Source organism: Terrisporobacter glycolicus ATCC 14880 = DSM 1288 (genome assembly GCF_036812735.1).
Taxonomy (GTDB): domain Bacteria; phylum Bacillota; class Clostridia; order Peptostreptococcales; family Peptostreptococcaceae; genus Terrisporobacter; species Terrisporobacter glycolicus.
This window is the reverse complement of sequence record NZ_CP117523.1, coordinates 173,015-288,357: the sequence shown is the minus strand read 5'-3', so window position 1 is coordinate 288,357 and position 115,343 is coordinate 173,015. Positions and strand designations below refer to the sequence as shown.

At 29.0% G+C, this 115,343-nt stretch carries 112 protein-coding genes and 2 riboswitches (2 of these 114 running past the window's edge); of the genes, 14 read left to right on the top strand and 98 right to left on the bottom strand.

Translation table 11 applies throughout. From position 1 onward, the window contains the following. The 7 genes from rph to TEGL_RS01590 form a co-directional block, all read right to left on the bottom strand. Positions 1-754, bottom strand: partial view of a ribonuclease PH gene (gene rph, locus TEGL_RS01620; RefSeq protein WP_018591844.1) — the 5' portion only. 596 nt of this gene lie to the left of the window's left edge; 754 of the gene's 1,350 nt are visible here — the first part of the coding sequence; the start codon lies at positions 752-754; the stop codon falls past the left edge of the window. A 282-nt stretch (positions 755-1,036) separates the two neighbouring features. Continuing rightward, the gene (gene ligA / locus TEGL_RS01615) at positions 1,037-3,058 is read right to left on the bottom strand and encodes an NAD-dependent DNA ligase LigA (protein ID WP_018591845.1); all 2,022 of its coding nucleotides are present in this window, start codon (positions 3,056-3,058) and stop codon (positions 1,037-1,039) included. 218 nt (positions 3,059-3,276) lie between these two features. After that, positions 3,277-4,680 (bottom strand): glutamate decarboxylase, encoded by a 1,404-nt coding sequence (locus TEGL_RS01610; RefSeq protein WP_018591846.1) that lies wholly within the window; start codon positions 4,678-4,680, stop codon positions 3,277-3,279. A gap of 57 nt (positions 4,681-4,737) precedes the next feature. Continuing rightward, positions 4,738-6,168: a glutamate:gamma-aminobutyrate antiporter gene (gene gadC / locus TEGL_RS01605; protein ID WP_018591847.1), complete on the bottom strand. Its 1,431-nt coding sequence runs from the start codon at positions 6,166-6,168 to the stop codon at positions 4,738-4,740. Between the two features lie 402 nt (positions 6,169-6,570). Next, positions 6,571-6,753: a DUF1858 domain-containing protein gene (locus TEGL_RS01600; RefSeq protein WP_018591848.1), complete on the bottom strand. Its 183-nt coding sequence runs from the start codon at positions 6,751-6,753 to the stop codon at positions 6,571-6,573. 30 nt (positions 6,754-6,783) lie between these two features. Then, positions 6,784-7,335, bottom strand: coding sequence for a hemerythrin domain-containing protein (locus TEGL_RS01595; RefSeq protein WP_018591849.1), 552 nt, complete (start codon positions 7,333-7,335; stop codon positions 6,784-6,786). A 4-nt stretch (positions 7,336-7,339) separates the two neighbouring features. Next, the gene (locus tag TEGL_RS01590; RefSeq protein WP_018591850.1) at positions 7,340-7,978 is read right to left on the bottom strand and encodes a hypothetical protein; all 639 of its coding nucleotides are present in this window, start codon (positions 7,976-7,978) and stop codon (positions 7,340-7,342) included. Between the two features lie 163 nt (positions 7,979-8,141). Here TEGL_RS01590 and TEGL_RS01585 point away from each other — a divergent pair, with 163 nt between their 5' ends. Beyond that, positions 8,142-8,783, top strand: a complete 642-nt coding sequence (locus tag TEGL_RS01585) for a Crp/Fnr family transcriptional regulator (RefSeq protein WP_018591851.1) — start codon at positions 8,142-8,144, stop codon at positions 8,781-8,783. A 69-nt stretch (positions 8,784-8,852) separates the two neighbouring features. Here TEGL_RS01585 and TEGL_RS01580 read toward each other — a convergent pair whose 3' ends face one another. The 8 genes from TEGL_RS01580 to TEGL_RS01545 all read right to left on the bottom strand — a co-directional run bounded on the left by TEGL_RS01580 (position 8,853) and on the right by TEGL_RS01545 (position 15,433). Then, the gene (locus tag TEGL_RS01580) at positions 8,853-9,062 is read right to left on the bottom strand and encodes a hypothetical protein (protein WP_018591852.1); all 210 of its coding nucleotides are present in this window, start codon (positions 9,060-9,062) and stop codon (positions 8,853-8,855) included. Between the two features lie 29 nt (positions 9,063-9,091). Beyond that, on the bottom strand, positions 9,092-9,691 hold the full coding sequence (locus TEGL_RS01575) for a PIN domain-containing protein (protein ID WP_018591853.1): 600 nt from the start codon (positions 9,689-9,691) through the stop codon (positions 9,092-9,094). 123 nt (positions 9,692-9,814) lie between these two features. Beyond that, positions 9,815-11,455 (bottom strand): hydroxylamine reductase, encoded by a 1,641-nt coding sequence (gene hcp, locus TEGL_RS01570; RefSeq protein WP_018591854.1) that lies wholly within the window; start codon positions 11,453-11,455, stop codon positions 9,815-9,817. A gap of 123 nt (positions 11,456-11,578) precedes the next feature. Continuing rightward, complete coding sequence (locus TEGL_RS01565; protein ID WP_018591855.1) at positions 11,579-11,989, bottom strand: hypothetical protein; 411 nt, start codon at positions 11,987-11,989, stop codon at positions 11,579-11,581. Between the two features lie 144 nt (positions 11,990-12,133). Beyond that, positions 12,134-12,340: a hypothetical protein gene (locus TEGL_RS01560; RefSeq protein WP_018591856.1), complete on the bottom strand. Its 207-nt coding sequence runs from the start codon at positions 12,338-12,340 to the stop codon at positions 12,134-12,136. Positions 12,341-12,772: 432 nt separating this feature from the next. Further along, complete coding sequence (locus tag TEGL_RS01555; RefSeq protein ID WP_026255171.1) at positions 12,773-13,723, bottom strand: phosphoglycerate dehydrogenase; 951 nt, start codon at positions 13,721-13,723, stop codon at positions 12,773-12,775. 221 nt (positions 13,724-13,944) lie between these two features. Then, positions 13,945-14,364, bottom strand: a complete 420-nt coding sequence (locus TEGL_RS01550; RefSeq protein WP_018591858.1) for a DUF3783 domain-containing protein — start codon at positions 14,362-14,364, stop codon at positions 13,945-13,947. 13 nt (positions 14,365-14,377) lie between these two features. Continuing rightward, positions 14,378-15,433 (bottom strand): lysylphosphatidylglycerol synthase transmembrane domain-containing protein, encoded by a 1,056-nt coding sequence (locus TEGL_RS01545; RefSeq protein WP_018591859.1) that lies wholly within the window; start codon positions 15,431-15,433, stop codon positions 14,378-14,380. Between the two features lie 247 nt (positions 15,434-15,680). Here TEGL_RS01545 and TEGL_RS01540 point away from each other — a divergent pair, with 247 nt between their 5' ends. Beyond that, a complete protein-coding gene (locus TEGL_RS01540; protein WP_018591860.1) occupies positions 15,681-16,460 on the top strand; it encodes a methyltransferase domain-containing protein in 780 nt (259 codons plus the stop codon). A 59-nt stretch (positions 16,461-16,519) separates the two neighbouring features. On the opposite strand, the gene TEGL_RS01535 is transcribed toward TEGL_RS01540, so the two are convergent. The 3 genes from TEGL_RS01535 to TEGL_RS01525 all read right to left on the bottom strand — a co-directional run bounded on the left by TEGL_RS01535 (position 16,520) and on the right by TEGL_RS01525 (position 20,295). Then, positions 16,520-17,161 (bottom strand): HAD family hydrolase, encoded by a 642-nt coding sequence (locus TEGL_RS01535; RefSeq protein WP_018591861.1) that lies wholly within the window; start codon positions 17,159-17,161, stop codon positions 16,520-16,522. 186 nt (positions 17,162-17,347) lie between these two features. After that, on the bottom strand, positions 17,348-19,882 hold the full coding sequence (locus TEGL_RS01530; protein ID WP_018591862.1) for an FAD-dependent oxidoreductase: 2,535 nt from the start codon (positions 19,880-19,882) through the stop codon (positions 17,348-17,350). Positions 19,883-20,100: 218 nt separating this feature from the next. After that, the gene (locus tag TEGL_RS01525) at positions 20,101-20,295 is read right to left on the bottom strand and encodes a zinc-ribbon domain-containing protein (protein WP_018591863.1); all 195 of its coding nucleotides are present in this window, start codon (positions 20,293-20,295) and stop codon (positions 20,101-20,103) included. Between the two features lie 257 nt (positions 20,296-20,552). Here TEGL_RS01525 and TEGL_RS01520 point away from each other — a divergent pair, with 257 nt between their 5' ends. Next, positions 20,553-21,521 (top strand): ornithine cyclodeaminase family protein, encoded by a 969-nt coding sequence (locus TEGL_RS01520; protein WP_018591864.1) that lies wholly within the window; start codon positions 20,553-20,555, stop codon positions 21,519-21,521. Between the two features lie 49 nt (positions 21,522-21,570). On the opposite strand, the gene rlmD is transcribed toward TEGL_RS01520, so the two are convergent. From rlmD to murB, 12 genes are all read right to left on the bottom strand, one after another. Next, the gene (rlmD, locus tag TEGL_RS01515; RefSeq protein WP_018591865.1) at positions 21,571-22,932 is read right to left on the bottom strand and encodes a 23S rRNA (uracil(1939)-C(5))-methyltransferase RlmD; all 1,362 of its coding nucleotides are present in this window, start codon (positions 22,930-22,932) and stop codon (positions 21,571-21,573) included. Between the two features lie 74 nt (positions 22,933-23,006). Next, positions 23,007-23,699, bottom strand: a complete 693-nt coding sequence (locus tag TEGL_RS01510) for a hypothetical protein (RefSeq protein WP_018591866.1) — start codon at positions 23,697-23,699, stop codon at positions 23,007-23,009. Positions 23,700-24,007: 308 nt separating this feature from the next. Then, positions 24,008-25,573 carry a sodium-dependent transporter gene (locus TEGL_RS01505; protein WP_018591868.1) on the bottom strand — a complete coding sequence of 522 codons (1,566 nt, stop codon included), beginning with the start codon at positions 25,571-25,573 and terminating at the stop codon, positions 24,008-24,010. 301 nt (positions 25,574-25,874) lie between these two features. Continuing rightward, the gene (gene pyk / locus TEGL_RS01500; RefSeq protein ID WP_018591869.1) at positions 25,875-27,635 is read right to left on the bottom strand and encodes a pyruvate kinase; all 1,761 of its coding nucleotides are present in this window, start codon (positions 27,633-27,635) and stop codon (positions 25,875-25,877) included. 23 nt (positions 27,636-27,658) lie between these two features. Next, on the bottom strand, positions 27,659-28,618 hold the full coding sequence (gene pfkA / locus TEGL_RS01495; protein WP_018591870.1) for a 6-phosphofructokinase: 960 nt from the start codon (positions 28,616-28,618) through the stop codon (positions 27,659-27,661). Between the two features lie 157 nt (positions 28,619-28,775). Continuing rightward, complete coding sequence (locus tag TEGL_RS01490; RefSeq protein WP_018591871.1) at positions 28,776-32,306, bottom strand: DNA polymerase III subunit alpha; 3,531 nt, start codon at positions 32,304-32,306, stop codon at positions 28,776-28,778. An 84-nt stretch (positions 32,307-32,390) separates the two neighbouring features. Continuing rightward, complete coding sequence (whiA, locus tag TEGL_RS01485) at positions 32,391-33,365, bottom strand: DNA-binding protein WhiA (RefSeq protein WP_018591872.1); 975 nt, start codon at positions 33,363-33,365, stop codon at positions 32,391-32,393. Between the two features lie 17 nt (positions 33,366-33,382). Continuing rightward, positions 33,383-33,808: an NUDIX domain-containing protein gene (locus tag TEGL_RS01480; RefSeq protein WP_018591873.1), complete on the bottom strand. Its 426-nt coding sequence runs from the start codon at positions 33,806-33,808 to the stop codon at positions 33,383-33,385. Positions 33,809-33,873: 65 nt separating this feature from the next. Beyond that, positions 33,874-34,983 (bottom strand): gluconeogenesis factor YvcK family protein, encoded by a 1,110-nt coding sequence (locus tag TEGL_RS01475; RefSeq protein WP_018591874.1) that lies wholly within the window; start codon positions 34,981-34,983, stop codon positions 33,874-33,876. A 12-nt stretch (positions 34,984-34,995) separates the two neighbouring features. Continuing rightward, on the bottom strand, positions 34,996-35,853 hold the full coding sequence (rapZ, locus tag TEGL_RS01470; RefSeq protein ID WP_018591875.1) for an RNase adapter RapZ: 858 nt from the start codon (positions 35,851-35,853) through the stop codon (positions 34,996-34,998). A gap of 17 nt (positions 35,854-35,870) precedes the next feature. Next, positions 35,871-36,587: a PHP domain-containing protein gene (locus tag TEGL_RS01465; RefSeq protein WP_018591876.1), complete on the bottom strand. Its 717-nt coding sequence runs from the start codon at positions 36,585-36,587 to the stop codon at positions 35,871-35,873. Between the two features lie 3 nt (positions 36,588-36,590). Then, complete coding sequence (murB, locus tag TEGL_RS01460; RefSeq protein WP_018591877.1) at positions 36,591-37,505, bottom strand: UDP-N-acetylmuramate dehydrogenase; 915 nt, start codon at positions 37,503-37,505, stop codon at positions 36,591-36,593. A 527-nt stretch (positions 37,506-38,032) separates the two neighbouring features. On the opposite strand from murB, the gene fdhF reads away from it, so the two are divergent. The 4 genes from fdhF to TEGL_RS01440 all read left to right on the top strand — a co-directional run bounded on the left by fdhF (position 38,033) and on the right by TEGL_RS01440 (position 42,740). Next, positions 38,033-40,183 carry a formate dehydrogenase subunit alpha gene (fdhF, locus tag TEGL_RS01455; RefSeq protein WP_081617905.1) on the top strand — a complete coding sequence of 717 codons (2,151 nt, stop codon included), beginning with the start codon at positions 38,033-38,035 and terminating at the stop codon, positions 40,181-40,183. Positions 40,184-40,244: 61 nt separating this feature from the next. After that, complete coding sequence (locus tag TEGL_RS01450) at positions 40,245-40,799, top strand: 4Fe-4S dicluster domain-containing protein (protein WP_018591880.1); 555 nt, start codon at positions 40,245-40,247, stop codon at positions 40,797-40,799. Positions 40,800-40,817: 18 nt separating this feature from the next. Beyond that, positions 40,818-42,194, top strand: a complete 1,377-nt coding sequence (locus TEGL_RS01445; protein ID WP_018591881.1) for a [FeFe] hydrogenase, group A — start codon at positions 40,818-40,820, stop codon at positions 42,192-42,194. Beyond that, complete coding sequence (locus TEGL_RS01440) at positions 42,195-42,740, top strand: 4Fe-4S dicluster domain-containing protein (RefSeq protein WP_018591882.1); 546 nt, start codon at positions 42,195-42,197, stop codon at positions 42,738-42,740. It abuts the gene before it with no gap. Between the two features lie 78 nt (positions 42,741-42,818). On the opposite strand, the gene TEGL_RS01435 is transcribed toward TEGL_RS01440, so the two are convergent. Further along, positions 42,819-43,613 (bottom strand): formate/nitrite transporter family protein, encoded by a 795-nt coding sequence (locus tag TEGL_RS01435; RefSeq protein WP_018591883.1) that lies wholly within the window; start codon positions 43,611-43,613, stop codon positions 42,819-42,821. Positions 43,614-43,857: 244 nt separating this feature from the next. Here TEGL_RS01435 and fdhD point away from each other — a divergent pair, with 244 nt between their 5' ends. Beyond that, positions 43,858-44,655 carry a formate dehydrogenase accessory sulfurtransferase FdhD gene (fdhD, locus tag TEGL_RS01430; protein WP_018591884.1) on the top strand — a complete coding sequence of 266 codons (798 nt, stop codon included), beginning with the start codon at positions 43,858-43,860 and terminating at the stop codon, positions 44,653-44,655. 94 nt (positions 44,656-44,749) lie between these two features. On the opposite strand, the gene TEGL_RS01425 is transcribed toward fdhD, so the two are convergent. The 14 genes from TEGL_RS01425 to TEGL_RS01360 all read right to left on the bottom strand — a co-directional run bounded on the left by TEGL_RS01425 (position 44,750) and on the right by TEGL_RS01360 (position 56,438). Then, positions 44,750-45,637: a DUF4300 family protein gene (locus tag TEGL_RS01425; protein ID WP_018591885.1), complete on the bottom strand. Its 888-nt coding sequence runs from the start codon at positions 45,635-45,637 to the stop codon at positions 44,750-44,752. Continuing rightward, positions 45,637-46,131, bottom strand: a complete 495-nt coding sequence (locus TEGL_RS01420; protein WP_018591886.1) for a MogA/MoaB family molybdenum cofactor biosynthesis protein — start codon at positions 46,129-46,131, stop codon at positions 45,637-45,639. The genes TEGL_RS01425 and TEGL_RS01420 overlap by 1 nt, the downstream gene beginning before the upstream one ends. 1 nt (position 46,132) lies before the next feature. After that, a complete protein-coding gene (locus TEGL_RS01415; protein WP_018591887.1) occupies positions 46,133-46,567 on the bottom strand; it encodes an MOSC domain-containing protein in 435 nt (144 codons plus the stop codon). Between the two features lie 13 nt (positions 46,568-46,580). Next, the gene (gene moaA / locus TEGL_RS01410) at positions 46,581-47,558 is read right to left on the bottom strand and encodes a GTP 3',8-cyclase MoaA (RefSeq protein ID WP_018591888.1); all 978 of its coding nucleotides are present in this window, start codon (positions 47,556-47,558) and stop codon (positions 46,581-46,583) included. Between the two features lie 50 nt (positions 47,559-47,608). Then, entirely contained in the window at positions 47,609-48,109 is a 501-nt protein-coding gene (gene mobB, locus TEGL_RS01405) for a molybdopterin-guanine dinucleotide biosynthesis protein B (RefSeq protein WP_018591889.1), read from the bottom strand. An 11-nt stretch (positions 48,110-48,120) separates the two neighbouring features. Then, on the bottom strand, positions 48,121-49,326 hold the full coding sequence (gene glp / locus TEGL_RS01400; RefSeq protein WP_018591890.1) for a gephyrin-like molybdotransferase Glp: 1,206 nt from the start codon (positions 49,324-49,326) through the stop codon (positions 48,121-48,123). Positions 49,327-49,467: 141 nt separating this feature from the next. Continuing rightward, positions 49,468-49,604: riboswitch (molybdenum cofactor riboswitch) on the bottom strand. Next, complete coding sequence (mobA, locus tag TEGL_RS01395; RefSeq protein WP_018591891.1) at positions 49,603-50,202, bottom strand: molybdenum cofactor guanylyltransferase; 600 nt, start codon at positions 50,200-50,202, stop codon at positions 49,603-49,605. Its footprint overlaps the riboswitch before it by 2 nt. A 30-nt stretch (positions 50,203-50,232) precedes the next feature. After that, the gene (locus tag TEGL_RS01390; protein ID WP_018591892.1) at positions 50,233-51,267 is read right to left on the bottom strand and encodes a molybdopterin-binding protein; all 1,035 of its coding nucleotides are present in this window, start codon (positions 51,265-51,267) and stop codon (positions 50,233-50,235) included. A 279-nt stretch (positions 51,268-51,546) separates the two neighbouring features. Beyond that, positions 51,547-52,032, bottom strand: coding sequence for a hypothetical protein (locus tag TEGL_RS01385; RefSeq protein ID WP_018591893.1), 486 nt, complete (start codon positions 52,030-52,032; stop codon positions 51,547-51,549). Between the two features lie 350 nt (positions 52,033-52,382). Further along, positions 52,383-53,075 (bottom strand): hypothetical protein, encoded by a 693-nt coding sequence (locus tag TEGL_RS01380; protein ID WP_018591894.1) that lies wholly within the window; start codon positions 53,073-53,075, stop codon positions 52,383-52,385. A gap of 99 nt (positions 53,076-53,174) precedes the next feature. Next, on the bottom strand, positions 53,175-53,867 hold the full coding sequence (locus TEGL_RS01375) for a metallophosphoesterase (protein WP_018591895.1): 693 nt from the start codon (positions 53,865-53,867) through the stop codon (positions 53,175-53,177). Between the two features lie 56 nt (positions 53,868-53,923). Continuing rightward, a complete protein-coding gene (locus tag TEGL_RS01370) occupies positions 53,924-54,724 on the bottom strand; it encodes a GTP pyrophosphokinase (protein ID WP_018591896.1) in 801 nt (266 codons plus the stop codon). A gap of 49 nt (positions 54,725-54,773) precedes the next feature. Beyond that, positions 54,774-55,685, bottom strand: a complete 912-nt coding sequence (locus TEGL_RS01365) for an MBL fold metallo-hydrolase (protein ID WP_018591897.1) — start codon at positions 55,683-55,685, stop codon at positions 54,774-54,776. A 21-nt stretch (positions 55,686-55,706) separates the two neighbouring features. Then, complete coding sequence (locus TEGL_RS01360; protein ID WP_018591898.1) at positions 55,707-56,438, bottom strand: YkgJ family cysteine cluster protein; 732 nt, start codon at positions 56,436-56,438, stop codon at positions 55,707-55,709. A 90-nt stretch (positions 56,439-56,528) separates the two neighbouring features. Here TEGL_RS01360 and TEGL_RS01355 point away from each other — a divergent pair, with 90 nt between their 5' ends. From TEGL_RS01355 to TEGL_RS01345, 3 genes are all read left to right on the top strand, one after another. After that, positions 56,529-56,780 carry a hypothetical protein gene (locus TEGL_RS01355; protein WP_018591899.1) on the top strand — a complete coding sequence of 84 codons (252 nt, stop codon included), beginning with the start codon at positions 56,529-56,531 and terminating at the stop codon, positions 56,778-56,780. 404 nt (positions 56,781-57,184) lie between these two features. Continuing rightward, positions 57,185-57,514, top strand: coding sequence for a hypothetical protein (locus TEGL_RS01350; protein WP_018591900.1), 330 nt, complete (start codon positions 57,185-57,187; stop codon positions 57,512-57,514). A 383-nt stretch (positions 57,515-57,897) separates the two neighbouring features. Continuing rightward, positions 57,898-58,809, top strand: coding sequence for a manganese-dependent inorganic pyrophosphatase (locus TEGL_RS01345; RefSeq protein WP_018591901.1), 912 nt, complete (start codon positions 57,898-57,900; stop codon positions 58,807-58,809). A 238-nt stretch (positions 58,810-59,047) separates the two neighbouring features. On the opposite strand, the gene TEGL_RS01340 is transcribed toward TEGL_RS01345, so the two are convergent. The 5 genes from TEGL_RS01340 to TEGL_RS01320 all read right to left on the bottom strand — a co-directional run bounded on the left by TEGL_RS01340 (position 59,048) and on the right by TEGL_RS01320 (position 66,768). Continuing rightward, a complete protein-coding gene (locus TEGL_RS01340; protein WP_018591902.1) occupies positions 59,048-59,572 on the bottom strand; it encodes a peptidylprolyl isomerase in 525 nt (174 codons plus the stop codon). A gap of 339 nt (positions 59,573-59,911) precedes the next feature. Beyond that, positions 59,912-61,204, bottom strand: a complete 1,293-nt coding sequence (locus TEGL_RS01335) for a M18 family aminopeptidase (protein WP_018591903.1) — start codon at positions 61,202-61,204, stop codon at positions 59,912-59,914. A gap of 11 nt (positions 61,205-61,215) precedes the next feature. Further along, on the bottom strand, positions 61,216-63,456 hold the full coding sequence (gene pcrA, locus TEGL_RS01330; RefSeq protein ID WP_018591904.1) for a DNA helicase PcrA: 2,241 nt from the start codon (positions 63,454-63,456) through the stop codon (positions 61,216-61,218). 315 nt (positions 63,457-63,771) lie between these two features. Next, a riboswitch (cobalamin riboswitch) is annotated at positions 63,772-63,946 on the bottom strand. 90 nt (positions 63,947-64,036) lie between these two features. Beyond that, a complete protein-coding gene (locus TEGL_RS01325) occupies positions 64,037-65,824 on the bottom strand; it encodes a hypothetical protein (protein WP_018591905.1) in 1,788 nt (595 codons plus the stop codon). Between the two features lie 17 nt (positions 65,825-65,841). Continuing rightward, positions 65,842-66,768, bottom strand: a complete 927-nt coding sequence (locus TEGL_RS01320) for an AAA family ATPase (RefSeq protein ID WP_018591906.1) — start codon at positions 66,766-66,768, stop codon at positions 65,842-65,844. Positions 66,769-67,154: 386 nt separating this feature from the next. On the opposite strand from TEGL_RS01320, the gene TEGL_RS01315 reads away from it, so the two are divergent. Further along, a complete protein-coding gene (locus TEGL_RS01315) occupies positions 67,155-68,270 on the top strand; it encodes a 4-hydroxybutyrate dehydrogenase (RefSeq protein WP_018591907.1) in 1,116 nt (371 codons plus the stop codon). A gap of 46 nt (positions 68,271-68,316) precedes the next feature. Here TEGL_RS01315 and TEGL_RS01310 read toward each other — a convergent pair whose 3' ends face one another. From TEGL_RS01310 to cobT, 4 genes are read right to left on the bottom strand one after another with little or no spacing between them, the layout of a single operon-like run. Further along, complete coding sequence (locus TEGL_RS01310) at positions 68,317-68,925, bottom strand: histidine phosphatase family protein (protein ID WP_018591908.1); 609 nt, start codon at positions 68,923-68,925, stop codon at positions 68,317-68,319. Between the two features lie 9 nt (positions 68,926-68,934). Further along, a complete protein-coding gene (gene cobS / locus TEGL_RS01305; protein ID WP_018591909.1) occupies positions 68,935-69,702 on the bottom strand; it encodes an adenosylcobinamide-GDP ribazoletransferase in 768 nt (255 codons plus the stop codon). A gap of 5 nt (positions 69,703-69,707) precedes the next feature. Then, positions 69,708-70,265: a bifunctional adenosylcobinamide kinase/adenosylcobinamide-phosphate guanylyltransferase gene (cobU, locus tag TEGL_RS01300; RefSeq protein ID WP_018591910.1), complete on the bottom strand. Its 558-nt coding sequence runs from the start codon at positions 70,263-70,265 to the stop codon at positions 69,708-69,710. Positions 70,266-70,285: 20 nt separating this feature from the next. Further along, positions 70,286-71,332 (bottom strand): nicotinate-nucleotide--dimethylbenzimidazole phosphoribosyltransferase, encoded by a 1,047-nt coding sequence (cobT, locus tag TEGL_RS01295; RefSeq protein ID WP_018591911.1) that lies wholly within the window; start codon positions 71,330-71,332, stop codon positions 70,286-70,288. A gap of 223 nt (positions 71,333-71,555) precedes the next feature. Between cobT and TEGL_RS01290 the strand changes: the two genes are divergently transcribed. Then, positions 71,556-71,747, top strand: coding sequence for a hypothetical protein (locus TEGL_RS01290; protein WP_018591912.1), 192 nt, complete (start codon positions 71,556-71,558; stop codon positions 71,745-71,747). A 541-nt stretch (positions 71,748-72,288) separates the two neighbouring features. Here TEGL_RS01290 and TEGL_RS01285 read toward each other — a convergent pair. After that, entirely contained in the window at positions 72,289-73,443 is a 1,155-nt protein-coding gene (locus TEGL_RS01285) for a S41 family peptidase (protein ID WP_018591914.1), read from the bottom strand. A 168-nt stretch (positions 73,444-73,611) separates the two neighbouring features. On the opposite strand from TEGL_RS01285, the gene TEGL_RS01280 reads away from it, so the two are divergent. Next, on the top strand, positions 73,612-74,181 hold the full coding sequence (locus TEGL_RS01280; protein ID WP_018591915.1) for a 5-formyltetrahydrofolate cyclo-ligase: 570 nt from the start codon (positions 73,612-73,614) through the stop codon (positions 74,179-74,181). A gap of 56 nt (positions 74,182-74,237) precedes the next feature. On the opposite strand, the gene TEGL_RS01275 is transcribed toward TEGL_RS01280, so the two are convergent. From TEGL_RS01275 to mfd, 43 genes are all read right to left on the bottom strand, one after another. Next, the gene (locus TEGL_RS01275; protein WP_018591916.1) at positions 74,238-76,250 is read right to left on the bottom strand and encodes a methyl-accepting chemotaxis protein; all 2,013 of its coding nucleotides are present in this window, start codon (positions 76,248-76,250) and stop codon (positions 74,238-74,240) included. 239 nt (positions 76,251-76,489) lie between these two features. After that, a complete protein-coding gene (locus TEGL_RS01270; protein WP_018591917.1) occupies positions 76,490-76,915 on the bottom strand; it encodes a hypothetical protein in 426 nt (141 codons plus the stop codon). A gap of 147 nt (positions 76,916-77,062) precedes the next feature. Next, positions 77,063-77,992, bottom strand: coding sequence for a transketolase family protein (locus TEGL_RS01265; RefSeq protein WP_018591918.1), 930 nt, complete (start codon positions 77,990-77,992; stop codon positions 77,063-77,065). Further along, a complete protein-coding gene (locus TEGL_RS01260) occupies positions 77,985-78,812 on the bottom strand; it encodes a transketolase (protein WP_018591919.1) in 828 nt (275 codons plus the stop codon). Before TEGL_RS01260 ends, TEGL_RS01265 begins: the two co-directional genes overlap by 8 nt. Positions 78,813-78,967: 155 nt before the next feature. After that, the gene (locus TEGL_RS01255) at positions 78,968-79,333 is read right to left on the bottom strand and encodes a type II toxin-antitoxin system PemK/MazF family toxin (RefSeq protein ID WP_018591920.1); all 366 of its coding nucleotides are present in this window, start codon (positions 79,331-79,333) and stop codon (positions 78,968-78,970) included. After that, the gene (locus TEGL_RS01250; RefSeq protein ID WP_018591921.1) at positions 79,326-79,607 is read right to left on the bottom strand and encodes a hypothetical protein; all 282 of its coding nucleotides are present in this window, start codon (positions 79,605-79,607) and stop codon (positions 79,326-79,328) included. Before TEGL_RS01250 ends, TEGL_RS01255 begins: the two co-directional genes overlap by 8 nt. 340 nt (positions 79,608-79,947) lie before the next feature. Continuing rightward, positions 79,948-80,541, bottom strand: a complete 594-nt coding sequence (gene gerS, locus TEGL_RS01245; protein WP_018591922.1) for a germination lipoprotein GerS — start codon at positions 80,539-80,541, stop codon at positions 79,948-79,950. Positions 80,542-80,595: 54 nt separating this feature from the next. Then, entirely contained in the window at positions 80,596-80,973 is a 378-nt protein-coding gene (acpS, locus tag TEGL_RS01240) for a holo-ACP synthase (protein ID WP_018591923.1), read from the bottom strand. A 170-nt stretch (positions 80,974-81,143) separates the two neighbouring features. Next, positions 81,144-81,407 (bottom strand): F0F1 ATP synthase subunit epsilon, encoded by a 264-nt coding sequence (locus TEGL_RS01235; protein ID WP_018591924.1) that lies wholly within the window; start codon positions 81,405-81,407, stop codon positions 81,144-81,146. Positions 81,408-81,410: 3 nt separating this feature from the next. Beyond that, positions 81,411-82,805, bottom strand: coding sequence for a F0F1 ATP synthase subunit beta (atpD, locus tag TEGL_RS01230; protein ID WP_018591925.1), 1,395 nt, complete (start codon positions 82,803-82,805; stop codon positions 81,411-81,413). Between the two features lie 12 nt (positions 82,806-82,817). Then, entirely contained in the window at positions 82,818-83,687 is an 870-nt protein-coding gene (gene atpG, locus TEGL_RS01225; RefSeq protein ID WP_018591926.1) for an ATP synthase F1 subunit gamma, read from the bottom strand. Between the two features lie 27 nt (positions 83,688-83,714). After that, positions 83,715-85,217, bottom strand: coding sequence for a F0F1 ATP synthase subunit alpha (gene atpA, locus TEGL_RS01220; RefSeq protein ID WP_018591927.1), 1,503 nt, complete (start codon positions 85,215-85,217; stop codon positions 83,715-83,717). Positions 85,218-85,232: 15 nt separating this feature from the next. Then, the gene (locus TEGL_RS01215; protein ID WP_018591928.1) at positions 85,233-85,775 is read right to left on the bottom strand and encodes a F0F1 ATP synthase subunit delta; all 543 of its coding nucleotides are present in this window, start codon (positions 85,773-85,775) and stop codon (positions 85,233-85,235) included. Then, positions 85,772-86,272 (bottom strand): F0F1 ATP synthase subunit B, encoded by a 501-nt coding sequence (atpF, locus tag TEGL_RS01210; protein ID WP_018591929.1) that lies wholly within the window; start codon positions 86,270-86,272, stop codon positions 85,772-85,774. The genes TEGL_RS01215 and atpF overlap by 4 nt, the downstream gene beginning before the upstream one ends. Positions 86,273-86,369: 97 nt before the next feature. Further along, positions 86,370-86,630 (bottom strand): ATP synthase F0 subunit C, encoded by a 261-nt coding sequence (atpE, locus tag TEGL_RS01205; protein WP_018591930.1) that lies wholly within the window; start codon positions 86,628-86,630, stop codon positions 86,370-86,372. A gap of 78 nt (positions 86,631-86,708) precedes the next feature. Continuing rightward, entirely contained in the window at positions 86,709-87,413 is a 705-nt protein-coding gene (gene atpB, locus TEGL_RS01200; protein WP_018591931.1) for a F0F1 ATP synthase subunit A, read from the bottom strand. A gap of 4 nt (positions 87,414-87,417) precedes the next feature. Continuing rightward, positions 87,418-87,807 carry an ATP synthase subunit I gene (locus TEGL_RS01195; protein ID WP_018591932.1) on the bottom strand — a complete coding sequence of 130 codons (390 nt, stop codon included), beginning with the start codon at positions 87,805-87,807 and terminating at the stop codon, positions 87,418-87,420. A 6-nt stretch (positions 87,808-87,813) separates the two neighbouring features. Further along, positions 87,814-88,044, bottom strand: a complete 231-nt coding sequence (locus tag TEGL_RS01190) for an AtpZ/AtpI family protein (protein WP_018591933.1) — start codon at positions 88,042-88,044, stop codon at positions 87,814-87,816. 86 nt (positions 88,045-88,130) lie between these two features. Next, the gene (gene upp, locus TEGL_RS01185) at positions 88,131-88,760 is read right to left on the bottom strand and encodes a uracil phosphoribosyltransferase (protein ID WP_018591934.1); all 630 of its coding nucleotides are present in this window, start codon (positions 88,758-88,760) and stop codon (positions 88,131-88,133) included. Between the two features lie 14 nt (positions 88,761-88,774). Next, positions 88,775-89,227, bottom strand: a complete 453-nt coding sequence (gene rpiB / locus TEGL_RS01180) for a ribose 5-phosphate isomerase B (RefSeq protein WP_018591935.1) — start codon at positions 89,225-89,227, stop codon at positions 88,775-88,777. Between the two features lie 299 nt (positions 89,228-89,526). Then, on the bottom strand, positions 89,527-90,564 hold the full coding sequence (locus TEGL_RS01175) for an L-threonylcarbamoyladenylate synthase (RefSeq protein WP_018591936.1): 1,038 nt from the start codon (positions 90,562-90,564) through the stop codon (positions 89,527-89,529). Between the two features lie 29 nt (positions 90,565-90,593). Further along, complete coding sequence (locus TEGL_RS01170) at positions 90,594-91,274, bottom strand: ZIP family metal transporter (RefSeq protein ID WP_018591937.1); 681 nt, start codon at positions 91,272-91,274, stop codon at positions 90,594-90,596. A 95-nt stretch (positions 91,275-91,369) separates the two neighbouring features. Further along, a complete protein-coding gene (gene prfA / locus TEGL_RS01165) occupies positions 91,370-92,434 on the bottom strand; it encodes a peptide chain release factor 1 (RefSeq protein ID WP_018591938.1) in 1,065 nt (354 codons plus the stop codon). Positions 92,435-92,478: 44 nt separating this feature from the next. Then, positions 92,479-93,324 carry a peptide chain release factor N(5)-glutamine methyltransferase gene (gene prmC / locus TEGL_RS01160; RefSeq protein WP_018591939.1) on the bottom strand — a complete coding sequence of 282 codons (846 nt, stop codon included), beginning with the start codon at positions 93,322-93,324 and terminating at the stop codon, positions 92,479-92,481. A gap of 19 nt (positions 93,325-93,343) precedes the next feature. Next, entirely contained in the window at positions 93,344-94,237 is an 894-nt protein-coding gene (locus tag TEGL_RS01155) for a DUF1385 domain-containing protein (RefSeq protein ID WP_018591940.1), read from the bottom strand. Positions 94,238-94,334: 97 nt separating this feature from the next. Then, a complete protein-coding gene (locus TEGL_RS01150; RefSeq protein WP_018591941.1) occupies positions 94,335-94,907 on the bottom strand; it encodes a thymidine kinase in 573 nt (190 codons plus the stop codon). A gap of 123 nt (positions 94,908-95,030) precedes the next feature. After that, complete coding sequence (rpmE, locus tag TEGL_RS01145) at positions 95,031-95,231, bottom strand: 50S ribosomal protein L31 (RefSeq protein WP_018591942.1); 201 nt, start codon at positions 95,229-95,231, stop codon at positions 95,031-95,033. 146 nt (positions 95,232-95,377) lie between these two features. Beyond that, on the bottom strand, positions 95,378-96,967 hold the full coding sequence (rho, locus tag TEGL_RS01140) for a transcription termination factor Rho (RefSeq protein WP_081617906.1): 1,590 nt from the start codon (positions 96,965-96,967) through the stop codon (positions 95,378-95,380). A 401-nt stretch (positions 96,968-97,368) separates the two neighbouring features. Then, complete coding sequence (gene glpX / locus TEGL_RS01135; protein ID WP_018591944.1) at positions 97,369-98,370, bottom strand: class II fructose-bisphosphatase; 1,002 nt, start codon at positions 98,368-98,370, stop codon at positions 97,369-97,371. Positions 98,371-98,708: 338 nt separating this feature from the next. Further along, complete coding sequence (gene galU, locus TEGL_RS01130; protein WP_018591946.1) at positions 98,709-99,596, bottom strand: UTP--glucose-1-phosphate uridylyltransferase GalU; 888 nt, start codon at positions 99,594-99,596, stop codon at positions 98,709-98,711. Positions 99,597-99,699: 103 nt separating this feature from the next. Further along, positions 99,700-101,571 (bottom strand): oligoendopeptidase F, encoded by a 1,872-nt coding sequence (gene pepF, locus TEGL_RS01125; RefSeq protein WP_018591947.1) that lies wholly within the window; start codon positions 101,569-101,571, stop codon positions 99,700-99,702. Between the two features lie 270 nt (positions 101,572-101,841). Then, on the bottom strand, positions 101,842-104,211 hold the full coding sequence (gene spoIIE / locus TEGL_RS01120) for a stage II sporulation protein E (protein WP_018591948.1): 2,370 nt from the start codon (positions 104,209-104,211) through the stop codon (positions 101,842-101,844). Positions 104,212-104,304: 93 nt separating this feature from the next. Next, the gene (locus TEGL_RS01115; RefSeq protein ID WP_018591949.1) at positions 104,305-105,231 is read right to left on the bottom strand and encodes a Ppx/GppA phosphatase family protein; all 927 of its coding nucleotides are present in this window, start codon (positions 105,229-105,231) and stop codon (positions 104,305-104,307) included. A gap of 56 nt (positions 105,232-105,287) precedes the next feature. Continuing rightward, positions 105,288-105,581 carry an FtsB family cell division protein gene (locus TEGL_RS01110; RefSeq protein ID WP_018591950.1) on the bottom strand — a complete coding sequence of 98 codons (294 nt, stop codon included), beginning with the start codon at positions 105,579-105,581 and terminating at the stop codon, positions 105,288-105,290. Then, on the bottom strand, positions 105,578-106,054 hold the full coding sequence (yabQ, locus tag TEGL_RS01105; RefSeq protein WP_018591951.1) for a spore cortex biosynthesis protein YabQ: 477 nt from the start codon (positions 106,052-106,054) through the stop codon (positions 105,578-105,580). The genes TEGL_RS01110 and yabQ overlap by 4 nt, the downstream gene beginning before the upstream one ends. Further along, on the bottom strand, positions 106,054-106,308 hold the full coding sequence (yabP, locus tag TEGL_RS01100; RefSeq protein ID WP_018591952.1) for a sporulation protein YabP: 255 nt from the start codon (positions 106,306-106,308) through the stop codon (positions 106,054-106,056). Before yabP ends, yabQ begins: the two co-directional genes overlap by 1 nt. 60 nt (positions 106,309-106,368) lie before the next feature. Beyond that, positions 106,369-106,611: an RNA-binding S4 domain-containing protein gene (locus TEGL_RS01095; RefSeq protein ID WP_018591953.1), complete on the bottom strand. Its 243-nt coding sequence runs from the start codon at positions 106,609-106,611 to the stop codon at positions 106,369-106,371. A gap of 71 nt (positions 106,612-106,682) precedes the next feature. Next, positions 106,683-106,967 carry an HU family DNA-binding protein gene (locus TEGL_RS01090; RefSeq protein ID WP_018591954.1) on the bottom strand — a complete coding sequence of 95 codons (285 nt, stop codon included), beginning with the start codon at positions 106,965-106,967 and terminating at the stop codon, positions 106,683-106,685. Between the two features lie 80 nt (positions 106,968-107,047). Beyond that, entirely contained in the window at positions 107,048-108,496 is a 1,449-nt protein-coding gene (mazG, locus tag TEGL_RS01085) for a nucleoside triphosphate pyrophosphohydrolase (protein ID WP_018591955.1), read from the bottom strand. A gap of 72 nt (positions 108,497-108,568) precedes the next feature. Further along, on the bottom strand, positions 108,569-110,182 hold the full coding sequence (locus TEGL_RS01080; RefSeq protein WP_018591956.1) for a putative polysaccharide biosynthesis protein: 1,614 nt from the start codon (positions 110,180-110,182) through the stop codon (positions 108,569-108,571). Between the two features lie 141 nt (positions 110,183-110,323). Beyond that, entirely contained in the window at positions 110,324-110,863 is a 540-nt protein-coding gene (locus tag TEGL_RS01075; protein ID WP_018591957.1) for a stage V sporulation T C-terminal domain-containing protein, read from the bottom strand. Positions 110,864-110,970: 107 nt separating this feature from the next. Further along, entirely contained in the window at positions 110,971-111,963 is a 993-nt protein-coding gene (locus TEGL_RS01070; protein ID WP_018591958.1) for a peptidylprolyl isomerase, read from the bottom strand. A gap of 16 nt (positions 111,964-111,979) precedes the next feature. After that, a protein-coding gene (gene mfd, locus TEGL_RS01065; RefSeq protein WP_018591959.1) for a transcription-repair coupling factor crosses the window boundary here: on the bottom strand, positions 111,980-115,343 show its 3' portion. 29 nt of this gene lie beyond the right edge of the window; the window shows 3,364 of its 3,393 coding nt (coding positions 30-3,393); the start codon falls outside the window, past its right edge; the stop codon is at positions 111,980-111,982.

Genomic DNA, 115,343 nt, shown 5'->3' with positions numbered 1-115,343 from the left:
CGTTGCCATAATCCATTCCTAATATTTCATCAGCAACTTCTTCTAATGCTGCTCTTTGTATCCTTATAAGTTCTTTATTCCCTTTTTCTCCTAGTTCTAACAACTTATTTAAATCTTTTCTAGAAAAAGGTCTTTCTTCTCCAGTACCTTGAACTTCTACAAACTCACATCTGTCAGTCATTATTATATTCATATCCACTTGTGCATTTGAATCTTCTTCATAACATATATCAAGTAAACACTCATTATTGACTATACCAACACTTATAGCAGACACAAAGTTTTGTATAGGCATTTTTTTGATTAAGCCATCGCTATATAATTTATAAATTGCCTCAGCAACAGCTACAAATGCTCCTGTTATAGAAGCAGTTCTAGTTCCTCCATCAGCTTGAATAACATCACAATCAACCCAAATAGTTCTTTCACCAAGTTTGTTTAAATCTACAACAGATCTTATTGCTCTACCTATTAATCTTTGTATTTCTTGACTTCTTCCATCAATTTTTCCCTTTGAAGAATCTCTTATTTTTCTTTGTTGAGTTGATCTAGGCAACATTGAATATTCTGCATTTATCCAACCTGTTCCAGTATTTCTTAAAAAAGGAGGCACTTTTTCTTCTATTGAAGCTGTACACACAACTTTTGTTTCTCCCATTTCTATTAAAACAGAACCTTCTGCATACTTTGTGAAGTTTCTTGTGATTTTTACGTCTCTAATTTGATCAAATTTTCTCCCATCAATTCTAATCATTATTTTTCCTTTCTTGCAAAATTCACTTTGCTCATAACGTCAACAATATATCTTTGCTATCACTTCAGACATATCTGCTACTTAAAATTCGCTTCGTATAAATCCGTTGCTTAAAATTTACTTCGCTTATTATATTAGAATCTTATAGTTGTTTTTGAAAATATCTATTATTTCAATACTTATTCTAATCTATTCATAGTTATAATTTTAGCACTATTCAATTTAATTTACTACAAAATAATGGCTCCTTTATTCAAAGATATTATGTATATTATTTTTCCATTATTTCAAACTTTCTAATACTTCTTCCTTAGAAGATAATTTAGATAAGTTAATGAAAGTTTCTTCATCTATTACCTTCACTCCTAGTTCATTTGCTTTTGTAAGTTTTGAACCAGCTTCTTCTCCTGCAAGAACAAATGATGTTGACTTACTAACACTTGAAGTTGCTTTTCCACCTAACTTTTCTATTATATCCTTTGCATCGTTTCTCTTAAGCGTTGGTAGAGTTCCAGTTAATACAATTTTCATTTTATCAAATACTTTTATAGCGCCTTCATTATCATTGTCAATTATTTTGGTATTTACACCTGCATTTTTTAATTTTTTTATTACAGAAATATTTTTTTCTTCTTTGAAAAATTCAACTACACTATCAGCCATAGTTTCACCAAATTCTTCTAAATTAATAAGTTGATTTGTATTTAAATTCATTATCACATCTAAGTCCTTAAATTCATTGGCAATAATTTTTGCACCTTTAACGCCTATGTGTTTTATCCCTAATCCATTTATTAGCCTGTACAAGTCATTTGCCTTAGACTTCTCTAGAGCATTTATAAGGTTTGTTGCTGATTTTTCTCCCATTCTTTCTAAATTTACTACATCTTCTTTTTTAAGGTAATATAAATCAGAAACATCTTTTATAAGATTTTGTTCTAATAGTAATGTTATTATTGACTCACCTAGGCCGTCTATATTCATAGCATCTCTAGAAACAAAGTGAATAATACCTCTTCTAATTTGAGCAGGACAAGATATATTTATGCATTTTACTGCTGCTTCTCCATCTAACCTTACTGTTGGTTCTCCACAAACAGGACACTTATGAGGCATTTCAAAAATAATTTCTTCGCCTGTTCTAACTTCTTTGTCCACTTCTACAACTTGTGGTATTATATCTCCAGCTTTTTGAACCACAACCATGTCACCAATTCTTATATCTTTTTCTTTTATATTGTCTTCGTTATGAAGTGTTGCTCTACTTACTGTCGTTCCTGCTAATTTAACTGGTTCTAAAACAGCTGTTGGTGTTATATTTCCTGTTCTTCCAACTTCTATAATTATATCCAATAACTTTGTTGTTTTCCTTTCCGCTGGGAATTTATAAGCAATTGCCCATCTTGGACTTTTTGCTGTGAATCCCATTTGTTCTCTTTGCTCAAAGTCATTAACCTTAATAACCATTCCATCTATTCCATACTTTAGTTCTTCTCTATGATCTGTCCAGTATTCGATATATTTTATAACATCTTCAATATTATAAAATACTTTAAAGTCTGGACTTACAGAGAATCCCAATTTGTCTAGTAACTCAAGAGAACCGCTATGAGTTTTACAATCATCATCAGCTAAATGTTCTAAATTGAATATAAATATATCAAGAGGTCTTTTAGCTGTTAATTTAGGATCTAATTGTCTTAGAGAACCAGCAGCTAAGTTTCTCGGATTGGCATATAACGGTTGATCAGATTCCTCTTGTTGCTTATTTATTTTTTCAAAATTATCTTTTGAAATATACACCTCTCCTCTTACTATTAATTCATCTTTGTAATCTACTTTCAAAGGTATAGATTTTACTGTCATTAAATTTTTAGTTATGTCTTCTCCTACTACACCATCACCTCTAGTAGCACCTTTTACAAACTCTCCATTTTCATAAGTAAGACTTACTGATAATCCATCTATTTTAAACTCTATAACATATTCTACTTTTCCCGACACAGTGTCTCTAACTCTTCTATCAAAATCTCTTAAGTCTTGTGATGAATACGCATTTGATAAGCTTAACATAGGATATTTATGTACTATTTGATCAAATTTATCTAGAGCCTTTCCTCCTACTCTATTTGATGGAGAATCAACCCTCTTTAGCATTGGATTTTCCTCTTCTAACTTAATTAATTCTTTCATTAAATTGTCATATTCAAAATCTTCTATCTCTGGTGTATCTTCGTTATAGTATTTTTCATTGTGGTAATTTATTAAATCAATAAGTTCAGATATTCTTCTTTCTACATTCATAATATAATCTCCTTATTTAAGTATCTCTTTTTAGTATTTTCTATAATTCTTTTTTTTAGTATATCATTTCAAATTTTATTTACAAATATATAATAATTATTATATTACAAAAGCTAACTTGTAATATAATAACTTTGGATTTTGAAAATAAAATTTAAAAAATCATACTAAAAAAACAGCTAGTTCCAAACTTTATGGTCCTAGCTGCTTTTAATTTTCTAGTGTGTAAATCCGTATGTTTTTTTAACTGTTTCTTTACCATGAACTAATACATTTGCATTATCTAGGTCTTTTATAGCTGTTTTAAGGTCTCTTATAAATAATTCAGCCATGTCATGACTTAAGTCAGCTCTACATACTATACGTTGTATTATAGTGTCTTGTAAGTTTTCTGGTAATGGATAAGCAGGTATTTGCCACCCTTTCATCGCTAATCTGTCTGCTAAATCATATAATGTCCATTCTACGTTAGCTTCATCAACTAATCTATAACATACAATTGGTAAGTTTTCACCATTGTTATATATTTTAAATAATCCTATTTTTTCTATTTCATCTGATAAATACATTGCAACATCTTTTGTACGTTGATGTATTTCTCTATATCCTTCAAATCCAAGACGTAAGAAGTTATAATATTGTCCTATAACTTGACTTGCTGATCTTGAGAAGTTTATTGCCATTGTTGGCATTGTTCCACCTAAGTAACTTACTTCAAATATTAGTTCTTTTGGCAAGTACTCTTCATCTTTCCAGATTACCCAACCTATACCTGGATAAACTAATCCATATTTATGTCCTGATGTACTAATTGATACTACATTTTTCAATCTAAAATCCCACTCCATATCAGGATCTATGAATGGAGTAAATAGTCCTCCTGATGCTCCATCAACATGTATTGGAACACTTATTTTTGCTGTTTTATTATATTTTTCTAGTAATGCATCTAATGCTTTTATGTCATCAAATTTTCCTGTGTAAGTTATACCTTGTAATGCTACAACACCTATTGTATAGTCATCCACATAGTCTAATACTTTATCTATATTTAAACTCATATGTTCTTCATCCATTGGTACTAAACGCATTTCTATATCCCAGTATACACAGAATTTTTCCCAACAAACTTGAAATCCTGATGAAATTACTAAGTTTGGTTTTCTCTTAGTTATATCTATTCCTAATTTTTCAGCTCTGTTTCTCCATCTAAATTTCATAGCCATGCCACCAAGCATACATGCTTCTGATGAACCCACAGTTGACGTTCCTAGATAATTCATATCTTTTGGAGCATGCCATAAGTTAGCTATCATATTTACACATCTATTTTCCATTTCTGTTGTTTGTGGATATTCTGATTTATCTATAGCATTTTTTTCTAATGTTTCTGCCATAAGCTTAGTTGCTTCATCTTCCATATATGTTTGGCAGAATGTTGCTAAATTAAGTCTTGCATTCCCTTCATTCATTAACTCATCTTTAATTAATCTGTATGCCGTTTTTGGGGCAATAGAATTTTTCCCTAATATATCCTTTGGTATACTAGAGCCAGATTCTGTTGATCCAAATACCGGTGTTTCATAACTATCTCCTAATTTATCATTTCTTCCAAATAACATGTTTAAAACCTCCTCTGTTTGAATAATTAATTAATATATATATTTAAAACATGTTGCCTAATTTATTGTTTTTACATCTCTTTTTTTAGATGTAAATTGATATATTACAAATGGTATTAAAACTGTAATAATAAAACTTATTATTAGTATAGTTAAATATTCATGAGCACTTTTGCCAGTTAATTGAGCCGGTGGTACAAATGAGATAACTAATGCAAATATTGATGTTACTAATCCACATGTCGCAACTACTAATTTAAATGTTTTTCCTCCTGGAACGTGATAAGCACGTTTTAAATCAGGTTTTTTAAGGATTAATGCAAAATACCCTATGAAGAATAATAAGTATCCAACTAAATATATTACAACTGTTAATGATATAGCTGTAAGGAATGATACGTTATTTCCTCCGCCACCAAATGTAAGAACGGCAGCCCATATTGTAACTACTACTCCTTGTACGAAAACTAAATTAATAGGAACATTATGTTCATTAGTTTTTGTTAATTTTTTAGGTAAAATGCCTTGTTGTGCTGCAGCATACATACCTTTAGAAGGTCCTACAACCCATGCACTAACTTCACCCATTACTCCTAATGCTAATAATATAGCAATTATTTTTACAATCCATGTTCCATGAGGCATAAAGTGCAGTACTAATGCTTCAAATGTCTCAACAACGCCTGAACTTAAGCTTAATTGGCTTTGCGGAACTACGGCTGCAACTGTTAATCCACCAATAGTATTTAAAAGTATTGCAAGAATAACTAATATAATCATAGCTAATGGATAATTTTTCTTAGCATCTTGTAATTCATTTACATGAGAAGCTGAAGCTTCAACTCCCATATATGCAAGTATAAATGAAACAAATACAACTAATGTATTTACCTTAGAAAAATCAGGTATGAAGTATTGTGCTCCTATTTTTACATTTACAGGATTACCTTGAAGTAAATATGTAATTGATAATCCAAATAATATTATTGCTGGTATTAAGATACCAAATATAAATCCAGCCTTTGCTATTTTAGCTGTATTTTTAGTACCACCTAACTGTGAAAAAGTTAGGACCCAGAAAATCACTAATACACCAATAAACTTAATTAGTGGAACATTATTTAGTGCATCCCAATTAAATATATATGAAACGCAACCTAAAATAAAATAAATCATGGTTACAAATCCAACTGTTATTTGAAACCATTGAAAGAATATTGCTGCAAACCCAAATTTCTCACCTAATGTGTTTCCAACCCAAGCAAAAATACCACCCTCTTGCCAACCGTCAACTGTTGCCATTTCTGCTGCACATAAAGCAACTGGTAGAAACCATAATATACCTCCAAGTAAAAGGAAGAATACCAAATGGAATCCTGATGTTGCAAATGTAGGATATTCATAAACAGTCATAACCATTGATGCAGTCATTGCAAAGAATGCAAACAATGTTAGTGAATGTTTTTGAGATGCTTGTGCATCATTCATTCTAACCATCTCCTAATTATTTATTTTTTATATTTCATTACATCAAGAACATTTTATATTTATTATGTTCATAATATTTAGTTACCCGCCAAATTTTCTTTAAAACACATATGATAAACTTCGTAAAATTGTTAAATTTCTTATTTTACTGACATTATAATTTGCAAGGAATTAATATTACCTTATTTATTTTAACTATTTTTCATATATTGTTCTTTTGTCGTTTTTTGTAATAAAACAATCTTTTTAAAGTATTTTATTGTATTTTTTTAACAAAATAACCCATAATAATGTATTAGTAAAAAAAATTAAAAAAATATCTACTTTTACAATTATAAAAGTAGATATTTTCTAAAACACTAAAAAACTCTTAGGATTTTTCCTAAGAGTTTAATCTTGTTATTATGCATTTAATGCGGCTAATAATTCTTCTAAATTTAGTCCATGTACTTCAGAAGCTTGTTCTAAAGTTTCAACCTGAGCTGAAGGACAACCTATGCATCCCATTCCAAATCTCATTAGTATTTCAGCTGCTTCTGGATTCATTTGTATTATTTCACCAATTGTATTATTTTTAGTTATCATAGTTTTAATCTCCTTATTGTTTTAAATTTTTTATTTTATATATTTTTCTTCTAGATTATTAAGTATACCAATATTTTCTTCTCTAGTGATAGAATTTTTTTCTTCATATTCAAAACATTCTTTATCTATTGATTTTAGTAATTTTTCATCTAATGTTCTCATTGCATAAGTAAATATTACGTTATCTTCTTTATGAATATGATTTTCCAATAAAGTTGTATAGGAAATAGCATTTGCTACAACATCTAATTTCGCTTCTTTATTTCCACTTTTTAATTGATTTAAAGCTAATTCTAAATTCCTTATATAATTTCTACCTAGGTCATGTTCTACTAGCATACCGTGGGTAATTATATTTTTACCCGTTTCTCCTAAATTTTCCACCATTTTATTAAACAAAAATATTTCTTCCTTTTTATGATGATGATTATCTGCAAAATTTTTCACAAAATTTATCATGCTTTTAAAATCGTCATAATTAATTTGTCCATCTTCTACTAATTTAAAACATGCTTTTCTTATTACTAGAAGCATTCTTTTTACATATTTGTGTTCTTCTATTAATAACTCAATTCCATCCATTGATTTATCTCCTTTTTATTGTTTTTGTATTCCCCTCTTTTAAATCATATTCATAGTCATTATTTAGCTCATTTACGAAATATTTTATCCAAGCGTTTCTTAAATCATAAAAATAATCTACTTTACATCCTACCTCTTCCCATATATCTTTATGAACACAAATCCTTTGTACCCATTCTATTTTATCTTCATCTTTCAATATAACTTCATTAACCCTATCACAAGGCATTCCATCTAAAATATAGTCATTTATACAGTTAAATAATTCTTCTGGTGTAAATGGTAGTCTGCCTTCTGATTTTATCTCATTAGCTGCTACTATTCCCTGTGATTTATAAATTTCTTCTAATTTAGAATAATTTTTTTCATCAGCTTCTATTAATAATTTTGTCCAAGCTGCCATTCTTCTTTCAGCACAGTGAATTTGGTTTTGTAACCACCCATGAATATTGCTTGTTTCTATTAACTCTTCTAATGGTTTATTAGGTAGTTTTTCTCCATATTTATTTTGAATTTCAGCACCTAATTTTTCAACCTCAAATCCTTCTTCTTTTGCTAAATTTATTATTTTATCTTCTAGTTTCTCAAACCATAAAATTTTATTGAATAACCAGTAATGTATTTTTCCTAAAAATAAACTCATAAGCACGTCTCCTTTATATTTTGTATTTCTTATCTTTTGTATTATTTGTACTTATAATACCTTAATATTAGCTTTCATTCTGTAACATATGTTACATTTACATAAAATTTACATTTTTATGATAAAATCTATAGTAATAAATTTATTATTTTAAGGAGTTAAAATGTTTAGAGATAAAAGCGAAGAATATATTTTAGATCTTTTTAAAGATGCTAACTATACAATAAAAACCTATGCAAAAAATCATATTATAGCCATGGAAGGAGATACTTGCTCTTCCATAGGTTTAATTTTAGATGGGAATATTGATATAAAAAGAATATTGGGAACTAAGATAATACATGTATCATCATTTGGCAAAGGTCATATTTTTGGAGAAGTTATTGCTTTTTCTGATATTAATTTATATCCAGCAACAGTTGTTTCTTCTACTGCTTCTAAAATAATGTTTATAAGTAAGGATAACTTTATAAGATTCTGTACTTCTCACAGCGACTTTTTAGAAATGTTTTTAAATGATTTAAGTAACAAGATTTTTGTTTTAAATAATTCTATTACTAATTTAACATTTAATAGCATTAAGCAAAAAATTTGTAACTTCTTAATTACAGAATACAAGCTACAGAATAGCCAAAATATTAAGCTAAAAATGACTAAAGAAAAGATTGCTGAATCTTTAGGTATAACTAGACCTTCCCTTTCTCGTGAATTAATCAATCTGAAAGACATGGGGCTTATTGATTATTCAAGAAGTCATATTAAAATTTTAGATTTGGCAGAAATAGAAAATATTTTAGCCGAGTAAATAGACTTGACTTTACTAATTTAATAGTAAAAAGCTAGTGTAGTTTTATCTACACTAGCTACTTCTTGTTTAACTAAAAGTTAAATATTCATTTTCCAGTTCATTTACTATATAATCGATTCCTTTTGAGTAAAAATCATTGTCACCACAAAGTTTTACATAAGTAGTGGATTTAAAGAATATATCTGTACTTTCTTCTAAAGATATATTTTTCAAACTTGCAAAATGATTAATAATTTGCGGAAAAAGTGATTTTAATAATTGGTCTTTAGCATTCATTTTTTATCTCCTAATAATTTATTAATAGTTTATGCAGTTTCATTAATATTAGATTTTTCATTATAGTAGTCTTCTAATATATCCATGCATCTATATAGAACAGTAAAATTTCCACCAAACTCCATTAAGAATCTATCTTGAGCATCTAATATCGATTTTGCTCCAGCTAATATAAGTGTCATTTTTATTGCTGTTTTTGGTCTAAATCCTTTTTCTATAAATTTATCTATTATATTATCTACATCATCTTCTTTAAATAGCTCTGAAATGCTATTTATAAGCTCTATTTTATAATCAGTACAGTTTTCTAAAAGATTTATAGAACTTAAAAAGCCTCTATCTTTGCTTATTATATAATAATCATTAGCCTCATATCTATGTTGCCCTATTATAAACCCTAAATAAGATACTAATTGAAAATCCAAACTATTTTTCACTCCTGTAGCAACATTTATTTTCAAAATATTTGCCTTCGTGTTTAAGCATTTTAATTTATCTCTTCCAAATTGAAATGAATTTGTTCTTTCTGTTACAAATAGTATTATTATATCTTCTTCATTTAATTTATTTGCACTGCTTAGAGCAGTAATATTCACATTCTCCGTATCAACTAAAAATATTCTTTTCATAACGAATACCCCCTAAAAACTTTTACTTATTTAGAGTTTATCCAAAAGAAAAAAATATAAACATCATTATTTAAACTAAAAAATATCCTATAGATTTAAATCTATAGGATATTTTTTAGTTTATTATTGTTCCATGAACATTTTTATATCGTCTTCAACGTTAGTTATTCCACCTATTCCAAAGTTTTCAACAAGAACTTTAGCTACATTTGGTGATAAGAAAGCTGGAAGTGTTGGTCCTAGATGTATGTTTTTTACTCCTAAGTATAGTAATGATAATAATACTATTACAGCTTTTTGCTCATACCAAGCTATATTGAAAGCTATTGGTAATTCATTTATATCTTGTAATTCAAATACTTCTTTTAATTTTAATGCTATTAAAGCTAATGAGTAAGAGTCATTACATTGTCCTGCATCTAAAACTCTTGGTATTCCGTTTATATCTCCAAGGTTTAATTTGTTATATTTGTATTTTGCACAACCTGCTGTTAATATTACTGTATCTTTTGGTAAAGCTGCTGCGAAATCAGTGTAGTAGTTTCTTGATTTAGCTCTTCCGTCACATCCTGCCATTACGAAGAATTTCTTGATTGCTCCAGATTTAACTGCATCTACTACAGCATCAGCTAAAGCGAATACTTGATTATGAGCAAATCCTCCTACTATTTCACCAGTTTCAATTTCTGTTGGTGGTTCACAAGTTTTTGCAAGTTCTATTATTTCAGAGAAATCTTTATTGTCTTCACTTTCTCCTTTTATATGTTTAACTCCTACAAATCCTGCTGCACCAGTAGTGAATATTCTATCTTTGTAGCTATCTTTTGGTGGTACTATACAGTTTGTAGTCATTAGTATTGGTCCATTGAAAGATTCAAATTCTTCTTTTTGTTTCCACCAAGCATTTCCGTAGTTTCCTGCAAAATGAGAATACTTTTTGAATGCTGGGTAATAGTGAGCTGGTAACATTTCAGAGTGAGTATAGACGTCTATACCAGTTCCCTCTGTTTGTTGTAATAATAATTCTAAGTCTTTTAGATCATGTCCCGATACTAAAATCCCTGGATTTTTTCTAACACCTATATTAACCTTAGTCATTTCTGGGTGTCCATAAGTTCCAGTGTTTGCACTATCAAGTAAAGCCATTCCATCTACCCCTACTTTACCTGTTTCTAAAGTTAAAGCAACTAAATCGTCAGCACTTAAAGTATTGTCTAAAGTTTTAGCTAATGTAGCTTGCATAAATGCATTTATAGCCTCATCATCATATCCTAAAGCATTTGCATGTTTCATATATGCAGACAAACCTTTTATTCCGTAAATTATTAACTCTCTTAAACTTCTTACATCTTCATTCTCTGTCGCTAATACACCAACTTTTGGTGCTTTTGCATCCATTTCTTCTTTAGTAGAAGCAGACCATAAAGCAGCTTCACTTAAGTTCTCTGTATTATTTAATTTAGCTAACAATTCTTCCTTAGTATCTAAAGTAGTTTTTACTCTATCGTAGAAGATTGCATCATCAAAGTTTGCATTAGTTATAGTCGTGAATAAGTTTATAGTTATTAAGTGATTAACCTGACCACTTACTTCTTTTCCTTCTGATCTTAGTCTAGTAGTTACTTCTGATAATCCTTTTGTTGTATATATTAATAAGTCTTGAATCTTCGCTAAGTCTGGTGATTTACCACATACTCCAAACTTGGTACATCCTGTACATCCTGCTGTTTCTTGACATTGAAAACAAAACATTTTATTATCCATTGTTATCCCTCCAAATTTTTAATGTTTATCTTATATACACATTATATATACAACAACAAAAAGAATCTGTAACATATGTTACAGATTCTTTATTTTTTTAATATATTTTCTTTATATCCTAAGTTACGGTTCCAAACTCTCTAAGACAGCACAAAATTCTCTAAATTCATCTATATTCTTTATATCTTTTAAATTTCTAATATCAATCATACTGTTACTCGGTTTATGTTTTAAAAACTCCATATCGTATATTTCACATTTACAGAAACCTCTTAAAAATACATACTTATATGGTTCATATTTATCAATATTATTCTCAAAGTATTTTATCTTCGCATAACACAATCTATTAATATAAAACAATAGTGCTAATGCTGATTCCTTTTGAGCAAATTTATGTGAAAAATACTTAACAGAATGGTACTTATCATGCTTAAATTCCCACCTCATATCATCAGAGCAAGTAAGAGAATATTTTTCTATCAGTTTTATTTTATCTACACTTAGTTGTCTCTTTAATATTTCATCATCCATGTCCCCACCCCTAAAAATATTAGTATTAATTAAATTATAATCTATTAATAATACAAATACTATTGAGGCCAACTACCTTTGCTATTGAACTTTTAGATAATAAATAATCGTAGATAGAAATTTTAAATATATGCTTTTTAAATTCTACTTCACGAAATATATGGGTCCTGTTGGTACACCATAATGATATGAAAAATAATTAATAAATTTAGAAATAATTTTAACTATTACACTACCTTCTGACATACCACAATATCTATAGTTATCTGAGTAATATACTTTTCCATCTATTATTGCATGTATAAATAAAACATGACCCGCCACACCAGATCCATTATTCTTTCCATCCACATAGCTATTTAAAAAAGATACAACTATATCGTATACATTTTCATTACTATTAGTATCTACTATTTTATTTAAACAATATTTACCAGAATATATCTTCTATGTATATCCTGTCTTCGTCACTGTATTTGATTTTAATTTTGGGTACCTTTGGTTACTATTTCAATATATGGATATATTCTTAAAGCTTTTAATTGACTATACACATAAAGTAAACATTGCTTTTTAAAATTGATTCTTCCTGTGATTTCTCTACTTATTTATATGCTTTAGTAATTTTAGATTTTATTTCTGAAACACTTTTTTCTTTACTGTATCATTTGTAACCTTTTTGTTATCATATATAGTAGTCTAATTACCGAATAGTGCAAATAATGTGATTATTCAACTTAATTTGCCATAAAAAAATAAAGCATCTATATAGATGCTTTTTTCCTAATAACCTTTTTCTATTTCTACCATATTTTCTAATTCCTTATTTGAAATAAATTTTTTCAAATTATTATAAAACAAATTAAAACTCCTTAATGAATTTTGTTGTGATACCCAAGAATTATGAGGAGTTATCATTATATTATCTAAATCCCATAGTTTACTATTTTCACATAAAGGTTCTTCTTGAAAAACATCAAGAGCTATTCCTCTAAATTTATGAGCATATTCTATCAAATCATCTTCATCTACAATTTTTCCTCTTCCCACATTAATAAATGATGATCCTTCTTTCATAAGATTAAACTTTGATTTATCAATAAGTTTATACGTTTGCCTTGTAGAAGGAATAGTACTTACTACTATATCACAGTTTTTAAATACATCATTCATATTTTCTGTTGAAAGACATTCATCAAAATACTTTATACTTCTTCCATCTGTATTACATCCCCATATTTCTACCCCAAAAGCTTTTAGTCGTTTAGCGCTTTCCAAGGCAATTGTTCCTGTTCCTAAAAATCCTATTCTTTTGCCATAAACTTCAGAAACGCTATAATCGCATATCCACTGTCTTTTATACTGTTTATTATAAAATCCTTTGGTATTTTTATATATTTGTAAAATCATCGATACAATCCATTCTGAAATAGGAATACTGTATCCACCTTTGTTATTACATAAAATTATATCTCTATTTATGACTTTATCTATAGGTATTTGATCAAATCCTGTACTACCTAGCTGTATGTACTTTAAATTTTTCATTTTTGATATATTTAATTTTTCAAAGGAATTATAAGTTACTAATACGTCTATAGATTCTAACTCATCATCTTTAATTTTATCTAAAGTAGATTTTGAACCTTCACTCTTAAAAATAACATCATATCCTAAATCCCTTATTCTATCAAATTCTTCTTCACTAAATTTGAGTGTAAATAATGCTTTAATAACAACTCATCTCCCTTCAACTGAACTAAAAAAATTTCCACATACTTATCATATATTCTATATATTTCAAAAAAATACCTTTGTTACATAATAAAAAATCCTTCAAAAATATTTTGAAGGATTAATCTATATGAACAAATAAATACAAATTAAATCATAATTTTATATTTATTTGTTACTATTATTTTGTCCATTTTAAAAATGATTATGTCATTTCTATTTTAGTGATTTAAAGTTTGACCTGACTTTAATGCCTGTCTTTCTTGGATTAAATTGTAAACTAACTTGTTTAAAGTCCAGTCTATAGTTGTATCTGTCACAATGGCACTTAAAGGTCTTGCTATTTTCATTTTCTTTAAACTGTCTAAAAATCCATTAATTTTTAATTGAGTAATATTATTAAAAATTATAGCTTTATTGGTCCATACTTCTTCGTTACCATCAGATACAGTATCATTTAATATATCTTTTATAACACTTTTTCCATTTTTACTATCTACAAAAATGCAGTCTTTAATTCCTACAAGTCTTCCTATGTTTTTAATCATACTACATTCTTTTTTATTAAAATTAACTACAATTATGCAACTTCTATCATGAATATTGCTTATTGAGCTTTGGTTTAATTTCTCAAACGACATTTTGCCTCCTATTTTACGTAGTTTTTAAACTAATTTTACCAGATTCCATTTTTTTATCCATTCTATAATGTGAATATATGGTGAAAATTCCACTTAGTATTAATATTAAGTAATACATAAATCCACCATATAAGAATACAGCATATCCTAATAATGTTTGTGGGAATACTCGCTTGAATATAGTAAAGAACGCCAATTCATTAGCTCCAATGTTCCCTGGTGTTGGTATTGGTGATATAGCCATATACAAATATACTTGAAGAGTCATTAGATAAATAAAACTATGACCGTTTAAATTAAATGCTCTATATATCCAGTAGGCAACACTAAAGTAGAATGATATTTGGATTATGGTTAAAGTCACAGTAGTAATAAGTAACTTCTTATTTTTCATAAAAAACTTAATTGACTCTGTGTATTCCTCTATAAATGAATCTATATTATCTTCTTTAGATTGTAAAAATTTAAATAATTTAAATTTTAATAAATATCTTACTACGTTATGACATATTTCTTTTATCTTTGGTGTATTTATAATTGCTAAAAATCCAATTATAAATGTAAATAAATTTACTGCTAATCCCAACATAACAAAAGGCATCACTGTTTTCAAATCATACTTTAATTCACTAGCATTCATAAAAATAAATATAGTACAGTAAATTGTAATTACTACTTGATAAAGTATAGTTTTATTAGTTATTATTCCCGTCGCTTTACTTAGTGGAACTTTGTATTTATTTAGTACATATATTTGAACAGGTTGACTACCAGATGCAAAAGGTGTTACTAAATTATAATAAAACCCCATTATGGCTAGCTTAAAACCTACAAATGAACTCTTCAATTTATGTTGTTCATTAATTATCATTTGCAATATTATTCCTTCAAGAATAATATAAAATAAAATCGCTACTCCCCCTATTAATAAATACTCCTTATTTACCATAGTAATAACGTTAGACAACATACTTATGTCTAAACTTTTTAAAACTAGATATATAGTTCCACCCATTAAACATAGTAAAAATACATATCTTAGGAAAGTTTTCTTTTTTTTATTATCCATAGTTATCTCCTAGTTTTTATTTTCTTATATTATAAGTATACAACATAATTCTAAATTAATAATATTAAGATTTTATTACATTATTGTCATGCAGAATATAGTTTCATTTAAATATGTCTACATTATTATTTTTTTCTTTTTATGAAAATTGAATTCATCCATTTTTTTCTTGCATTTCCATTAATAACATGCTATTTTCTAATTATAAGAATTATTACAATAATTCCATTAAAAAGGGGGACTTTAAATGTTAGATTGGAATCCAGATCTTTATTTAAAATTTGAAAAAGAAAGAACACTACCTGCTAAAGATTTAATATCAAGAATAGAGGTAATAAATCCCAAAAAAATACTAGATGTTGGATGCGGATCAGGAAATAGTACTCATGAGCTAAAGAAAAGATGGCCTAATTCAGAAATAATAGGCATTGATAATTCAAAAGCTATGATTGAAAAAGCTAGAAGCTTATATGATGATACTAAATTTATTTTGCAAGATGCGACAGATGATTTATCCGCTCTAGGTAAATTTGACATCATTTTTTCAAATGCCGCTATTCAACGTATTCCTGATCATGAAAATTTAATAAAATCTTTATATAATTTGCTTGAAGACAAAGGTGTACTTGCTATACAATTGCCTTTAGTTGATGAAGTCAAGGCTCAACAAGCATTGTATGAATTAGAACATGTAAAAAAATACAAGCAATATTTAGATAATAAAAGCTTAAGATTTAACACTAAATCTAAGGAGTATCACTATGATATTTTATCTTCATTATTTAATCCTGAAAGCATCTATATTTGGTCAACTACATACACTCATGCCATGGATAGCTTAGACGATATCTTAAAATGGTATGAAAGTACAACTTTAGTCCCTTATTTAAATGCATTCCCAGATGAAGAAATAATTTCAAACTTTAAAAATAACTTCTACATTAAACTTAAAAATGTATATTTTCCAAGACCTAATGGTTCTGTTTTATTTAATTATGAAAGATTATTTTTAGTTGCTGCAAAATAGATAAAAAATAAGGTATATGTTAACATATACCTTATTTTTTATCTTTAAAACAAAATTTATTACATTATTTCCTTAAAACTGTATATAAATTTATCACTTATTTCTTTTATATCATCAATCTCAGAATCTGCATATTTATCATATACACCTACTGTTTTGAACTCAGCCTTTTTTAAAGTATTTATTCCTATTAAAATATCCTCAAAACCAACACAGTCTTGTGGATTTAGATTTAATTTTTCTGCAGCTAATAAGTATATATCCGGATAATTTTTATCCCGTTTTACATCTTCTAAGGAAACCAGTACATCAAAGTATTCATAGATACGATTATTCTTTAGTACAGATTCATAAAGTATCCTTGGCGATGATGTTGATAGAGCTATTTTAATATTATTATCGTTTAGTTTTTTTAAATATTCTCTTACATTTTGCTTTAAACTAATATTATTTGAATACTCATATATAGCCATTCTATTCCATTCTTTTATAAGTTCCTCTTCACTTTCTTTTAAATTAAATCTGTTTATAGTATACTGTGCTACTTTCTCAAAACTCATAGAACTTATTTTTTCTATATAATCACATGGAATATCTATATTTCGTTTTTTTAAAAATTCTTTATCTATTTTCTCCCATACTCCCATAGAATCAATTAAAGTTCCATCTAAATCAAATATAGCACCCTTAAAATCAAACATACGTCTCCTCTTTTTTTTTAAATACTATTTATTTTATCCTATAAATTTTTTAAATTAAATAGAACATATTTATATTATATACATATTATAGTTATTATCTAACCTTCTTTTATACTTTATTTAAAGTTTTATTATAAAAACCTCTAAGTCCTTATAACTTAGAGGTTTTATCTTTATATATAATTTTTACTTAAATATTTTATTGAATAGTCTACTTTCTTCTACTGCCATAGTTAAATCTACTAATTTACTTGTATCACCTATTAGTATAACTCCACTTAAGCGGTTATTTACAAAATAGTATTTTTCATACGTTTGTTTTTGTTCATCTGCAAATTCTACTGTTTTATACTTTTTATTTGGATCTTTTCCATTGTCTCCTATGGCAAATAAAGAAGTATCCATTCCATTAAAAGTGAGTCCTGCACTAACTGTTTCATATGTTAATGAGTCCCCAGCTGCATTTGCTCCTGCAACTTTACCCATTTCTACAGCTTGTGGCCATATAGCATAATTTATATTTTCAAATTCTGTACAATCTCCACATGCATATATATCAGATTTATTAGTTTCCATTTTTTCATTTACTATTACTGCCTTTTTCACATTTATTCCACAAGTTGATGCCAGTGATGTGTTTGCTCTAACACCACAAGATACTACTACTAAGTCCGCTGGTATTATTTCTCCATCACCAAGTTTTATTCCTGTAACACAATCTTCCCCTTCAATACTATCAATTTTAACATTTAATTTTAAATCTATTCCTGTTCCTTTAATTATATTAGCTAAAAATCCACCTGATTTTTCATCTAATTGACGAGGCATTAAACCAGGTGCAAGTTCTAATACAGTTACGTTGCATTTGGCTTTACAAAGTTCCCAAGCGGCTTCTAATCCTAGTACTCCTCCACCTATAACTACTGCATTTTTAACATTTGAAAGTGCTTTATTTATCTTATCAGTATCAGAGATTCTTCTAATTGCTATTACTCCTTCTTTATCATGGCCAGCAATTGGTGGTATAAATGATTCTGCACCGAGTGCATAAATACATTTATCATATTTAAGTTTCATATCGCCATCTAAAGTTACTATTTTCTCTTCTGTATTTATATCTATTACATTTTTATCTAATATATTAGTTATATTATTTTCCTTGTACCATTCTTCATTATAAATAGCTAATTGGCTAGCATCAAATTTCGCAATCATACTTTTAGTAAGCATTGGTCTATTATAACTCAATACTTTTTCATTTGATACCATGACTATATTACAAGTATTGTTTCTTTCTCTTATAGATTTTGCAGCATTTATACCCGCAGCGCCATTACCAAGAATTAAGAATATCTCCTTTGTATCCTTCTTAAAGTTGCTTTCTTGCACATTAACTGGTATAAAGTTGTCTCTTCCAACACCACATACTGGGCATATATCCAGACTAGCATCAAATATTTCTCCACAAACTACACATTTAACAAGTGGTGTTTCTGTAGATTTATTTTTATCTTTTTTATTTTCTTTGTTTAATAATATACATCCAAAGTTAAATCCATATTCATAAGCATCTTTCAAATCTTTTTTTCCTGGTTTAAACTTAATTCTAAATCCATCTACCACTTTCATTTTAAGTTGTTTTAATCTTTCTAGAATATGAGGTACTCCTTCTCCACTCCAGCCATAGCTACCAAAAGCACTGGCAAGCTTTCCTCCATGAGTTCCTGCAAATATTGAAGTTGTTAAATCCCAAATAGGTTTTAATGCTTCTCCAACAATTGTTGGTGTTCCAAATAATAGTCCATCTGCAAAACCTATTTCCTCCAACACCTTAGATGTATCACTTTCAACCAAGTCATAAATTCTAACATCTATATCTCCACTATCTTTTATACCTTTTTCTATTTCATGTGCCAATTCTTTTGTGTATCCATAGGCACTAACATAAGGGATTATTACTGTTTTTCTTGGATTTGGATTTATAACTGTACACCATTTTTTATAAGTTTCTTTTATTTCATCAATTCTACAATCTATTACAGGCCCATGTCCTGTACAAATCATATTTACTTTTAAATCTTTTATTTTATCTAATGCTTTTAGCATATGTGGTTTAAATGGACCTATTATATTATCAAAGTAATATTTTGCAGCTCTCATATATCCTTCATTATCAGTTACTTTACTTAATACTACATCATCTAAACAATAGTGAGCACCAAATGAATCACATGTAATTAAAGTTTCGTCTTCCTCTATATAAGTATACATAGTATCTGGCCAATGTAAGTGTGGTACAGAAATAAATCTTAATGTTTTGTCTCCAACTTTCAAGGTATCGTTATCCTTAACAGTTAAACTATAAAAGTCATGATTAACTATATTTTTCAAGAAGTTTATTGCTACTGTACTTCCTACTACTTTTATATTAGGATTTAAGTCTATTAATTTCTCTACACTACCCACATGATCTGGTTCAGTATGATTAACCACAATATAATCAATCTTACTTATGTCTACGACTTCTTTTAAACTTTCTAAATACGGGTCGAAAAATTTAACTTTAGCTGTCTCAAATAATACAACTTTATCATTGGTTTTTAACACATAAGAATTATAAGTAGTGCCGAACTCTGTTTCCATAATAATGTCAAAAACTCTTAAATCCTTATCTAACACTCCTGCCCAATAAAAATCTTTTTTTAATTCTTTAAAATCCATAATTGGCCTCCCTTTTTATATATAATATTTAAATCTTCAGTCTATATTTCATTATTGTTATTTTTTTATCATATGTATTTTCTATATGTTTACCCTCTTATTGTAGTTTGTAAACTTATTAATTATATTATATACTAAATTCAATATAAAAAATAAACTCCTTTTATAAAAGGAGCTTATTTCTAAATTATCTATGATTAATTATATATTGTTATAAATTAAAGTATGTTTTTACATTCAGTACAAGTTTTATTTTCTATTGAATTTTTTGCCCCACAAACTTCACAAAACAAGTGGGTAAAATCCTTTAACATATCACCACAATCTTGGCAAAAATTAACACCATCATAGTTAATTTCTCCACACTTGTTACAAACTTGAACCTCACTACTATCTTTTTTTATCTCCACCATGCTTATTAGCCTCCCATTTTTTAATCCTTTAACTATAATACATACTATTTACTATATATTGTAGTATATTTTTACTCAATTAACAATATTGTATATCATATTTATATTAAATATTATTATTAGTATACAATATATTAATCATATAACTCTGCTCTAATACATTTTTATGGCCTTTTTAATATAAATATCAATTTACTTTAGATTTTTTTACATTTATAATTAAATAAGAATACAAATTAAGGGGGAGTAAAAAACATATGTTAATCATCAATGAAAAATACATGGAGCAAAATATAACAATTGAAGATGTCTTAGGTTCTATAGAAAAAGCATTATTAATACAAGAGTCTGGCAACTTTAGCCAACCAGATCGTATCCACTTAGGTGAAGACGAAAGTCCTTTTTTATTAATGCCTTGTTTTAAAGAAGACTATTTTTCTACAAAGTTAATAACTGTATATCCTAAAAATAGCGAAATAGGAGAAGCTGTAACACAAGGTGTTACTTTATTAAATGACATTAATACTGGTAAACCTTTAGCTTTATTAAATGGGACATACTTAACTGCATTAAGAACAGGGTGTGTCGGTGGTGTATCTGCAAAATATTTAGCAAAAAGAGATGCTTCATCTATAGCCATAATCGGATCTGGAGTTCAATCAGTATTTCAAGTGTTAGCTACATGCGCTGTTAGACCAATAAAAGACGTGTACATATATAGTAGAACAGAGTCAAAAGTAAATTCTTTCATAGAAAAGTTGAAGCTATTACTTCCTAATGTAAGCTTCCACAGAAGTAATTCTAGTAAAGATGCTGTAGAGAAAAGCGACATAATAATATGTGCTACTACATCAGCAAATCCTGTTATCCCTGATGAAATTGATTTATACAAAGGAAAACACATAATTGGGATAGGTTCCTATCAACCACATACTAGAGAATTTTCTAACGCTGCAATTAAAGCAGCTGATCATATTTATACAGATACTTTATTCGCCATAGAAGAAAGTGGTGACCTAGGAATCCCTGTTAAAGAAAATTTAATAAAAAAAGAAGATGTTCAAACTTTAGGTAAGGTTCTTCAACTTAATGAATTAAATGATGATTTATTAAATTCTACTACTGTTTTCAAATCTGTTGGAATTGGTTTATTTGATTTATGCGCTGCTGAAGCCATATATAAACATGCCCTTGAAAATGGAGGTTCTATAGATATAGATTTATAATATATTACTATATAAAAATAAAAAGTAGAGAAATTAATTTCTCTACTTTTTATTTTTTCTTAACTATAAGAGCTACATTCTCAATATGAACACTATGAGGGAACATATCTACCGGTTGTACCTCTAAACATTTATATCCTCTTTCGTCTAAATAATTTAAATCTCTGGCTAAAGTTGATGGGTTACACGAAACATAAACTACTCTGTCTGGTTCCATAGATACAATTGTATCTAGCACCTTTTCATCACAACCCTTTCTAGGTGGGTCAACAACAACTACATTAGCACGTTTTCCTTGTTTATACATTTTCGGGACAACCTCTTCAGCTTTTCCCACATAGAATTCCACATTATCTAAATTATTTATCTCTGCATTTATCTTTGCATCTTTTATTGCTTCTTCTACAACTTCTATTCCATATACTTTTTTAGCTTTTTGTGCTAAGAATAATGAAATAGTTCCGATTCCACAGTATATATCAAATACTGTATCATTTTCTCCTAAATTAGCATATTCTAATGCTTTATTATATAATACTTCTGTTTGTACTGGATTAACTTGGAAGAATGATAATGGTGATATTTCAAATACTAAATCTCCTATATTATCATTAATTTTACCATCTCCATAAATTACTCTATTTTCATTGCCTAATATTACATTAGTTTTTTCTCGATTTACGTTAACTACTAAAGTTTTAAATCCGGGTATATTTTCTTTTAAAACAGATGCTAATTCATTTAAGTATGGTAATTTCCTTCCGTTGGCAACCAATACTACCATAACTTCTTTAGTAGTAAAACCTACCTTTGTTACTAAGTGCCTTAATACTCCTGTATGAGTTTTTTCATCATATATACTAACTTTGTAAGCTCTTATATAAGTTTTAATTATTTTAATTATTTTATCATTTACATCGTGCTGTATAATACATTGGTCTGTAGGTATAATATCATGGCTCTTCTTTTTATAAAAACCAATTATTGGCACCCCATTTACTTTTTGAATAGGAAATTGAGCCTTATTTCTATATCTAAAAGGTTCTTCCATTCCTAAAGCATTATGAATTACCACATCATCAAGTTTTCCAATTCTGCTTATAACTTGTTTAACTTCATTAGTTTTTACATTAAGTTGTTCTTTGTAATCTAATTCTTGGATTTGACATCCACCACATTCTCTAAGCTCTTTGCTACATTTTCTTTCAACTCTATATGGTGATGGTCCCAGTATTTCAACTATTTCTCCAACGGCATAGTTCTTTTTTGATTTAGTTATCTTAACCTTAATCTTATCTTTTACTAATCCGCCATCTACAAAAACTGTAAATCCTTCGAATTTACCAATTCCAACTCCACCTTGACCTATATCAACTATCTCTACAACGTACACTTTATCTTTTGACAACATAGGCTTTCCTCCGAACAATTAAATTTAGACTTCAAACATTTATTTTATCAAAAAAATAAGGACTATTAAAGTCCTTATATAAATAAATCTCTATTTTTTAATCCTAAATAAAATTGTGTACATGCTAATAGAAGTAAAATTACTCCTCCTATAGAACCTATGTAGATTAATTTTTCTGCTAAACCTTGTGATAATCCTGATTCTACAATCACTTGTACATATTTATTAAAGTTTTGCATTGCTTGGTATCCATATCGAACCCATGTAATACCTGTCATAATTCCCATTGGAACTATACTCATGCTCATATAAAATCCATTTATTGATCTTTGCTTACTACCTTTAACTCCAAGTATAATTGGTACTAAAAATAATAGTGGCAACATATATCCATAAAATTGAGGCGTTAAAGCTAAAAATAATGCTGCTGTTAAATAAAATGCTAATAAATAATTTTTTAATACATTTGTTTCACCTTTAAAGTCTCTTAAAGATGCTTTCAAATATCTTATATATACAGGCAAATCATTTTCAACACCTTGAGTATCTCTACCCATTCTCATATCTTTAATTAATTCCTTGCCTTTTCCATTAAGTTGATTATATTGTTTACTAAAATATTCTGGTACTTCTACCTGTTCATATTCAGATTTTAACTTTTCTAAATCAGACAAATATTTTTGTATTTTTCTTTCTTTTATTCCTTTGAACTTCTTGGTTTCAGCGATTAATTGGTTAATTGTCATAACTACTAATCCTGTACTCATACCTCCACCCCCTTATAATTATGATACTATATAGACAATTCAACTGCTACATTTTAATAATAAAATTTATAAGTTCTTTTATATATATACTCATTATTTATATAAAGAACCCTACAAAACTGTAGGGCTCTTTTTTATTTTAGTTACCTTTCGTTATCAAATTTCTATTTACCATGGTTTACTATCTTACTTAATGCTATTCCAGCACAACCTAATATAATAACCCACACTATTGACATAAAAGCCCAAGCAAATCCTGTCATTATATTCACCATCCTTTAAATTTAATCTATGAGATTAAAATTTTATTAAGCTTCTACTTTATTATTATTTATTTCAGAAGTATATTTAGATTTGATAGATTTATATGTTTGTATAAATCCAACTATTAATATACATACAACTACTGCTCTAGCAAGATTTACCCAAACAACAAATTGTTCATTTCCTGCCATATAAGATGGTATAGCTTTAAAGTTACCAGCTAATGCATAGTCTTTAGTAAATATTGCTAGGAAAACTATTATAGAAACTGGTGTTAAGAATTGGTGGAATAATCTAAAGAACCATTTTGGTACCTTCCATAAACCACCTTTATTCATTTCATCTAGTGCTGGGTCCTTAACTAACCAAGCTACAACTATAACTTCTATTAATCCAAGAACGATTAACAAGTAGTTACCTATCCAGTTATCAACTTCTGTGAAGTAGAATAAGTTAGCAGTTCCTGTAACGATTGATTCTAATGCTATTGGTGCACCAACTATTAAGTATGCTATGAATATAATAATAGCACCTTTTTTTCTTTGTATTCCCATATCTTCTTCTAGCAATGCAACTAAATAATTGTACATTGCTATAGCTGAAGTAAATCCAGCGAAGAATAATAAGAAGAACCAAACAGCTCCGAATATTCTACCACCAGTCATATCAGCAAATACATTTGGCAATGCCATAAATGCAAGACCTATACTGCCTTTTATACCTTCTGGTCCAAGGAATGCATATGAAATAGGTATAACAGAAGTACCAGCAAGTATAACTTCCGCAAATTCATTTAATGATACTGTAGCAACAGAAGCAGTTACTATATCTTCATCTGCTTGTAAGTAAGATGCATAGTTACAAATAATACCCATACCTAAAGATAATGTGAAGAATATTTGTCCTGTTGCAGTTACTACTGAAGCAGAATTTAATTTACTTAAATCTGGATTCCATACAAAGTTTAATCCATGCATTGCTGACCAATCAGGATTAACTGGAGCACCTAATGTTAAAGCTCTTATAACAAGTATAATACCAAATACATATATTGTTGGCATCATTACTTTAGCCCAAGCTTCTATACCTTCAGATACACCTTTCATTACAGCCCATCCAAGTAAAGCTAGTGAAACTATCCAGAATATTAACATTTTAGGATCAGATACATAATTTGTGAAGAATGTAGGACCATCTACACCTACATAACCACCTGTTAATGATTGCACTGCATATCCCAATGACCAACCTATGATATGAGTATAATAAGAGTTAACTAGTAATGTAACTCCAAATGCTATAGCTCCCGCAAGAGCTCCAAGTATAATTGCAGTTTTTGGCTTTACAGCTTTTTTAGCTTGTAAATAAATCATTGGACCTACCGTTCCATGTCCATGTGCTCCACCATAACGTCCTATACTCCACTCAATTAACATTACAGGTATACCTATAACTATTAGAGCAAAGAAATATGGTATCATAAATGCGCCACCACCATTTGTAGCAGCTATATACGGGAATCTCCAGAAATTCCCTAATCCAACAGCATTTCCTGCCATTGCTAAGATAAGACCTATCTTAGAACCCCACTGTTCTCTGTTTTCTGCCATTTAATACTCCCTCCTTTTTATTTTTAGTATGACGGAAAATTAAACCCAAAAGAAATAACCAGACTAAAACCCTTATTTTGTCAATATATTCACATTTTTGTAAATATTCTGATTATTCAATTTATAAAAATAACCACTAAGACTTTGGTATTATCTGAGTGGTCATTTTATATAATAGTACCATCATTTACTAAAACATGCAATAATTGTATTCTAATTTATTTTTAGTCATATAAATTATGTTTTAATAAAATATTAATGTACTATATTAAAATATATTAATCATTTTCTTATTTTATTCTTATAAAACTCTACTTGATCCTCTGTATACAGCACCTCTTGTAGTATCAACTGTTATTATTTCTCCATCTTCAACACTTGATAATATATTTGTAGCAGATACAATTACTGGTTTTCCTAAGTTTATTCCAACTATTGCAGCATGAGAAGTCATTCCACCATCTTCTGTCACAATTGCAGCCGCCTTTTCTATATATGGATTCATTTCTTTATCAGTCATGCTTGTAACTAATATATCTCCTTCGTTGAAATTATCACAAGATTCTCCACTTTTTACTATGCGTACATTACCTTCAATTGTAGTTCTTCCTATACCTATACCTTGGCATATTTCTTCACTTACAACATGTACCTTTATTAAATTAGTTGTTCCACTTACTCCAGTTGGAACTCCCGCAGTTATAACAACTAACTCTCCATCGTGGATAAATCCTTCGTTTTTACTTGCTTCTATTGAGTTATCTATAAGATCATCAGTATTTCCTGCTTGCTGACAATTTACTGTATAAACACCCCAACTTAGTGATAACTGTCTACTAGTTCTCTCGTTAGGAGTAGCTGCTATAATTGGAGTATTCGGTCTAAATTTAGAAACCATTCTAGCTGTATGTCCTGAAGATGTTGATGTAACTATTCCTGAAGCAGTTAAACTTTTAGCTGTTGTACAAGTTGCATAACTTATTGCATCTGTGACATTAGTATTGTTTAATCCTTTACTTCTTAAAATATTATCATAATCTAGAGTTTCTTCTATTCTTTTAGCTATTATAGCCATTGTTTTAACAGCTTCTACTGGATACTTACCTGCAGCAGTTTCTCCAGATAACATTATTGCATCTGTTCCATCATATATAGCATTGGCAACATCAGTTACTTCAGCTCTTGTAGGTCTTGGGTTTCTTATCATAGAATCAAGCATTTGAGTAGCTGTTATAACTGGTTTACCTAACTCGTTACATTTTTTAATCATTTCTTTTTGTACTATAGGCATCTCTTCAGTTGGTATCTCAACTCCCAAGTCACCTCTAGCAACCATTAAACCATCAGAAACTTGTAGTATTTCATCTAAATTATCTACACCTTCTTGATTTTCTATTTTAGATATTATTTGTATATAAGTAGCATCATTATTTTCTAGAACTTCTCTTATAGCAAGAACATCTGATGCCTTTCTAACAAATGAAGCTGCTATAAAATCTATTCCTTGAGTTATACCAAATTCTATATCTGATATGTCTTTAGGAGTTAATGCTGGTAAATTTATTTTTACACCGGGAACGTTTACGCCCTTGTGATTTTTAACAATACCTGAGTTTTCAACTATACAGTGAATTTCTTCATCAACAACTTCTTCAACTCTTAATCCAACAAGCCCATCATCTATTAATATTAAGTCGCCTTTTACAACGTCATTAGCCAATCCTTTGTAACTAACTGTACAGATTTCTTTTGTCCCCACAACATCTGCCATAGTTATTGTAAATTTGCTTCCTTCTTCAAGGAAAACTTCTGGTTCTGCAAAGTTTCCAGTTCTTATTTCTGGACCTTTAGTATCTAGTAATATTGCAACAGGTTGTTTAAGTTTTTCTCTAACTTTTTTTACAGCATCCATTCTTTCCTTGTGTTCTTCATGTGAACCGTGAGAGAAGTTAAATCTACAAACATTAAGACCATTTTCTATTAATTTAGTTAATGTTTCTTCACTTTGAGAAGCCGGTCCTAAAGTACAAACTATTTTTGTTTTCTTAGCACTTTTAAGCATTATATTATATCCTCCTAAACGTATTATATAGATAGTATTTGAGCCATTTGGTAACTTTGTTTATCAAAATCTTTTTTCATAGCTAAAGCTTCATGTATCTCCATATCTATTATTTTATCATCTCTTATTCCTACTACTCTAGCAGATTTACCATCTAGAAGTAATTCAACTGCTCTTACTCCTAATCTACTTGCTAATAAACGGTCTGAAACTGTTGGACTTCCACCCCTTTGAACATGTCCTAGTACTGTTACTCTAAGGTCTACACCAGTTCTTTCGACTATTTCTTTTCCAATATCATTAGCATTTCCAACCCCTTCGGCTAATACTATTATACTGTGTCTCTTACCTCTTTTTTTAGTAGTTTCTAATCTTAAGCATATATCTTCTATTTTATAATCTATTTCTGGAACTATTATTGTTTCAGCACCACCAGCTAATCCAGCATATAAAGCTAAATCGCCACAATGTCTTCCCATAACTTCAACTATATTCACTCTTTCATGAGAAGATGAAGTATCTCTTATTTTACTTATAGCATCTACTATAGTGTTTAATGTTGTATCGAAGCCTATTGTGTAATCTGTGTAAGCTAAATCATTATCAATTGTTCCTGGTATACCTATTGCCGGAAAACCTAAATCACTAAGTTTTTGTGCCCCATTGAAAGAACCGTCTCCACCTATTACAACTAAACAATCTATTCCATATTTCTTAAGAATTTTAACTGCTTTTTGTCTACCCTCTTCAGTTCTAAACTCTTCACATCTTGATGATTTAAGTATTGTTCCTCCTCTGTGTATAATGTCTCCAACTGATGATAAATTCATTTCAACTAAATCAGATTCAATAAGACCTTTATATCCTCTATTAATACCATAAACTTTGCATCCATAGTATATGGCTGATCTAACAACAGCTCTAATCGCTGCATTCATTCCTGGTGCATCCCCACCACTAGTCAATATTCCTATTGTCTTCATAGTACTACCTCCTAATAATCCTAAATCCTTAGAGTTGTAATTTTTTACTCCCTAGGTATACATGTTTTTATTAATTTTACAAAAACATTTTCACCTGTATATATTGTGTATTATATCACAAATTACCATCTGTTTTTATATAAAACATCAATTTGTACTAATTTTTAACCTTAACGTTTTCCATCCCTAATAGTTCTTGTAATTTAGATTGTAAGTCTGGATTTACACTAACTTCCATATCAGTCCACTTAAACATTCTTCGAGGATTTTCTGTACATATATAAACGCCTTCATATCCCTTATGTTGAAGTAATATTTTTTCTATAGAGTTAATAAGTTGTTGGTCTTTCATATTATCTACTTTTATATAAATACCTGTAGTTTGTTGTCTTTTGTTTTTTGTGTATACATTATTTTGATTGTTAATTTTAAAATTATCATGATCACTTATATCTTTAATTTCTCTAGCTATAAGTTTTGCATTTTCTTCCTCTTTTATACTAAGCTTACCTTTTATATAAATAATATTATCCTCATTTAAAATAGTATTATATTGTTTTAAAACTTGAGGAAATACAATTACTTCAATAGTTCCATATAAGTCTTCCAGCTCTAAAAATGCCATAATGTCATTTCTTTTAGTTGTTTGTATCCTCTTACTAACAATCATTCCACCTAAAATAACTTCTTTTTCATCTAAATTCAAGTATGCTTCCATATCTTCTTTTAGAGCATTAATTTTTCCATTATCTATAGATGTGTTATTTTTTAATTCTTTTTCATATTCTCCAAGAGGATGACCACTAACATACATTCCTAAAACTTCTTTTTCCAATGCTAGTCTTTCTCTCTCTTCAAATTCATTTACCTTAGGTATTGAACTAACTTCCTGCTCAACTTCTACAATTTCTTCTCCCATTTGAAGACCATCAAATAGAGATATTTGTCCTTTAACATTTTTCTTTCTATCCATAGATACACTTTCTAATAATTTTTCATATCCCATCATTAGGCTTGCTCTATTATCACTAATATTATCAAAGGCACCGCATTTAATTAAACTCTCTAATACTCTTTTATTCAAATCTTTTGAATCTAATCTTTTTACTAAATCACCAAAATCCTTAAAATCTCCATTTACTTCTCTCTCCTTTATAATGTTGTTTATTACATTTATGCCAACATTTTTTACTGCAGCTAAACCAAATCTTATATCATGTCCTTCAACAGAGAATTTTCCAAAACTTTTATTAATATCCGGTTTTAAAATTTCTATTTCTAAAGCATTACATTCTCTTATATATTCAACAACTTTATCTGTATTACCCATAACACTTGTAATTAATGCTGCCATAAATTCCACTGGATAATATGCTTTTAAGTAAGCTGTTTCATAAGAGATAACTCCATAAGCCGCCGCGTGAGATTTATTGAATGCATATTTTGCAAAATCTATCATATCATCAAATATTTTATTTGCTATATCCTCTGGAACACCATTTCTTATACATCCTTGTATTTCTAAGTTACCACTTTCATCTGCTTTTCCGTGTATGAAATACTGTCTTTCTTCTTCCATTACATCCATTTTCTTTTTACCCATAGCTCTTCTAACTAAATCACTACGACCATAACTATACCCAGCTAAATCCCTAACAACTTGCATAACTTGCTCTTGGTAAACTAAACAACCATAAGAAACTTCCATTATAGGTATTAAACTTTCATGTATATATGTTATTTTGTCTGGATTATGCTTATTTTCTATATATGTTGGAATAGAATCCATTGGACCTGGTCTATATAAAGATATTCCAGCAACAATATCTTCAAAGTTATTTGGTTTAAGCTGTTTCATGAAACTTCTCATACCTGAACTTTCCAATTGAAACACTCCCAATGTGTTTCCTGAGGAAAGTAACTCATAAACCTTTGGGTCATCATAATCCATTGATGAAAAATCTATTCTTTTTTTATATTTTTTTTCTATTAAATCAAGAGCATCTCTTATTACCGTTAGAGTTCTAAGCCCCAAGAAGTCCATTTTTAGAAGACCTAATTCCTCTAAAGTAGTCATTGTAAACTGTGTACTCACAGACTCTTGATGTTTGTACAATGGTACATATTCATCTACAGGATTTTTTGATATAACTACACCTGCTGCATGGGTAGATGCATGACGCAACATTCCTTCCATCTGTTTTGAAATATCTATGACTTCTTTAGTTTCCCCATCTTGCTCATATAAATTTCTTAGTTCTGGATTAACCTCCAATGCTTTATCTATTGTCATTCCTAAATCAAAAGGAATTTCTTTTGCTATTTTATCAACTTTGTTATAAGGAATATCTAATACTCTTCCAACGTCTCTAATAGCTGCTTTTGCTTTCATCGTTCCGAAAGTTATAATCTGAGCAACATGATCATCCCCATATTTTCTTTTAACATAATCTATAACTTCTTCTCTTCTTTCATAGCAAAAATCTATATCTATATCGGGCATAGATACACGTTCTGGGTTCAAGAAACGTTCAAATAACAACGAATATTTAATTGGGTCTATATCAGTTATTCTCAAAGTATATGCAACTATAGAACCTGCTGCACTACCTCTTCCCGGACCAACCATTATATTATTTTCTTTTGCATAATTTATGAAATCCCAAGTAATTAAAAAGTATTCTATATATCCCATTTTTGAGATTACATCAATTTCATAATTTAATCTATCTATTGCTTCTTGTGTAGGATTATTATATCTTTCCTCTAGACCTTTAAAGCATAATTCTCTTAAGTAACTTTCTGTTGTGTAACCTTCTGGTACATCGTATTTTGGCAAATGATAAGTGTTAAAATCAAATTCAACATTACATCTTTCTGCAATTTTAACTGTATTATCTAAAGACTCTATTGCGTAAGGAAAAAGTTCTTCCATCTCTTCTCTTGATTTTAAATAAAATTCGTTACTACCAAATTTCATTCTACTTGGATCATTTAAGGTTTTGCCCATTTGTATGCACATAAGTACATCATGAGTTTTTGAATCTTCTTTATTTACATAATGCAGGTCGTTTGTTGCAACAAGAGGTATACCTGTTTCTTTTGATAATTTAACTAACCCTGCATTTACTTCTTTTTGTTCTGGTAAATGATGATCTTGTATTTCTAAATAAAAATTATTTTCTCCAAATATTTCTCTATATAATAAAGCAAATCTTTTAGCTTCTTCATAGTTTCTATTTAAAATATTATTTGATACATCCCCAGCTAAACAAGCTGATAATGCTATAATTCCTTCGCTATGTTTTCTTAATTCTTCTATATCAACTCTTGGCTTATAATAAAATCCTTCAACGTAAGATGTTGAAACTAATTTTATTAAATTTTTATATCCTGTCATATTTTCAGCCAATAAAACTAAATGACCGTATCTTTTATCATAGTTGGGGTCTTTATCCCTTAAGCCACGAGATGCTGTGTATACCTCACATCCTATAATCGGCTTTATTCCTGCCTTTTTTGCTTTTTTATAAAAATCTATAGCTCCAAACATACAACCATGGTCTGTTATTGCAATAGCCTTCATATTTAGCTCTTTTGCTCGCCCTATTAGTTTATCTAGTCTAGAAAACCCATCTAGTAAACTGTACTCCGTATGCACATGAAGATGAATAAAATCTTTATTCATTATCTCACCTCCTAAATTTATAAGCTTATTTTATCACATTATGTAATAAAAAAAGAGGTTATATATTATAACCCCCCTTAATAATTAATTTTCATTATTATATTCACCATCGAATTCTTTATTTCTCAATTCATTAGCTATTTCTTCTAATTTTTTTAATCTGTGATTTACACCTGATTTACTGATTTGAGGAGTTAGTAATTCTCCCAACTCTTTTAATGTTAAATCTTCATTCTCTACTCTTAATAATGCAATTTGCTGTAAGCTTTGGGGTAGTTTACTTATACCCATTTTTCGTTCAATTAATTTTATATTTTCTACTTGTCTTACTGCCGCATTAACTGTCTTAGAAAGATTAGCTGTTTCACAATTTACTATTCTATTTACATTATTTCTCATTTGTTTTAATATTTTTGTATTTTGAAGGCTTAAAAGAGCTTGAAAACCTCCTATAAGACTTAGTAAATCCGATATTTGTTCACTTTCTTTCAAGTATACAACATAAGAATTTTTCCTACACACTATTTTTGAGTTTAATCCTAAAGAGTTAATTAAATTCATTAAAGACTCTGCAAATTCTTCGCTATTAGCAACAAATTCTAGATGATAATTTTTTTCCGGATCACTTATTGAACCTCCACCCAAAAATGCGCCTCTAAGAAACGCTTTTTTACATTCCTCATCTTCATATACCCAAGATGGTATTGTATGAGAAGGTAAAAAATCTTCATTTTTATCTAATAGACCTAAAGTTTTCATTAACTCTTCAGATCCCATATCACTTTTTACTGTTAGCACATAACTATTATTTCTCTTTAACATTTGGTTTTTATTAACCATAATAGTTGTATTTATATTAAAATCAGATTTTAATATTTTAAAAACTTTTCTAGCTACTGAATTTAATTCTGTAGAAATTTTCAAGTTAATCTTTTTATATCCAGCAATTTGAATAGTACCAGCTAGTTTTGCTATTCCTGATAACTCAGCTTTTTTATAACATAAGCTTTCCGGCATCAATCTTGCCAGTTCATTTTTCGTTTCTGTAGAAAAAGACATACATACCACCTATTATTCTAGCTCTTCTTTAATCTTTTTTTTATTTCTTTTAAAGCCACCTTTATAATTTCCTTCTCATCATCATATCTTGCCAAATCAACAACTCGATCTATATGAATAAACTTTGCATCCACAAATCCTTCTTCTTTTTGTGGTACTGTGTCCATATTTTTAGACTGCATCAAATACCAAAATACAGTTTTATGAACAGCTCTATTTTCATCCCAATTTTCTTTGAAAGTATAATGTATTTCTCCAAGATATTTTAAGGTTTCGGCTTTTACTCCAGTTTCCTCCGACACTTCTCTTAATGCAGCTTCTTCGTTATTCTCACCTTCTTCTACTTTTCCTTTTGGCAACACCCAGTCGCCATTAAACTTTCTTAGTAGAAGAATAGCATTTCCAAATAACACCACCCCACCGGCACTAATTTCTTCTCTCATAGATGTTCACTCCTTAAAACTAACATAATAATAAGGATTTCTACATAAAAATCTAAAATCCTTTTTTACCTTGCCCTGTCATAATCATGACTTAGTGCCAAATTATTAATTACTTCACATATAGAGTCTGCATGATGTCTAATATAGTCATTTTTAATTTCTATCAAATCTCCCTCGACTATTTTTATACCCATACTCTTTAATGTGATTCTTTGTTGTTTATCTAATAACACCTGGTTTGCTCCATCCTTTTTATATTTTTCAAATTGATTATCAGGTATTATTTCATTGTTAGCTACAACATAGTCAATTAAGTTCTCTTTTGTATGTTTGTTTATAGCTTTAACATGGTCTAATACATCATATCCATCAGTTTCTCCTGGTTGAGTCATTACATTAGGAATATATATTTTTGTAGCCTTACTTCCTTTTATAGCTTCAACCACACCTTCTACTAATAAATTTGGTATTATACTAGTATATAAACTTCCTGGACCCATTATAATGTAGTCAGCTTCATAAATAGAAGTAATCACATCATTTAAAGGCTTTGCGTCTTTAGGCTCCAAATATACTTTTTCAATTTTACTTTTTTGATTTCTTACTTCCCTAGGAATTTTAGACTCCCCTTTTATTACATTTCCGTTATTTAATTTAGCAATTAAGTCAATACTTTCTAACGTAACTGGCAAAACTCTACCTGTTATATTAAAAATTTCACTTAACTTATAAACAGCTGTTTCAAAATTTCCATATAATCCATTCATAGCTGCTAAAAAAAGATTTCCAAAGCTCTGTCCTTTTAGACCACCTTCTTCAAATCTATATTGCATTACTTCTTGCATGGTAGGTTCAGTATTAGCTAAAGCTAGCAAACAGTTCCTAATGTCTCCTGGCGGTAACATTCCTAAGTCTGATCTTAAAACCCCAGATCCTCCCCCATCGTCTGCAACAGTAACAACAGCTGTAATATTAGGCGTAATCTTTTTAAGACCTCTTAAAAAAATTGATTGACCTGTACCTCCTCCAATAACTACTACATTAGCCTTATCAGCTTCTATAGTCTTTCTTGTATTATCTTTTTTTACTTGTTTTTTTGCTTTTATAAAAAAAACTATACCTAGAACTAAGGTTACCATACCTATAATATCTATAATGTAAGCCAAATATTTCATAGCTGCCTCCGCCTATCTTAGCATAAAGTCTCTATGCTTCTTAACTACCCTATATCCTTGTTTCATTAATTCATTACTTATTAAGTTAGATATTGTTACAGATCTATGTCTTCCACCTGTACATCCTATACTTATAACTAAATGATGCTTACCTTCTTCTATATATTGAGGAACTAAAAAATTAATCATGTCTAATAATTTTTCATAAAATTGATGACTTATATCAGAATTCATGACATAATCTCTAACATCTTGTTCTTCACCGGTTTTACTTCTTAACTCATCAACATAGTAAGGATTTGGTAAAAATCTCACATCAAAAACTAAATCAGAATCTGAAGGTATTCCATGTTTAAATCCAAATGAAACCACAGATATAGTTAAATTATTATTAACCTCTCCATTTGCATAAATTTTACTTATTTCTTCTTTAAGATCTTTAGGTTTCATATTAGATGTATCTACTATACAATCAGCAATTTCTTTCAACGGCTCTAAAATTGTTCTTTCCATCTTTATACCTTCCGGTATCTGTCTATTAATTGCTAGAGGATGATTTCTTCTAGTCATTTTATATCTTTTTAATAAAATATCATCAGCACAATCTAGATATAGTACTTCAAAAGGATATTTATCCTTTCTTAAAGTATTTAAACTTTCATGTAACGCTTCAAAAAATTTTCTTCCTCTTACATCAATTCCTAGTGCTACCTTATCTATAGTTGAGTTAGATTGATAACATAATTCAGCAAATTTAGGAATTAAAGTAGGTGGTAAATTATCTACACAATAAAATCCCATATCTTCAAGAGCTCTCATTGCCTCACTTTTTCCAGAACCAGAAAGTCCAGTAACTATTATAAACTTCATTTGTAAACTCCCTTTTATTAAAATTTAATATTTTCTATTAATGATAAATCAATTTTTGCTTCTTTAATAGTGTTTAACGCTAAGTCAAAGTTACCAACATTTTGTGGGATATGAGCATCAGAACCTACTATAAAAGTGTTTTCTATATGCTCAATTTTTTTTAGTTGTTCTACATTTAAAAATTTATGACTACTATTTATCTCTAATCTAGTATTTGTTTCTTTTGCAACTTTTGCAATTTCTTCAATATATACATCACCCTTATCTCCCGGATGAGTAATAACAAATATATCATTGTTTTTCATAGCATTAATTATGGCTAAAGTATTGTACTCTTTTGATTTATTTGTTTTAAAAACATAATTATTAGCATGATTAAGTAAACCCTTTAAGTTTGTTGGCTTCGATCCAAAATGGTATCCAGCCATAACATAATCTAAAACTTTTCCTATTTTATCATCATAATCAATATTTCCTTTATCATCTAATATGTTACTCTCCACTCCCAATAGAATTTTTATTTTATCTTTGTATTTTTCATTGAGAAAATCTATTTCTTCCCTCATTTTAAATATATCATTCTTCTTAATTCCATAAGTTAAGTGATCGTAGCTATGATCAGATATTCCAAGAGTTTCAATTCCTTTTGAAATAGCTACTTTCACATTTTCTTCTATGGTTCCTTTACCATGACTGTATATGGTATGTGTGTGATAATCAGCAACAATTTTCATTTATTAATCCTCTCCTAGAATCTTCACTTCTTCCTCTAACATTATACCAAATTTTGCATTTACTGTGCTTTTGACTATAAACATTAAGTCTAATATATCTTTTGCATTAGCTTCTCCAGGATTTATAACAAAACCACAATGTTTATCTGAAACTTGTGCTCCTCTTAAGCTAAGTCCTCTAAGTCCACAGTCATCAATTAATTTTGCTGCAAAATACCCTTCTGGTCTTTTAAATGTACTTCCTGCACTTGGGAAATTTAGAGGTTGTTTAGTTGATCTTCTATTTGCATAGTCTGACATAGTTTCTTTTATTTCTTCAGTATTACCTGGTTGTAATTCTATTACAGCAGATAATACTATATAATCATTAGTTGTTAATATGCTTTTTCTATACTCAAATTTCATTTTTTCATTAGATAGTTCAAATATATTACCTTCTCTATCCATAAGTCTTACAGCTTTTACAATCTGTTTCATTTCTCCACCGTAAGCTCCTGCATTCATGGCTAATGCTCCACCCAAAGTTCCTGGTATACCAGCTGCAAATTCAAATCCTGTTAAAGAATTTTTAAGAGCATTTCTACCTAGTATAGATAGTAAAGCCCCACTTTGTGATTTTATTATATTGCCTTCTATTTCATAATTATTGAAGTTATCAGATAACTCTATAACTATCCCTCTTATTCCACCATCTTTTACAAGAAGATTTGAACCATTACCTATAACTATAAAAGGTATGCTTTCTTCCTTAGCAAATTTTATTACCTTACTTAATTCTTCCTCAGTCTTGGGTTTAAGTAAAAAATCTGCTGGCCCCCCCACTCTAAAAGATATATGTTTTTTCATTGGTTCATCAACCTTTATACTTTCTTCATCTAATATATTTAATAATTGTTTATATATAAATTCCTTGTTCATTATATTTTCCTCCCAGATCATTCGCTTTATTAATTAATAATCAAATTTATATTGTAAATATTTTCATGCTTTCAAATTATACGTTTTATCCTTGCTTTTAGTATATGCTTTTACTCAAAAAAGGATAAATTTTAATCATAAAATGATTTTACCACATATTTTTATAATATTTAATGAAAATTTCTCAAATCATTATACCTATGCAAATGTGTTAATTATCTATTACATATGTCTTTTAATTTCATAAAATTGTAAATTGTGAAGTAGTCTAATAATATAAATATAAAATTATTATATTTTAACTCAAGTTGAATATGAAAATAAGAGGTGATATAATAAAATTAGTATATTTTAACATTTTTATACTTAAGACTAATTGGTCAATAATTTTTATTCAATTTTTACAAGAAGTCTTCATCATCATTTTATTTAATATTTAAGCTTACTCATTTGCTCAATATTTCTATTAATATTGAGCAAATATTATATTTATCAGTAAAGTATTTTAAAATAAGGGGGATAAACTCATGGAAAAAGAAGTTTTAACCACTTGTCCTTACTGTGGCGCTGGATGTCAGTTTTATCTAGTAGTTGATGAAGAAAAAAATCAAATCATAAAAAGTAAACCTGCCCAAGGAAGAACAAATGAAGGTACACTATGCCTTAAAGGTCATTATGGATGGGATTTCCTAAATGATCCGCAAATTTTAACTCCAAGACTTACTAAACCTTTAATCAGAAAAAATGGAACTTTAGAAGAAGTTGAGTGGGATGAAGCAATCTCTTATACAGCTTCTAGACTAAATGAAATCAAAGAAAAATATGGTCCAGATTCAATAATGGGAACTGGTTCTGCCAGAGGCCCAGGAAATGAAGCTAACTATATTATGCAAAAATTTATGAGAGCTGCAGTAGGTACTAATAATATTGATCACTGCGCCCGTGTTTGACATGCCCCATCTGTAGCCGGCTTGGCTTACTCATTAGGTAGTGGTGCTATGTCTAACTCTATACCTGAAATTGAAAATGCAAATTTATTACTTGTGTTTGGATATAACGGTGCAGATTCTCACCCTATAGTCGCAAGAAGAATAGTTAAAGCAAAAGCAAAAGGAGCTAAAATAATAACTGTTGACCCTAGAGTTACAGAAACTGCAAGAATTTCTGATATGCATTTGGCTTTAAAAGGTGGAACTAATATGATTTTAGTTAATGCCTTCGGTAATGTTTTAATAAATGAAAATCTATATGACAAAGACTTCGTAGCAAATCATACTGACAATTTTGAAGAATATAAGAAAATTGTTGAACCTTATACTCCTGAATATGCAGAAAAATACACTAATATACCAGCTGACGCCATAAGACAAGCTATGAGAGAATATGCCAAAGCAAAAGATTCTATGATTCTATACGGCATGGGTGTTTGCCAATTCTCACAAGCCGTTGATGTAGTCAAAGGTTTGGCTTCTTTAGCTTTACTTACAGGCAACTTAGGAAGACCTAATGTTGGTATTGGACCAGTTCGCGGTCAAAACAACGTTCAAGGCGCTTGTGATATGGGTGCCCTTCCAGATGTTTATCCAGGTTATCAAAAAGTTACTAATCCTCAAATCAGAGAAAAATTTGAAAAAGCTTGGGGTGTTACCCTTCCATCTGAAATAGGCGTTAAAATCACAGAAGTTCCTCATTCTGTTTTAGAAGAAAATAAAATAAAAGCTTACTATATATTTGGTGAAGACCCAGTTCAAAGTGACCCTGATGCTTCTGAGGTAAGAGAAACTTTAGACACTTGTGAATTTGTTGTTGTACAAGATATATTTATGAACAAAACCGCTCTTCATGCTGATGTTATTTTACCTGCCACATCTTGGGGTGAACACGATGGTGTTTATTCTTGCGCTGACAGAGGTTTCCAAAGGATAAGAAAAGCTGTTGAACCCAAAGGTGATGTGAAAACTGACTGGGATATAATTTGTAGAATTTCTACTGCTATGGGATATCCTATGAAATATAATAATACAAGAGAAATTTGGGATGAGATGAGAAGTTTAACTCCTAGTTTCTTCGGTGCAACTTATGAAAAAATAGAAAAACTAGGTTGTGTTCAATGGCCATGTAGAAGTGAGTCTGATGAAGATAAAGGCTCTGTATTCCTTCACAAAGATGGTAATTTCTCTACTAATAATGGTAAAGGTAAGTTATTCGCTGCTGAATGGAGACCTCCTTATGAGATTGAAGATGATGAATATCCTTTCAGTTTATCAACTGTAAGAGAAGTTGGACATTATTCTGTTAGAACAATGACTGGCAACTGTAGAACTCTTTCTCAATTGGAGGATGAACCTGGTTATTTACAAATAAATTATAAAGATGCACAAAAACTTAATATTGAAGATAATGAAATAATTAGAGTAAATTCTAGAAGAGGTAGTGTATTAACAAGAGCCCTAGTAACCGATAGAGTTCAAGAAGGAGCTACTTACATGACTTATCAATGGTGGGTAGGTGCTTGTAATGAACTTACAGTAGCTAGCCTTGACCCTATTTCTAAAACTCCAGAATACAAATATTGTGCTGTTAAAGTTGAAAAAATAGATGATCAAAATTATGCTGAAGAATGCGTAAAAAATACTTATAAAGATCTAAGAATCAAAATGGGTGTTAAAAATATCTAATTAAGGAGACATTCAATCTAATTTTCGATGAATTAATTATATTAAAGAAAGGTGAAATTGTATGAAAAATAAATTAGGTTCATTCGTAATTGCTGACTCTAATAAGTGTACTGGTTGTAGATCTTGTGAAGTGGCTTGCTTCTCTACTCATAACAAAAAAAGTAACTCTATAAGCTTCACAGTTGGCACTGTAGAAATTCCTATAATTCCAAGACTTTACTTAGTTAAAGATGAAGATATTTGTATGCCTATACAATGTAGACATTGTGAGGATGCTCCTTGTTTAAATACTTGTGCTGTAAAAGCAATCTCAAGAATCAATGGTATAGTAATTGTTGATGATGATAAATGTATAGGATGTAAAACTTGTTTACTTGCATGTCCTTTTGGAGCTATCGACTTGTTAGCCCAATTTAAAAATAATAAACCTGTTGAGCAAATTGCAATAAATGAAAGCAAAAAAATAGCTTATAAATGTGATTTATGCAAGGATAATGACAAAATAGCTTGTATAAATGCATGCCCTAATGAAGCTTTAAGACTTGTTACTCCTCTTGAAGATAAAAAAGAGAAAAACATAAAAGCTGCTTTGAATTTATTGTCAGCAACTAAATAGGATAAGGGGGATAAAAGTATGATAGTTAGTATAGATAAAGATTTATGCACAGGATGTCAAGAATGCGTAAAAGTATGTCCTGCCTTTGCAATTGAAGGAGAAGCTGGTAAACCACAAGAAATAAATGAAGATCGCTGTGTAGTCTGTGGTCAATGTGTTCAAGTTTGCAAGTCATATGCATCTATTATTGATCATGGTGAAGAATTTATAGAAAATAAAAAATCTGAAAGAAAATTACCTAATGTAATTAATGAGCCTCTATTTGCTGCTAATAATGTTTGTGATGTGGATAGAGTAAAAGAAGCTTTAAAAGACCCTAGTAAAATAACTATGGTTCAATGTGCCCCTGCTGTTAGGGTTGCTCTTGGTGAAGACTTTGGAATGGAATTAGGATCTCTAACTCCAGGTAAAATGGCTGCTGCATTGAAGGCTCTTAAGTTTGATAAAGTTTATGATACAAACTTTGCAGCAGATTTGACTATTATGGAAGAAGGAAATGAGTTAATTAAAAGAGTTACAACTGGTGGGACTTTACCAATGTTCACATCTTGTTGTCCAGCTTGGGTTAAATTTTTAGAAGACAATTATCCTGAATTAACAGACCATCTATCTACTTGTAAATCACCACAGCAAATGGCTGGTGCTGTTTTCAAAACTTACGGATCAGAAATTAATAATATTGAGGCAAAAGATATTTATAGTGTTTCTATTATGCCTTGTACATGTAAGAAATTTGAATGTGATAGACCTGAGATGAAATCTAGTGGTTATAGGGACGTGGATGTGGTTTTAACTACTAGAGAATTAGCTTACTTAATAAAAGATGCTAACATCAATTTTAATAACCTTGAAGAAATTACCTTTGAAAGTCCTTTAGGAGTGTATACTGGTGCTGGTACTATATTTGGTGTTACTGGTGGTGTTATGGAAGCTGCTCTTCGTACTGGCTATGAAGTTATAACTGGAGAAAAAATACCTAGTATAGATCTACCTGCTGTTAGAGGTTTAGAAGGTTTTAGAACTGCCCAAATAAACGTTGGAGATTTAACACTAAAAGTGGGTATAGTAACAGGTCTTAAAAATATAGTTCCTGTTTTAGAAGACTTAAAATCAGGCAAACTAAATTTAGATTTTATAGAGGTTATGACTTGTCCTGTTGGATGCGTAAGTGGTGGTGGTCAGCCTAAGTTATTATTAGAAGAGTATAGAGAATTAGCTTACAAGAATAGAACTGACGCTACTTATGTTCATGATAAAAACTTGCCACTAAGAAAATCACATGAAAATCCTGAAATAATTAAGATATATGAAGAGTTCTTAAAAGAGCCTTTAGGAAGTGTGTCTCATCATTTATTACACACTGAATATTGTATAGGAAAGGAAGTGGCTAAATAAATGAATTATTTTGTTATAGCCGACCCACTAAAATGTATTGGTTGTAGAACTTGTATGGTAGCTTGTGTTGTTGAACATAGCAAAGAGAATATATTCTATCAAAATCCAAAGGATATAAATTTTAATCCTAAATTAGAAGTTGTAAAAAATGCTCAAGTTAGTGCTCCTATACAATGTAGACATTGTGAAGATGCCCCTTGTGCAAAGGCATGTCCTCACAATGCTCTTACAAAAGAAGGTAATTCTATAGTTGTTAATGAAGAAAAATGTATAGGATGTAAAAACTGTATGCTTGCCTGTCCTTTTGGTGCTATTAACTTAAACGATACAGAAAAAGGAAAACTTATTAACTTAGAAAGTATTCCAACTGATAAACTATTCTGTATAGAAAAAATGGTAGCTAATAAGTGTGATCTTTGTAACAATTCAGAAGAAGGTCCTGCTTGCATAAAGGTATGTCCTACTTCTGCATTTAGGATTGTAACAGAAGAAGATTTGTCTAAGTCTATAAAAAATAAAAGAAAATTAGCTACTGTCAGACTATAATTTCATTGTTTTTTAAATAAAAAATACTACCTTTTATTATACTAAAGGTAGTATTTTTATTTATAATTATATTCTCAATTATGACTCTTGTTTAGAAACCTTATGTTCTTCTTTTAAATATGCATAGTTATACAAGAAAGGTATTATTATACCTCCTCCAATTATGTTACCGATTGTTACAAATACTAAATTTTTTATTAATGCCACCATAGTAACTTTAGCACCTAGTAGCATTCCCATTGGAATAAAGAACATATTTGCCACGCTATGCTCAAATCCACATAGTACAAATAACATTATTGGGAACCAGCAAGCGAATATTTTTGATACTATATCTTGAGCAGCTGCTGCAAGCCATACACCCAAAACAACTAAAATATTACATAAAATTCCTCTAAGTATTAATGTCATAACATCTAAGGAAGCTTTCCCTTCAGCTATCGCTATGGCTTTTGTGCCTGCATCTCCTCCTAAAACTCCCCCATAAAATACTATCAGTGCTAAAATTAAAGATCCTACTAGGTTTGCTACCCATACTATACTCCAGTTTCTTAACATTTGTGATAAAGTTATTTTTTTATTCATAACAGCCAATGTCATTAAGTTGTTACCAGTAAATAATTCTGCACCTCCGATAACTACTAACATAAGTCCAACAGGGAAGACAACTGCTCCCGCAAATTTAGCCAAACCCGGGTCTATATTACCTAAAGTTTGGCTTATTATCGTATTAGCTAATCCCCCAAATCCAATATACATACCTGCTAAAATTCCTAAATAAATCATTGGTGATGTTTTTAAGTTAGCTTTTCCCACGCCAACATTTATCATCGTATTAGCTATTTCCTTGGGTGTCAAAAATCTCTTTTCCATAAAATTAACCCCCTCTTACAAGTTTATTACCTTTAAATTAATTATAGCAAGGTTTTAATAAAATTGTTATTTTTCTAACATGTATACATTATTCTTAATGCCAAAATACTTGTCTATTTTTTATAATATGAACCTATATCAAAAATAAAAATGATACAATTAAAGTATTATATAGGCATCTCAATATAATATTATCTACATTCAGTTATATCCTATATTTATTATTTTATTTGGAGGTTTTTAAATGGCAAATTTTAATGCAAAAGACCCTGATTATTTAGCAAATTATAAATATAACTATTCTTTTCAATATCCTTTAATAAAGGTAAATAATTTCGATAGCATTCATGATGATGATACAGTTGTTGCAGAGTTCCCCCTTGGATTAGTTGTTAACGGTAAATATGAAAATACATTTTTGTGCACTCCTTTTAAACTAAAAGAGTTGGTTGTTGGATATTTAAGCTATAAAAATTTAATTAATAATAAAGATGATATTTTACGTTTTGAAATAAATCATAATAAAAAAGTCGCTTATGTAGATATTAATGAATCTAACATTAATTTTTGCAAAAACATTCTTTATTTAAATGATTATGACTTTCTAGAAGCTAATCCTATTTGTGATGAAAATTTTGAAATTAATGCTAGTGATATATATAAAACAATGGAAAATAATTTAAACTTATCTCAATTGTTTAAAAGTACTGCCGGTGTCCATTGCATTAGCATTTATGGTAATAATCAACTAATTATTGCATGCGAAGATGTAGCAAGACATAATGCCCTTGATAAAGCAATTGGTCACTGCATCTTAAATGATATTCCACTAAATGATAAGGTCATATTTGTAAGCGGAAGACTTTCATTTGAAATGATAAAGAAAGCTGCAAAGGTTAAAGTTCCTATAGTTGTTGCTAAATCAGCCACTACAAGTTTGGTAATAGAGACAGCACAAAAATTAAATATTACTTTAGTGGGTTTTGTACGTGATAAAAAAATGAATATTTATACTAGTCCACATAGGATATTATTGAAATAATTAAAAAGGGCTCGATTCATATAGAATCTTGCCCTTTTTTACTATTTTTTTATATATTTTTAATATTAAATTATTAAAAAAAATATATATCTGTTTAAATATCATATTTAAATATCATGTTGTCATTTTGTAAAATCATTAGTTTACAATTTTTAAGATCTTTAAATGGTGCAATAATATATTGATTTAAATCATCATAATTTTTAAATTTTGAAATTTGGTATGGAAAGCAAGGATTCTTTTTTTCAATAAAATATAAAATACTACTATTTTTTACTAATAAACCAGCATGGCCTATAGTAGCTGACACACCGTTATTGTTCTGTTCAATAAGTACTACTTGAATTAGGCTAGAATTATTATTTTTAAATGTTAAACCTTCTTTTTCCCAATAGCTTTTTAAATTTTTTAGAGTTTCATCATATACACTAATATTTTTTAAATTATTCATTTTCATCTCAATAGGAGTAAATAAACTTCTAAATGTAGTAGCATTTTTATCTGTAATCTTTCCACAAAAAATATCATCCATTTTATTTATTTCTTTTTCTATATCAGAATTATATTTTTTCATAAAACAGTTGCTAGAAATTCTATCTTTTATCAAAATAAATGCACTAATTCTACAATTTAAATCTAAATAATCTTCTTCTTCAGACCATCCATTTAAATTTTTAGTAAAATCTATTCTATTATAGTCACTCAATGATGTTTTAGTCCATCCGTCAGATGTATCTTGTATGAAAGTTTTGCTTTTTAAATTATATTTTTTTACATATTCTAACCATAAATCAATATTTTCCTTAGGAATCTTGTTATTTAATAATAATTCTTTTGTATTAGTAATTATTTGATTATTATTTAAATAATTAAAGTCGAATGATACTTTATATTCTGCTGAAGTTAAATATTTAGTTGTGATGCAGAGCAGAAAAAATATAATAACTCCATATAATAAAATATTTTTTTTGACTATTTTCATTATAAGCGTCTTCCACACTCATTTGCAGAACCTTTTAATATATCAATACCATGATTCAAAGCCGGCATTATACATTCCATACTTTCTTTTACTGCCTTTGGGCTTCCTGGCATATTTATTATTAAAGTTTCTTTTCTTATAACAGATACTCCTCTGCTAAGCATAGCTTTTGGGGTAAACTGCATACTGTAACTTCTTATAGCTTCTGATATACCTGGTACAAGTTTTTCAGCTATTTCTAAAGTAGCCTCAGGAGTATTGTCCCTTTTGGAAAAACCTGTTCCTCCAGTAGTTAAAATTAAATCCACAACATTTTCATCGCATAGTTGTTTCATCTCACTTGAAATCATATCTTTATCATCCGGTAAAACCTTATAATAAACTACTTCATATCCAAAACTAGACACTATTTCTTTTATTTTAGTACCGCTTTCGTCTACTCTTTCTCCTTTTGACCCTTTATCACTAGCTGTTATTATTCCTACTCTATACATATTATTCTCCCTTAATTACAATTTCATCGCCTGGTTTTATTGTTCCACCATGTAAAACTCTTGCAAATATACCTTCTCTTGGCATTATACAGTCACCCATTTTCTTGAATATTTCACATCCATTGTGGCATTTTTTACCTATCTGAGTAATTTCTAAAACTACGTCATTACATTTAAATATTGTTCCAACTAAAATATTTTTAAGATCATACCCTTCCACAATTAAGTTTTCTCCAAAGGCTCCCGACTCTACACCAGCACCCAATTCATTAAAAGCTACAACCTTTTCATGTGATAATAAACTCACTTGTCTATGCCATTTTCCTGCATGAGCGTCTCCTTGTATACCAAAGTCTTCAATGAATATTCCTTCACCTACTCTTTTCTTTTGTACACCTTTTTTTTCACTTATACATACAGCAATAATTTTTCCCATTGTTAATCTCTCCTTATCCTCCAATTTGTACCATATTTTTATTTTCTAAATTTTCTATATTGCTATCATGATAAAAGTTATGTCCTAATGGTTTGTTTCTTATGGCATGATATATCATGTTTTCTAATTCTTTATCTGTAATGTTATTTCTTATTGGTGTTTTTAAATCTATACCCTTATTATAATGTAAGCATAATTTTAAAAATCCATTTGCTGTCAATCTTACTCTATTGCAAGTTTCACAAAATTCATTGCTTATAGCACTAATTAGACCTATGTATCCTTTAAATTCATCATTTTTATAATATACTGCCGGACCATTTCCTCTCTTCTCTTTTAATCTTTTAAATGAACCATATTTATCTTCCAACAGACCTAATATTATTTCATTTGATATTCCTGTATAGCTTTTACCATAACCTATCGGCATTAGCTCAATAAACCTTACGTCTATATTGTTATTTTTAGAGTACTCTGCAATTTTAACTATCTCATCTAAGTTATGTTCTTTTATAGCTAAACAATTTATTTTTACCCTTATACCTAGGCCAATAAGCTTGTTTATAGCCATAAATACATTTTCATACTTATCACGTCTCGTTATCTTAAAAAATTTATCTCTATTTAAAGTATCCAAACTTATATTAACAGCATCTATTCCTGATTCATACAATTGATCTGACATTTCGTATAATAATACACCATTTGTAGTTATAGTCACTTCATCTATTCCATCAATCTTCTTTATTTCTTTAATTAGATTAATTATATCTTTTCTTACCAGAGGTTCTCCTCCCGTAATTTTAACCTTTTTAATTCCTAAATTTGCAATACATTTACAAATTCTAATAATTTCATCATAAGATAAAATTTCTTCATGAGAAATATTTTCTATACCCTCTTCTGGCATGCAATAAACACATCTAAGATTACACCTATCTGTAACTGATATTCTCATATATTCTATTTTTCTATTTAATTTATCTATCATCAACATCCCCCACTTATAAATTGAAAATCTTTATTTGTAAATCTATATTATTACTCATGATTCTTCATATAGTTTAATATTTTTTCAACTATTATGTCTATATTATTCAAATCTATTATATTGTTATTTCCTTCTATAACATTTATATCTGATAATATACCTATTAAGTTTTTTTCATTACATATGGGTCTATTTGAGTTTCCTTTCCTTACAATTTCTAATTTAGGATAGTCAGAAGCTTTAAATCCTTCTAGGAAAATAATATCTGCTTCTGGAAATAGCTTAATAAAATAAGTTTCATCAATAAATTTATCCTCTTTTATCACCATGAATTTATTTTTAGAGAATATAGCAGTACCATATGCACCAGCATTTTTGTGCTTATATGTATCAGTTCCAACTACATCACCTTGAAAATCATGTCCATCATGCTTTATAGTTGCAACCTTATATCCCTTTTCACAGAACTTTGGTATAAGCTTCGTAATTAATGTGGTTTTACCAGAATTCTTACATCCGCTGATTGCCATTAAAAATGGTCTATTAGTCATGTTAATATCTCCTATATAAGTATAATTTCTACTTCATCCCCTTTTAGAAGCTGTTTTGTTCCTGGTTTTATGTCTATTAAGCAATTACATCCTAACATAGATGACATCATGCCTGAAGAGTGACCTCCCTGGGGAAGATATACTTTATTATTATTATAAACTCCTCTTACAATCCTTCTTCCTTTGCTCTCTTTTAAGAAATCATCTTCCATAACTGATTTTATTCTAACTTCTTTTAACTCTTCATCTCCACTCAAGTTATAAATAAGCTCTTTACCCATTATTTCAAATGTAGCTATTGCCGCAAAAGGATTTCCAGATAAAGAAAGTATCGGTGTGTTTTTATATATAGAATATATTGCAGGTGTTCCTGGTTTCATTCTTACTCTCCAAAACAACCTGTCGGCATTTATTTCTTTTATAACTTCATGCATTATATCTTTTTTACCAACAGAAACTCCTCCCGTAGTTATTATGGCATCTACTTTGTCTATCAAGTTATCTATTTCTTCACTTACATCATAAACCTCATCTCCCATAATCTTAGAACTAACTATTTCACATCCAAAGTCTAAAAGTCTTATTGAAATAGTAATTCTATTACTATCATAAATTTTTCCCTTAGTTAGAGTTTCACCAGGGCTAATAACTTCATCACCTGTACTAATTATTCCTAGTCTAGGTTTTCTTTTTACTAATACTTCTGTAATTCCCATCATAGCTAATAATCCAATATGTACATATGTTATTTTTTCACCTGTAGAAATTAGCTTACTTCCTTTTTTTACATCCTCACCAACAAAACAGTAATTTTCATATTTTTTTAGTTCAGAGTAAATCTCCACTTCTTTCATACTGTAATTAGTATTTTCCTGTCTAATTACACAATCTGCACCTTCAGGTATTTCTGCACCTGTCATGATTCTTATTGCTTCATTGTTTTTAACTGAAGTACTTATATTTCCTCCAGCAAAAACTTCATCTACAACTTTTAGCTTTATAGGATTTCTTTTACTTCCGCCTACAGTATCTTCTGATCTTAATGCATATCCATCAAGAGGTGACCTATTAAAGGGCGGTTGATTTATTGGTGCATAAATATCTTCTCCTATTATTCTTCCTCGTGCTTCCTCTATATTAATTCTTTCTATACTACTTATTTTGTTTACTGCCTCTCCTATAATTTGCAAAGCATGCTCTAATTCAATATTTTCCATAGATAATCTCCTTCTGATATTTACTTTTTATACAATCTATTATCTTTAATATATTTTTTAGATGCTTATAATAAAAAAACTATGTCTCTTTTTATTAAAAAGAAAACATAGTCAAATAAAGCTAAAGGTATAAACATCCCCTTAACTAATAATAGATTCTCTTTTCAAATAATGGAAGGCCAACATGTTTCCATATTAACCCGAGGCAATATAAATTACCTGGCTAGGTATCATAGATTATTATCCTTAGATACGTTAGCTTGAGAATATTATATTTTACTTATTATAATGTCTTATTAATTGCGCATATTCCTCTACTGTATTGATATTTTTAAAAATATCATCTGATAAATCAGTACTTTCTAATGGTAGTTCAACAAAATTGCTATTTAAAATTAATTTTAGAAGTTTATACTCTTTATTACTTATCAACTCCTCCATATAAGGAATCATACTTTTTGAGTATATAGCTCCTAGTGGATAAAATAATTTATTCTTAGAAAAAAGTACTGCATCTATGTCTGAATTTATATTTGACTGCAATTCAATTATTAAGTCCTTATTTATAAATGGCATATCACATGCTGTTATAAATAAATAATCTTCTGTGCAGTTTTTAAGAGATGAGCAAATTCCTCCCATAGGACCAATATCATCATAGATATCAACTATAACTGATAATCCCATTTTTTCATATTTTTTAATTTCTTGTGAAGAAAATTTTTTATTTACCGATAAATATACGGTAGAAAAGTCTTCTAAAACATTCATTATTCGTTCTAAAAAAGTTACTTCATTTATTTTTAAAAGTCCTTTTATATTTCCTCCCATACGTTTGTTTTGTCCACCCATAAGTATTAAAGCTCCTATGTTCACAGTCTCACCTCTATATTTCCCTTAAAATCTTTATACTCCTTTTCCAAATCCACAATTTGGATAGTTACAAACATCACAATTTAAGCATAAACCACCTAGTCCCAGTTTACTTAAATCATCCTTAGTGATTTTTTCATCTGCCATAATACGAGGTAGAATCAAATCAAATACAGTTCTTTTTGCATACATAACGCATCCTGGAAGTCCCATAATGGGTATTAACTTATCATTATTTTTATAATACGACACTAACATCATTGCTCCTGGTAGTACTGGTGCCCCATAACTAACAATATCTGCACCTGTATCTTTTATGGCTTTAGGTGTTTTATCATCAGGATCAACGCTCATGCCTCCTGTACATAAAACCATATCTGCACCTTTTTTAATAAACTCTAAAATTGAATTTGTTATATTTTTAGGATCATCATTTACAATAGCTTGTCCAAGTACTTCTACATCAAATTCCTTTACTTTTTCAATAATTACAGGTCCAAAAGTATCTTTTATCCTTCCGTAAAATACCTCATTACCTGTTGTTACAATTCCAACCTTCTTATGTACAAAAGGCTTAATACTAAGTATAGGTCCATCACTACATAACTCTTTTGCTTTTTTCATTTTTTCTTCTTCTATTATTAATGGTATTATTCTTGTCCCAGCTAATTTGTCTCCTTTTTTAACAGGAAAATTTTGATGTCTTGTTGCTATCATCATTTCACCAAGAGCATTTACTTCCCTAAGTTTATCAACATTTATTTTAAATAAACCATCTATGCTTGCAGAAAGCTCTATTTTTCCTTCTTTTACATCTGATTCTTCCATATATTCATTTTTACATATATCTTTTAATATGATTGCTGCCTCATTTTCATGGAGCATCCCATCTTTCTTCTCCCAAACATATAAATGGTCTTTACCTAAGGATAATAAAGTATCTATGTCCTCTTCCTTTACCACATGACCTTTTTTAAAAGCAACTCCCTTTACCTTATCCTTAACTATTTGAGTTATATCATGACATAAAACATGTCCTACTGCATCTTTAGTGTTTATTTCTTTCATTAATTTTCATTCCCCTCTATAAATTTATAACCCCTATGTTAATTCCTATTTTTACGTATAAAAAAAGACAGATTGTTAATTCATATTTTATATATACTAAGCAGAATATATAGAATATTTATAATCTGTCTAAATTTTACTTTTCTAAAAGTGTCTTTTAGGTTCTTATTAAAATAATATTTCTAAATAAATTGTAATTATTACAATTTTCATTGTCAATTTAATAATTTAAGTTTGTAAAAAATAATCTAAAATATTATATAAAGACTATTATTTATATTAACAGTAGAATTTAGATGCCCCTGCTAATTGTCTTTTTGAAATAATTTTAGCCAAATTTTCTAAAACAGCAATAGTCGTTTCTTTAAAACTAACAACAAATACAAACTTAAAGTCTGTAAATTCATCGTTAATGCTATAAATATCAGAACAGCATCTTATACTATCTACTAAATATATTTCTTGCAGTTCCGCCTCTATTTCATCAGTCGTATCTTTTAAGAAGGCTCTGACATCTTCAAAGAATAATTCGAAGAATGATTCATCTATTTCGCCAGCCGATTCTTCAATAAGTTGTTTTGCTAACTCTTTTGAAAATATACTCTCAGCAAGCTTACAGTCAAACACCATTATATCTTTTTGATTTATAGTATTTGATATATCCTGTACAAAATCTATATCTTGTCTGATTCCTAATATATCTTTAACTTCCCTACTATTAACATTAAACTGACCTTTTTTATTCTTTAATTTAAGTTGTATCATAATCTTCGCCTCCTTTTCTAATATTAAAACTTGATTACATACTATTAATTATCTTTTTAGATGCCCCAATTTTTAATCTTAGCTATATTGTCATATTTTATATCTTTATTATAATTATATCATTACCCCTTCTTAATTTAACTGTAGGTTATTTTAAGAAGGTATCTTTATAAATATATCATATAAATAAGTATAAATCAAAAGCTCAGGAATAACTATCTTATTTGTGTGAAAATTTAGCACTCTTCATCTAAGGTACTTTCCTATCATGTATTTTGAATACCTTTAATAATGTGGTATTTTACTAAAAAAAACCCTATGATTATACATAAATAACCATAGGGTTTTTTTTATTCTTCTTTAATTTTTTCTTTTAATTCATCAATTTTATTTTTAAAACTTGTAATTTCCTTATCTGATAACTTTAGGTATTCCGTTATCTTATTAATATAAATAGGGTTTTTTGTATCTATTAAGTTTACTGATTTCTCCATCGCTAAAGTTCTTAGTTCATAAGTTTTCATAACATTTACTTTTGCCCTGTCTAAAACTTGAGTATATTCATCTTTAGATAAGGTTGGAACTTTCATATTATCGTACATTTCTACCACGTCTTCACACATTTCTTTTGCATAAACCACATCATCTTTTATTTGTGTTAAATTTTCTAAACCTTTTTGCAAATTATTAGTATAAGGAAGACATTCTCTCATAGGTATTAAAGCAATTCTTTCAATTGAGTAAATATCTTTTTTAAATTCATCTATTTTTTGCAAATCTGATTTTTTTATATTTTGTTCATTATACATAGTTTGTATATTATGTTGATCTAAATAAGTTTCCAATACTAAATCATCTTCAAAATCTAAAGTATCTTCTAAAACTCTAAGGCCACTTAAATATATATTTGTAATTACCATTGTTGTCGATAAAATAATATAAATACTTCCATAAATACAGGCTCTTTTATAATTTTTATAATTTTTAAATAGCACTGTAAGTGGTATAAGGTATAAAAGTATGAATACTAATATCCATCTCATTTATTAACACTCCTTTTTAAATTAAGTAAAATTGCTAATATTCCCCACTCATTTATTTCTTGACATTATGTTTTATAGTATTTACATTTTTCTAATTTCTTACTCCATTATTTTTATTGGTTTAAAGTCTATATAATCACTTGAAGCCAATATATACTCCACATTATTTCTTACTCCTTTTAAGCCCATCTCAAAAGACTCCGCTCCATGAAGATGACCATATACAACTTTTTTAACATTGTACTCTTCAAAAATCTTTGTAAACTCTGATTCTTCAAGTTTATCATTAGTAGGTGGGTAATGAGTTATTGCTACTAATTCTTCACAACCATCTTTTATAGCTGCTTCTAAAGACATTTTCAATCTTAGTTGCTCCCTTTTATATATTTTTTCGTCATCTTCATTAAATTTTACTTCATTGGGACAAAGCCAACCCCTAGTTCCACAAATTCCAATATTTTCGTATTTGTAATAGCTATTTTGTAAAAAAGTAATTTCTTTATAAGCTGATTTCAGTTTACTTAGCGATGACCACCAAAAATCGTGATTTCCTTTTATAAAAACCTTCTTACCTGGTAAATTATCAATTATATCTAAATCTTCCTTTGCCTCTTTCATATTCATAGCCCAAGAAGTATCCCCTAACACTAATACTGTGTCATCTTCTTTTATAATTTCTTTCCAATTGTTTATTATTTTATTTTGATGATCCTCCCAGTTATCTCCAAATATATCCATAGGCTTATTTACCGATGTAGAGAAATGTAGATCACCTATTGCATATAAACTCATACTTTCATCCTTCCTTATTTTAAAAAGCTGCCTTAAATTAATTAAGACAGCCCCCACTAATCATTTCTTTTTTTATTTTTATAATACTGTAGTATTTCTTCTATTTCTTCTTTTAATGCTACAATTTCTTTAATATCTCTTTGACTATCTATTCTATCAAGCCTTCTTTGATAATTTATAGCTCTACTAATTTCACCTAAATCATATAGTTCTTGTATCTTTCCTAAAACTTCTCTAATTGTAAGTGATTTGGCTTGATACATAACTTGAGCTTTCATTATTTCTTCCCGAATTTCGCTCATTTCTTGGTCTAATAAAAATGCAGCATCTGCAGCTCTTCTAAGTCTATTGGCTACATCTTCTGGTATGTAATGTTCATATTTATATTTTAAAGAATGTTCTATAGTTGCCCAAAAGTTCATAGCTAATGTTCTTATTTGAATCTCACATAATATTTCCTTATATCCTGCTATAGAGTTAATCGGATAATTAATTATAACATGATAACTTCTATATCCACTATCTTTAAAGTTAGTAATATAATCTTTTTCGTATACTACAGTCATATCAGTTCTTGATTTTATTAAATCTACTAAAGTATATATGTCTTCTACAAACTGACACATAATTCTTATTCCAGCTATATCTTCAATTTCACTTTCAATATCTTCAGCTTCTAATCTATTTGCCTTAGATATTATGGATGATATTTTTTTTGTTCTCCCTGTAACAAATTCTATAGGAGAATATTCACCCTTTGTAAGAAACTCTTTTCTTATATTTTTAAATTTTACTTTTAGTTCTTCCACCGCATGTTCGTAAGGAGCTAATACTTCATCCCATTTTTCATACTTCATATTATTCACCCTTTATACTAGTTTCAAATCATATATATTTTAACATAATTTATTCTTTTTTAGAATAATAAAGCATTTCTCCCAATTCTATACTATAACTTACCTTATCCAAATCACATAGATAACTAATTATAGATACTATACTACTTCTAAAAAAGTGATATTCTGTATAATTACAACTTAAATTATTATTGATTATTATATTTTTTAATATGTTATCTATAGTTATAGGTGATTTTAACAAGTCTTTCACCTGGCTCACATATTTATAAATTGCGTTTCTATGAGCATCTATAATGCTCTGGCTATCTGATTTTGAATAAACGTCTTTCCCATGACCTAAAATCATAAATTCAAAATCCATATTTTCTATTTTATCAATAGAGTTTAAATATTCTTTTACATCATATAATAAAAGCAATTCGAATTTGTTTAATATGTGAGTTCCTACAAATAAATCTCCCACAAATAAAACCTTATCTTGTGTTAAAATTCCTATACTTCCTTCACTATGTCCTCTTAGTTTAATTATCTCAATTTTTTTATTATTTAATACTATATTACCTTCTTCTATTGTATCATCCACTTTAGTTAAATTGCTTTTGTCTTCAGACACTTTAAATTTCCAAAATTTATTAGTTTTTCCGCCTACAGTATAATCCGAAAATTTACCAGGATTATCTATAAATATCTTGGCTTCTGAAGATGATAATATTTGTATATTTTTATCAAGTTCTTTTAACTTGCTACATCCACCATAATGATCTCCATGCTCATGTGTATTAATAATATATTTTACATCCATATTATTTGCTTTTAGCATGTCCATAATCTTTCTTGGCCTTATTCCTCCAAGACCTGGGTCTATTATTAAGGCCTTATTATCATCTAGTCTAATTACACCTGTATTTGTACCACCCTTAATGTAATAAGTGTTTCCATTTATATTTGTTAGTTTCACTTATCCCACCTGCCAATTCTTTTATTTAATTAACATTCTTTTTAGCCTGCTTATTGTTCTTTTTGATAGGTTTCTTTCCTTAGAAATCCTTACTTTAATATTATAAGACATATTTTGATTTAATAGTGAATCAATAAAATATTCTACAATTCCTCTATCTCTAAATTCTATATCAATTACTCCCTTTGAAAAGAGCCTAGAGTCTAACACCATTATATTATCAGCAAAGTTTAGCCTTTCACTTTTAGATAAATATCCATTTTCTGGTATAAATTCTTCACAATATTTTATCTTGTAATTTACTACTTCATCGCTTATATCAAACCCATATTTAACTTTCATAATATTTTTGTACTGTTTATTTTTCTCTGTTACATCTTTTAGGTTTTTATTATAATCTTCCTTTTTCCAATGACCAAATAGCCTGCAATTTAGTGGTCTTACTTCATATATTTCGCATCTATTGTTTTTATCTTTGAAAGGGCAACTTTTCTTTTCCATAAACTCCAAAAAATAATAATTTATTATTCTATCAAGAGATTTTCTTCTTAGTTCATCCTTATCTTGTAAATAGTTAAATATGTTTAAAAATTCTATTAAATTAATTCCTACAGATTCCATACAGCAGTTTCCACAACCTGTACACTCACCCTTTGGTAAAGTATCATATATATTATTAAGCTTTTCAAATAGTTGATTTTTTTTAGCATAATCTATGCTTTTTAAAATATCCGTATTATTTATACTAGCCATTGTACATTCTCCTTGTTATAATTATTAGGTTAATACAAAAACTTATTATATCACATTTATTACTATAAATTGTAGGAGGTATCTTACTAAATGAACAGATATACAAAAATTATCAATATTATGGAAAGTTATTTCACTAAGGATTTTGATAAAGCAAAAAAAGGAATAACTAAAACTAGAGAAGTAAAAGAAGAAACTGTTAAAAAAGCTTTCTTAAAAGGAAACACTGAAGTTTTAGTGATATTCGAAGATTCTGGACGTGAAATACTTATTGACGATTTTTCTTCAGATGAAGATATAAAAAAATATTTAGGAGCTTCTTTCATAAATCCTAAAAGATAATAAAAATTCCGAAAGTTATCAGACTTTCGGAATTTTTATTTTTAATTTTAAAAACAAAATTATCTAAATATCAATGTGAATAACCCCTTATCCATATAATTAAATGGATTTTTTAATTTTTCATGTATAAGTTTTCATTCCAAAGACAATAATATTAATGTAATTTAAATATTTAACTCAATCTCCCCCAATATAAGCTTTCATTTCCCCAGTGGAAGCTACGTTTTTTGCTAAATAGAGAAGAATAAACTTATTCTTCTCTATTTTTTTATCGAAAAATTTTATGTTATTATTTTAGCAATTATTAAGCATATAAATTAAGTTTTTGTTGATAAATTATAATAATATAATTTATATTATATATTAAGCATATGAATATAAATACTTATTTGAGAGGTGAAATAATGATTGAAGTAGGAAAGTTAAAATTAGATAGTGATTTTGATTACAGAATAATAAGAGAAGAAAATAATGATATAGATATATATATAGATATAAATTATAGATGTGTAGATATAAATGTTGGAGAATCAGAACTATTTAACTCTAGAATTCAATTTCCATACGTTAGATCTATTCTTCTAAGAATTAATAAAGAAGACTACTTAATGACGGTGCATCTTATGAGAGATATAGACTTGTTTTCTGCTTTTGCAAACTTTGAAGTAGATTTTTCTAATAGTATTTTTAAAATTAAAAACCTTCAAGAAAAAGTTATTATAAGTAAAAACTAATGTGAAAAATTAAGGGGGCCTTAACAGGCCCCAATTTTTATTTATTTCTTTATTTATTTATAATTCAATTGTAATACCAAAATTTTCTCGTGTCAAGAAATTTTCTGAATATTTTAAATTTTTTGTTTTATATACATTATTATTTGTATATATTGATAAATTTTTAACGTTAATATTAAATAATTTATATATTTTTTGTTATTACATCTATAATAATCGACAATAATAAAATTATCATCTATTAAGATTGTTGTCACTCTTACCAAGATTTTGATATAATTATTGTTATATAAAATAATATTACATATTAACTTTCATATGTAATTTTAATAAAAATACAATAAATTAATTACTATTAGTAATTTACGAGAGGAGTTTTACATATGAGTTTATTTGTTTTCGGACATAAAAGCCCTGATACTGATTCAATATGCTCAGCAATATCATTAGCATATTTAAAAAACCAATTAGGTATTGAAGCTAAAGCTTATGCTTTAGAAGAGCCTAGAAAAGAAGCTAAGTTTGTTTTAGACTACTTTAAAGTAGATGCACCTGAGGTTTTACCTGCTGGGGCAATAAAAGGACAATATGTTGCTTTAGTAGATCATAACGAAGTTGCACAAACTGCAGATGAAATAGCAGAAGCTAATTTAGTAGAAGTAATAGATCACCACAAAATAGGATGCCTTTCTACTGATCTTCCAATATCAGTAAGAATGATGCCTGTTGGATGTACTTGTACAATAATATACAACTTATATAAAGAAAATAATGTGGAAATACCTTATAAAATAGCTGGATTATTATTATCTGCAATATTATCAGATACTTTAATATTTAAATCACCAACTACTACTGAAAAAGATAAGGAAGCTGCTTTAGCATTAGCTGAAATAGCTAAGATTGACTACGAAAAATATGGAATGGAAATGTTTAAAGCAGGTACTTCTTTAGAAAGATTTTCTATAGAAGAAATAGTAAACATGGACTTTAAAGAATTCGATATGAGCGGTAAAAAAGTTGGTATAGGACAAGTTATGACTTTAGATATAGATGCTGTTTTATCTAAAAAAGAAGAATTCTTAGCTTATATAAATGCAACTGAGTTTGATATGTTAGTACTTGCTGTAACTGATATAATAAACGAAGGTTCTTATTTAATATACAAAGGTGAAGATAAAGTAATATCTGAAGCTTTCAGTGTAAATGCTACTCAAGGTGTATTTGCTGAAGGTGTTGTTTCAAGAAAGAAACAATTAGTACCTAAGTTAACTGATGCAGTTAAAAATATATAATTTAATTATATAGAAATACAATTAATTAAAAATAAAAAATGACACAGATTAATCTGTGTCATTTTTTATTTTTAAATCATTATTTCATAATAATAGTATTATAAAATAATTTTTTGTTTATTATTACAATGGTTTATTTCTTCTGGTGTTTGTGTTTATGTTTTTAGGATTTACTTTAAATATTGTAAATCATATAACACAAGTTGTAAATAGTATTTATTTCTATTTATTACATTTATTACATTTTTTCCACTTCTGGATAGTCAACTCCGAACTTTTCAACTGTCATAGTTTTTATTTTTTGATCAGATTTTGGTCTGTCTCCTCTATCAACTGGAGTATCAGCTATTTCATCTACTACATCCATACCTTCTATTACTCTACCAAATCCAGCATATTGGCCATCTAAGTGTGGAGAATTTTTATGCATTATGAAGAATTGAGATCCTGCACTATTTGGCATCATAGTTCTTGCCATAGAGATTACCCCTCTCTCATGTATTAGGTTATTTGCAAATCCATTGCTATTGAATTCACCTTTTATTGAGTATCCTGGTCCACCCATTCCAGTTCCTTGTGGGCATCCACCTTGAATCATAAATCCTCTTATCACCCTGTGGAATATAATTCCATCATAGTAGTTATTATCTATTAAGCTTATAAAGTTATTAACTGTATTAGGAGCTATATGAGGATATAGTTCAACTTTTATAGTTTTTCCATTTTCCATTTCTATAGTTACTATAGGATTTTTATTTTCCATACTTTTACCTTCTTTCTTTGATTGTTATGTATTTTCATATATTATTATATACTAAGTTGTAAAAAAATAACTACTCTATTATTATTTTACCATATTTAAAAACAAATCATTAATATTTCTGTGGATATCTTGGCATTTTATCCACAATATCCACATCCCTTAAATTCAAAAGTTTTTTACCACATTGCAAAGTTTTTATTTATATATATAATTAAAACATTATATTTTGTCACTGTCTTATCCACATAGTTATCCACTTATCTACAACTTATTAACATTTTATTCAGACCTTATCCACATTCCTACTGACAATTTACAGAATTTTTCACCATTATTCTTTTATATTTGATAAAATTCGACAAACGTCTTGTATATATTAAAATGATCTTCTACACTTCCAAGTTCTCTTACTGAATGCATAGATAAAATTGGACTACCAATATCCACAGAATTAATATCTAAATGTGTTGATGAAATTGGACCAATTGTAGATCCACCTCGCTCATCAGATCGATTCACAAATTGTTGATATTTTACTCCACATTTTTCGCATATATTTTTATATACTCCTGATGAAAAAGCATCACTTGTATAGGCTTGATTTGCGCTAATTTTTATTACAGGCCCACAGCCCATAATAGGCTTGTTTGTTGGATCATGCTTTTCAACAAAATTTGGATGAAGAGCATGAGCTAAATCTGCAGATATCATAAAAGATGAATAAATAGCTGAAAAGAATTCTTCTCTATTTTTCCCTAAACTTATACAAATTCGTTCCAATAAGTTTAGTAACATATTAGAGTCAGCTCCTTGCTTCGTAGAACTTCCTACCTCTTCATTGTCAAATATAGAAGCTATATTTATGCCATTTTTACCTTTTGAGCCTATTAATCCATATAAACTAGCATGAGCCATAGATAAGTTATCAAGTCTAGAAGAAGATATAAATTCTTCATTTGGTCCAATTATATGTCCTTTTTCATATTCATATAAATACAAATCAAAATCAAGAATATCTTCTTTATCTACATTTAGTTCTTTGCTTATTTCTTTTAATAGAAAATTATCTTTTTCTAAAGTATCATTAATTAATCCAACTAAAGGTAATGTATCTTTTTGCTTATTAAACTTATATCCATCATTTATGCTTCTGTTCATATGAATAGCTATGTTTGGTATTATACAAATTGGACGATTTATATTTATTATCTCTTCTCTCGGGCATAATACATTTTCAGATTTCAATACTACTCTACCTGCAATAGACAATGGTCTATCAAACCAAGTACTTAGTATAGCACCACCATAACTTTCAGTATTTAATTTTAAATACGTACTCTCTACAGCTATTTCCGCATTAGGTTTAATTTTAAAGGTTGGTGAGTCACTGTGAGAACCTATTATCCTAAATCCATCTTGCATATTGTCAGAGTTTATTACAAAGGCTGTCAGTGAAGATGAATTTTTTGTTATAAAATACTTTCCACCAACCTTAAGTTGCCATTTCTCATTCATTTTCAATTCATTAAATCCATTTTTTAATAATAAATCTTTGCTAGTCTCAACTGCATTAAATGCAGTTGGACTATCATAAATATAATCTATTAAATTCTCTGCAAATTGTTTTTTCATAACTCCTCCTATTAAACTAAGTCTAAAGTTGTATATTCTTTATTTATAGTTTTTATACCTTGGTTATCAAAAGCTATAGTCACATCTGGGCCTTTTAGGGCAACTACTGTTCCCAGACCAAACTTAGGATGATGTACTTTAGCTCCAAGTTTTAAGTCGTCTATATTACTTTCATTCGATGTGTTTTTTATAGTAGCATTTGCTTTTTTAGCAACTTCAACCTTATTCATATTATTCATTTTATATTTTTGAGTATATTTATCAAGAATATTATAATTTGCCTTTGAGAAAGATAATTCTTTTTGATCTTTATTTAATCTTTCTATACAATCACCTGGTAATTCTTCTATAAATCTAGATGCAATTGAAGGATTCGTTCTTCCATATAAAGTTCTCTTTCTTGTTAAAGTTAAGAATAGTTCTTCTTTTGCTCTAGTTATTCCAACATAGCAAAGTCTTCGTTCTTCTTCTATGTCACTATCCCTCATTGATTGTATTGCTCTAGAAATTGGGAATATTTTTTCCTCCATTCCTGCTAAAAATACTACAGGGAATTCAAGACCTTTTGATGAATGTATTGTCATTAAAGAAACTCTATCCTCAGATTCTTCCTCGCTATCTGGTTCAGCACTAAGAGCCACTCCTGTTAAAAATGCTTCTAAGCTCTTTTCATCGCTTGAGCTTTCAAACTCTAAAGCTACTGATATAAGTTCTTCTAAGTTTTCTAGTCTATCTTCACCTTCATTATTTTTTTCTTTTAATAATTCTTCTTTGTATCCTGTCACATCCAATACTTTTTCAATAACTTGACTAACACTATATACGTCTGTAAAACTTCTTAATGTAGACATTAAATCTACAAATTCACTTATACTAGATCTAGCTTTTCTTGATATATCTGAGTTATCTTCTATATCAATTAATACAGAATAAATACTTTCTTCCTTTAAACTGGCTCTATCTTCTATTTTTTCTATAGTTCTAAGGCCTATTCCTCTTCTAGGAACGTTTATTATTCTTTTTAAAGATATATCATCCTGAGGGTTTTGTATTACTCTAAGATAAGCTATAATATCCTTTATTTCTTTTCTTTCATAGAATTTAATACCACCATAAATATTATATGGTATACCAGCCCTATTTAATGCATCTTCTACAGAACGTGCTTGTGCATTGGCTCTATATAAAACGGCAAAATCTTTATAATCTCTATCTTCATATCTCTTCATATATGAAATAGTATTTACTATAAAATCACCTTCATCAATTTCATTTTCTGACAATTGGATTTTTATTAGTTGCCCTTCTTTTTTGTCACTCCAAAGTCTTTTTCTTTTTCTTTCTGTATTATTTGCAATAACATGGTTGGCTGCATCTAGTATTACTTGTGTTGATCTATAGTTTTGCTCAAGCTTTACTATTTTAACATTGTCGTAATCCCTTTCAAATTCTAGGATATTTCTTATGTCAGCACCTCTCCAGCCATAAATACTTTGGTCATCATCTCCAACAACACAAATATTTTGATGTTGTTTTGCTAATAATTTTATTAATTCATATTGTGCTTTACTAGTGTCTTGGTATTCATCTACCATTATGTATCTAAATTTATTTCTATAAAAATCTAATACATCTGGACATTCTTTAAACAGCTCAACTGTTTTCATTATTAAGTCATCAAAATCTAAGGCACTATTTCTTTTTAAACGATCTTGGTACAGTGCATAGATTTCTCCTACCTTTGTTTTAGATATATCACCTTCGTTTAATTTTAAGAACTTTTTAGGAGAATATAATTTATCCTTTGCATTAGATATACAACTTAATACATATTTAGGATCAAATGCCTTATCACTAATATCCAGTTCTCTCATACAGTCCTTAATTAAAGTAACTTGGTCTGGACTATCATAAATTACGAAACTTCTATTATAGCCTATTTTATTTATACTTTTTCTAAGAATACGAACACAACAAGAGTGGAATGTTGTAATCCACATTTCTTTAGTATCTGTTCCTTCTAAAGTTTCTTCTACCCTTTCTCGCATCTCATTGGCTGCTTTATTTGTAAATGTTATAGCTAAAATATTTTCAGCTTTAACATCTTTATCTTCCATAAGATAACCGATTCTAGTAGTTAAAACTCTCGTCTTTCCCGATCCAGCTCCAGCAAGTATTAAAACAGGTCCTTCTGTATTTTCTACCGCTTCTCTCTGAGCTGGATTTAATTTTTCTATTATATCTGAAATCATATATATCCTCCTATAATGCTCATATAAATATATTTTAATCTAATTCCATTTTTTCTTCAAACTCCATAATACTATAATAATTCCCATGAATAAAATATAAAATACTTAACCTGCAAATTATCATTAAAAAAAGGCCTTAGGACTTTGGAGAATCCTAAGGCATAGGTTAAGGGTTATTCTATTTTCAAACTATTTTGAAATAAAATAGGTTGAGGGCTTATTTAAGTTTATAAGAACTAAAAGTGCCTAACTCCAAGTTAGGCACAATATCTTCAAATAAAAATTTTTATTAAGATATTTCTCCTACCCCGAAGAAATCACTTTATATTATAGGCAGGTCTCCTGGCTTTGCTTCATTCTACTCCTTTCCCTTCCCATGTTTCCACAGTGGTCAAAAGTTTCGTCCACATTACAGTAGCGGGGGCTGCAAAGGTATCTCACCTTTTTCCCTATTAATCTTAGTTTAAGAACCTAAAATATTTTAATTAATTTAATTTTCAACTAAGATAATTGTAACACATAAATAAGATTATTTGTTAATTTTTACTAATTATTTTATTACATATTTTTCTAAAATATCTTAATTTTTTATTATTTTTTTCAAATACATAGCAACTATATCAGAAAATCTTTCTATATCCTTGGTATAAATAAAATCTTTTCCATAAATTACTTTTTCCGCTTCTAAATCTTTTTCTTTTCCAGTGAAAACTCCTAATACAAGTATACCCTGCTTTCTCGCCTTTCGAACTTCTAAAGCTGTATCTTTTACTGCTACCATTCCTTTGTAAGATGCTTCTCCTCTTAAGCTTCTGGATCTATCTTTTCCTATTTTCACATCATTTGGTTTTCCATCGCTAAGTATTATAAGTATTTTATTTTCTTCTTCTCTTTCTAGTAAAGCGCCACTAGCTGCCTTTATTGCTAATCCATCTCTATTATTTCCTGCCGCAAAATATTCAAATATATTTTCGCAAGAATAGATATTATCATTATAGTCTCTGTATCTTTTTAAGATGGTATAATCTAAAAAGCTCAAATATCCCATAACTCTATTTGGAATACCAATTGATGTAAGGGCGGTAGCAATTATATATGCCTGTATTGCTACATTAAACTGATTTCTACTTTGTGAACCACTTGCATCAAGTAATATATCTATAACATACTTTCCTTTTTCATTTCTTATATCCTTATAAAAAACTTTTGTATTGTTACTCCTTCCTATTCTCCAGGCTCTGTTTGCACAAATAGTTCCTCCGTCGGAATAAACTCTGTCGATTGCACTTTCTTCTATTAATATTCTTGATATACTTTCTTTTAATTTATTAATACTTCTTTTATGTAGTTTAATATTATCTCTATACTTGTATAAATTATTTTCTTTTTGTCTCGTAACGTATTTTAACTGAAAGGCATTGTTACATTCACTACGTAACACTCCATCTGTAAAATGAACTCTACACCCTTCATGTACATCTCTGCAATGTTTAGTTTCAATTTTTCTTATTTCACTTTCACTTAGAAATGCTTTGCCATAATAGTATTCCACCTTATCATAGATTTTTTGAGCCATAGCTTCATCCACATAGATTACTCTATTTTTTGATTTGTTTAGATCTCCACTACCCATTTCACCTAAGTTTTCTACTAGCATGGTATTACTTATATTATTAATTTCACTTTCTATGATTTCTATTTCTTCATCCATATACAGCTCTTCGTACATAAAATCTGAGAAAGTATCAAAGTCCACATTTACATTTTTTATATCGTGCTCATTTCCTTGTGAAATTTCTCTTTGAGAGTTTATTATAAATTCAAAGTAAGTTAAATAAATTTCATCTAATTTTTTTAAGATATTCATTAAATTATCGTTACAATCAATAGATTTTATATCTTTCATTATTCTTCTTGTCAAACCATCTACTGCAGGATGTCTATTCATAGCTTGAAGAATAAATGTATATCTTAAAGTCTGTAGTATATCTTCTTTGTGGATTTTACTATAATTCACAAGAACATCTTTGTATGCTTTACTTCTTATTTCCTCCACACCTGGTCTTTCATTTATTACTTTATCTTCTACTACAGAGTTAAGAACAAGTTCAATTAAAGTGTATAAAATATCTTTATCGTAGGATTTTTTTATTCTACTCATTATATATTTTTTTATTATATTCCAGTCTAAATACTTCCTTCTTGCTCCAGCAATTATACCAAAATACAAAGAAACATCTTTAGATGAATAATCTTTTTCACTTGAATCTATATCTTCATCATACATACCAGAAACTGTCCAAGCCAAATTATTTACTCTATTTTCAAATTCATAATTATTATATATCCAATTAGTATTTCCACTCATTTTATCACCTCTTCAGGTTATTTTAAATTAGGAAATAAATCTTTACTTTCCCATTTTTCTGGTATTCTTGTTCTTATAATGTCATCCACAATTTCTTTTTCATAAACATCAAAAGTTTTTCCTGTAAGCCCCATATTAATGGCAAGAGTTGGTCTAAGTCCTCTTTTAATAGTTTTTAGAGCACCTATTAATCCTCTTAAATCTATTGCCTTTGTAGATATTTCTCCATTTTGAGATTTTAGTTGCAAGTCTAAAAAAATTCCTGCAAATTGATTTAATTTTTCCTCATCGGTACAAGGAAATTCTCTTTTTAAAATCATCATTAATTTATCTTCATTTACTGCTGGAATATCTATTACTAAAAATCTAGAAACTAAAGCCTCGTTTAATTCCTTTGTACCTGCATATTCATAGTTCATAGTACCTATAAATCTAGTTGCTGGATGAAGATTTATTCTTTCATATCCTGGCACATCTATTACTCTTCTGTAATCTAGTGCAGAGTGAACAACAACTATAGCATCATTTTTAGCCATATTTATTTCATCAAAAACACCAAATCCACCATGAAGAGCACATTCATATACAGATCCCCTTCTAAGTCTCACTTCATTATCTATAAAAGTATCTGTTCCAATTAGTGATGAGCTATCTGTGTTTATATGAAAGGAAGTGTTCCATTGTGGTCTTCCAAATATTTCTGACAAATTATCTGAAAGTAAGTTTTTGCCTGTAGCCTTAGGTCCAGATAATAATATATTTTCTTCTTCTAAAATAGCAGAAATACACATTGACAGAATATCTTCACCAATATAAAAAGCTGGCGATTTTGTCACCCTGTGCTCAACTTTTTCATCTACTTTAAATTCTTTTCTAAAATGTTGTACATCCTCTATAAGAGACTCACTTACCCCTTGAATTTTTAAGTTTTCTATTATATCCATAATAATCTCCTTTTGTAAGTAATACTTCTTATTATTATATCCTTTTAATTAATTTTCAAATAAAACGCTTTAATTTTACACTTAATAAAAGTATAGTCTATTTGTTTAAAATTCAGTAATATTTTTAGTATTTAATAATAAAAAAAGAGTTGCAATATATTATTTAGTTTATCTTTTGCAACTCTCTGACTATATATTTATATTGTTATTTCTTAATTATATATCAAACCGATAGTTATACTTGATTCATGGTAAAATTTAACAATTAGTTTTTTATTTACACATACATTTCATAAATAATTTTACTAAATATATTATGATATAATAAACATAGTACGATTCATATTAAAATTAAATAAAATTTAAATTATTGGAAAGGATTACATATGAAAAGCTTTAAATTATCTCCAGAAATACTTACTTTTAATAAGTGTGAAGAATTTTGTTCAAAATTCAATATAAATAAAAACGACTTAATAATAACAAATGAATATATTTACAAACCATTTTTTGAAAACTTTATTAAGGATGCTACTGTAATATACAGAAGAGATTTTGGTAGTGGAGAGCCTACTGACGTAATGGTTGAAAAAATATATAACCAGATTAAAAATACTAATTATAAAAGAGTTATAGGAATTGGCGGAGGAAGTATTTTAGACGTTGCAAAACTTTTTTCTTTAGAAAAACTTACACCTGTCTGTGATTTATTTGAAAAAAAATTTGAACCTGTTAAAAATAAAGAACTAATACTTATTCCTACAACTTGTGGTACTGGCAGCGAGGTTACTAATATATCTGTACTTCATTTAAACTCTATAAACAGCAAACTAGGTCTTGCTCATGATTCAATTCTAGCAGACCATGCCATATTAATTCCTGAGCTATTAAAGGTTTTACCTTTTAAAGTTTTTGCTACAAGTTCAATAGATGCTCTTATTCATGCAATCGAGTCTTTCGTATCTCCAAAAGCTTCCGTTTTCACAGAAATGTATTCTATCGAAGCTATAAAAATGATTATAAATGGATTTAAGAAGATTGTTGATAATGGAAAAGAGTATCTAGATAATCTTTTAGGTGACTTCTTAGTTGCTAGTACTTACGCTGGTATAGCTTTTGGGAATGCTGGTTGTGGTGCTGTTCATGCCATGAGTTATCCTTTAGGTTCTATTTACCACGTTCCTCATGGAGAATCTAATTATGTTTGTTTTACAGAAATTTTTAAAACATACGAAAAATTAAATCCAAGTGGAAAAATCAAAAAACTTAATAATATTTTAACTGAAATTCTTAATTGTTCTGAAAAGGAAATCTTTGAAGAATTGGATAATTTACTTTATAAAATACTTCCAAAAAAATCTTTAAAAGGATATGGTGTAACTGAGGAAGATTTAGTATCTTTTACTGAAAATGTTATTATTAAACAAGGTAGATTAATGGCAAATGCCTATACTCCTTTAAGCAAAGATATTGTTTATAACATTTATAAATTTTTATATTAAAAATAATAAAGAGAACCTATTATAAAATTAGGTTCTCTTTTTAATTTTACATATTCATATATGATGTATCATTTAATTTATTGATTACTGCAAAGTTATTATCTACTTCTATCTCTGTTATAGATCCATTTTCTATTTTAAAATTCCAATGATATTTATAATCATCACATAAAAGATAAGAAATTATATTCCTAATTGTACCTCCATGAGAGCAAATTAATATAGTAGAATTATCATTATTATTTATAATTTTCTTTATTTCATTTTTTACTCTTATAAAAGTATCTTTGGAACTCTCACCATTAGGATACTTATATTCAAATCCTTCTTTTATCATTTTTTCCACTTCTTCTGGATATTTTTCTTCAATTACTTTAAATGGTAGTCCCTCAAAGTCACCAAAATTTATTTCATTCAATTGACAAGTTTCTTTAATTTGAATATGTTTAAATTCAGCCAATTTTTTAATTGTATCTTTTGTTCTAGAAAAAGGTGTAGTATATATTTTATCTATATCTTCATCTTTTAAATACTTTGCAATCTTACTTGCTTGTGACTTTCCTTTTTCACTTAATATACTATCTGTAAGTCCTGAAAAAACACCACATTCATTACAAACAGTTATACCATGTCTTACCAAAATAAACTTTATCATTTCATCACCTTAAATTAAAATAACTATATATGAAAATAATAGAAATATTAATTCTCCTAACTCAATAGTACATCCCAATATATCTCCTGTTACACCATCAATTTTCTTATAAATATGATTTTTAAATAAATAATTAAATAACATTACCACCACAATTGACAATAGTAATTTTATTATATTTAAATTAGTTGATAAAAATACGAATTTACTAATCAATACAAGAATAGCAACAGTATACAGTATGGCTGTTATAAACATACCTTTAGTTGCTTTACCAATAAATATATTGCCCATGCCTACTTTTCTTGGTGTTACAGTTTTATAAAGCATAACTATAACCCCCAAACGAGATATCATAGGCATAAATATAATTAAGCACATAAGATTGCTATTTATCGCAGAATTTAATAATCCTATTTTTATTAATATTAAAAATAATATAGCTAGAAGAGAGTTAGTTCCCAATCTTGAATCCTTCATTATTTCCAGCATTCTCTCTTTGTCTCTATTACTATATATGGCATCAAATGTATCTCCTAATCCATCAATATGTAGTCCACCAGTTAAAATAACTTCACCTGCCACAATAATTATAGCTGTTATAAATGGATCAAATATTTGAATAGCCAAACTTCCTATAATAAAAGAAATCAAACCTATTACAATTCCTACTAAGGGAAAATATACTATAGATTTATGGAATTCTTCGTCAAACCCCATATCTGCTTTAATAGGTATTCTGGTCATAAACTGTAATAACCCTATAAATCTTTTCATAATTATCACTTCACTTTCATAGGAATTCCACTTACAACAAAGTAAACTTCATCGCTATAATTAGCTATTAATTGATTTACCCTTCCAACAAAATCACCATATATTCTAGATAGTTTATTTTCTGGCACAATTCCCATTCCAATTTCATTAGTTACTATTACAAAATATAAATTTGCTTTTTTAACAGCTTCTAATAATTTATTTATTTGTTCTCTTATATAATTTTCTAATTCATTTAATTCTTCAGAAGAAGCTTCATCCACTTCTATTCCATGAGTGAACATTAAGTTATTAACCATAAGGGTTACACAGTCCATTATTACTGTATCATGATTTTTGTCTAACTCTTCCACTATGGAATATATATCTTTATATATCTCATAAGTTTTCCAATCTTTCGGTCTACTCTCTTGATGTTTTTTTACTCTATTTTTCATTTCATCATCAAATGCTACTGACGTAGCAATATATGCCGTTTTATTATTTTGTTTTATACAAAGTGATTCAGCAAAACTACTTTTACCTGATCTTGCTCCACCTGTAACTAAAATGATATTACTCATAATTACTCTCCTTTAGATATTTATCTTCCCATATCTATTTCATCAAATGTTGCCATATTTTTATATACATAATTTGCAGCTTCTATTATATTAAAAGATAGTGCTGCTCCACTTCCTTCTCCTAGTCTCATATCCATATCTAAAAATGGTTGTAGTCCCATAATCTCTAAGGCTTTCTTTGTTCCTGGTTCTGCTGATAAATGAGAAGCTATCATGTAATACTTTGTTTTTGGATTAATATGATATGCTAATAGTGCCGCTGCATAAGATATAAATCCATCTAGCACAATAGGTATTCTATTTGCTGCACATCCTATAATTACGCCTGCCATAGCACCTATTTCGAATCCACCTACTTTAGATAACACATCTATTGCATCTTTAGGATTAGGTTTATTCAACTCTATAGACTTTCTTATTACTTCTGCTTTATGTTCAATTAACTCTTTTTTTAGGCCTGCTCCTATACCAGTAATTTCTTGTGGATCATAATTTCCAAAAACTGAAATTATAGCAGTAGATGGGGTAGTATTAGCTATTCCCATTTCTCCTATTCCAATTAAAGTATAATCATCTTGAATGCACCTTTCTGCCATTTCTATTCCTATTGATATACATTTTTCTGCTTCTGATTTCGTCATGGCAGGTCCTTTTGCCATGTTAGATGTTCCTTTTCTTATTTTATAATCAATTACACCGTCTATTTTTTCATCACAATTTATTCCTACATCAACTGCTAAAACATCAGCTCCTACAAATTTTGAAATTGTCCCAACACCATTTATTTTTTTAGGAAAATTTTGAAATTGTAATATGGTAATATTTTGAGGATCTGGTGCTACACCTTCTTCATAAACTCCATGATCTGCTCCAAAAGCTATTATTACCTTCTTTGATGTATCAAAATATTTTCTTCCATATATTCCTGCAAGTTGTGCACAAATATGTTCCATTTTTCCTAAACTTCCTGTTGGCTTTATAAGCCTATTTAACCTTTCTTCCGCTTGCTTTATATATTTTTCTTCTAATGGATAAATATTTCTTGATATATTTTCTATTAAATTCACGGTTGCGATCCCCCTTAGTTTTTTTGTTTTTTTTAATTTGTCTAAAATTTATCTTCTTTGTTAAGTTTCCTACAATAATTATATTGTTATATATAAAAACTATCTAGTACTTTATGTATTTTTTAAGCATTTTTTGGAATTTAAGGTATTTTTATTTTGGTGAATAGTATTTATTTATAAACAAAAAATATAAATAGATAAATATATTTAAGGAGATGATTGAATGAATAATTTCAATGATTTAAAAAACCTATATGAAGATGGTTATAGATGTATTTATCAAGACGGAGCTGAAGGTGATAGAAATATATATCTAAAAAATTTTGAAGACGAGAAATCTACAGTTGTAAATCTTCAAGATGAAAATGAATTTTCACAGTTCCAAGATTATGTTAGTGGTTTAAGAATGACATAATAAAAGGGAGCAAAAGCTCCCTTTTATTATGGTAAAACGAAATGACAAAATTATATATGTTTTTGCAACTAAGTATATGATTTTTACTTTTATTCTTTCAAAAAACTTAATCAAGAGTTACAATTTCTTCTATTTTGTAGTCACAATTTGTTTAATAAGCTCTAAAAGTTCTTTTCTGTCAACTTCTAAATGCTTCTTTTTCTCCTTATATTCTTGAAAGTTAACAACTTTTGCCATAGTTTTCTTCATAAACTCACTTCCCAACTAAGATTATTAACTTATATAAGTAATTCTAGATTATTTACCTTTTTCCTCTAAATTTTTCATTATTTTTTATAAAAAATATTAGATTTTTAATTTTTAAACTCAAAATTTGTAGAAATATTTGTTATTTTATTATGTAGCATGTATTCTAATCCTTATTTAATCAATACTTTAATAACTATTATTTTTATAATTACTTATATATTAATTATTGACAATATTTATATTTTGAGTCATGCTCTCAAACTATTTTTTGTTATATAGTTTATTTATATATTTATTGCTTGATTTCCTTCTTAATATATTCTAATGCTGATTTAAGTTGTTGATTTTCATTTGTCTCTTTAATTTTAGGTGTAATACCTTTTCCGTTTATATAATCTCCATTTGGTGTAAAATACTGAGCAGTTGTTAATTTATATCCAGTACCATCTTTTAATCCTTTTACACTTTGTACTAAGCCTTTACCAAAAGATGTTTCACCTATGGCTATAGCCTTGTTATTATCAACTAATGCTGCTGTTAAAATTTCTGATGCAGATGCACTTCCTCCGTTTATTAAAACTGCTATCGGCATATCAACTTGTTTGTCATCTGATTTATAGTACTCTTTATTACCTGTATTATCTTTTGTATAGACAATAGTTCCTTTCCCTATTAAGTCATCTGCTATATCTACGCAAACATCTAATAATCCTCCTGGATTGTCTCTCAAGTCTATTACTAAGCCTTTAACTCCTTTAGATTCTAATGCACTTAAGTTTTCTTTAAATTCTTTATATGTATTTTCATCAAAAGATTTTATTCTTAAGTAACCTATATTATTATCCATAACTTCATTAGATACACTCTTTGTTACTATAGTTTCCCTCTTAATATCAAAACTTAACTCTTCTGCATTTCTTTGAACAGTTAAACTAACATTTGTGTTTTCTTTTCCTTTTATATGCTTAATTACATCGTCTATCTTTTTAGTTTCAACAGATTCTCCATCAACTTTCAGAACTATATCTCCTGATTTAATACCTGCTTTGTCTGCCGGTGAACCTTCTATTGGAGAAATTATTGTTAGTTTATTATTCTCAGGATTTACACCTATGTATACTCCTATCCCAACAAATGAACCACTCGTTTGTTCTTTTAAACTTTCAAATTCATCTGCTGTGTAATACTGTGAATATGGATCATTAAGACCTTCAAATAATCCTTTTAATGCTCCATCCACCAAATTATTTCCAGATACTTCCTTATAGTAACCCTCCTGAATAAGTTCTTCTAAACCCAATAACTTGTTATATTTTGCATAAGATTCATATAAATCTTTCGATATTATTACTTTATTTCCTAACGTAATTTGAAACATTGTTGTGCCAATTATAGTTACTATTACAAGAATAATAGAATATATAAGAGCCCTTTTCTTAGATATCATTTGTTCATCTCTCCTTTAATCAATCTACTATATATTATATGACTAGCTTGTCTTTTTATTACTCTTTATCAATTATATTGCTTTAAATCTATAATTTTACTAAAATCTATATTAGGAAAGTAAAATTTAGGTAATTATATAATACCACAATTAAGAGGTGTAGATTATATGAAAAAAGAGTTTAGAAAGAATGCTATTATGATTAGAAAAGAAAAAAACAAAGATTTTATTAAACACAACTCAGATATAATCACAGAAAAACTACTTCAGTTAGACTGTATTAAAAACGCACAAACTATTATGCTTTATTTAGATTTTAATAACGAAGTTGCCACAAGCAATTTAATTAAAAGACTTATGAACTTAGGCAAAACTGTTGCATCACCTATAACTTTAAAAGACGAAAGAAAATTGATACCTTCTCAAATTACAGATTTAGAAAATGGAATTCAATATGGTGCTTATAACATTAAAGAGCCAAAACCTGAATGCTCTCCTGCCATAGATATAAAAGATTTAGATGTGGTTATAGTACCAGCCGTAGCATATGATAAAGATTGTTACCGACTTGGCTATGGTGGCGGTTTTTATGATAGATTCCTTGAGAATATAAGGGAAGACGCCATTACTGTGGGAATAGCTTTTGATCTACAAATTTTTGACAAAGTTCCAAAAGAAGACCACGATGCTCAATTGGATTACATAGTAACCGAATCTACAATATTAACATCAAAATAAATAAAAAACTGATTCCAATTTTAGGAACCAGTTTTTTTATTTATTAATTTTTTTATTTAGTCCTGAATTTTAAAACCTGATGCAACATTTTTAAGTATCTGAGCTTGGTTTGATAATTCATTGCTTGCTGCTGAACTTTCTTGAGCTGTTGCTGCATTTGTTTGGACAACTGTGCTTATTTGTTCAATACCTTCTAATGTTTGTTTTAAAGCTGCCGCTTGCTCAACAGATGCTGAAGAAATTTCATCTATTAATTTTACTGATTGAGAAACTTCTTCAAGTACATTTTCAAGCATTTTTCCAGTTTTAACGGCTATAAGATTACCATTTTGTACAGCTTTAACTGATTCCTCAATTAAATGAGTTGTTTCTTTTGATGCATCTGAAGATTTTGTAGCTAGATTTCTTACTTCATCTGCAACAACTGCAAATCCTTTGCCTGCAGTCCCTGCTCTAGATGCTTCCACTGCTGCATTTAAAGCCAATATATTTGTTTGGAATGAAATATCCTCAATTACTTTAATAATTTTACTTATTTGAGTTGATTTAGAGTTTATTTCTTCAATAGCTAGTATCATTTCCTTCATTTGATCATTACTTTCTATAGCAAGGTTCCCAGCAGTTTTAACTTGTTTCGATGCACTTAATGCATTCTCCGCATTTGTTGATACTCTATCTGATAAATCATTTACTGTTGCCGTTAATTCTTCTGTTGTACTTGCTTGATACAGTGAACCTTCAGCAAGTACCTGTGCTGCATTTGCTATTTCTTTTGAACCAACTGCAACATTTTCTGAAGTTTCAACAATCTTTCCTATAGTTTCTTTAAATATAGATGAAAGTTGTAATAATGAATTTTTTATCTTAGCAAAATCACCTTCATAATTTTGTTTTAAGTCAATATTTAAGTCTCCTGTTGAAAATCTATCTAATGATTCTGATATTTCATCAATATAAATAATATATTCATTCAATCTTAATACAAGCTTCTTCATTGATTCAGCCAATCTTCCAGTTTCATCTTTACTTTCTATATTTATTTCTGCATCAAGATTTCCTGCTGCTAATTCTTCCGTTATATTCATAAGATTTTGAATTGGAGCAACTAAACTTTTCGTTACTGCTATAATTGCTACTATAAGAATTAAAAATGCTATTAAATAAATGCCTAATGTAGTAAATATAGATGTTTTTACTAAAGCCATGTAACTATCTTTACTAATACTTAGAAGCACTTTCCATCCAGCATCTCTTGTATCACTTACAATTCCATAACGCATTTTACCGTTTTCAGTATATTTTATTACTTTATTTGTTGTTTTATCTATTTCATTAAGTATTTTATCATCAAATCCTATATCACTAACATTCTTAAGAACTCTCTCAGTATCCTTGCTTGCCAATACTTGTCCAGTATTTGAGATAAGCATTGTGTATCCACCATCTTTAAAGTCAGTCTCCATTGTTGCCACTTGCTGACTTATATCTTCAATAGAAACATCAACTGCTGCAACGCCTATAATTTCTTTATTATTTACGTCATATACTGGTGCTGAAAATGTAACAACCATATTTCCAGTAACAGAATCTTCATAGGGCTCGGATATAATAAACCCATTTTCAATATCCTCACTATTTGAAAACCAGTAATTTCTTGATTTTAAGTCAAATCCTTCATCACTCAAATATGTTCCACTATCAAATGCTAAATCTTCATTTGCTGAAGCAATATATGCATTCAAAATTTGAGTATCTTTTTCCTTCACATATCCAAGTGACTTATATGCATCTTTATAAGATGAATGATTCTTATAATCCTTTCTAGTTGCATCTGTTAATACTTTCCTTATAGATGTATTCCCCGCCATTTGTATTGCCATTGTTTTATACCTTGTAAAATATTCATTTATGTTGGAAACTATATTTTTTGTAGTTAGTGTGGAAATACTTTCTTGATTTTTAGATACAGTTTTTACTGTATTATTCATAGTAAACACACCAGAAATTATCATAGCTAAAATGGCAATACCACCAATCATTGCTAAAATTTTAGTTTTAATACTTTTCATAAGTCTATTCCTTCCCCTTCCACGTTGTATTTTGCGATTTATATATCAAAATAATATTTATAGTATAAAGGTATAAGTGCCATTTCTACCAAAATATTCCTGTATGGATAATATACGGATTGAAACATAAAATCTTAATGAAAATTAGTAATTTTCTGATAAATAATTATTAGAAATAATTCTATAGAAAAATACCCCAACCATTAGACCAAAGCTCCAACAATTGGGGTTTAAATTTCTTATTTTTGTTCTTTAGTGGCATTTAATTGTATTTTGTCTGGTAAAGATTTAAGATTTGTTTCAGCAACTACAAAAGGATAGGATTTATTCTTGTCTTTATATGTAATATCTACTGTCATAACAGTTTTTTCTTCTACTGTGTCCATAGTGATTTTATCTATACCTATACCATGTTCTTTTTCTCCTCTTGTTACTATAACGTAAATCTTACCATCTAGTTTTACTGCTAAGGCTCTTTCTTCATCCTCGTACTTATCCATAATATCTAATATTTTTTCTGGAATAGATTCTCTTTGAACCATTGTAAAATCTACAGGCTTTGAAGTATCTAAAAATAATTTAGGTACAAAAACAAATCCTAAAACTATAAATAATATTAGTATTACACCATATATTACTCCTTTGATATTAAACTTAATCTCCACATTATCCCCCCTATCTCTTATAAATATATGAGGAAATAATCTTTGATAGAAGCAAAAAATTTACTTTGTTTATATGCTCAAACAATATGGTTTCACTTAAAAAAGCGTATTTAATAAAATATTAAATACGCTTTTTTATATATACTATTAGTTTAATGCTTCTTTAACTTTTTCTACTATATTCTTAGCATTTAAACCATATTTTTCTAATAATTCATTTGGTGTTCCTGACTCACCGAAGCTATCATTCACTCCAACTTTTTTAACTATTGTAGGATGATTTTCAGATACAACTTCACTTACAGCTGATCCTAATCCACCTATTATACTGTGTTCTTCTGCTGTTATTATTGCTTTAGTTTCTTTAGCAGCTTTTATTATAAGTTCTGTATCTATTGGTTTTATTGTAGACATATTGATAACTCTAGCATTTATGTTTTCTTCTTTTAACATATCTGCAGCTATTATTGCTTCGTTAACCATTATTCCACAAGCTATTATTGTAGCATCGTTACCGTCTCTAAGAACAACACCTTTTCCAATTTCAAAATTATAATCTTGTTCAAATATTGTTGGAACTGCACTTCTTCCAAGTCTAACGTACATTGGCCCATTAAATTCTGCTGCAGCAAATATCATCTTTTCAGCTTCAACTCCATCAGCTGGAACAACTACTGTCATATTTGGAATAGATCTCATTAAAGATATATCTTCCACACTTTGGTGAGAACCACCATCTTCTCCAACAGTTATACCTGCATGTGTAGCACATATTTTAACGTTTAATTTAGGATAGCATACTGAGTTTCTTATTACTTCGAACGCTCTTCCAGTTGCAAACATAGCAAATGTACTTGCAAAAGGTATTTTACCTGCTGCCGCAAAACCACAAGCAGCTCCTACTAAATTTTGCTCTGCTATACCCATGTTAAAAAATCTATTTGGATATGCTTTTAAAAAGTCATTTGTTTTAGTTGATTTAGATAAATCTGCATCTAAAACTACTACATCATCATTTATTTTGCCTAATTTAACTAAAGCTTTTCCGTAAGCCTCCCTAGTTGCTATTTTACTCATGGAAAGCACCTCCTAATTCTGATAATGCTTGTTCAAGTTGTTCCTCACTTGGTGCACTTCCATGCCATGACGCTTGGTTTTCCATGAAAGACACGCCTTTACCTTTTACTGTTTTAGCTATTATCATTGTTGGTTTGTCTACTGTATCTTTTGCCATATCTAGAGCTGCAAATATTTGGTCGAAATCATGACCATCAATAGTTATTACATTCCATCCAAAAGTCCTAAATTTATCTTCTATAGGATTAATACTCATTACTGACTCAACTTCTCCATCAATTTGAAGTCCATTATAATCAAGGAATGCTATCATGTTATCAAGCTTGTAATGAGCCGCACTCATAGCAGCTTCCCATATTATTCCTTCTTGAACTTCTCCATCTCCTAATAATGCATATACATTCCATGGAGCGTTGTCTAATTTAGCTGCCATAGCCATTCCACATGCAACAGAAAAACCTTGTCCTAATGAACCTGTTGACATTTCAACACCAGGTACCTTTTTCATATCAGGATGGCCTTGAAGCATACTTCCTAATTTTCTTAAATGATTTAACTCTTCTTTCTCAAAGTATCCTCTTTCAGCTAATGTTGCATATAAAGCTGGAGCTGCATGACCTTTTGATAAAACAAATCTATCTCTATCTTCCATTTTTGGATTTGTTGGGTCAATATTCATTTGATCAAAATAAAGAGCTGTTAAAATCTCAACTGCTGATAATGAACCTCCCGGATGTCCTGATTTTGATTTACATATCATTGAGACAATGTCTTTTCTTATTACATTAGTAATTTCATTTAATCCTTTATGGTCTCTCATGTAATTTACCTCCCTAAGTTATATACTGAGGCTATTGGTTAATTAGCCATATTGTATTTAAATCTCATTATATTATAACATCTTTATGGTGTTTTTTTGTGTTTTTTGTATATAAAACAAAAAAATTATTGATATGCTACTATATCAATAATTTTTTATACGCTAAATAAATCTAAACTTATTTGCAGTCCATTATTTACTTTTAGCATAGTTTTATTATCTAGATAACCTATTTTTTCTCTCAGCCGCTTTTTGTCTATGGTTCTAATTTGCTCTAAGAGAATTACAGAATCTTTATTAAGTCCATATTCACTGGAACTTATTTCTATATGAGTAGGCAATTTTGCTTTATTAATCTGGGATGTTATAGCAGCAATTATAACCGTCGGGCTATATTTATTTCCTATATTATTTTGGATTATTAAAACAGGTCTAACGCCTCCTTGCTCCGAGCCAATAACTGGACTTAAATCTGCATAAAATAAATCTCCTCGCTTAATATCTAAGCCAAGATTATTCAACTTTGGCTATATCTCCTTCAGAATCATCATCCAAAGATACGTCATCTGTCATACCAAGCTCTGCTAATGATAAGTTGATTTTAGCCATTTCTTTATAACCCTTTATCATACTTTCTTTTAAGTTAATTTTCTTTTTTTGGGTTATATAAAACTGAAAAGCAGCCTTTGCAAAATCTTCCCTATTACTATTTTCCATCTGAACTATTTGATCCACCTCAGATAAAATATAGTCGGGTAAAGTAAACATAATTTTTTCTTTATTTTTATTGCTCACAAAATCGCCTCCCAGAGAACAATATCTCTTATATTTTATCAGATTCCTAACTAATTGTAAAATTGCATTTGTTTCCATATAAGTACGTTCATTTGTCGTGTATTTAGTAAGCAAAATTAAATTTATTTTTCTCTTATTTTAATTTTTATACACCTCATGTTAAATATTATAACCTACACAACTTTTTTTATGTCTCAAATAATAGTTTTTGGAGCAAAAATTTACTATACAACTTATTCATTAATAATAGCTTTGTTATGACTTTTAATATCTTTTTTATTTTTGTAAAACAAATTATTATGTCATCTAGATTTCTCTTAAGTTGTTTATACTACTTTTTTTATTTTTCATACTTAAAATCTTCATATGTTACTATAAATATAGGTTTATCTTCATTATCTAGTATTTCCATTTTATTTGGATTTTTAGTCTTATTGTCTACATATAAAATTTGTTTATTGAAATATTTATTATCGCCTGGTATTTCTGTTTCTATTTTTAATTCACGTTCTGTAACTTCTAAAATTATTGATTCATTTTGCATATAGTTTTTTATAAAATCTCCAATAAATAAATAATGACTATCATTATTTATATTAGGAAGTTCTATTGTATCATTAATACTAGGGTTACTAACTAGAACTTTATCCCCCTTATATTCAATAGTTTTTCCTTGCAAATTCTTTGGTGACTTGACTTCTAACTTATAATAATCCGGTTTTTTATATGTGTGTTTAAAAATATAGGTAGTATTCTCCTTATTACCTATAGCTTCTACTTTTGCAGTACAAGTATATGATTCAATTTTTGAAATTTGGTTTTGAAAATCCTCATATACTTCTTCCTTTGTATATTCTTTTCTTCCACATCCAACACTATATAGAGTAATTATTGAAATAATTATTATTAGTAACGAATACCACTTATTTTTCACAAAGTACCTCCTAATTTATTTTTATTCATTGGTATATTTAAATATATCTTATTTTTACGTTGTAATTGTTATAGCATTTGCAACAGCATAGTTCTCACTATGAGATATGCTTACCTTTATTTCTAAAACACTATATTGTATGCAAATCTGTTCCAAATTATTATAAGTTTTTACTATAGGCTTCCCTAAATCATTTCTAAGTATTTCTATATCTTTAAAATTATAACCCCTTATGCCCAATCCCAAGGATTTACTAATAGCTTCTTTTGCTGCAAAATTACCAGCTATGGTTTGAGGATTATTCCCCTTTCCCTCAAACATTTCTATTTCTCTTTCTGTGAATATTTTTTTTAGAAAATCACCTCTTTTATTTAATGCATTTTTAATTCTCTCTACTTCTATAATATCTGTCCCTATATCTAAAATATTCATTTTTTCCTCCCATAAATTATCTCTAATATAATTATCATACCTTATTATAAGCAATTCTATTACCATTAATAATATTTTTACTAAATATTAGTTTTAGACAAAATAAAAAGACTAGGAGTATTCCTAGTCTTTTTATTTAATATTATATTCTAGTTTTAAAGCCCACAGGCTTAATCGTTCCATTTAGCAGACTCAGTTAGTATAGTAGTTTTTTCTTTACTAACAGTCATGAAACCACCAGATATTTGGCCAGATTTGAACTTGCCATCTTTTTTTATTCTTAATTCTCCATCAACTAAACCAACAACGAAAGGTATATGGTCTTTTAATATAGCCCTATCACCTTGTGTTGTTCTAGTTATCACCATTTCAACCTCGCCTTGGTAAAAAACTTCACTTGGAGTAACTATTTCTAATGCAAATATATTTGCCATGACCTATCTACTCTCCTTTGCTTTCGCAACAGCTTCATCTATTGATCCAACAAATAAGAATGCTGATTCTGGTAAGTCGTCATGTTTTCCTTCAAGTATTTCTTTGAAACCTCTTACAGTTTCTTTAACTGGTACATATTTACCTGGGAATCCTGTAAATTGTTCTGCAACTGTGAAAGATTGAGAAAGGAATCTTTGTATCTTTCTTGCACGAGCAACTATTACTTTATCCTCATCAGATAATTCATCCATACCAAGTATAGCTATTATATCTTGTAATTCTTTATATCTTTGAAGTATAGATTGCACTCCTCTGGCTACTGCATAATGTTCTTCACCAACTATTTTAGGGTCTAATACTCTAGAAGTTGATTCAAGTGGATCAACTGCAGGGTATATACCTAGAGATGCTATAGATCTAGATAAAACTGTTTTTGCATCTAAGTGAGCAAATGTTGTTGCTGGCGCTGGGTCAGTTAAGTCATCCGCAGGTACATAAACAGCTTGAACAGATGTTATAGATCCTTTCTTAGTTGATGTTATTCTTTCTTGTAAGTTACCCATTTCTGTAGCAAGCGTTGGTTGGTATCCAACTGCTGAAGGCATACGTCCAAGTAGGGCAGAAACTTCTGAACCTGCTTGTGTGAAACGGAATATATTATCTACGAATAAAAGAACGTCTTGATTTTGTTCATCTCTGAAATACTCAGCCATAGTAAGTCCAGATAAGGCAACCCTCATTCTAGCTCCTGGTGGCTCGTTCATTTGTCCGAATACTAGAGCTGTTTTATTTATAACTCCAGAATCTTTCATTTCATGGTAAAGATCGTTACCTTCTCTTGTTCTTTCTCCAACACCTGCGAATACTGATATACCACCGTGTTGTTTAGCTATATTGTTTATAAGTTCTTGTATAAGAACTGTTTTTCCAACTCCAGCACCACCGAATAGACCTATTTTACCACCTTTTAAGTATGGTACTAGTAAGTCAACTACTTTTATACCTGTTTCAAGTATTTCAGCAGTACTTGCTATATCATTATACTCTGGTGCCGATCTATGTATAGGCAACTCCGGTGCATCTTTTGGCGCTGGTGCATCATCAACTGGTTCTCCAAGAACGTTGAATATTCTTCCTAATGTAGCATCTCCAACAGGAACACTTATTGGTCTTCCTGTATCTATTGCTTCCATTCCTCTAACTAGTCCATCTGTAGCACTCATTGATATACATCTAACTGTATCATCACCTATATGTTGTGCAACTTCAGCAACTATTTCTTGATCTCCTAACTTTATAACTAATGCGTTTAATAAGTTAGGTAGGCTATTTTCATTATCAAACTTAACATCTAGTACAACACCTACGATTGATACTATTTTCCCTACGTTGGCCATTTCCTAACCTCCTTATTTTAGAGCCTCTACTCCGCCTACTATCTCTGTTATTTCTTGAGTTACAGCTGATTGTCTCGCTCTGTTGTAACTCAACTCTAAATTAGATAGCATTTCGTCTGCATTATCAGTTGCTGAACTCATGGCAGTTCTTCTCGCAGCTTGTTCTGATGCGAAAGATTCTATAACTCCATCATAAACTATACCAGAAACATATTTAGGTATTATGTGGCCTAAAACAACTTCTGCCGATGGTAAATATTGAACTCTAGCTCCTTTTGCAGCTTGCTCTTTTGTTTCCTTATTTTCTTCTTTTTCAAATGCTAAAGGTAGCACTTTTAACAATTTTGGACTTTGAGTTAAAGGAGATACAAATTCTGTATATACCATATATACTTCATCAATTTCACCTTTTTTATATAAATCCATAGCTTTCTCTGCAAAAGCTAATGTTTCATCATAGTCACATTTTTCAACACTTTCTGCTGACTTTAATATGTCATAACCTCTTTTTTGGAAAAATTCCGTAGCTTTTTTACCTACAGTCATAACTTTTTCTTTTTTTCCATCCATATGACTAAGTGTTAATTTCATTATATTCGAGTTATATCCTCCTGCAAGTCCTCTATCCCCTGCAACAATAATATAACATCTATTTTTTACTTCTCTTTGTTTTAAGAATACATTTCTAACGCCACGAGTACTTGTAGCTATATCCTTCACTGTATCGTACATTGTTCCAAAGTACGGTCTAGCTGCTAAAGCTCTATCTTTTGCTTTTCTCATTTTTGAAGAAGCAACAAGTTCCATAGCTTTAGTAACCTGCTTTGTACTATTAACACTGTTAATACGCGTTTTAATCTCTTTAATTCCAGCTCCTGCCAATTAATTTACCTCCTTTTGTAAAAAGGATTACGCTTCAACAACAAACTTTTTCTTAAATTCTACTATTGCGTTTGTTAAATCAGAAGAGAAATCTTCTGCTGCTAATATTTTTTTAGATACTTCTGGATAGTTTTCATCCACAAATCTGAATAATTCTTTTTCAAATCTTGATACATTACTTACTGGTATATCTTCTAAGAAGTTATTTATAACAGCAAATATTATCATAACTTGGTCTTGAACTGCTATAGGGTCAGTTTCATTTTGTTTTAAAACCGCAACTATTCTTTCCCCTTGAGCAAGTCTCTTCTTAGTATCTTCGTCTAAGTCTGATCCAAATTGAGAGAATGATGCAAGTTCTCTATATTGTGAGTAAGCAAGTTTTAATGTACCTGCAACTTTTTTCATTGATTTAATTTGAGCATCACCACCAACCCTTGATACTGATATACCAGGGTCAACTGCTGGTCTTATACCTGAATAGAACAATTCTGGTTGTAAGTATATTTGTCCATCAGTTATTGATATAACGTTAGTTGGTATATATGCAGAAACGTCTCCTGCTTGAGTTTCTATGATTGGAAGTGCAGTCATAGATCCTCCACCTAATTCATCAGATAACTTAGCAGCTCTTTCTAGTAATCTTGAATGTAGGTAGAATACATCTCCTGGATAAGCTTCACGTCCTGGTGGTCTTCTAAGTAGTAATGACATCTCTCTGTAAGCAACTGCTTGTTTACTTAAATCATCATATACTATTAGAACATGTTTACCATTGAACATGAACTCTTCACCCATTGCAGCTCCTGCATATGGTGCAAGGTATTGAAGTGGTGCAGATTCAGAAGCTGTAGCTGATACAACTATTGTGTAATCCATTGCTCCACCTTTTTCTAATGTACTAACAAGTTGTGCAACTGTAGAACGTTTTTGTCCTATTGCAACGTATATACATATAACATCTTTACCTTTTTGATTTAATATAGTATCTATAACTATAGAAGTCTTACCAGTTTGTCTATCACCTATGATAAGTTCTCTTTGTCCTCTACCTATTGGTATCATAGAGTCTATAGCTTTTATACCAGTTTGTAATGGTTCACAAACTGATTGTCTTGCCATTATACCAGATGCTTTATTTTCAACTGGTCTTGTTTTATCAGTATTTATAGGTCCTTTACCGTCTATAGGTAAACCAAGTGGACTTACAACTCTACCTATTAATGCTTCTCCAACAGGAACTTCAACTATTCTTCCTGTTCTTTTAACTATATCTCCTTCTTTGATTCCACTGTCATCACCAAATATAACAGCCCCAACAACATCTTCCTCTAAGTTAAGGGCCATTCCATATACCTCTCCAGGGAATTCTAAAAGTTCACTAGACATTACGTTTTCTAGTCCATATATAGTTGCGATACCGTCACCTACTTTTAGTACGCTACCAGTATCAGTCATTTCTATTTTATTATCATAATTCTTAATTTGTTGTTTAATTATAGAACTTATTTCTTCAGGTCTTAAGTTCATGGGTTCACCGCCCTCCTAAGAAATTACTTGAGAAAGTTGGTCTTTTATATTATCTAAACGAGTTTTTACAGATCCGTCAATTTGAGTATTTCCTAATCTTACTAAAACCCCACCTAATATACTTTGGTCAACTTTATTCTCTAAAGTAACATTTTTATTATATTTTTTTGAAAGTTTTTCTTCAAGTTCTTTAACCTTATTATCAGTTAAAGGAATGGCACTTATTACAGTACCTTCGATTATATTATTTTTATCATTTAGTAATTGCTTAAATGTTAATTCTATTGATTTTAAAGAAGATATTCTTCCCTTCTCAACTAGTATTTTTAAGAAATTTTTTAAGTTATTATTTATTTTATTATTAAATAATGATTCAATTAGTTTAACCTTTTCGATTTTAGCTACTAAAGGCGATCTTAACACATTATCTAAATCCTTATTATTTTTTACTGTCTCTACTACATTGTGTAATTCATTATAAATTTCTTTAGTGATATTTTCATCTTCACTTAGTTGGAATAGGGCTTCTGCATATCTGTTAGCTATTATATCTATCATTTAGCTTCGCCCACCTCTTCGATAAATTTGTTTATCATTTCCTCATGTTTAGCTTGGTCAATATCTTCTTCAATTACCTTAGAAGCAGCAAGTATAGCTATGTTAGAAATATCATTTTTAAGTTCATTCATAACTTTTTCTTTTTCTTGTGCTATATCTTTATTAGCTCTTTCTTTTAAGTTAGTTGCTTCTTCTTTTGCAGTAGATATTATTTCATCAGACTTTTGCTCAGCTCTAAAAGTTGCTTGCTTAATGATTTCTTGACCTTCATTTTTAGCAATTGCAAGTTTTTGTTCATATTCAGCTTTAAAAGCTAAACCTTCACTTTTTGCTTGCTCTCCTGTAGCTATATCTGTTTTTATTGCCTTTTCTCTAGCATCTATTATATTCAAAACTGGTTTGAATAAAATTTTTCTTAGTATCCAAAATAAAACAATTGTATTTACTATCTGAATAGCTAATTCCCAAGTTATGGTTACTACTGGTTTAACACCCATCTACTAATCCTCCTTTCCATCATCCATAATTTATAGTTAGGAGAGTAATTTATAATTTCTCCTAACTATAAAATCTTATTACAAATCATCTTCAATTCTATACCCATGGATTAGCGAATATTAAGATTATAGATATAACAAGACCATATATACCTGTAGACTCTGCAACTGCAGCACCTAATAGCATTGTAGAGATTATATCTCCTTTAGCTTCTGGTTGATTACCAACAGCTTCTGCACCTTTACCAGCTGCATATCCTTGACCTATACCTGCACCTATACCAGCTATAACTGCTATACCTGCACCTATTGCAGAACCTGCTATAGCGATTCCTTGTTGTAAAGTAGTAATTTCCATAATTTTAATCCTCCTCGAATTTTAACTTTTATTTTTTATTATTATTCTAATATGCCAATATTTAATTTGCATATATTTTTACTCTGTTGAGTTTGAAACAAATACCATTGTTAGCATTATGAATATAAATGCTTGTAAACATCCTGCAAATAAATCAAAGTAGAAATGTAATGGTACTGGTATTAATAGTTGTAAAAATGGAATTGAAACATTTGGTATCAATGATGATATAAATGCTAATAATTGATAAAGTAATCCCATAATTACTGTTCCTCCTAAAATATTACCAAATGGACGGAATGTAAGCGATATTGGTCTAGCAAATTCACCTACTATGTTAAGTGGTAATAATAACGGAACTGGTTCTAATAAACCTTTAAAGTATCCTGGTCCTTTAGCTTTAACCCCTTCATAGTAAATTAAGAAGCAAGTAATTAAAGCCCAGGCTAAAGTTGTGTCTACATCAGTAGTTGGCGACTTAAAACCTAATAAACCAATCAAGTTGGAACATACGAAGAAAAGAAATAAAGATCCAATATAAGGGAATATATTAGGCATTCTTTTTTCTATATCATCACCCATGTTTCCATGAATAAGGCCTCTAAGTGATCCAACGGCATACTCTAACATAATTTGTCTTTTTGTAGTTGGTACTGGTTGAAGATTCCTTGTTAATAAAAATGCTACTACTATTAACCCAACCATTATAATCCAACTAGTTACAACAGTTTCACTAATCTTAAAACCATTTGCAAATTCAATGACCCATTGTGTATACTTCACTTATTTATACCTCCTTTCTCGATATTCTTGATATTATAAGTTTTTTTATAAATATAACAATCTGAGTACTTATTAATCCTAAGACTGTCCCTATAACATGTATATTTGGATTTTTCACTGAAACAAATAAAACTACTGCTACAATAAACATCCTTATCAAATATCTAATTCCGGAATAAGCTTGAGCTTTTCCTGGTGGCATGTCTGCTGCTTTTTCCAAGGTAATTGCTAATAACCTAAAATTAAGTATGGCAATTATACTACCAAAAACAACTCCCAATATTACATGGATTGGTTGTTTAGAAACAACTAAAGATATTATTCCTATTATAATGGCATATATACATATACCCTTTGTTATTTCTTTAACTTCTTGTTGTACTTTTATATCCATATTCTATCACTTCCTTTTTGTGTATCCAATTACAGTTTTATATACAGACATAAAAGCTCCTCCTACTCCCAATACTAAAAATATTAGCATGAAAATAGGTTTTGTATTCAATTTATCATCGATAAATTTGCCTATAAAAAAACATCCAAATATGGAAACAACCATCATAATACCTAGCTGACTTATTAAAGAAAGCATTTGTGCTATTTGTGCACCTGTACTTTTTTTATTACTCATATAAAACTATGCTCCTCTATACTAAGAATATAGTTATTTTATCTATAATAAGGAATCTATTTAAGCAATAGATTCCTTAAGATATACTATTTAGTACCAAATAATCTATCTCCAGCATCTCCTAATCCTGGAACTATGTATCCGTGATCATTTAATTTTTCATCTATAGCTGCTACATATATATCTACATCATTGTGATATTTTTGTACTTCAGCTATTCCTTCTGGAGCTGCAACTAAGTTGACTAGCTTTATACTTTTTGCTCCTTTTGCTTTTAAAACATCTATAGCTGCCACTGCTGAACCACCTGTTGCAAGCATTGGGTCAACTACTATCATTTCTCTTTCATCTATATCTTGTGGAAATTTAGAGTAATATTCAACTGGCTTTAATGTCTCAGGATCTCTATAAAGACCTAAATGACCAACTTTAGCTGCTGGTATTAAGCTTATAAATCCATCAACCATTCCAAGTCCTGCTCTTAATATAGGTACTATTCCTAATTTTTTACCTGATATCATTTTTTGAGTAGATTTTACAACAGGTGTTTCTATTTCTACATCAACTAATTGTAAATCTCTAGTAACTTCGTATCCCATTAACATTGTTATTTCTGTTAATAATTCTCTAAAGTCTTTAGACCCAGTTTCTTTATCTCTCATTATTGTTAATTTGTGTTGTATTAACGGATGATCCGTAACTATAACTTTGCTCATTACTATTAAACCTCCTATTTATTATGCTTTTTTTCTATATCAACTATCATGTTAACTCTTCTTAAATGTCTATCTCCTTCAAATTCTGTATTAATCCAAGCCTCTACTATTTCTAATGCAAGACCTCTTCCTAATACTCTTTCTCCTAGAGATAACATATTTGCATTGTTGTGTGCCTTAGACATTTTTGCTGAAAAAACATCTGAAACAACAGCACATCTTATACCAGGAACTTTATTTGCTGCTAAAGATATACCTATTCCTGTTCCACAACATACAATTCCATAATCTACTTCTTTTGAAATAACTGCATTTGCAACTTTCTCCCCATATATTGGATAATCTACTGAATCTTGTGCATTATTCGTGCCAAAATCTATGTAGTCTATTCCTTTCGATTTTAGAAAATCAATAATATCTGATTTTAAATTAAATCCTCCATGGTCACATCCCAAACCTATTCTCATAATTAGAACTCCTTTTTAGTATGTAAAGTAATTATATTTTAAAACTTGTGATAATTATTCCAATCACACAGCATTTTTTATGTTTGATTTTTTTTTAACTAGTTTATTTAATTATACATAATTTTTTATTAATACTCCATAGAAAAGCACAACTTTTTTTAATATTTTATTAGTTTTTATTTGAATCCAATACATATTTTACCAATCTAACCAAAATTTGTATTTATTTCTTGTTAAAATACTATTGATAATTTTATAATGATTATTTTTTAACTTTTCCACTTCATACTTTTATTATTTTATACTTTTATTATTTTATACCCAGCAGATTTAAGTAGCCTATTCATTATAGCTCTACCAACCCCCAAATTTGAAAATTCCTCTGTATATACAATATCGTATTTGCCCTCATCTGCAGTAATAAGTGAATTAAATAAATTCGAAGCAACTTCTTCCAAATTTCGACCTAATACTATTGTATCACACTTATATTTATTATTATTTTCTTCCAAACACATAACTGCACATTTTAATCCTTTTTTAGATCCATCATAAGACAATTCATTTACTTTTTTTACGACATTATCTATATCACCTGATACAATATATACATCTGCATTTGGTGAGTAATGTTTATATTTCATCCCAGGTGCCTTTGCCTTGATATTATCTTCTTTATTCTCTAAAGCTGGATCAATATTTACCTGACCAATAACACTTTCTAAATCTTCTTTTGTAACACTACCTGGTCTTAATATAGTAGGAATATCATTTGTTAGGTCTAGTACTGTTGATTCTAGACCAAAGGGGCAATCTCCTCCCAAAATAATTCCATCTACTCTATTGTTCATTTCTTCATGTACATGCTTTCCTCTTGTAGGTGATGGTCTTCCTGAAATATTAGCAGATGGAGCAGCAATTGGCAATTTAACTTCTTCTAAAAGAGCCTTTGCAATAGGATTAGAGGGCATTCTAATTGCAACTGTGTCTAAACCACCACTAGTTCTCATCGGCACTATATCTTTTTTCTTCAATATAATAGTTATTGGACCTGGCCAAAATTTATTCATTATAATTTGTGCATTTTCATTAATATCTTTTGCTAGGTCATTAACTTGTTTTTTATCATATATATGTACTATTAGTGGATTATCACTAGGTCTCCCTTTTGCCTCATAAATTTTACTTACAGCATTTTCATCAAGAGCATTTGCACCTAATCCATAAACTGTTTCTGTAGGAAATATTACTGTTTTTCCTTCTTTTAGTATTTTCGCTTGTTTTTTTATTTCATCTTTGTTTATATGTTTCTCATCAATTCTACTTATAAATGTCATCTTGCTTATCACTCCCTTCTTAAGTAAATCTATATACAATATACAATTATTGTTCCTGTTAAAAAACCTATTATACTATATAGACTTTTAGATTTTGGCATTATTTCGTCTAAAACTACAAACAACATTGTTCCTGCTGCCAAAGATAGAAATACACCAATTAAAGATTTAAAAATACCTGCAAAATATACTCCTAAAAAACTCCCTATTCCCATAGGTATACCTGCTATAAATGTAAATAAAATTATTTTTTTTGTCGGAACTCTAGCGCCAGCCAAACTAAGAGCCGTAGCTAGCCCTTCTGGTATATTATGTAGTCCAATTACTATAGCAAGAGTGATTCCTAGAGTTTGTGCTGATACAAAGGATGATCCTATTGCCAGTCCTTCTGGCAAATTATGTAGTAGTATACTTATAAATATTAAATACCCTGACTTCATATCTTCATCTAAGTCTAGTCTACTTTTAATAAACATTGTTAGTAGTACTCCCATAAATGTAAATACTACCGTATAAACTAAACCACTTGATTCCATTGCCTCTTTCATCAAATCAAAAACTACTACAGCTAACATAATTCCACCGGAAAATCCCATACAAAAATTAAGATACTTGTCTACTTCTTTTCTAAATATCGCAGATACTATACCACCAATTCCTGTACCTAATACTCCAGCCAATAGTCCTATCAACGTGACTTTTAGTATCATTCTATTTAACTCACCCCATATTTATATTTTAATATATCACTATATTCAATTATATTTAAGTGGCTATAGAAAAAATCCCTAAAAGTTTAGGGATTTTATATTGCTGTCATCTTTTTAGTTTGATCTTCCGTAATTAGTGCATCTATCATCTCGTCTATATCACCATCTAAAAATTGTTCTAACTTATAAAGAGTTAAATTTATTCTATGATCACTTACTCTACCTTGTGGGTAGTTGTAAGTTCTTATTCTTTCAGATCTATCTCCTGTACCAACCTGACTTCTTCTTTCTGCTGCAACTTCGTCATGTTGTTCTGATAGAGCTTTGTCATAAAGTCTAGCTTTTAATACTTTTAAAGCTTTTTCTTTATTTTTTAATTGTGATTTTTCATCTTGACAAGATACAACTTCACCAGTAGGTAGATGAGTTATTCTAACTGCTGAATCAGTTGTATTTACACACTGTCCACCATTTCCTGATGCACGGAACACGTCTATTCTTAAGTCATTCGGGCTTATTTCTACTTCTACATCTTCCACTTCTGGTAAAACTGCAACTGTGGCAGTAGATGTATGGATTCTCCCTCCAGATTCAGTAGCTGGTATTCTTTGAACTCTATGAACTCCTGACTCATATTTAAGTCTTGAGTACGCACCCCTACCTTTTATTAAGAAAGATACTTCCTTGTATCCTCCAACACCAGTATCACTAGCACTTAAAAGTTCTATTTTCCATCTTCTTCTTTCTGTATATCTAGAATACATTCTGAATAAATTCCCTGCAAATAGAGCTGCTTCATCTCCACCTGCTCCACCTCTTATCTCAACTATAACGTTCTTCTCATCGTTAGGATCTTTTGGTAATAAAAGAATCTTTAATTCTGCTTCTAATGGTTCAACCTGACCTTCTAATTCAGATATTTCCATTTTAGCTAATTCTCTTAGTTCCTCATCAGACTCTTCTTCTAAAATAGCTTTAGATTCACTAAGGTCATTTAATACATTTTTATATTCTCTGTATTTATGAACGATAGGTTCTAAATCTGCATGTTCTTTCATATACTTTTGCCAAACTTTTTGGTCATTTATTATTTCCATATCACTGATTTTTTCAGTTAAATCTATATATTTATCTTCTAAAACCTGTAGCTTGTTTAACATACTTTTCACCTCTTTTATTCGTACAATCTCAGCATTTTATTATATCATAAAACACTTCCTATAACAACTCTGTCAATTTGTTGCAAGTCTTTTATAGTATATATATTAGTATATCCATCTGACTCCATTAACTTACTCACTTCTTCACTTTGGTCATGACCTACTTCATAAGCTAAAATTCCATCTTTATTAAGATACTTTTTAGATTGTCTAGTTATACTTCTATAAAAATCTAATCCATCTATTCCACCTTCCAATGCATTATATGGTTCAAAATCTTTAACTTGTTTATCTAAGGTTTCTATGACTTCTCTTTTTATATACGGAGGATTAGATACTATTATATCAAATCTCATATCATTATCTATATTAGTAAATAAGTCCGATTTAATAAACGTTATTCTATCATTTACATTATTACTTTCAGCATTTTTTTTGCCTATTTCCAAAGCTATATCTGATATATCTACAGAAGTAATTTTAGCATTGTCTAAGTATTTAGCTAAACTAACAGTAATAGCGCCAGAGCCTGTTCCAATATCAAGTATATTTATAGCTCCTCTGCTTTTTCCTAATTCAATAACTTCTTCTACTAACACTTCTGTGTCTGGTCTTGGTATTAAAACACCTTCTTGAACATAGAAATCCAACCCCATAAATTCACGATTTCCTACAATATAAGCAATTGGTCTATTATTTAATCTTTCATTTATAAATTTACTAAATAGTTTTTCTTCATCCTCACTTAATGATTTCTCCAAGTTCAAAAGTATATATAATCTATCTACACAAAGGACTTTTTGTAGTAATATTTCCACATCAAGTCTAGGCGTAGGACTTATTTCTTCAAGTTCCTTTGAATATCTTATAATTATTTCCTTAATAGTCATAAGTTTCTCCTTATTTATATTAAATTACAGCCTTCAATGCTTTTATTGCTACCTCTAATTGTTCATCATTTGGTTCATTTGTAGTAATATGTTGAAGCATCATTCCTGGATATGCAACAATTTTACTTAATATATTATTATATTTCCCAAGAAATTTTATTATTTCATAAGATATTCCAGCAACTATAGGTATACATAATATTCTCATTGCTATTCTAGCTAAAATATTTGGCCATCCAAAGAAAGAAAATAATATAATTGATGTTGCCATTACTATAAATAAGAAGTTTGTACCACATCTAGGATGCAGAGTTGTGAATTTTCTTGCGTTTTCTACTGTTAACTCTAAACCACTTTCATAGCAATAAATAGCCTTATGTTCTGCTCCATGATACATAAAGGTTCTTTTTATATCTTTATTTCTAGATATTAATAACATATATAATATTAATATACATATTCTAAATAAACCTTCAATCAAATTAAGTATTATATTGTTGTGTATAAATGATGAAAATAACCCTCCTATAGATGTTGGTATTAATACAAATAATCCAACAGAAAGAATCATTGCTAAAATAAGAGATACTGCCATAATTGCATCATTAGCTTTATCTTTAAATATTCTTTTTAGAAATCTATCTATTGCATCTTCCTCTTCTTCTTCTCCTAAAAAAAATTCTGATGAATAGTTTAAGCTTTTCATACCTTCTATCATAGTTTCAAATAATATAAATGAACCTCTTAAAAAAGGTATCTTATCAATCTTTTTATCTTTTATCCAACTTTTTATTCTCTGTTTTTTTAATTCAATTTCTCCATTGCTTTTTCTAACAGCAATCGCTCTGTAATTTTTAGACTGCATCATAACACCTTCAATTACAGCTTGCCCTCCAACACTTTGCTTTTTCATGGTAATACTCCTCATAATAATTTTTCTAACACTAAAACTATTATAATATAAAAATTCCCCTTAGAGTATTATATTATACTTTTAAGGGGTTAATAATTTACTTTACCACATGACACTTTCTGCATCTAGCTTCATAGCTTTCTACAGCTCCTACTTGAATAATAGGATCATCATATTTTGCCGGTTTTCCATCTATTAATCTTTGTGATCTTGTTGCTGGTTGGCCACACACAGAGCAAATAGCTTGAATTTTATCTACAAATTCTGCAACCGCTAAAAGTCTTGGTGTAGGACCAAATGGTTCTCCTTTGAAATCCATATCTAGACCTGCTGCTATAACTCTTACTCCCTTGTTGGCTAAGTCAACAGCAATATCTACTATTTCTTCGTCAAAAAATTGCACCTCATCTATACCAACAACTTGAACATCTTCATCTATTAAATCATAGATGCTAGATGTTTCTTTTATTGGAATAGCTTCTATACTGTCCCCACTATGAGATACAACATCTTTTTTACTATATCTATCATCTATATGAGGTTTAAATACAATAATATTTTGTTTTGCAATTTTAGCTCTCTTTAATCTTCTTATTAATTCTTCGCTCTTTCCACTATACATAGGTCCAACTACTACTTCAATATAACCATGGTTTACTGGTCTATACATATTTTCGAACCTCCTAAGCTTTTATCTAATGTTATTATTGATAATATTCTAAAATTATGTATTTTTTTAGTAATTAGGGAAATAAAATAGGAGTTGGATAACCAACCCCTTTTTTTACAATAATTAATCCATTTTGAATCTTTTTTTGAATTTGTCGATTCTTCCACCTTTTTCTATGTTCTTTTGCTTTCCAGTATAGAAAGGATGGCACTCTGAACATATTTCAACTCTTATTTCGTCCTTAGTTGAACCAGCCATGAAAGTATTTCCACATGCACAGTGTACTTCAACTGCATTGTATTTTGGTTGTATATCTTTTTGCATTCTTAGTCACCTCTTTTTCAATTATATTCTAAATTAATTATATTAATTTTAAGTTTTCATCTTCAACTACATCATTATATCACATGTTTTTTAGTGATACAAGGATTTTTGTATTTCTTCGTCATATGATTTTAGGTTTATAGATTTTACTTAATACCTCTTATAAATTCTTCATTAGTTTTTGTTTTCTTTAGCGCATCAATTAGGTTATCTGTGACTTCTAATATAGAGTTATTGCTCATTTCTTTTCTTAGTTTCCATAAAGCTGTTTTTTCTTCTTCTGTAAGTAGTAAGTCTTCTCTTCTTGTTCCTGACTTATAAATATCTACAGCAGGGAATATTCTCTTTTCGGCAAGTTTTCTATCTAGATGTAGCTCCATATTACCAGTTCCTTTGAATTCTTCGAATATTACATCATCCATTCTAGAACCCGTCTCTACTAATGCAGTCGCAAGTATTGTTAATGAACCACCTTGTCTAATATTTCTAGCTGCTCCGAAGAACTTTTTAGGTCCATGTAGCGCTCCTGGGTCAAGCCCCCCTGATAAAGTTCTTCCTGTTGGTGATATTGTTAAGTTATAAGCTCTTGCTAATCTTGTTATACTATCAAGAAGTATTACAACATCTTTTCCATGTTCAACAAGTCTTTGAGCTCTATTTAATACCATTTCTGCAACTTTAACATGATGATTTGATACTTGGTCAAATGTTGAATAAATAACATCACCATTAATAGATTCTCTCATATCTGTAACTTCTTCTGGTCTCTCATCTATTAGTAATACTATTAATTCCACATTAGGATGGTTTTTGGCAATGCTATTAGCCACACTTTTAAGAAGTATAGTTTTCCCTGCCTTTGGTGGCGCAACTATAAGACCCCTTTGTCCCTTCCCTATTGGCGAAATTAAATCGATTAATCTAGTTGATATTTCATTTTGACTTTTTTCAAGTGTCAGTCTTTCCTCTGGGTATATTGGTGTTAAGTTAACAAATGATTTTCTGTTTATACAAGTTTCTGGGTTTTCCTCATTAACTTTCTGTACAAATAGTAATGCTCTAAACTTTTCTCCTGTTTTTGGATGTCTTGTTATACCTCTAACTTTATCTCCTGTTTGAAGGTTAAATCTTCTTATTTGAGATGGAGAAACATATACGTCTTCATCTGTAGACTGATAATTAGATCCTCTTAAGAAACCAAATCCATCAGGAAGTATTTCTAAAACTCCAACTACTTCATCATCTTTAGAAGTATTAAACTCATTAATTATTTTAGATTCTTCAACAACTTTTGGTACATAATTACTTTTATTATTTCTCTGATTTCTATTTTCCATACTTGAGGTTTTATTATTATTGTTGAAATTACGAGAATTGTTTTGATTTTCTCTACTATGGGTTTTCACATAAGATCTATTATCTAATTTATCACCAGGTTTAAAATTTTCCGTATCACTATTTCTATTAATAAATTGTTTGTTTCTGTCCCCACTATTATCTATATTTTCTCTTCCCTGTTTTTGTTCTTTAGCCTCTATATCTTCATTATGATATTCTTTATTTGTGCTTACTTCATTATTACCTAACATCTTCTTATCTTTTTCATTATTATTTTTTGAGTTGCTATTAATTAACTCAATTAATTCATTTTTTTTGTATTTAGTAACTGATTTTATATCTAAGTCTTTAGCTATTTGTCTAAGCTCCGCTAAAGTCTTTTTACTCAATTCTTCCATTGTTATATTTTCCAAATTCAAAGGAACCTCCTCACATTTTATTTAAGGCTGTAATTAAATTTTAATTTTATAGGGAATATAGGGTGTGAAAAAGAAAAGTAATTTTTTTAAATATGAAATTTAATAAACTAATAATATCACTATTAAATATCATGGTCAACACGTAAAACTCCTAGTTCTTATCTTTTTTATTATTTTTACTATTATTTGTAAATTTATTCATCAAAATCAAAAAAATTTATTTCGTTTAAGTCACTACATAGGCCCTACTTTTAAGGTAACTAACAAGATACTTTTATTCCACATGTATGCCAATACGTTGATACCACTTCAAATAGTTCTATTTTTACATTAAAAATATTTAAAATTATAAAAAAGTGGACAGTTTGCCCACTTTTTATTTATTCCATATTATATTTTTTCATTAAATCAATAAGTATTTCGTTTTTATCAAGGTTATGAGTTGCATCTACAAATCTTATTGTTCCTGTCTTTCCTCTCATTACAATAGATTCAGTTTTAGCTTTATTATCTCCTACATTTATTACACCTTTTAATAAGTTCCCTTCTGTAATTCCTGTGGCAGCAAAGAATAAATCATCACCTTTAGCTAAATCTTCTAAAGTTAATTTCTTTTCTATATCTTCATCAGATAGTCCCATCTCATGACATCTGTTTCTTTCTTGTTCACTCATAGGGTAAATTTGCGCTTGCATATCTCCACCCATACATTTTATAGCTGCTGCTGTTATTACACCTTCTGGTCCTCCACCGATTCCCATAAGTATATCTACACCAGTTTCTTCAAAACAAGTAGCAATACCTGTAGCTACATCTCCATCACCAAACATTCTTATTTGGCAACCTAATTTTCTAGCCGGTTCAATTATATAATTATGTCTTTCTCTATCTTGTGTCATTATTGTCATTTGCGTAGTTTTTTTACCTAAAGCTTTTGCCACACTTAATATATTTTCTTCAACACTTTTATCTAAGTCTATACATCCTTTTGCTTTTGGCCCAACGACAATTTTTTTCATATAGGTGTCTGGGGCATGAAGTAGGGAACCTTTTTTCCCAACAGCGATTACTGATATGGCATTTGGCAGTCCTTTTGCTATTAGTGTAGTTCCATCAAGTGGATCCACAGCTATATCAACTTCCATAGAATCCTCTGTTTGTAATCCAACCTTTTCCCCTATATAAAGCATCGGTGCTTCATCTAACTCACCTTCGCCAATAACTACTTCTCCCTTAATTTTCACAGATTCAAAAGCTCTTCTCATCGCTTCTACCGCAGCTCCATCTGCTCCATTTTTATCTCCTCTTCCCATAAACTGAGAAGATACTAATGCTGCTGCTTCTGTTACTCTTACAAGTTCTAATGCTAAATTTCTATCCATTAATTTCCCATCTCCTTTATTATATTACATAGAAAATTATATATTATATACTTATTTTAGTAAATAGTATACCATATACTATTTTATTTTTTATTATAAATACAAATGTGATACACTATAATTTTTTATTGTACAATCATATATAAATAGTAGTTTTGTTCACATAAAAAAAGCCAGTCTTAAAAGACCAGCTTTTCACTATAATGACGATGCTAACATTCTTATTAACGTAGAAATACTTGTTAATATAAAAATTACAGCTATTCCTATTGCTAGAACTTTAGTCATTTTTTTTTGCATATTTTTAGCCATATGAATCACCTCTCTAAATTTTGTACCTATTCTTTATCAGCGTCTTCAAGGCTAACTTTTTTAAGATATTTCATAAAATCATCTCTTAACTCATCTTTTTTAAGAGCAAAATCTACAGTAGCTTCTAGGAAACCTAATTTGTCCCCCACATCGTATCTTCTTCCCTCAAAATTATATGCGTACATAGCCTCTTTTTTAGATAGTCTTTTTAAGGCATCTGTTAACTGAACTTCTCCACCTTTTCCTATAGGTAAGTCTTCTAGTATATCAAATATTTCAGGTGTAATTATATATCTTCCTAAAATTGCAATATTAGAAGGTGCTTTATCTATATCAGGCTTTTCAACTAGATCCTTAACTTTGTAAACTCTATCTTCTATATGTTTGGCATCTATTATACCATACTTATTTACATTTTCACTTTCAACTGTTTGAACTCCAAGAATAGTAGTTCTATATTCCTCATAAGCATCCATAAGTTGTCTCAAGCATGGAACGTCATTATCTACAATATCATCTCCAAGCATGACAGCAAAAGGTTCATCTCCTATGAAACTTCTTGCACAATATATGGCATCTCCAAGTCCCTTAGGCTCCTTTTGTCTTATATAATAGATGTTTATCATCTTAGATATATCTCTAACTATTTCTAGTAATTCTGTCTTTCCTTTTTGTTCAAGTTCTAATTCTAACTCTACTGATTTATCAAAATGATCTTCAATAGATTTTTTATTTTTACCAGTTATTATTAATATTTCCTCTATTCCAGAAGCCACAGCTTCCTCAATTATATATTGCAAGGTTGGTTTATCAACAATAGGTAACATTTCTTTTGGTTGAGCCTTTGTTGCTGGTAGAAATCTTGTTCCGAGACCTGCCGCAGGTATCACCGCTTTTCTTATTTTCCTTTGCATAATGTTATTCCCTCCAATAATCTTAAATACAATAAATTATATTCATATTTATTTTATCATCATACTTATAGTTTTGTCATGTTTATTATTAGTTAAACAATTACTACTCTTCTAATAATTTTTCTAACTCATCTACCAGTTGATCAAATTTATCTATAGTGTTTTTAATAGGCTTTTGACTATTTAAATCAACATTATTAGATTTTAACAGATTTAAAGGATAATCTGAACCACCTTTTTTAAGGAAATTCAAATAGTTATCTGGTCCATTTTTTAGTACATCTTGAGCACAAGTAACAGCACTACAGCATCCTGTTGCATATTTATATACATAAAAACTATTATAAAAATGAGGTATTCTAGCCCACCCCACCATAGATAATGGATCTACTTCAAAATCATCTCCATAGTATTTTTTCAACAACATAGACCATTTATCATTTAATACTAATGCATTTAGTTGTTTATTATTTTCTGCAGATTCATGTATATAATCTTCAAATTCCGCATACATAGTTTGTGTATATAGTGTATTTTTTATAAAATCTAAATACATGCTAATATAATACGCCTTTTCTTTATTATTTTTTGCATTTTTAATCAAATTTTCATAAAGAAGTACTTCATTAGTTGTTGATGCTACTTCATGAGTAAAAATAGATGGAGAAGAATTATAAAAGTTTTGATTTTTAGTACTTAAATACTCATAAACTCCATGACCAAGTTCATGAACTAATGTAGATACCCCTCCTATAGAGCTATTATAGTTAAGTAGTATATAAGGATGATTGTCATACACTGATAAACAATATCCTCCGCTAACTTTATTTTCTTTAGAGTATACATCTATCCATCTTTCATTAAATGCCTTATAAACTATACTTCCATATGCATCACCCAAAGGTGCCAAAGCAGAATAAACCATACCTTGAGCTTTATCATAAGAAACAACCTCTTCGTATTCACTAACAATAGGTACAAACATATCATAATAATATACTTTATCTAAGTTTAAAACTTTTTTCCTAAGACTAATATACTTATGTAAACTATCTGTATTTTTGCTTACAGTTTTTATTAATCCTTTATAGACTTTTTCATCTATATTATCTGAGTCTAAATGCATTTGCAAAGATGAGTCATAATTTCTAACTGAAGAATAAAACACATTTTTATTAACCTGTCCACTTAACAATCCTGCTAAAGTATTTACATTATCGTTATATGGAAGAAATTCATTTTTATAAGCTTCTACTCTTTTTTCTCTATTATAGTCTTGTATAGCATTTTCGTATTCTGCAGGAGTTGTATTGGTTTTTTTATCCATATTTCTAAATAAATCGTAAACATTACTAGGTAGTCCATTTATAGATGACATGTTTGATAATATATTTTCACTTTTATCATCTAAATAATGTTTTTGATTTCTTCTAATATCTTTTATATACATACCATACTTATTATTAATTTTTTTATCGGATAGATATTTATTACAATCTTTATCTGATAATTTAAGTATTTCTAACTCCAACTGTGATGTGATCTTCATATACCTAGAATAAGATTTTTTAATTTCTTCTGTCATGTTTAGATACTCATAGGAATTCTTATTTAAATCTTTTTTTAACTTAGCATAAGCTGATAGAGAGTTTAGCTTTATATCAAGTTTTTCTTTTATTCCCATTCCTAAAGATAAATGAGTTTTTGATTTTGTTAATTTTCCTATATAGTTTTCAAGCTCATTCATCTCTTGATTAAATTTTTTTAAGTCTTTTGACCATGCATCGTCATTTTTATATAAGGTATATAAATTCCAACAATACTTACTATAATCAATTTCTTTTTTTGGTTTCTCTTCATCTTTTTCATTTTGTGCAAAAACTGTAGCACAATTATGATAATTATCTTGTCTTGTAGTATAAATTCCAAATAATAATAATAAAACGATTAATAATTTTAATAACTTTCTGCCCATAAAAAGCCACCCTTTCATCAAGTTACTTAATAATAGGATGGCTTATTTTTTACAAATTATTCAATTTTACATATTGTGTGTAACCAAGACTTATCCACAATCTTATTCACATATCAACACCCCTTCTTTTTAATATGTTTTAGTATTTTCAACGGTTTTATATTAACAAATTCACATTACTTCACCATATTCCTCCTATTTATCAACATTTTTTACAATCTTATCAACAAAATTTATAGATATTTATACTTTTTTGTTGATATTTATATTTTAATTGCTGACAACTTTAGTTACCAACACGGTCATATCATCATCTACCTCTCCAAGCTGTAATTCTAGAGCTCGGTCTAAAATTTGATTTGCGATTTCCTTTGGATTAGTTGTTGTTAAATTTTTTAGGAAGTATATTAGCCAATTTTCTCCAAAGTCATTATTTTTACCAGCATCAACAATTCCATCAGAGACCATTATTATAAAATCACCATTCTTTATTTTAACATTGTGTCTGTCTAAATTTATTTCAGATAAAATTCCAACTGGTAATGAAGAAGATGAAATTATATCCACATCCTTATTTTCTCTACTAATATATGTTGAGCAAGCACCCATTTTAACAGTTTCTAACCTTCCTTTTTTCAAATCAACTATACCTAAATCCAGTGTAGAAAAAATTTCTTCCGATGATTTAAGTAAAAGCATATTGTTTATTGTGTTTATGACTATCTCTTTGTCAATTTTAGCTTCCATCATATTTTCCAAAATGTCTATAGTAACAGATGATTCATCATATGCCTTTTTGCCTTTTCCCATACCATCACTTATTGCCATCATATATTTGCCATCATATATTTCCATGAATGTATAATTGTCTCCACAGAATATATGACCATCTCTAGACATGGTTGCTACCTCTGTGACCACCTTAAATTTCTCAGCTTTTGTAAAAATAACCTTACAATTTTCTCCTAAACAATGACACCCGATCTTTTGAATATCTAAAGTTTCTCCTAAAAAGTTAGAAATAATTTTTAATAATTTCTCATCACACAAGCAACCATCTCTGCAGTTTTTCATTTCGATGGCTATTTTAAAATCATCGTTATTTTCTTGAATATAATTAACCTTGTCCACAATTATATTGTATCTTTGAAGCTCATCAAAGATTTCTTTTTCCTTGTCCAAATTCAACATAATATCATGCTCCAAGCCTTTGGATATACATTCTATGGATTTGGATATGTCTTTTATTTGTTTTGATATAACCTTTCTACTTTCACTTAGTTTCATACTCCAATCATAGTCTAGAGCATATAGTTTATAATAATAATTAGCTACTCTTACAATTAGCTCTGGCTTCATACACTCTTTCCTAAAATTTTCTGGAATATCCCTTGTACTTATCTCACCATCCTCTATTTTTTCAATTATTTCATATATTAAGTTGTAAGTATAATTAAATTTTGATTCCCAACAAATTCGCTGCATACTACAATATTGGCATTCATCATTATGAATTAAATCAATTATTGTAGATATATCTCTTTGGTCTATTACTTTGTCTCTTTCTCTTACCTTGTCAAAAGTATTAGCTAACTCACTATATACTCTTTGTATATTCATAAGTTTGCTATTTGTTAAATTTTTACTTCTCGTTATATATTCATAAACAGCTTCGTTAGAGTCTACCTTGGTTTTTACTAGTTTCTCCATCTTATTAAAAAATGATTTTGGTATTAAGGAAACTATTAAACACCCTATGGCTATATCAATTATTTTTGATAAATTTGAAGTTATTCCTGAAGTATAGGAATATATTATAATCCAACTTAATAAATATCCTAATATAGAAATATATTTATTTAATTTATTAAATGCCCCTGATACAAGGCCTGCAAAAGAATATACTCCCATGTATAAGGCTGATACTACGTTAGATATCATAAAACCTAAACCAACGATAACTCCACTTGTAGCACCTAGAGTTGATCCTCCAAGTATAGATGCTATAAGTATTAACACAGTTGCTAAAACCCCTCTAGCTGAAACACCAAATAAACCTATATTGCCTATACCTATTATACTAAAGGCAATCAGTAGGCTGAGGGAAACTACCTCCTCGGGACTTATGTACATCTTGTTCCTATTATTTATTAAAAACTTTGTCCCAAATGAAAATATATATGATGAAATAAACGTGACTACAAACTCCATAAAAACTATTATAAAATCGTATATGTTGTTATTACCATAATATGCTGTTTGTCCCAAAGACATAGGAAGTAATATTACAGCTCCTAATAAACTTATCTTGGCTACAGAATCCAACCTTTTAATCTTATTACTAAAAGCGAAAATAATAACTAAACATATACTGTACTTAGCAACAGATGATATATCATTAAATGATAATAATATGCCCAACAAAGTTGACAAAAATACCTGATATTTATATTGATCTAATTTAACAAAAAATAAGAAAAATGCTATTCCAAAGGGTGCTACCCCATCCACAATGGTGAATCGACTAAGAAAAAATCCCAGCAGCATAAAAATCGCCGTCTTTGTGTTTATATATTTATTTATTTTTAATTTATTTAAATTAATACCTCTATTCTTTATTGCAGCTCCATTTCTCTCCATAAAAAATCTCCTCCTTTGTTTACTGTTTACAATGAATTATATCAAAGGGGAGAATTATATTTTGTCACAATTAGTTTTAGTATTCCTAAAAAATTAAGACATATTTTTTGAGTTTTGACACATTAAGCCTTCCAAATTATCGTACTCACTTATCATTATTTTTTCAAATTCTAACTTTTCCATTACAATATGTAATATTTTTACACCAGCCGTTATAATATCCGCTCGTTTTGGCTGTAGTCCTTTTAAGGTTTTCTTATCATTTAATGTCATTATTTTTAAATTTTGTAGAATTTTTTCTAAATCTTTTTTTGTAACCACACTATTATGAACTTTTTCCATAGAATATACTTCTAATTGTTGATTCATAGCAGAAAGTGAAGTAATTGCGCCTCCAATTCCCACTATTTTGCTTATATTCATTGTTTTAAGCTTATCTATAGTAGATGATATTGTATCTTGTATAAAAATTGTCATATCATTAAATTCTTCATTGCTAATAGGATCTGATGTAATAAATTTTTCTGTCATCCTTAACGCTCCAACATTTTCACTTTTACAAAGCTTAATTCCTTTCTCATTTCCAACTATAAACTCTGTAGAACCACCACCAATATCTATTACTAATATATCTTCTTTTTTATCACCTTCTATGCCTTTCAGTACACCCATAAAACCTAAATTAGATTCTTCTTCTCCACAAATTATCTTAACATCAATATCTGTTAATTTTTTTGCTTCATTAACAAAGTCCTGTCCATTTTTACTATCTCTAAGAGCTGATGTTCCCATACAATATACTTTTTCACACTTTTCCTCTCTACATTTATCAGAGAACCCTTTAAGAGCTTTTAAGTTTCTTTCTAATGCATCTTTTGTAATATATCCTTCTTGGTCAACTCCTTGACCTATTCTAGTTGTATTTATATACTTTTTTCTATTTTCTATTTTATCGCCTTCAAAATCTGCAATTAATAATCTCATGGAGTTTGTTCCAATATCGATTGTTCCTATTTTCATTTTTATCCTCCTTAGTCAAACTTATAATATATTATTATAAACGAAAAAGAGATAACTTAGTTATCTCTTTCACTGGAATCCGCATATATTATTTCATTTGATTTAATCATACCAAGCTGCTCTCTTGCCGCTGATTCTAAATCATTACTTTTACAAATTTTTTCTAACTTACTTATTTCCTCTTTAGTATCTTCTATCTGGTTGTTTATTTGTGCTATCTGGCCTTTATACTCATTTATTTTCCTAATCTGAAATATAAATCCAGTGATGATACTAAACACTAAAAAAAATACAAATAAACTTAGAATCATATACTGACCCATAAATCTTTTTAACATTTTTATCTTCATGCACCTACACCCTTTTTCTTTTTTCTTTTTCTATTAGTTGATAAAAGTATACTCGGTATATAACAAATAATATCAAAAATAAGGTGTATTGAATAGATAATAATGTAATACAAATTATTTAAAAAACCGACTATGTAGTATATAGTCTTTTTGAATAAGCTTGTTATAAAAGAAATTATTTTATTAAACATGGTAAAAATATATTTACTTATGGTGTTGTAATATAAAATAAAACCTAGAAATAAGGCTACAAAATGATAATATCTTAAGTCAAATCTTTCTAATAAATTGATTGTTATAAAAATTACAGTTGTTATAAGTATCCAAAATGTAACATCAAAAACAAAAGATATTTTCTTTACTATTTTAAAATTGGCCCTTAATGCTCTATAAAAATCAAACAATAGACCTATTACTATTCCACCATAAATAGTAAGGTAAAATATACCTATATCTTCTACAAAGAATCCCATTATTTAAATACCTTTTTTAAAAATTTTTCTTCAGGTTTTTTCTCTTTGGCATAATTTATAGAATTTACAGTACCTTCTACACTTATTATATTTTCTTCTAAGTTTAGCTTATTCATATCCAAGCCTTCACCTTCAACAATAAGCCTTCCTGCTGAAGTTAAAAGCTCTACCCTCTTATCATTAAAAGAATATATATGATCTACTCCTGATATAACTAGACTAGATCTGTTTTTTAAACTTATATTATGTTCCATCATATCCCCCCAGTATATATAAATTACTCCTAATATAAATATACTGAGGTTGTGTAAATATTATTCTACTATCTCATACATTTCCTTTGCTTCAGCCTTAAGAACATGTTCTTTTATTTCAGTTATTTTAAACTTCATTACTTTTTCTCCAAAAGTAATTTCTAATATGTCACCTGTATTAACTTCTGAAGATGATTTTGCTTGTTTTCCATTTATAGTTACTATCCCTTTATCACAAGCTTCTTTTGCCACTGTTCTTCTCTTTATTATTCTGGATACTTTTAAAAATTTATCTAGTCTCATATGACCTCCTTAGTATGCAGAAAAAGTGTGGGAAGCCCACACTTTTATCTATTATAATCTCTATTATATTCTTATTTGTTTATAGCTTCTTTTAAAACTTTTCCAGCTTTGAATACTGGAGCTTTTGAAGCAGGTATTTCTATAACTTGTTGTGGGTCTCTTGGGTTTCTTCCTTGTCTAGCAGCTCTTTCTCTAGTTTCGAAAGTTCCAAATCCTACTAATTGTACTTTTTCTCCTCCAACTAATGCTTCTTCAACTGAAGCCATGAATGCATTTAATGCATCTTCTATTTGTTTTTTAGTTAATTCTAACTCACTTTTTTCTGCCATTTTTGATACTAATTCAGCTTTATTCATTATTTTTACCTCCTAAAATGTGTTAATATAAAACTCTTTTCTTGTAAGTTCTATATATTTATGAAATTTCCTTCTATTATTTATTGAAATTTAGCCTTTTCCCATAGTTTATCCATTTCTTCTAATGTCATTTCTTCCAATGTCTTATTCATTGCTTTAGCATTATCTTCTATAAATTTAAATCTTTTTATAAATTTCTTACTAGTTAAGTTTAATGCTTCTTCTGGATCAACTTGTAAAAATCTAGCTAAATTTACTATTGAAAATAATAAATCGCCTAACTCTTCCTTTATGTATTTTATATTCCTTGATTTACATTCGTCAAGTAGTTCTTTGTATTCTTCTTCAACTTTTTTACAAACATCGCCAATATTATCCCAGTCAAATCCTACTAGAGCGGCCTTGTATTGTATTTTTTCTGCTTTAGTTAGAGCCGGCAAAAATTGAGGAATCCTTTGTAAGCCCTCAGTTACACTGGTCTCACCTTTTTCCTTCTTTTTCAGTTCTTCCCATGTTTTATCAAATTTATTCATATCTATATCAACATTTTCAAAAACATGAGGATGTCTATGTATTAATTTGTTACAAATACTACTTGATACGTCACTAAGGTTAAAGAATCCTTCTTCCTCTCCTATTTGACAATGGAATATAACTTGCAAAAGTACATCTCCCAACTCTTCAATTAATTCATCAATATCATCATTGTCAACAGCTTGTACCACTTCATAAGCTTCTTCTATTAAATATTTTTTTAGAGACTCATGAGTTTGTTTTGCATCCCATTCACAACCTAATGGTCCTCTAAGCTTTTTCATTATATTTTGTAGGTCATGAACTGTATTATATAACTTTTTATCGCTTTTGGGTATGTACAAACTTGTTAAGTAACTAAAAAGTTCAGGCTTTCTATCAAGTTCAAATAATTTTACATATGTTTTATTTTCTAAATCTTTTATTCCTGCACCATTTACTATACAAACTTCTTGTTCATCATCGTAATGTTCCATTAATTTCAATTTAACATTTGATGCAATAAAAGAATCATATATTTGCGTTATTATAGTATTTGTACTTATATCTATATAAGACTCTTCTAACTCAAAAGCATCTAATAGCTTAAATCCTTCTGCCGGGTCTACTCCTAGATAATTATACATAGCATCTACAAAGCTCATAGACGGTATTATATCCAGTTCTAGGCTATTTGCTATACATAAACCTTCTATAATGCCTACAGTCTTTTCTGCAACGCGAGGATGACCTGGAACTGCATAAACTAAGTCTTCATTTTTGCCTTTTTCTACTATAAATTTTGCAATTTGTCCATATACCTCTTCAAAGTTATCTTCTTTTTCATAAAAGTAATCTAAAGCAGTATATTTAATTTTTTCTTGTAATTGTTCTACTGTTGGATGTTTCTTAGTTCTTAAATAAACATTAGAACTAGAACTTAATGCTTCTAATGCACCTTGGCTAATCAATGAATAATCTCCAGGTCCTAGTCCTACAATAGATATTTTTCCCATTTTATTATCTCCTATAATATGAATGATAAGATTACACTTCAGTATAATCCTATCATTCATTTATATATTTTTCTATTTCATAAGTTTAAGTTTTCTTAAAATTGAGTAGATTTTTTCACCTTTTGGCATAGTTAAAATTTCTTCTTTTCTAATTCCACCTATTCCTAGTAAAACTAAACCATAAACAATCCCACCGATAGCTATTGAAACTAGAGTTGATAATGAGTTTCCTAAGAAACCTACCATAAATCCGTACGATAGCTTAACAACTACATACATTGTTATAACTGTTATCATTGGTTTTATAACAAACTCTTTCGGTGATAATCTTAATTTTAGATGTCTCTTTATATACATAAACTCTATTATAGATGCTACTGCATATGCTGATAAAGTACCTACTCCAGAACCTATTATATTTATTGATGGTATACCTGTTAATACATAACTTAGTACTACTTTAAATACCATTCCTATAGCCAGTGCTATAACTGGCATCATAGGTTTCCCCATACCCTGTAGTATACCATTTTGTGCATATATTAAACCTAAAAATACTGCACAAGGAGATACAACAAATAACATAGTTCCAAGAGTCGCTGGTTCAGCAGGATATAATAGTTTCATTATTGGACCTGCAAGGGCTGCAAATCCAAATGTAGCTGGTAAAGTAAGTAACAATATAGTTTTTAAACCCGTCTTAGCTTCTTTCCTTACTCTTTTCATTTGCTTTAATGCATAAGCTTCAGAAATAGATGGCACTAAACTCATACCTATAGCTTGGTCTATAACTACAAGTAAATTTACAGTTGATATTGCCATTCCTGATAATTGACCAAGTAGAGAATTGGCTTGTTCTATGTTAAATCCAGATTCTGTAAGCCTTCTTACTACTATTACACTATCTACCATATTTACTAAAGGCATTACACATGCACCAATACTTATAGGTATGGCAACATATAATAATCTTTTTAATATAGTACCCGTACTTTCAAGCTTTATATGCTTACTTTGAGCTATTTCAGCTTTTCTAGATTTACTACCTCTTAGATATATGTAAATTAAAAATACAGCAGACGCAAACCCACCTATTGCAGCTCCTAGTACTCCACCAGCAGCTCCCATTTGTTCTCCAAAGTTTTTCATAAGCATATATGCCAAGAATAATCCTAATACTACCCTGAAAAACTGTTCAATTATTTGAGAAATAGCTATTTTGGACATTTCTCTTCTTCCTTGGAAATATCCTCTATAAGAAGACATCAAAGGAACAAAAAGCAAAGCAGGTGAAATAGCAATTAATGCTGCGTACGCTCCACTATTTTTCAATAGTACTGTAGATATAAAATCTGCACCAAAGAAGAAAAATGAAAATGATATCAATCCAGTAATAAATAAAACTGTATATGATATTCTAAATGTTTTATTTGCTCCACCAAAATCTCCTACAGCTCTTTGTTCTGAAACTAATTTTGCAAGCGCGGTAGGAAACCCTGCTGTAGCTAATGTTAAGAACAAAGTATATACTGGATATACCGCTTGGTAATACCCTAATCCCGTTGATCCAATTATGTTACCAAGAGGAATCCTAAAAAATGCACCCATTATCTTAACGATTATACCTGCCATCCCAAGTATAAGCGCACCTTTTAAAAACGATTCTTTCTGCGCGTTATTATTCATAACTTACCTCCATATCATTTATATAACAAACTTTAATATATCACATCTATATAAGTATATTCAATAATTTAAGATTTTTTAATTATTTAGAAAACAAATTTTTTAAATACTAAAGGCCCTTATATTAAGGGCCTTTAGTATTTATTGTACCTGCTTTCCTAAAAAGCTAGTTGCAATTTTAAGAATTTTTTCTATATCTTCAGAAAAAACTTCATTGTCTTTTGTAACTACTGAAATTGAACCTATACAGTCTCCTGAATCACTTATAATTGGCATAATAATTTGACCGCTATATGGAGTAGAATCATCTTTGTATAATGGTATCATTTTATTATCATTAGCATGCTTAACTACTCTATTTTCAATCAATTGTTCTAATTCATTACTTATACTTTTTTCTTTATAATCTTTTTTAGGTAATTTAGATACAGCTATTATAGAATCTAAATCTGTTACTACGACACCTTGTCCTAGTGTTTCTCCTAATGTTTCAGCATATTCTTGTGAGAATTCATTTAACTCTCCAATTGGAGAGTATTTTTTAAGGATTACTTCTCCGTCTTTAGCTGTGAATATTTCTAGAGGATCACCTTCTCTTATTCTAAGGGTTTTTCTAATCTCTTTAGGAATAACAACTCTTCCTAAGTCGTCTATTCTTCTAACTATTCCTGTCGCTCTCATTTATTAATTAATCCCTCCATTACTGTCTTTATATGTATATATTTTTACCATTGATAAGAAAAATATACAAAAAAAGCTATATCCTTAATTGGACATAGCTTATTATATTAAAATTTAGCAGATTTTACAACATCTTCTTTTTGTTCTATCTTAGAATCTTTTTTTAGTTTTTCAACATATTCAGTATATTTTTGACCCGCTAATGTAGTCTTTATTTTATCTTTTACATCATTATAAGTTTCTTGTTTATCTATTCTATCTGTAACCTTTATTATGTGGTAACCATATTTAGTTTCTACTATGCCAGAGATTTCCCCTTTTTTCATGTTGAAAGCTGCTTCTTCAAATTCAGATACCATTTGACCTCTACCAAAAGTACCCAATTCTCCACCTTTCGATGCTGATGAATCCTGAGAGTATTCTTTAGCTACCTTTGCAAAGTCTTCTCCTGATTTAACCTTTGCAAGGGCTTCTTCTGCTTTCTTCTTAGCTTCTTTCTTTTTCTCAGCTGATAATTCTTTTCCTTCACTATCTTGAGTTTTTAATAGTATATGAGAAGCTGTTACAGTATCAGTATAAAAACTTTTTTTGTTATCCTTATAATATTTTTTCATTTCAGCTTCTGTTATTTTTGTATCTTCTTCAAATTTCTTTTGTAAATTAGTATTAGCTAAATCTCTTGCAAATTGAAACTTAAGAAAATCTTCATTTATTCCCACCTTTTTAAGTTGCTCTTGATATTCAGTATTATTTTTTGCACTTTCATTGAAACTCTTAATTTGATCTTGTACTTGCTTGTCTGTAGGAGTAACTTTTTCTTTTTCTGCTTGTTGATAAATAACCTCAGAACCTATCATAGTTTGAAGTACCATTTCTTTTAATGTATCTGAATAAGTTTTTCCGTCTTCCATTTTTTTAGACCAAATATCACTTCCATAATAAGATTCCATTGATGATTTATTTAAGTACAATAATTTTTGGTAATTCTCTAAAGTTATGTCTTGGCCATTTACTATAGCCACTGCTTTTTTATCTGCACTGCACCCTATTAATGATACTGTCATCATTAAGCACAGGATAAAAGTAAATAATTTTTTCATAAAACACCTCTCCAAATTAATTGTTTATTTTTAACATTTTTTCTAATAGTTCTTCTAATTCCTTAACTATTTTGTATCCTATTGTTTCTTTAGTTTTGTATCTAGTTAAAGGACTTAAAATTATTTCATCTTTAACTTGTCTTACTTTTTCTATTTTAAGTTTTTTGCACATAGATTTTATATAAGCAATGTTTAATAAGGTTTCTACAGGTTTAGGAATATCAGAAAATCTATCTTCCAGCTCATACTGAACTTCTGCTAAATCATCTTTATTTTCTATACATGCAATTTTCTTATACATTTCTAGTTTTATTAATTCATCATTAATATAATAATCTGGGATATATGCATTAACACTTAAATCAATTTCAACTTCCACTTCTTCAACTATAAGTTCTCCCTTAACTTTTCTTATAGCATCGTTTAGCATTTTAACATACAAGTCATATCCTATAACTGCCATATGACCATGCTGTTGAGAACCTAGTATATTTCCTGCACCTCTAATTTCCAAGTCTCTCATAGCTATTTTAAACCCTGAACCAAATTCTGTAAACTCTTTAATAGCTTTTAATCTTTTTTCTGCTACTTCGCTTAAAACCTTATCTTTTTCATACATTAAGTAAGCATAACCTTGTCTAGAGCTTCTTCCAACCCTACCACGTAATTGATATAACTGTGCTAGACCCATTTTATCTGCATCATAAATTATCATTGTATTAGCATTCGAAATGTCCATACCTGTTTCAACTATTGTTGTACAAACTAAAACATCATATTCCTTATTTAGGAAATCAATTATAATATTTTCCAGCACTTTTGGAGTCATTCTCCCATGTGCCACAGCAACTCTAGCATCTGGAACTAATTCTTGTACTTTTGCAGCCATTCTTTCAATACCTTCCACTCTGTTATATACAAAGAATACTTGCCCCCCTCTAGCTACTTCTCTTTCAACTTCATCTTGTATGATACTTTCCTTAGCCTCAGTAACATAAGTTATAACCGGATGTCTCTCTTGTGGTGGGTCTTCTATAACACTCATATCTCTAATCCCACTAAGTGACATATGAAGAGTTCTTGGTATAGGTGTTGCTGATAAAGTTAATACATCTACAGTATTTTTTATTTTCTTTAAAGATTCCTTATGCTTAACACCAAATCTTTGCTCTTCATCTATGACTACTAATCCTAGTTTAGGTAGATTTATATCTTTTGAAACGATTCTGTGAGTTCCTATTAGTATGTCAACTAAACCTTTTTTTGCATCTTCTATAATTTGTTTTTGTTGTTTTTGTGTTTTAAATCTACTTAAAACTTCTACTCTAATTGGATAATTCTCAAATCTTTCTTTAAAGGTATTGTAATGTTGCTGAGCAAGAATAGTAGTAGGAACTAATACAGCAACTTGCTTGTTATCCATACAAGCCTTAAAAATGGCTCTAATCGCTACTTCCGTCTTTCCATATCCAACATCTCCACAAACTAATCTATCCATTACTTTTGAAGATTCCATATCCTTCTTAGTTTCTTTTATAGCCTTTAATTGATCTTCTGTTTCTTCATGAGGAAATAGATCTTCAAATTCTTTTTGCCAAAGAGTATCTTTTGAGAATTTAAATCCTTTAACTTTTTCTCTTTTTGCATAAAGCTCAATAAGGTCTTTAGTCATATCTTCTATTTCTCTTTTAACCTTAGCTTTTGCTCTAGTCCACTCACTAGTTCCTAATTTATTTAATTTGACCCTTTCTACATCAGCACCAATATATTTTTGTACCTTATCCATTTGATCAATAGGTACATAAAGATTATCTCCACCTTGGTAAATTATTTTTATATAGTCTTTTTTAATTCCATTTACCAAAACTTGTTCTATTCCAGTATATCTACCTATACCACTATTCTCATGAACAACATAGTCTCCTATATTCAAATCTAGGAAAGAGTCAATCTTTTTCCCATTTTTATTTTTATTTTTTTTCTTCTTTGTTGAAGTTCTTTTTTGAACTCCTATTATTTCATTATCTGTAATTACTATAAATTTAATTGATTTATACTCAAAACCTCTTCGTATATTTCCCGGGCAAATAATTATTTGGGAAGATTGAATTTCAATATCTCTGCTCTTAGATACTATTGTTTCTACATTAAGTTCAGTCAAATCCTTGCTTAATTTCTTTGCTCTTTCTAAAGTGCTTGTCACTAGTACAACTTTATTCCCACTATATTTTAATCTGTTTAAGTCTTCTGCTAAAAGTTCTAATTTACCATTATATGGTGGTATTTCCCTAGAATCAAAATTAATAATTCTCTTTATGTTAAACTCATTTATTTGTCTTGTTAATAATGTATTTAAAAGAATAGATCTGTTTTCTATAAGGTAACTTAAGTCATTATAGGTATAAATTAGCTTACCTTGATTTTTCAGAGCTAGTCCTCTTTCTAAGTTCAATTTATAATTTTCTTTAAACTCATTAAAGTAATTTTCACACTTTTCCTTAAGTCTTGTAATATCTTGTGTGAAAATTACTGCATCTTCATTTAGATAAGTAAAAATACTTTTGTTGTCTTGAGGATAAATATAATCAATATAATTTTCTATTCCTTCAAAGTAAGTTCTACTTGATATTTTATCAATATTGGAAATAGCATCTTCATCTGTATTGTCATTGACTTCTTTTTTTAGGTTTTTTACTATTTTATCCAATTCTACAGGATATATAAACTCTCTCGATGGTGTTATTACAATCTTTTTTACTTTTTCTATAGACATTTGTGAAAACACATCAAAAGTTCGTATAGAATCTACTTCATCGTCAAATAATTCCATACGAATAGGGTTAGTGTACTCTAAAGAAAAAATATCTATTATTCCACCTCTTATACTAAATTGACCAAAGCCCTCAATTTTAGAAACTCTTTCGTATCCTAAATTAACAAGGGTATCGGTTAATTTTTCTATGTCAACAACATCTCCAACTTTATAAGTAATTATATTGTCTATTAATACTTTCTTAGGTATATACTTTCTTAAAATAGCTTCAGCAGAAGTTACTGTAATAACCTTTTCTCCTTTAGCCAATTTAAGCAGTGTTTTTAATTTTTTTGCTTCTTCGCTTCTGTCCTTTGCATCTAAATGATAAAAGTAAATATCTTGACTTGATAGATATTCTACCTTTCCTTTAATATAGCCTTCTAAATCCTCATAAACTTTTTTTGCTTCTAAATCACTATTGGCGATAAAAAGGATTTGTTTTTTTAATTCTTTAAATATAGAATAAGCTATATGTGGCTTTTGCATAGGTAATAAACCATTAACTAAGGCTGCACCATCACTTTCCTCAATATAGCTTATAATTTCCTTATATTCATTTAAATTC

Bases quoted from the DNA above. Each gene is read 5' to 3' on its own strand.
- ligA (WP_018591845.1), bottom strand. From the start codon at position 3,058: ATGAATGTAGAAAGAAGAATATCTGAACTTATTGATTTAATAAATTAC.
- TEGL_RS01610 (WP_018591846.1), bottom strand. From the start codon at position 4,680: ATGTTATTTGGAAGAAATGATAAATTAGGAGATAGTTATGAAACACCG.
- gadC (WP_018591847.1), bottom strand. From the start codon at position 6,168: ATGAATGATGCACAAGCATCTCAAAAACATTCACTAACATTGTTTGCA.
- TEGL_RS01600 (WP_018591848.1), bottom strand. From the start codon at position 6,753: ATGATAACTAAAAATAATACAATTGGTGAAATAATACAAATGAATCCA.
- TEGL_RS01595 (WP_018591849.1), bottom strand. From the start codon at position 7,335: ATGGATGGAATTGAGTTATTAATAGAAGAACACAAATATGTAAAAAGA.
- TEGL_RS01590 (WP_018591850.1), bottom strand. From the start codon at position 7,978: ATGAGTTTATTTTTAGGAAAAATACATTACTGGTTATTCAATAAAATT.
- TEGL_RS01585 (WP_018591851.1), top strand. From the start codon at position 8,142: ATGTTTAGAGATAAAAGCGAAGAATATATTTTAGATCTTTTTAAAGAT.
- TEGL_RS01580 (WP_018591852.1), bottom strand. From the start codon at position 9,062: ATGAATGCTAAAGACCAATTATTAAAATCACTTTTTCCGCAAATTATT.
- TEGL_RS01575 (WP_018591853.1), bottom strand. From the start codon at position 9,691: ATGAAAAGAATATTTTTAGTTGATACGGAGAATGTGAATATTACTGCT.
- hcp (WP_018591854.1), bottom strand. From the start codon at position 11,455: ATGGATAATAAAATGTTTTGTTTTCAATGTCAAGAAACAGCAGGATGT.
- TEGL_RS01565 (WP_018591855.1), bottom strand. From the start codon at position 11,989: ATGGATGATGAAATATTAAAGAGACAACTAAGTGTAGATAAAATAAAA.
- TEGL_RS01550 (WP_018591858.1), bottom strand. From the start codon at position 14,364: ATGTCGTTTGAGAAATTAAACCAAAGCTCAATAAGCAATATTCATGAT.
- TEGL_RS01545 (WP_018591859.1), bottom strand. From the start codon at position 15,433: ATGGATAATAAAAAAAAGAAAACTTTCCTAAGATATGTATTTTTACTA.
- TEGL_RS01540 (WP_018591860.1), top strand. From the start codon at position 15,681: ATGTTAGATTGGAATCCAGATCTTTATTTAAAATTTGAAAAAGAAAGA.
- TEGL_RS01535 (WP_018591861.1), bottom strand. From the start codon at position 17,161: ATGTTTGATTTTAAGGGTGCTATATTTGATTTAGATGGAACTTTAATT.
- TEGL_RS01530 (WP_018591862.1), bottom strand. From the start codon at position 19,882: ATGGATTTTAAAGAATTAAAAAAAGATTTTTATTGGGCAGGAGTGTTA.
- TEGL_RS01525 (WP_018591863.1), bottom strand. From the start codon at position 20,295: ATGGTGGAGATAAAAAAAGATAGTAGTGAGGTTCAAGTTTGTAACAAG.
- TEGL_RS01520 (WP_018591864.1), top strand. From the start codon at position 20,553: ATGTTAATCATCAATGAAAAATACATGGAGCAAAATATAACAATTGAA.
- rlmD (WP_018591865.1), bottom strand. From the start codon at position 22,932: ATGTTGTCAAAAGATAAAGTGTACGTTGTAGAGATAGTTGATATAGGT.
- TEGL_RS01510 (WP_018591866.1), bottom strand. From the start codon at position 23,699: ATGAGTACAGGATTAGTAGTTATGACAATTAACCAATTAATCGCTGAA.
- TEGL_RS01505 (WP_018591868.1), bottom strand. From the start codon at position 25,573: ATGGCAGAAAACAGAGAACAGTGGGGTTCTAAGATAGGTCTTATCTTA.
- pyk (WP_018591869.1), bottom strand. From the start codon at position 27,635: ATGCTTAAAAGTGCTAAGAAAACAAAAATAGTTTGTACTTTAGGACCG.
- pfkA (WP_018591870.1), bottom strand. From the start codon at position 28,618: ATGAAGACAATAGGAATATTGACTAGTGGTGGGGATGCACCAGGAATG.
- TEGL_RS01490 (WP_018591871.1), bottom strand. From the start codon at position 32,306: ATGAATAAAGATTTTATTCATCTTCATGTGCATACGGAGTACAGTTTA.
- whiA (WP_018591872.1), bottom strand. From the start codon at position 33,365: ATGTCTTTTTCTACAGAAACGAAAAATGAACTGGCAAGATTGATGCCG.
- TEGL_RS01480 (WP_018591873.1), bottom strand. From the start codon at position 33,808: ATGAGAGAAGAAATTAGTGCCGGTGGGGTGGTGTTATTTGGAAATGCT.
- TEGL_RS01475 (WP_018591874.1), bottom strand. From the start codon at position 34,983: ATGAAATATTTGGCTTACATTATAGATATTATAGGTATGGTAACCTTA.
- rapZ (WP_018591875.1), bottom strand. From the start codon at position 35,853: ATGAAGTTTATAATAGTTACTGGACTTTCTGGTTCTGGAAAAAGTGAG.
- TEGL_RS01465 (WP_018591876.1), bottom strand. From the start codon at position 36,587: ATGAAAATTGTTGCTGATTATCACACACATACCATATACAGTCATGGT.
- murB (WP_018591877.1), bottom strand. From the start codon at position 37,505: ATGAACAAGGAATTTATATATAAACAATTATTAAATATATTAGATGAA.
- TEGL_RS01450 (WP_018591880.1), top strand. From the start codon at position 40,245: ATGAAAAATAAATTAGGTTCATTCGTAATTGCTGACTCTAATAAGTGT.
- TEGL_RS01445 (WP_018591881.1), top strand. From the start codon at position 40,818: ATGATAGTTAGTATAGATAAAGATTTATGCACAGGATGTCAAGAATGC.
- TEGL_RS01440 (WP_018591882.1), top strand. From the start codon at position 42,195: ATGAATTATTTTGTTATAGCCGACCCACTAAAATGTATTGGTTGTAGA.
- TEGL_RS01435 (WP_018591883.1), bottom strand. From the start codon at position 43,613: ATGGAAAAGAGATTTTTGACACCCAAGGAAATAGCTAATACGATGATA.
- fdhD (WP_018591884.1), top strand. From the start codon at position 43,858: ATGGCAAATTTTAATGCAAAAGACCCTGATTATTTAGCAAATTATAAA.
- TEGL_RS01425 (WP_018591885.1), bottom strand. From the start codon at position 45,637: ATGAAAATAGTCAAAAAAAATATTTTATTATATGGAGTTATTATATTT.
- TEGL_RS01420 (WP_018591886.1), bottom strand. From the start codon at position 46,131: ATGTATAGAGTAGGAATAATAACAGCTAGTGATAAAGGGTCAAAAGGA.
- TEGL_RS01415 (WP_018591887.1), bottom strand. From the start codon at position 46,567: ATGGGAAAAATTATTGCTGTATGTATAAGTGAAAAAAAAGGTGTACAA.
- moaA (WP_018591888.1), bottom strand. From the start codon at position 47,558: ATGATAGATAAATTAAATAGAAAAATAGAATATATGAGAATATCAGTT.
- mobB (WP_018591889.1), bottom strand. From the start codon at position 48,109: ATGACTAATAGACCATTTTTAATGGCAATCAGCGGATGTAAGAATTCT.
- glp (WP_018591890.1), bottom strand. From the start codon at position 49,326: ATGGAAAATATTGAATTAGAGCATGCTTTGCAAATTATAGGAGAGGCA.
- TEGL_RS01390 (WP_018591892.1), bottom strand. From the start codon at position 51,267: ATGAAAGAAATAAACACTAAAGATGCAGTAGGACATGTTTTATGTCAT.
- TEGL_RS01385 (WP_018591893.1), bottom strand. From the start codon at position 52,032: ATGATACAACTTAAATTAAAGAATAAAAAAGGTCAGTTTAATGTTAAT.
- TEGL_RS01380 (WP_018591894.1), bottom strand. From the start codon at position 53,075: ATGAGATGGATATTAGTATTCATACTTTTATACCTTATACCACTTACA.
- TEGL_RS01375 (WP_018591895.1), bottom strand. From the start codon at position 53,867: ATGAGTTTATATGCAATAGGTGATCTACATTTCTCTACATCGGTAAAT.
- TEGL_RS01370 (WP_018591896.1), bottom strand. From the start codon at position 54,724: ATGAAGTATGAAAAATGGGATGAAGTATTAGCTCCTTACGAACATGCG.
- TEGL_RS01360 (WP_018591898.1), bottom strand. From the start codon at position 56,438: ATGGCTAGTATAAATAATACGGATATTTTAAAAAGCATAGATTATGCT.
- TEGL_RS01355 (WP_018591899.1), top strand. From the start codon at position 56,529: ATGAACAGATATACAAAAATTATCAATATTATGGAAAGTTATTTCACT.
- TEGL_RS01350 (WP_018591900.1), top strand. From the start codon at position 57,185: ATGATTGAAGTAGGAAAGTTAAAATTAGATAGTGATTTTGATTACAGA.
- TEGL_RS01345 (WP_018591901.1), top strand. From the start codon at position 57,898: ATGAGTTTATTTGTTTTCGGACATAAAAGCCCTGATACTGATTCAATA.
- TEGL_RS01340 (WP_018591902.1), bottom strand. From the start codon at position 59,572: ATGGAAAATAAAAATCCTATAGTAACTATAGAAATGGAAAATGGAAAA.
- TEGL_RS01335 (WP_018591903.1), bottom strand. From the start codon at position 61,204: ATGAAAAAACAATTTGCAGAGAATTTAATAGATTATATTTATGATAGT.
- pcrA (WP_018591904.1), bottom strand. From the start codon at position 63,456: ATGATTTCAGATATAATAGAAAAATTAAATCCAGCTCAGAGAGAAGCG.
- TEGL_RS01325 (WP_018591905.1), bottom strand. From the start codon at position 65,824: ATGAGTGGAAATACTAATTGGATATATAATAATTATGAATTTGAAAAT.
- TEGL_RS01320 (WP_018591906.1), bottom strand. From the start codon at position 66,768: ATGGATATAATAGAAAACTTAAAAATTCAAGGGGTAAGTGAGTCTCTT.
- TEGL_RS01315 (WP_018591907.1), top strand. From the start codon at position 67,155: ATGAAAAGCTTTAAATTATCTCCAGAAATACTTACTTTTAATAAGTGT.
- TEGL_RS01310 (WP_018591908.1), bottom strand. From the start codon at position 68,925: ATGATAAAGTTTATTTTGGTAAGACATGGTATAACTGTTTGTAATGAA.
- cobS (WP_018591909.1), bottom strand. From the start codon at position 69,702: ATGAAAAGATTTATAGGGTTATTACAGTTTATGACCAGAATACCTATT.
- cobU (WP_018591910.1), bottom strand. From the start codon at position 70,265: ATGAGTAATATCATTTTAGTTACAGGTGGAGCAAGATCAGGTAAAAGT.
- TEGL_RS01290 (WP_018591912.1), top strand. From the start codon at position 71,556: ATGAATAATTTCAATGATTTAAAAAACCTATATGAAGATGGTTATAGA.
- TEGL_RS01285 (WP_018591914.1), bottom strand. From the start codon at position 73,443: ATGATATCTAAGAAAAGGGCTCTTATATATTCTATTATTCTTGTAATA.
- TEGL_RS01280 (WP_018591915.1), top strand. From the start codon at position 73,612: ATGAAAAAAGAGTTTAGAAAGAATGCTATTATGATTAGAAAAGAAAAA.
- TEGL_RS01275 (WP_018591916.1), bottom strand. From the start codon at position 76,250: ATGAAAAGTATTAAAACTAAAATTTTAGCAATGATTGGTGGTATTGCC.
- TEGL_RS01265 (WP_018591918.1), bottom strand. From the start codon at position 77,992: ATGAGTAAAATAGCAACTAGGGAGGCTTACGGAAAAGCTTTAGTTAAA.
- TEGL_RS01260 (WP_018591919.1), bottom strand. From the start codon at position 78,812: ATGAGAGACCATAAAGGATTAAATGAAATTACTAATGTAATAAGAAAA.
- acpS (WP_018591923.1), bottom strand. From the start codon at position 80,973: ATGAATATTTTAGATATAGGGACAGATATTATAGAAGTAGAGAGAATT.
- TEGL_RS01235 (WP_018591924.1), bottom strand. From the start codon at position 81,407: ATGGCAAATATATTTGCATTAGAAATAGTTACTCCAAGTGAAGTTTTT.
- atpD (WP_018591925.1), bottom strand. From the start codon at position 82,805: ATGGCCAACGTAGGGAAAATAGTATCAATCGTAGGTGTTGTACTAGAT.
- atpA (WP_018591927.1), bottom strand. From the start codon at position 85,217: ATGAACTTAAGACCTGAAGAAATAAGTTCTATAATTAAACAACAAATT.
- TEGL_RS01215 (WP_018591928.1), bottom strand. From the start codon at position 85,775: ATGATAGATATAATAGCTAACAGATATGCAGAAGCCCTATTCCAACTA.
- atpF (WP_018591929.1), bottom strand. From the start codon at position 86,272: ATGGGTGTTAAACCAGTAGTAACCATAACTTGGGAATTAGCTATTCAG.
- atpE (WP_018591930.1), bottom strand. From the start codon at position 86,630: ATGGAAATTACTACTTTACAACAAGGAATCGCTATAGCAGGTTCTGCA.
- TEGL_RS01195 (WP_018591932.1), bottom strand. From the start codon at position 87,807: ATGGATATAAAAGTACAACAAGAAGTTAAAGAAATAACAAAGGGTATA.
- TEGL_RS01190 (WP_018591933.1), bottom strand. From the start codon at position 88,044: ATGAGTAATAAAAAAAGTACAGGTGCACAAATAGCACAAATGCTTTCT.
- upp (WP_018591934.1), bottom strand. From the start codon at position 88,760: ATGAGCAAAGTTATAGTTACGGATCATCCGTTAATACAACACAAATTA.
- rpiB (WP_018591935.1), bottom strand. From the start codon at position 89,227: ATGAGAATAGGTTTGGGATGTGACCATGGAGGATTTAATTTAAAATCA.
- TEGL_RS01175 (WP_018591936.1), bottom strand. From the start codon at position 90,564: ATGACATTTATAAGTAGAATTGATGAGAAACATATAAACAAAGATGAA.
- TEGL_RS01170 (WP_018591937.1), bottom strand. From the start codon at position 91,274: ATGATACTAAAAGTCACGTTGATAGGACTATTGGCTGGAGTATTAGGT.
- prfA (WP_018591938.1), bottom strand. From the start codon at position 92,434: ATGTTAAACAAGCTACAGGTTTTAGAAGATAAATATATAGATTTAACT.
- prmC (WP_018591939.1), bottom strand. From the start codon at position 93,324: ATGACTATTAAGGAAATAATTATAAGATATTCAAAGGAACTTGAAGAA.
- TEGL_RS01155 (WP_018591940.1), bottom strand. From the start codon at position 94,237: ATGAAAAAGCAAAGTGTTGGAGGGCAAGCTGTAATTGAAGGTGTTATG.
- TEGL_RS01150 (WP_018591941.1), bottom strand. From the start codon at position 94,907: ATGTATAGACCAGTAAACCATGGTTATATTGAAGTAGTAGTTGGACCT.
- rpmE (WP_018591942.1), bottom strand. From the start codon at position 95,231: ATGCAAAAAGATATACAACCAAAATACAATGCAGTTGAAGTACACTGT.
- rho (WP_081617906.1), bottom strand. From the start codon at position 96,967: ATGGAAGAATTGAGTAAAAAGACTTTAGCGGAGCTTAGACAAATAGCT.
- glpX (WP_018591944.1), bottom strand. From the start codon at position 98,370: ATGGATAGAAATTTAGCATTAGAACTTGTAAGAGTAACAGAAGCAGCA.
- galU (WP_018591946.1), bottom strand. From the start codon at position 99,596: ATGCAAAGGAAAATAAGAAAAGCGGTGATACCTGCGGCAGGTCTCGGA.
- pepF (WP_018591947.1), bottom strand. From the start codon at position 101,571: ATGGGCAGAAAGTTATTAAAATTATTAATCGTTTTATTATTATTATTT.
- spoIIE (WP_018591948.1), bottom strand. From the start codon at position 104,211: ATGGAGAGAAATGGAGCTGCAATAAAGAATAGAGGTATTAATTTAAAT.
- TEGL_RS01115 (WP_018591949.1), bottom strand. From the start codon at position 105,231: ATGAAAATAGGAACAATCGATATTGGAACAAACTCCATGAGATTATTA.
- TEGL_RS01110 (WP_018591950.1), bottom strand. From the start codon at position 105,581: ATGAAGATAAAAATGTTAAAAAGATTTATGGGTCAGTATATGATTCTA.
- yabQ (WP_018591951.1), bottom strand. From the start codon at position 106,054: ATGGGATTCTTTGTAGAAGATATAGGTATATTTTACCTTACTATTTAT.
- yabP (WP_018591952.1), bottom strand. From the start codon at position 106,308: ATGGAACATAATATAAGTTTAAAAAACAGATCTAGTCTAGTTATATCA.
- TEGL_RS01095 (WP_018591953.1), bottom strand. From the start codon at position 106,611: ATGAGACTAGATAAATTTTTAAAAGTATCCAGAATAATAAAGAGAAGA.
- TEGL_RS01090 (WP_018591954.1), bottom strand. From the start codon at position 106,967: ATGAATAAAGCTGAATTAGTATCAAAAATGGCAGAAAAAAGTGAGTTA.
- mazG (WP_018591955.1), bottom strand. From the start codon at position 108,496: ATGGGAAAAATATCTATTGTAGGACTAGGACCTGGAGATTATTCATTG.
- TEGL_RS01080 (WP_018591956.1), bottom strand. From the start codon at position 110,182: ATGAATAATAACGCGCAGAAAGAATCGTTTTTAAAAGGTGCGCTTATA.
- TEGL_RS01075 (WP_018591957.1), bottom strand. From the start codon at position 110,863: ATGAGAGCGACAGGAATAGTTAGAAGAATAGACGACTTAGGAAGAGTT.
- TEGL_RS01070 (WP_018591958.1), bottom strand. From the start codon at position 111,963: ATGAAAAAATTATTTACTTTTATCCTGTGCTTAATGATGACAGTATCA.